General features: G+C 45.3%; 73 protein-coding genes and 1 tRNA gene. 35 read left to right on the top strand and 39 right to left on the bottom strand.

Annotated elements, in window-relative coordinates; all coding sequences use genetic code 11:
* The first annotated feature begins 175 nt into the window (after nucleotides 1-175).
* From A3C46_01255 to A3C46_01230, 6 genes are all read left to right on the top strand, one after another.
* Nucleotides 176-391 carry a hypothetical protein gene (locus A3C46_01255; GenBank protein ID OGQ21878.1) on the top strand — a complete coding sequence of 72 codons (216 nt, stop codon included), beginning with the start codon at nucleotides 176-178 and terminating at the stop codon, nucleotides 389-391.
* 115 nt (nucleotides 392-506) lie between these two features.
* Nucleotides 507-1019 carry a hypothetical protein gene (locus A3C46_01250; protein OGQ21877.1) on the top strand — a complete coding sequence of 171 codons (513 nt, stop codon included), beginning with the start codon at nucleotides 507-509 and terminating at the stop codon, nucleotides 1017-1019.
* 62 nt (nucleotides 1020-1081) lie between these two features.
* Entirely contained in the window at nucleotides 1082-1555 is a 474-nt protein-coding gene (locus A3C46_01245; protein OGQ21876.1) for a hypothetical protein, read from the top strand.
* A gap of 70 nt (nucleotides 1556-1625) precedes the next feature.
* Nucleotides 1626-2486 (top strand): hypothetical protein, encoded by an 861-nt coding sequence (locus A3C46_01240; protein ID OGQ21875.1) that lies wholly within the window; start codon nucleotides 1626-1628, stop codon nucleotides 2484-2486.
* Complete coding sequence (locus A3C46_01235) at nucleotides 2486-2740, top strand: hypothetical protein (protein ID OGQ21874.1); 255 nt, start codon at nucleotides 2486-2488, stop codon at nucleotides 2738-2740. Before A3C46_01240 ends, A3C46_01235 begins: the two co-directional genes overlap by 1 nt.
* A gap of 47 nt (nucleotides 2741-2787) precedes the next feature.
* On the top strand, nucleotides 2788-3324 hold the full coding sequence (locus tag A3C46_01230; GenBank protein OGQ21873.1) for a hypothetical protein: 537 nt from the start codon (nucleotides 2788-2790) through the stop codon (nucleotides 3322-3324).
* Between the two features lie 130 nt (nucleotides 3325-3454).
* On the opposite strand, the gene A3C46_01225 is transcribed toward A3C46_01230, so the two are convergent.
* The 4 genes from A3C46_01225 to A3C46_01210 all read right to left on the bottom strand — a co-directional run bounded on the left by A3C46_01225 (nucleotide 3455) and on the right by A3C46_01210 (nucleotide 8705).
* The gene (locus tag A3C46_01225) at nucleotides 3455-5293 is read right to left on the bottom strand and encodes a hypothetical protein (GenBank protein OGQ21872.1); all 1839 of its coding nucleotides are present in this window, start codon (nucleotides 5291-5293) and stop codon (nucleotides 3455-3457) included.
* Nucleotides 5290-6918, bottom strand: coding sequence for a hypothetical protein (locus A3C46_01220; protein OGQ21871.1), 1629 nt, complete (start codon nucleotides 6916-6918; stop codon nucleotides 5290-5292). Before A3C46_01220 ends, A3C46_01225 begins: the two co-directional genes overlap by 4 nt.
* Nucleotides 6919-7224: 306 nt before the next feature.
* Nucleotides 7225-7818, bottom strand: coding sequence for a 16S rRNA (guanine(527)-N(7))-methyltransferase RsmG (locus A3C46_01215; protein ID OGQ21870.1), 594 nt, complete (start codon nucleotides 7816-7818; stop codon nucleotides 7225-7227).
* A gap of 86 nt (nucleotides 7819-7904) precedes the next feature.
* On the bottom strand, nucleotides 7905-8705 hold the full coding sequence (locus A3C46_01210) for a hypothetical protein (protein OGQ21869.1): 801 nt from the start codon (nucleotides 8703-8705) through the stop codon (nucleotides 7905-7907).
* A gap of 104 nt (nucleotides 8706-8809) precedes the next feature.
* Between A3C46_01210 and A3C46_01205 the strand changes: the two genes are divergently transcribed.
* On the top strand, nucleotides 8810-10324 hold the full coding sequence (locus A3C46_01205; protein OGQ21868.1) for a hypothetical protein: 1515 nt from the start codon (nucleotides 8810-8812) through the stop codon (nucleotides 10322-10324).
* A 3-nt stretch (nucleotides 10325-10327) separates the two neighbouring features.
* On the opposite strand, the gene A3C46_01200 is transcribed toward A3C46_01205, so the two are convergent.
* From A3C46_01200 to A3C46_01190, 3 genes are read right to left on the bottom strand one after another with little or no spacing between them, the layout of a single operon-like run.
* Nucleotides 10328-11278, bottom strand: coding sequence for a hypothetical protein (locus tag A3C46_01200; GenBank protein OGQ21867.1), 951 nt, complete (start codon nucleotides 11276-11278; stop codon nucleotides 10328-10330).
* Nucleotides 11279-11322: 44 nt separating this feature from the next.
* Nucleotides 11323-13356, bottom strand: coding sequence for a hypothetical protein (locus A3C46_01195; protein ID OGQ21866.1), 2034 nt, complete (start codon nucleotides 13354-13356; stop codon nucleotides 11323-11325).
* Complete coding sequence (locus A3C46_01190; protein ID OGQ21865.1) at nucleotides 13343-14506, bottom strand: acyl-CoA dehydrogenase; 1164 nt, start codon at nucleotides 14504-14506, stop codon at nucleotides 13343-13345. The genes A3C46_01195 and A3C46_01190 overlap by 14 nt, the downstream gene beginning before the upstream one ends.
* Nucleotides 14507-14605: 99 nt before the next feature.
* Here A3C46_01190 and A3C46_01185 point away from each other — a divergent pair, with 99 nt between their 5' ends.
* On the top strand, nucleotides 14606-15076 hold the full coding sequence (locus A3C46_01185; protein OGQ21864.1) for a tRNA-specific adenosine deaminase: 471 nt from the start codon (nucleotides 14606-14608) through the stop codon (nucleotides 15074-15076).
* Here the strand turns inward: A3C46_01185 and A3C46_01180 are convergent.
* Both A3C46_01180 and A3C46_01175 read right to left on the bottom strand, forming a co-directional pair.
* The gene (locus A3C46_01180) at nucleotides 15073-15648 is read right to left on the bottom strand and encodes a hypothetical protein (GenBank protein ID OGQ21863.1); all 576 of its coding nucleotides are present in this window, start codon (nucleotides 15646-15648) and stop codon (nucleotides 15073-15075) included. The genes A3C46_01185 and A3C46_01180 overlap by 4 nt on opposite strands.
* A 451-nt stretch (nucleotides 15649-16099) precedes the next feature.
* A complete protein-coding gene (locus A3C46_01175) occupies nucleotides 16100-17542 on the bottom strand; it encodes a hypothetical protein (GenBank protein ID OGQ21862.1) in 1443 nt (480 codons plus the stop codon).
* A gap of 135 nt (nucleotides 17543-17677) precedes the next feature.
* On the opposite strand from A3C46_01175, the gene A3C46_01170 reads away from it, so the two are divergent.
* Nucleotides 17678-18082 carry a hypothetical protein gene (locus tag A3C46_01170; GenBank protein OGQ21917.1) on the top strand — a complete coding sequence of 135 codons (405 nt, stop codon included), beginning with the start codon at nucleotides 17678-17680 and terminating at the stop codon, nucleotides 18080-18082.
* 164 nt (nucleotides 18083-18246) lie between these two features.
* On the opposite strand, the gene A3C46_01165 is transcribed toward A3C46_01170, so the two are convergent.
* From A3C46_01165 to A3C46_01125, 9 genes are all read right to left on the bottom strand, one after another.
* A complete protein-coding gene (locus A3C46_01165; GenBank protein OGQ21861.1) occupies nucleotides 18247-19452 on the bottom strand; it encodes a phosphoserine phosphatase SerB in 1206 nt (401 codons plus the stop codon).
* 71 nt (nucleotides 19453-19523) lie between these two features.
* Nucleotides 19524-20936 carry a protoporphyrinogen oxidase gene (locus tag A3C46_01160; protein ID OGQ21860.1) on the bottom strand — a complete coding sequence of 471 codons (1413 nt, stop codon included), beginning with the start codon at nucleotides 20934-20936 and terminating at the stop codon, nucleotides 19524-19526.
* Between the two features lie 5 nt (nucleotides 20937-20941).
* On the bottom strand, nucleotides 20942-22336 hold the full coding sequence (locus tag A3C46_01155) for an oxygen-independent coproporphyrinogen III oxidase (protein ID OGQ21859.1): 1395 nt from the start codon (nucleotides 22334-22336) through the stop codon (nucleotides 20942-20944).
* 120 nt (nucleotides 22337-22456) lie between these two features.
* Nucleotides 22457-23509: a uroporphyrinogen decarboxylase gene (locus A3C46_01150; protein OGQ21858.1), complete on the bottom strand. Its 1053-nt coding sequence runs from the start codon at nucleotides 23507-23509 to the stop codon at nucleotides 22457-22459.
* Nucleotides 23510-23697: 188 nt separating this feature from the next.
* Entirely contained in the window at nucleotides 23698-25929 is a 2232-nt protein-coding gene (locus tag A3C46_01145; protein ID OGQ21857.1) for a hypothetical protein, read from the bottom strand.
* 32 nt (nucleotides 25930-25961) lie between these two features.
* Entirely contained in the window at nucleotides 25962-26273 is a 312-nt protein-coding gene (locus A3C46_01140) for a hypothetical protein (protein ID OGQ21856.1), read from the bottom strand.
* Nucleotides 26274-26303: 30 nt separating this feature from the next.
* Nucleotides 26304-28925 (bottom strand): hypothetical protein, encoded by a 2622-nt coding sequence (locus tag A3C46_01135; GenBank protein OGQ21855.1) that lies wholly within the window; start codon nucleotides 28923-28925, stop codon nucleotides 26304-26306.
* Nucleotides 28926-28942: 17 nt separating this feature from the next.
* On the bottom strand, nucleotides 28943-30562 hold the full coding sequence (locus A3C46_01130; GenBank protein ID OGQ21854.1) for a hypothetical protein: 1620 nt from the start codon (nucleotides 30560-30562) through the stop codon (nucleotides 28943-28945).
* A gap of 224 nt (nucleotides 30563-30786) precedes the next feature.
* Entirely contained in the window at nucleotides 30787-32328 is a 1542-nt protein-coding gene (locus A3C46_01125; GenBank protein OGQ21853.1) for a hypothetical protein, read from the bottom strand.
* Nucleotides 32329-32459: 131 nt separating this feature from the next.
* On the opposite strand from A3C46_01125, the gene A3C46_01120 reads away from it, so the two are divergent.
* Nucleotides 32460-33740 carry a hypothetical protein gene (locus A3C46_01120; protein OGQ21852.1) on the top strand — a complete coding sequence of 427 codons (1281 nt, stop codon included), beginning with the start codon at nucleotides 32460-32462 and terminating at the stop codon, nucleotides 33738-33740.
* A gap of 55 nt (nucleotides 33741-33795) precedes the next feature.
* Nucleotides 33796-35205, top strand: a complete 1410-nt coding sequence (locus tag A3C46_01115; protein ID OGQ21851.1) for an aminotransferase — start codon at nucleotides 33796-33798, stop codon at nucleotides 35203-35205.
* Here A3C46_01115 and A3C46_01110 read toward each other — a convergent pair whose 3' ends face one another.
* Nucleotides 35206-35661 (bottom strand): hypothetical protein, encoded by a 456-nt coding sequence (locus A3C46_01110; protein ID OGQ21850.1) that lies wholly within the window; start codon nucleotides 35659-35661, stop codon nucleotides 35206-35208.
* A gap of 240 nt (nucleotides 35662-35901) precedes the next feature.
* Here A3C46_01110 and A3C46_01105 point away from each other — a divergent pair, with 240 nt between their 5' ends.
* On the top strand, nucleotides 35902-36135 hold the full coding sequence (locus A3C46_01105; GenBank protein ID OGQ21849.1) for a hypothetical protein: 234 nt from the start codon (nucleotides 35902-35904) through the stop codon (nucleotides 36133-36135).
* A 63-nt stretch (nucleotides 36136-36198) separates the two neighbouring features.
* The gene (locus A3C46_01100) at nucleotides 36199-37260 is read left to right on the top strand and encodes a hypothetical protein (protein ID OGQ21916.1); all 1062 of its coding nucleotides are present in this window, start codon (nucleotides 36199-36201) and stop codon (nucleotides 37258-37260) included.
* 3 nt (nucleotides 37261-37263) lie between these two features.
* On the opposite strand, the gene A3C46_01095 is transcribed toward A3C46_01100, so the two are convergent.
* The gene (locus tag A3C46_01095; GenBank protein ID OGQ21848.1) at nucleotides 37264-39150 is read right to left on the bottom strand and encodes a tRNA uridine-5-carboxymethylaminomethyl(34) synthesis enzyme MnmG; all 1887 of its coding nucleotides are present in this window, start codon (nucleotides 39148-39150) and stop codon (nucleotides 37264-37266) included.
* Between the two features lie 164 nt (nucleotides 39151-39314).
* Nucleotides 39315-40793, bottom strand: a complete 1479-nt coding sequence (locus tag A3C46_01090; GenBank protein ID OGQ21847.1) for a tRNA uridine-5-carboxymethylaminomethyl(34) synthesis GTPase MnmE — start codon at nucleotides 40791-40793, stop codon at nucleotides 39315-39317.
* Between the two features lie 256 nt (nucleotides 40794-41049).
* On the opposite strand from A3C46_01090, the gene A3C46_01085 reads away from it, so the two are divergent.
* From A3C46_01085 to A3C46_01060, 6 genes are all read left to right on the top strand, one after another.
* Nucleotides 41050-43434, top strand: a complete 2385-nt coding sequence (locus A3C46_01085; protein OGQ21846.1) for a hypothetical protein — start codon at nucleotides 41050-41052, stop codon at nucleotides 43432-43434.
* Nucleotides 43435-43483: 49 nt separating this feature from the next.
* A complete protein-coding gene (locus tag A3C46_01080) occupies nucleotides 43484-44488 on the top strand; it encodes a type I glyceraldehyde-3-phosphate dehydrogenase (GenBank protein ID OGQ21845.1) in 1005 nt (334 codons plus the stop codon).
* A gap of 161 nt (nucleotides 44489-44649) precedes the next feature.
* Complete coding sequence (locus A3C46_01075) at nucleotides 44650-45831, top strand: phosphoglycerate kinase (GenBank protein ID OGQ21844.1); 1182 nt, start codon at nucleotides 44650-44652, stop codon at nucleotides 45829-45831.
* Nucleotides 45828-46586, top strand: coding sequence for a triose-phosphate isomerase (locus tag A3C46_01070; GenBank protein ID OGQ21843.1), 759 nt, complete (start codon nucleotides 45828-45830; stop codon nucleotides 46584-46586). The genes A3C46_01075 and A3C46_01070 overlap by 4 nt, the downstream gene beginning before the upstream one ends.
* A gap of 10 nt (nucleotides 46587-46596) precedes the next feature.
* Nucleotides 46597-46968 carry a preprotein translocase subunit SecG gene (locus A3C46_01065; GenBank protein ID OGQ21842.1) on the top strand — a complete coding sequence of 124 codons (372 nt, stop codon included), beginning with the start codon at nucleotides 46597-46599 and terminating at the stop codon, nucleotides 46966-46968.
* Between the two features lie 131 nt (nucleotides 46969-47099).
* A tRNA-Leu gene (locus tag A3C46_01060) sits at nucleotides 47100-47183 on the top strand.
* A gap of 1 nt (nucleotide 47184) precedes the next feature.
* Here the strand turns inward: A3C46_01060 and A3C46_01055 are convergent.
* Nucleotides 47185-48282 carry a hypothetical protein gene (locus tag A3C46_01055; GenBank protein OGQ21841.1) on the bottom strand — a complete coding sequence of 366 codons (1098 nt, stop codon included), beginning with the start codon at nucleotides 48280-48282 and terminating at the stop codon, nucleotides 47185-47187.
* 88 nt (nucleotides 48283-48370) lie between these two features.
* Here A3C46_01055 and A3C46_01050 point away from each other — a divergent pair, with 88 nt between their 5' ends.
* Nucleotides 48371-49582 (top strand): hypothetical protein, encoded by a 1212-nt coding sequence (locus A3C46_01050; protein OGQ21840.1) that lies wholly within the window; start codon nucleotides 48371-48373, stop codon nucleotides 49580-49582.
* Nucleotides 49583-49585: 3 nt separating this feature from the next.
* Here A3C46_01050 and A3C46_01045 read toward each other — a convergent pair whose 3' ends face one another.
* Together A3C46_01045 and A3C46_01040 are read right to left on the bottom strand one after the other, a co-directional pair.
* On the bottom strand, nucleotides 49586-50485 hold the full coding sequence (locus tag A3C46_01045; protein OGQ21839.1) for a hypothetical protein: 900 nt from the start codon (nucleotides 50483-50485) through the stop codon (nucleotides 49586-49588).
* Nucleotides 50486-50544: 59 nt separating this feature from the next.
* The gene (locus A3C46_01040; protein OGQ21838.1) at nucleotides 50545-51450 is read right to left on the bottom strand and encodes a hypothetical protein; all 906 of its coding nucleotides are present in this window, start codon (nucleotides 51448-51450) and stop codon (nucleotides 50545-50547) included.
* 71 nt (nucleotides 51451-51521) lie between these two features.
* Between A3C46_01040 and A3C46_01035 the strand changes: the two genes are divergently transcribed.
* Nucleotides 51522-52007 (top strand): hypothetical protein, encoded by a 486-nt coding sequence (locus tag A3C46_01035; GenBank protein ID OGQ21837.1) that lies wholly within the window; start codon nucleotides 51522-51524, stop codon nucleotides 52005-52007.
* Here A3C46_01035 and A3C46_01030 read toward each other — a convergent pair.
* The 5 genes from A3C46_01030 to A3C46_01010 all read right to left on the bottom strand — a co-directional run bounded on the left by A3C46_01030 (nucleotide 51993) and on the right by A3C46_01010 (nucleotide 60104).
* Nucleotides 51993-52406 (bottom strand): hypothetical protein, encoded by a 414-nt coding sequence (locus A3C46_01030; protein ID OGQ21836.1) that lies wholly within the window; start codon nucleotides 52404-52406, stop codon nucleotides 51993-51995. The genes A3C46_01035 and A3C46_01030 overlap by 15 nt on opposite strands.
* Before the next feature lie 82 nt (nucleotides 52407-52488).
* The gene (locus A3C46_01025; protein ID OGQ21835.1) at nucleotides 52489-56238 is read right to left on the bottom strand and encodes a DNA gyrase subunit B; all 3750 of its coding nucleotides are present in this window, start codon (nucleotides 56236-56238) and stop codon (nucleotides 52489-52491) included.
* Nucleotides 56239-56292: 54 nt separating this feature from the next.
* Entirely contained in the window at nucleotides 56293-57414 is a 1122-nt protein-coding gene (locus tag A3C46_01020) for a hypothetical protein (protein OGQ21834.1), read from the bottom strand.
* Between the two features lie 3 nt (nucleotides 57415-57417).
* On the bottom strand, nucleotides 57418-58524 hold the full coding sequence (locus A3C46_01015) for a DNA polymerase III subunit beta (GenBank protein ID OGQ21833.1): 1107 nt from the start codon (nucleotides 58522-58524) through the stop codon (nucleotides 57418-57420).
* A 248-nt stretch (nucleotides 58525-58772) separates the two neighbouring features.
* Nucleotides 58773-60104: a chromosomal replication initiation protein DnaA gene (locus tag A3C46_01010; protein ID OGQ21832.1), complete on the bottom strand. Its 1332-nt coding sequence runs from the start codon at nucleotides 60102-60104 to the stop codon at nucleotides 58773-58775.
* Between the two features lie 180 nt (nucleotides 60105-60284).
* On the opposite strand from A3C46_01010, the gene A3C46_01005 reads away from it, so the two are divergent.
* The 4 genes from A3C46_01005 to A3C46_00990 are packed head-to-tail and all read left to right on the top strand — an operon-like array spanning nucleotide 60285 to nucleotide 62630.
* On the top strand, nucleotides 60285-60422 hold the full coding sequence (locus A3C46_01005; protein ID OGQ21831.1) for a 50S ribosomal protein L34: 138 nt from the start codon (nucleotides 60285-60287) through the stop codon (nucleotides 60420-60422).
* Nucleotides 60419-60757: a ribonuclease P protein component gene (locus tag A3C46_01000; protein ID OGQ21830.1), complete on the top strand. Its 339-nt coding sequence runs from the start codon at nucleotides 60419-60421 to the stop codon at nucleotides 60755-60757. Before A3C46_01005 ends, A3C46_01000 begins: the two co-directional genes overlap by 4 nt.
* Nucleotides 60754-60984 carry a membrane protein insertion efficiency factor YidD gene (locus A3C46_00995; GenBank protein OGQ21829.1) on the top strand — a complete coding sequence of 77 codons (231 nt, stop codon included), beginning with the start codon at nucleotides 60754-60756 and terminating at the stop codon, nucleotides 60982-60984. Before A3C46_01000 ends, A3C46_00995 begins: the two co-directional genes overlap by 4 nt.
* On the top strand, nucleotides 60981-62630 hold the full coding sequence (locus A3C46_00990) for a hypothetical protein (protein ID OGQ21828.1): 1650 nt from the start codon (nucleotides 60981-60983) through the stop codon (nucleotides 62628-62630). Before A3C46_00995 ends, A3C46_00990 begins: the two co-directional genes overlap by 4 nt.
* 5 nt (nucleotides 62631-62635) lie before the next feature.
* On the opposite strand, the gene A3C46_00985 is transcribed toward A3C46_00990, so the two are convergent.
* The 3 genes from A3C46_00985 to A3C46_00975 form a co-directional block, all read right to left on the bottom strand.
* Entirely contained in the window at nucleotides 62636-64411 is a 1776-nt protein-coding gene (locus tag A3C46_00985; protein ID OGQ21827.1) for a hypothetical protein, read from the bottom strand.
* 49 nt (nucleotides 64412-64460) lie between these two features.
* The gene (locus A3C46_00980) at nucleotides 64461-65837 is read right to left on the bottom strand and encodes a hypothetical protein (protein OGQ21826.1); all 1377 of its coding nucleotides are present in this window, start codon (nucleotides 65835-65837) and stop codon (nucleotides 64461-64463) included.
* A 108-nt stretch (nucleotides 65838-65945) separates the two neighbouring features.
* The gene (locus A3C46_00975) at nucleotides 65946-66917 is read right to left on the bottom strand and encodes a hypothetical protein (protein ID OGQ21825.1); all 972 of its coding nucleotides are present in this window, start codon (nucleotides 66915-66917) and stop codon (nucleotides 65946-65948) included.
* Nucleotides 66918-67161: 244 nt separating this feature from the next.
* Here A3C46_00975 and A3C46_00970 point away from each other — a divergent pair, with 244 nt between their 5' ends.
* Genes A3C46_00970 through A3C46_00960 form a run of 3 tightly spaced genes read left to right on the top strand, consistent with a single transcriptional unit; the run spans nucleotide 67162 to nucleotide 71047 of the window.
* Complete coding sequence (locus A3C46_00970) at nucleotides 67162-67455, top strand: co-chaperone GroES (GenBank protein OGQ21824.1); 294 nt, start codon at nucleotides 67162-67164, stop codon at nucleotides 67453-67455.
* A gap of 24 nt (nucleotides 67456-67479) precedes the next feature.
* Entirely contained in the window at nucleotides 67480-69120 is a 1641-nt protein-coding gene (locus tag A3C46_00965) for a chaperonin GroL (protein OGQ21823.1), read from the top strand.
* Nucleotides 69121-69178: 58 nt separating this feature from the next.
* A complete protein-coding gene (locus A3C46_00960) occupies nucleotides 69179-71047 on the top strand; it encodes a hypothetical protein (GenBank protein OGQ21822.1) in 1869 nt (622 codons plus the stop codon).
* A 5-nt stretch (nucleotides 71048-71052) separates the two neighbouring features.
* Here the strand turns inward: A3C46_00960 and A3C46_00955 are convergent, their stop codons facing one another.
* Nucleotides 71053-72807 carry a hypothetical protein gene (locus tag A3C46_00955; protein OGQ21821.1) on the bottom strand — a complete coding sequence of 585 codons (1755 nt, stop codon included), beginning with the start codon at nucleotides 72805-72807 and terminating at the stop codon, nucleotides 71053-71055.
* A 485-nt stretch (nucleotides 72808-73292) separates the two neighbouring features.
* Complete coding sequence (locus tag A3C46_00950) at nucleotides 73293-73628, bottom strand: RNHCP domain-containing protein (GenBank protein ID OGQ21820.1); 336 nt, start codon at nucleotides 73626-73628, stop codon at nucleotides 73293-73295.
* Between the two features lie 39 nt (nucleotides 73629-73667).
* Here A3C46_00950 and A3C46_00945 point away from each other — a divergent pair, with 39 nt between their 5' ends.
* Entirely contained in the window at nucleotides 73668-74054 is a 387-nt protein-coding gene (locus A3C46_00945; GenBank protein ID OGQ21819.1) for a hypothetical protein, read from the top strand.
* A gap of 491 nt (nucleotides 74055-74545) precedes the next feature.
* Here A3C46_00945 and A3C46_00940 read toward each other — a convergent pair whose 3' ends face one another.
* Nucleotides 74546-74791 (bottom strand): hypothetical protein, encoded by a 246-nt coding sequence (locus tag A3C46_00940; protein ID OGQ21818.1) that lies wholly within the window; start codon nucleotides 74789-74791, stop codon nucleotides 74546-74548.
* 192 nt (nucleotides 74792-74983) lie between these two features.
* On the opposite strand from A3C46_00940, the gene A3C46_00935 reads away from it, so the two are divergent.
* Nucleotides 74984-76225: a hypothetical protein gene (locus tag A3C46_00935; GenBank protein OGQ21817.1), complete on the top strand. Its 1242-nt coding sequence runs from the start codon at nucleotides 74984-74986 to the stop codon at nucleotides 76223-76225.
* 4 nt (nucleotides 76226-76229) lie between these two features.
* Here the strand turns inward: A3C46_00935 and A3C46_00930 are convergent, their stop codons facing one another.
* The gene (locus tag A3C46_00930; GenBank protein OGQ21816.1) at nucleotides 76230-76490 is read right to left on the bottom strand and encodes an endonuclease; all 261 of its coding nucleotides are present in this window, start codon (nucleotides 76488-76490) and stop codon (nucleotides 76230-76232) included.
* Nucleotides 76491-76552: 62 nt separating this feature from the next.
* On the opposite strand from A3C46_00930, the gene A3C46_00925 reads away from it, so the two are divergent.
* Complete coding sequence (locus tag A3C46_00925; GenBank protein ID OGQ21815.1) at nucleotides 76553-76759, top strand: hypothetical protein; 207 nt, start codon at nucleotides 76553-76555, stop codon at nucleotides 76757-76759.
* 483 nt (nucleotides 76760-77242) lie between these two features.
* Here the strand turns inward: A3C46_00925 and A3C46_00920 are convergent, their stop codons facing one another.
* Nucleotides 77243-78502 (bottom strand): hypothetical protein, encoded by a 1260-nt coding sequence (locus A3C46_00920; protein ID OGQ21814.1) that lies wholly within the window; start codon nucleotides 78500-78502, stop codon nucleotides 77243-77245.
* A 230-nt stretch (nucleotides 78503-78732) separates the two neighbouring features.
* Here A3C46_00920 and A3C46_00915 point away from each other — a divergent pair, with 230 nt between their 5' ends.
* The 3 genes from A3C46_00915 (at nucleotide 78733) to A3C46_00905 (ending at nucleotide 81605) form a co-directional block, all read left to right on the top strand.
* Nucleotides 78733-79326: a DNA-3-methyladenine glycosylase gene (locus A3C46_00915; GenBank protein ID OGQ21813.1), complete on the top strand. Its 594-nt coding sequence runs from the start codon at nucleotides 78733-78735 to the stop codon at nucleotides 79324-79326.
* Nucleotides 79327-79431: 105 nt separating this feature from the next.
* Entirely contained in the window at nucleotides 79432-80301 is an 870-nt protein-coding gene (locus A3C46_00910) for a hypothetical protein (GenBank protein ID OGQ21812.1), read from the top strand.
* A 110-nt stretch (nucleotides 80302-80411) separates the two neighbouring features.
* Nucleotides 80412-81605: a hypothetical protein gene (locus A3C46_00905; protein ID OGQ21811.1), complete on the top strand. Its 1194-nt coding sequence runs from the start codon at nucleotides 80412-80414 to the stop codon at nucleotides 81603-81605.
* Here the strand turns inward: A3C46_00905 and A3C46_00900 are convergent, their stop codons facing one another.
* Nucleotides 81606-82661: a magnesium and cobalt transport protein CorA gene (locus tag A3C46_00900; GenBank protein OGQ21810.1), complete on the bottom strand. Its 1056-nt coding sequence runs from the start codon at nucleotides 82659-82661 to the stop codon at nucleotides 81606-81608.
* Between the two features lie 55 nt (nucleotides 82662-82716).
* On the opposite strand from A3C46_00900, the gene A3C46_00895 reads away from it, so the two are divergent.
* A complete protein-coding gene (locus A3C46_00895) occupies nucleotides 82717-83814 on the top strand; it encodes a hypothetical protein (protein OGQ21809.1) in 1098 nt (365 codons plus the stop codon).
* On the opposite strand, the gene A3C46_00890 is transcribed toward A3C46_00895, so the two are convergent.
* Nucleotides 83804-87046, bottom strand: a complete 3243-nt coding sequence (locus tag A3C46_00890; GenBank protein OGQ21808.1) for a hypothetical protein — start codon at nucleotides 87044-87046, stop codon at nucleotides 83804-83806. The genes A3C46_00895 and A3C46_00890 overlap by 11 nt on opposite strands.
* Nucleotides 87047-87110 lie beyond the last annotated feature (64 nt).

Genomic DNA, 87110 nt, shown 5'->3' with positions numbered 1-87110 from the left:
ATCAGCGGGAGGGCCGGAACACCGCAGACGGCAGGACCCGTGACATTAAAATGTTTCGAAAGAGATCTGATGAGTTCGTGTAACATCTTCTCCATCTTCAGATGATAATCCTCTCCCCATGCATAACGTGAGATCCACCCGCGTCCGGTTTCCTTACATTCAGTTGAGTAGGGAAGTGGACTATTATAATTCTTGGCACAAACAATCACTGATTTTGCTTCAGGCATTACTTTCAGGGGATCGAGTCGTTTCTCGAGTCCGCGTTCAAACCACTCCATCGTCCCATGCATCCCTGCATGAAGCCATGTTTTCAACGCTTGATGTTCCGAAAACTGAGAAGCAGGGGAGATGCCGACAAGATCAAAACCAATTTCAATCGCTTTCTGTTTAATGAAGGATTCCATGATTTATACTTCTAACTCGTTTTTAATGCACTTTTCTCTCAATTAAGTGCACGGCACTTATTCAAGGGTTGATAAAAAAATTCATCCAGTTATGTGCAACCAATGCTCATCGTCGGTCAACAGGCTCCTGATTTCGAAGCCATCAACCAAGATGGGGTGAGCGTCAAGCTTTCTGATTTTCGAGGCCACTGCGTGGTTCTCTACTGCTATCCCAAAGATTTCACCCCTGGTTGCACCAAAGAAGCATGTGACTTTCAACATGCTCTCAAAGACTTACAACAACTTGGCACGGTGGTACTGGGAGTAAACTTACAATCTCCTGAAAAACATAGGCTTTTTGCAAATAAATACAACCTCCATTTCTCTCTCCTCTCAGACCCAGAGGGAGAAATCGTATCATTGTATAGCTCATGGAACCGGTGGCGATATTTTGGAATATGGTTTGGCGCCATTGATCGTTCAACTTTTATTCTGGATGACCAGGGAAAAATCCGAAGAATTTGGAGAAACGTGAATCTCAAAACGCATACTGAAGAAGTCCTTGAATTTCTTCGAACTTTAAAACTTTTACAAAAAAATGTTTCGCCAGAAACGCTTTTTTCTCCTCGTCTTTAAGAGCAACCTTTTTTGACTGTTGCCGATCTTCATTGAAAGAACTTTTTTCATGAGGGGATGTTATGGGAAGACCCAAAGATTTCGCTTGTATACAGCTCGCTCACCACTCCGTTTGTTATGAAATGCCTTCAGAAACAGCAGCCGGATTAACAAAATTGACACAAAAAGTGCTTCAAGAAGACATTGAAAAATTGCGCGATATACTTCCCCATCCGTTGGTACAAAAAAACGAGGCATCACCATCCGACGTCCATATTGTCAGTTATATGGTGGAGAAGAAGTGGCGTGTTGATCTCTTTGATCGAGACAAGAACGGACGCTTTGATGGTTTCCAAATCTTCCATTATGAAGTCAGAAATCCAGTTCGATCTTGGTGGCCTTTTGGCTCTACCACTCCTGAAAAAGAAGGAGATTGGTTAGCTGATTCGCAATTTATTGGAACCACAGAAGATATATTTAAAGACCAACCTACGGTTCATCTTGGCATCGAAGAAAGTATCGATACAGCCATAAAAGAAATGCTGCCAAAACCGTAATTGTTTTTCCCCTCGCATCGCTCCATGAATATGCTAGGGAATGATCCGTGCATTCTTTACAGGAGGTTCTATGAGTTGTGGTTCAGGGTGTGGTTGCCACACCAAAAAAGTTGGCCAAACCCCGCGCGTGGCACCTGACGTTCAAATGCGTCATCTTATCCCTTCCGCGAAAACCGTGATTGCTGTCGGAAGTGGAAAAGGTGGAGTTGGAAAATCATCCGTTGCGGTGAATTTGGCAGTCGCTCTTGCGAAACAAGGAGAGCGAGTTGCGCTTTTCGATGGCGATATTTACGGTCCATCAATTCCAAAAATGCTCGGTACAGCCGGAGCTGAGTTGACACTGACAGATGAAAAACTCAATCCTCTCGAAGCTCACGGTCTGAAAACCCTCTCCATTGGAAACATTGTCCCTCCTAACCAGGCAACGATTTGGCGTGGGCCGATGCTTCATCAAGCGCTCCAACATCTGATGAGCGGCACCAATTGGGGCGAACTCGATTATGTGATTGTCGATCTTCCCCCTGGCACCGGAGATGTGCATTTGACGATGATGCAATCGCTTAAAATAACAGGCGCCATTATTGTCTCTACCCCGCAACAAGTTGCTTTGGCCGATGTGCGCAAATGTGTCGATATGTTTCAAAAAGTTGAAATTCCGATCATGGGCATTGTGGAAAACATGTCCTATTTTGAATGTCATCACGGTGAAAAATATTTTCTCTTTGGAAAAGGTGGCGTAAAAGATTTCTGCGAAGGACTTCATCTTCCGTTTTTAGGACAGATTCCTCTCGTCCCGGAGATTATGGAAGGGTGCGAAAAAGGAATTCCTTACGCACTCCAGGATCAACGTCAACTTTTTGCACCTCTTGCTGAGCATGTCATGGCAACCACAAAATCTGTTCCTCAAAAAAGAGCTTTAGGAGCATCTTGATGGCTCGCATTACAACGGAGATGCGCACAGCTGAACTTCCAGATGGCGCTGAGATCCGCGAAACGTGTCGTGATCTTGGAGTTCCTTTTGGATGCGAATCCGGTTTGTGCGGCACATGTGAAATCGAAGTGATCGAAGGCTATGAAAACTTAGGACCTCTCAATGAACGTGAAGACCAAATGGGCGTTGAAGGCAACATGCGACTTGCCTGTCAGTGCAAAATTAAATCAGGCGAAATAAAAATCAGATTTTAATAGACCTCTTTCGAAACAGATGGAATACGGGTGACGTCGGAGGTCGAATGTCTCTTTTCAATTATTCTAATCACGAAATTTTTTTGATCACTGCACATCATGATGGTCATGATGGAGGATTTATTGCCACCTGGTTTTTCCCTGTCACCCTCATCGCCAGTTGTCCTCGGGTGCTCGGTGTATTTTCCCCTCATAATTTTACCTTTGATCTTCTCTGGAAGAGTAAACGATTTGTCGCGCATCTTCTCTCTCTCGAGCAAGCAGAACTCGTTCCCCTCTTTGGACTGCAATCTGGAAGAAACATCAATAAATTCGAAAAATTGAAAATCACTCGAACCAAAAACAATATTCCACTTCTTCCCAAAACTTGCGGCTGGATGGAGTGTCGCATCGTCGATCAACTGGACAGTGGAGATCGATCAGTGATTTTGGCTGATGCCACAGATCAACACCAAGAAGAGGGACACAGTCCCTTACGCAAAAGCGATCTTGCACAAAAACTTTCTCAAGATGTGCTGGAGGCACTTCATCAGAAACGTATCAATGACGGACTACGTGATACAACCTGTATTAAAAAATACTAAAACTCATTTCAAAATTAATAAAGATTCGGCTGGCGCCGACGTCGGATCCCAGGGGCGCCCCGCGTCAGCGGGGAGGTGGAACGGCGGAGGTGACAGGACCCAAAACTTCGAAAATATTTTGAAAAGAGTTTTAGAGAAAATTGGCGGTGGCACCAAAATACATTTCAGCTTGTGTTCCGCGAACATGGACTGATGCGTCTGTTGCTGTCTTCGTGCCTGAAAGTCCTTGTGCTCCGAGAAAAAGATAGATTTCACCACGATTGGAGCTTTCCTGATCCGACACATACGGTGCTGCAATGAGAAAATCAGCAAAACCATCACTATTTACATCTCCGAGACTCATGGCCGCATGACCAAAAAAACCATTCTCTTCAGTTCCATTCACCCTCAAAGGTCCTTCTGAAGCAAGTTTTATGTCCTTAAAGGTAGGGGTTACCGAAAAAAGAGAGACTGTTCCCGTATTCGACGTTGTTGTTGGATTGGGAGCGCCCACAAGAAACTCGTTGGTTCCATTGTGATCGATGTCTCCAATACCTGCTACCGAAAACCCAAACGCACTAAAAGCTTCTTCACCGACGATCTTCACATGTGCACGCGAAAGAGGAACATCACTCATCAACCCCAAACCACCACGAAAAACATAGGCTGCACCTTTGTTTTCTTCTCCTGCTCTATCTTCAAGAGGAGCTCCAATAACCAAATCATCAATCCCAGAAATATTTTGAAGACTACTCACCGATTGTCCGAATTGGTCATACGCAGCAGCGCCTTTGATCTTTGCAAGCGCGCTGTTCGCAACTCGATCTTGATTTAATTGAACTCCACTAAAAACATACACTTTCCCCATGGATTCGATCGCTCCATCATTCGCAAAAGGGGCGCCGACGACAAGATCAAGCACTGCGTCCGCATTCAAGTAACCACTTGTCATCGAAAAACCAAATGCGTCTCGATCACTTTCACCGGTAAGCGTTGCTAAAAGGGCAACGGTCCCCTTGGCAGCTTCAGCTCCATTATAAATAAAAACTTTCCCGACTCCCTGATCTGTTCCTTCCATCATATAAGGAGCTGCAACAGCGAAATCATCAACGCGATCTCCGTTGATATCACTTAAAGGGACAATCGCAGAACCGAACTGACCATTTGCTGTTATCCCTGGAATTCGAAGAAGCGCTGTTTGATTTCCCGTCGTAAGTCCTTTTCCACTATAGATGAAAACAGCTCCTCGCTGTTGGTTCCCTTCTAGAGCAACATTGGCACCAACGGCGATTTCATCCACTCCATCACCATCCAGATCTCCAAGAAAGGTTGATGCAATGCCAAAGTGTTCTGGCTCATGTTGTCCTGAAACTTCGAGAAGAGGGCTCACGTTTCCTTGCGCAAAACTTTTTCCCGAATGCACCTGCAATAATCCTTTTCTGCGATTTGCAAAGGGAGCTCCCACAAAGAAATCATTCACACCGTCTCCATTAAGATCGCGGTGGCGCACCGTGGTAAAAGAAGTTTTGAGTTCATCCACACCTTTACGCGCTCGAAGAGGAAGAATTTTTTTAAGTTCCAGTGCATACGAAGTCGTTGCGAGAAGTTGTTTCTCAGGAGAGAAAAGACCTTTGGTCTTTTCTGGATTCCATGAAAAAGTTCCACGGATTTTTTCACTCTCCCGAAGCAAAGAAAAAACTCTTTCGACCGACAGAGTGTCAACAGCTTCAGAAAAGGTGATTTCAATATCTACTTTTTGTGTGACCTGAGTGGCAGTGTCGGCTGTGCGCTTCGCTCCATTGTGCATGACAAGTTGAAATGAAGCTGTAATTGGCAGCTCTTCTTTTTTTACTTCTTCATCAGGTTTTGGAGTTTCGTTTCGTGCAAGAGGACGTTGTTCACGAAGCAGTTGCTCATCACCATTGCAAGCATCACAGTTGGCAAGAAAACAGAACAAAAGAATACCTGAAAGGAGACGCAGTCTCTTCATGGGGTAAAAAGGGAAAATCCCAAGTTCTCCTGATTTTGTCCTTGAAAGGTGAATGAAGCTTGAGTGATGTCCACAATACTTCCACTCCTGGCAAGTGCTCCGCTAAAAATATACACTTCGCCATTCCCTCTCCCTGCAAAAGAGGCAGCAACCATAATTTCAGGAATGCCATCGCCCCCATCAATATCAAACATAACACTGATATTTCCCCCTAAACTATCTCTCGCATTCATCCCTGTTATTTGCATCACTCCCATGAGCGTATTGGTATCAATGGCTTGAACCGTTCCACGTTGTCCATTCGCTCCTGGAGAACCGATGAGAAGTTCGTTGGTGCCATTGCGATTCAGATCACCTATGAGAGCAAGGGAATATCCACATACAGAAGGGATATTCCGAACCGAGATAAATGGAGGAAGGCACGTAAGAATAGGAAAACTATTTCCTCCCACAGTGAGATTTGAGGCAACACTCATATCCCTTCCACGAAATCCATAAATTCTTCCCCATTTCGTATCCGCATTTGGAGCGCTCACCGCAATCTCACTCATATTATCTCCATCCACATCTCCCATGGAAACAAATGCCCAACCAAAATTATCTCCAGCAGTCTCTCCTGTAAGAGTAACTTGAGCATTTGCGGTCATGACTTGCCCTTCCAGACGAGAGAGAGGGAAGAGAAAAACTTCGCCAGGCGATCTGGTGATTCCTGGAGCACCAACCATCAATTCCCGAACTCCATCATTATTCGTATCACCAGCAAGTGCGAGAGAAGCGCCCAAAAGAGTCTCTATTTTTCCCGATTCAAGAGTCGCAATCTGCGCAAAATCGCTTCCACTATAAATATAAACTTTTCCTGACTTTGACGTCGGAACGCCATTATTCATTCCGCTAAACTCAGGAGCTCCAACAGCAAAATCAGCCCGTGCATCACCATTGATATCACCAAGAGACATGACCACAGCTCCAAAACGATCGCCCGCTGTTTCTCCTCGTAAAGTGATCAAAGGTCGAAGACTTGTCAGATCAGAACCACCTGCAAAGATAATAACTTGTCCTGATGGAAGAGCTTGGGGAAGACCCTGCACAGTGACAACACCTTCATCGCCAACCGCAAAATCTTCATAGCCGTCATCGTTCAGATCACCGAGCATTGTCACAGAAGTGCCAAAAGTTCCTGCTTGTTCCCCTTCGAGACGCGCAAGACGCGTCATGTTTCCTGAAGAATAGATATCAACTGCTCCCACATCATTTCCACCACGCACCGCAAATGGTGCCGTAATGAGAAACTCGCGCACTCCATCACCGTTGATATCACCAGGAGTATAGGTCGGTCGCTGAACTGTGGTCGTTGTATCATGAGTTGTATTGGTGACATTCGTTCCTGGAACCGTACCAGGAGCTTGAGGAGTCGTTGCCGCCGGAGTTTGCGAATTCGTCGTTGTTGTCGTCGTAATCGTTGGAGGTGTGGTGGTATTGTCAGAAGAAGGCGTCTGATCGCCGGTGACACGAACATCCATGTTTCCCTGAAACTGATAGGGACTTATTTTTTGCTCGTCATGGCATCCGATAACAAAAGACAACATCACGAAAAGAGGAGCCAAAAGAAAATGATATCGTTTCATATTCCACCCTTTCTATTTGAAATACATTTCAACGCAGAGCAAAGTCAGTTCTTTCATCAATATCGACTGTTTCTTCACCTGACTGTTCTTCTTTTTCTGCTGTTCCGTGAGAAAACAACGATACATCCTGCAGAAGAAACGAGAGCATCAGAAAAACAAAAAGCATCACACGATAAAACATACTGCCTCCTTACCTGTAAGAAATAGCAAGGGGCATGCCAAAGCGCTAACATGTATTCTATTGATATTATTTTGTTTTTTACACAGAACAAAAAAATATCGGGGATAACAAACTTTTTTGGGGGGCTACGTCATCATCTTCCAAAAAAGAAGCTTTCGCTTCTCTCCTGATGAAAGTGTATAAAAATGTTCCTTTTTTAAGATCAATTGGTGTTGGATCACTGTCTTTTGAGCTTCTTTTATCTCTTTTTCCGCCAGCGGCCCTTTCATGGCAATAATCACTCCCCCTTCTGCAAGATATGAAGAGGCAATCGGAAGAAAATCGGCAACAGACCATGTGGCACGACTGAGAATAATATCCGCAGTTCCGATACTTTTTTGCACTTCAGGTGATTCCGCTCGGCCTTGAACTGCGTTTATTCCTTGCAGACCAAGGGTGGCAATCGCCGTCGTGAGAAAACTGACTTTTTTCCCCGTCGCTTCCACAAGAACGACATCGAGTTGCGGACAAACAATTTTCAACACGAGTCCTGGAAGACCAGCTCCACTTCCAAGATCGATCACTCGTTTGGCATTTTTCACAAAGGGAACAAGCGATAAACAATCTTCGAAATGTTTTACTCGGATCTCTTTGGGATCAGTGAGTGAAGTTAAATTGATCTTTTGATTCCATTTGAGAAGAAGTTTTAAATATTCATCAAAGATTTTGTTCGTAGACATGATATTGATGGAAGCCGCTGTGAAGTCCCTTGTCAGCACGGACCAACTGGACCGCGCGCACAAGGGGCGAACAGACAGGCTTCCATTTAAAGAAATATTGTTTTTCCTTCGCGCGCAAGGTCACACGTCACTTTCCATTGCTTCGATTTCACATAACGACGAGCATCGGCGAGTAGTTTCTGAAGCGTTCGATCGTCATGTTCAGGATCGTGATGAAAAAGAAAAACTTTTTTCACTCCAGCTTCTGCTGCAAGCTCCAGCGGATAGGTATAGGGGCTGTGTCCCCAACCCTGTTTTTTGGCACGGTACTCTGAAGGAGTATATTGTGCGTCGTGAATGAGAAGATCAGCTCCCTTCATCCACGCAATCATTTTCTTCGTAAAAGTTTTCCCATTCGGTTCATTATCAGAGACATGAACCAGACTTTTTCCATTCGGAAAATAAAATCGCCACCCGAGCGCTCCCCCTGGATGGTGTAACTGAGAAGGAACGACTCGAACGTTGTCGATGAAAAAAGACTTCGTTCCAAGAGAACGGAACTGAAGCTGTGCCGGACTTTCCAGAAGAGGAAGGGGAAAATGCGGCGGACTTGTCACGCGTATCAGGTCAGAGCGAAAGGTCATCCCACGACGAACAGGGCCACCGATGAGAAATTGATTGTTCTTCATATACAGAGGTTTAAAAAAGGGGAGGCCGATAAAATGATCGAGATGCAGATGAGAGAGGAGAATGCTCAATCGAAGGGGAGATTTTTGTTGGCATAAGGAGAGCCCAAGTTCTCTGATTCCTGTTCCCGCATCGCAAATAATGAGGGTCTCTCCAGAACGGATTTCGACACATGCGGAATTCCCTCCCACGCGAGCTGTTTTGGACCCAGGGGTCGCCATCGATCCCCGTACCCCCCAAAATGTGAGCTTCACTCTTTCCATAAGTCTTAAAAAGATAACAAAAACCACAGAACTCGACAATGATTCCCTAAATCTTTATACTAATGTCTCTTATGGAACAAGCACTCGATTTCTTTCACACCTCTATGGCTCATCCTCTTGTCATGATTGGAGCCATTGTCCTTCTTCTTGCGTATCGACATTTTTCCAAACGCACCTACCATCTTCCCGAGTTCCCGATGGGACTCTTTATGCTCTACTTTGCCATTCGTTTTATCTGGCTCCTCGTTAAAGATGCCTCCTGGGTCGGAGCTTGGGATCGTTGGATCCCGGTTGCAGAGATGATCGTCTTGTCATGGGCCATGATCCGGCTCATTTTTGCTCTTTTTGTTGATCATATTCTGAAGCTTTTTGGAAAACAGCCGCTTCCCAAAATCACTCGCGATTTTATTCTTTTGCTCGTCTATGCCGTTGTCGGATTTATTCTGCTGCGCACCAAAGGAGAGGTGAATCTCACCGGACTTCTAACAACATCCGCAGTCCTCACGGCGGTCATTGGGCTTGCTGCCCAAAGTACGCTTACCAATCTCTTTTCTGGACTTACCCTTCAAATGGAACGTCCTTATAATATCGGAGATTGGATTCAGCTTGGAGATACCATCGGACAAGTCGTCGGCATTACCTGGAAATCGACGCGTCTCATCACGCGAGAAGATGAAATGATTTTTATTCCAAATATGACGATTTCTCAATCCATCATCAAAAATTTTTCAAAACCTTCAACGCGACACAATGCTTCACTGTTGATTGGCATCGACTACAATATTGCTCCGAATAAAGTGCGTGAAATGATGTTGGAAGTCGTAAAACAACATCCTCTGGTTCTCCATTTTCCTCCTCCTGAGGTCCGCGTCAAAGAATTTGGAGATTCTGCGGTTCTTTATCAAATTATTTTTGCACACGATCACTATGCGGAAGAACCTCGCATCAAAACAGAAATCAACCATCAGCTCTGGTATGCGTTGAAACGACATCAAATTAAAATTCCATTTCCGATTCGTGACGTGCACCATGCTCATATTGAACGCCGTCGTCAGGAAAAAGAAGCTGTGCATTTTCGGGAAGAGGCCGAAAAAATCCTTTCGAGCATTCCACTTTTTACCGCACTCTCAGATGACGATCGAAAACAAATTGCCGAAACCATTTTTCTGAAAGAATTTGGAGATCACGAAATTATTGTTCGACAAGGAGAAGAGGGTGATTCGCTTTACATCATTCACAATGGAGCTTGCAATGTTTTCCTGGGCAGCAATGGAAAAGAACCGAAGAAAATTGCTACCATGCATGAAGGACATTTTTTTGGAGAGATGAGTTTACTCACCGGAGAACCACGAAGCGCGACGGTTCGTGCACATAGAGATACATCCGTATTTGAAATTAAAAAAGAGGCCTTAAAACATCTCCTCGAAAAAAATCCGACTCTTTCCATGAAACTTGCAGAAGCGCTCGCGGCTCGCAAAATGGAACTCTCCGAAGAGCGTGGCAAAATCACTGCGGACGAAGCAACCAAAGGAAAACTGCTTTCAAAAATTAAAAACTTTTTCGGATTGCATGCCTAAAAACTAACGGTACTTCTCCATCTCGGAGGAGAGGCCCATGCGAAGATAGCTGACAAAAAGAATTTGCTTTACGGCCCCTCCCACATCGCCTGCTTGAGAAAGAGGAACAAGGATTTCCGTGGTGTGATGATAGAGGCCATATTTATAATACACTTGGCCGAGCATAAGTGTTTCCGCTTTTGGCGAGAACTCTAACGTTTTTATCGTTTCGATATCTTTCTGAAGAGATGCTTCTCCTTTTTTCCCCAAAATCGTAAACGGATAATGGCTCCCTTTCACAATCATGATCCCCTTTTGTTTGTAGCCCAAATGCCAACTATACGTTTCACCACTTTTCAGTTTGAGTTGTGAAAGAGGAACCACAAGTTGTTTTGCACCTTTTGGAACTGAAAAAATTCCCATCTGTTTTTTTTCAGCATTCTTCACCACTAAGACGGGATTTGTCCAATCGATCTTCGTCGTATCGCTCCACATAAAAACAAGATCCTGTTTGGGCATGAGAATCGTCGTGTGAATGGGATAGAGTCCTTCAATGCCGAAAGAACTCGAACCTAAAATAATTTTTGGTTTTCCTGTTGCTGGCGGTCCCATTTTGACCATGCCGTGTACTGTTGGGCCTTCGCCCGATTGAGACGCTTCGTTGAGCGCAAGTTGTATGCCTTCAATCACCGTTGTTTGAGCTCCGCTCTTTTCCAATTTTCCAACAATCAAAGATTCGTTTGCAACCAGCGTTCTGATCGTTCCATCGAGAAACATCACCTGAGCTTTTGCACCTTTTTTTGTTTTAATTGATGACCCATCTGGAAGTTCAAGACCAACTTTTGGCTCAACTGCTTTGTCTCCAATCTTGACTTCAACTGCTCCTTTAGCGTCGACAAGGACTGCTGATGCAAACGCAGCGCTCCTGAAAAAAATGAAACTCAAAAATAAGGGAATCAAAATTATTCGTTTCATAAGACTCCTTCCGAGAAAGTTTGTCCGCAGCAGCCGTTGGACAATTATTTTGACATCAAATCAGTGACTAAATCCCATGCTGGTTCAGCTATGGCACGATCAATTCTTTTTTTCAAATCGAGCGAAGGACCATCGTCTGGAAACTTTTGTAAGACTGATGCAATCAAGGTTTCAGCTTGTGTGAGATATCTCTTTTCAAAAGAGTTAAAGGCATCCACATAAGAACGCATCGCTGTCCCAAACTTCTCCGCCACATCTCGCATTCCCATCGCTTCATAGAGAAGAATCGGTTTTGTTTTTCCCTTCACTCTCACGCGATCGACAGGACGTCTGATAATTTCAGAAGAGAGAGCTCGCTCTGTTGTTTCTGAAAACATCACCCGTGTTCCGTAAAATTTATTGGTCCCTTCAAGTCGACTTGCGAGATTAATCGTGTCGCCAATCGCTGTATAATCAAACCTGCTTTCAGATCCCATATTGCCAACCACTGCTGGACCCGTATTGAGTCCAATGCGTGTCACAATGTCGCGACCTGTTTTTTCTTTCCACTCGTTGGTCATTGCTTTCGAAGCAGTTTGAATTTCAAGCGCAGCACGCACGGCTTTATTCTCATGAGCTTCGATATCGAGTGGAGCATTGAAGAAAGCAATAATGGCGTCCCCTTCATATTTATCAATCGTGGCGCCGTAGCGAAATAAAATTTCATTCATGCGACTCAAATACTCATTCAAAAATTTTACGAGTGTTGTGGGATCGAGTTTTTCGGAGATGGTCGTAAACGAAGCAATGTCTGAAAAGAAACTCGTCACATAACGCTCTTCTCCTCCAAGCTTTACGAGATCGGGGTTACTCATCATCTGATCAACAACTTGCGGCGGAACATAATGTGAAAAAACTCCTCTAATCCATCTTTTCTGTTTTCCTTCGGTCATGGCTCGAAAGCTCATACCGAGACCGAGACTTGTGACCGAACAGAGAAGAGGAGAGATGACCGGCAAGAGAATGCCACGAGATCGAAATGCAATGATGACCAGAAAAATATAACTACCAACGAGCAAGAGACCTGTGAATGCGGTCTTCCAGAGTTGAAAAGAGAGAGAAGCATACAAAAGCAGAAAAGCAAGAAGAGCTAAGAAAATATAAATATGAACAGGCGCAGCCTCATAATAAAATTGTTTGGTGAGAAGACTCGATAACACATTGGCATGATACTCAACTCCATTCATCCGTTGATAACCGGTATGCTTTGCATAATAGGGCGTCAGAAACGCGTCTTTCAAATCATCGTAGCCAGCGCCGATCAAAATAATTTTGTCCTTCAGCCATGCTGCAGGGACAAGACCCATGGCCACAAGCTTTGCCGAATAGACTTTGAACACATTTTTCGCATCTCCCGGGGTTGAAGGTGGACCTGCAAACCGGACTTTCGTCCTTTTCTGGTCACTCAACGGTGTCCATTGCAGAGGGCCGAATTTTGGAAAGAGTGAGAGATCACTCACCATCTCAAGAGCATCGTTACCGGTCGCCACTTCATACAACTTCGCCGCAAAGGAGCTACGCTCCCCTCCTTGGGTGTGAAAAGAAAATTGGGCTTCGCGAAGGATTGCATCGAAAGGATTAAACGGCAGATCAGCGAGGCCCACCCCTTTCACCACATTTTCAAAAAGGGGAAGAAGCGTGTCGACCTCTCCATTTTCACGTCGCGGCACCACGACATAGGCGTTTGTCTCTGATAAACTTTTCGCGAGCGCTCGATCAGCATCTTCAAATGACGGATCTTTAAAAAAAATATCGTAGCCAATAACTTTTGGCTGCGCCTTTGTAATTTGCTCTGTCAGTTGTGCTAAAAAATCGCGCGGGATGGGTGAACGATAGGCAAGCGATTGCATGGTCGCTTCATCAAGCCAGACCATCACGATGTCATCGCTTGCTTTGGTAGGAGGAGCAAAAAAAAGTTGTCGAAGATCAAACGTTGAAGCTTCAAGATTTTGCGCCCAAGTGTAATGCGAAAGAACGCGGACGATGAGAAGCGTCAAAAGCGTCAGCAAAAAAGCCCGAACAAAATTATTTTTCATCATCAAAGCAGCCGATCGATCGTGCTATGACGAGACGCTGAATTTCACTTGTCCCTTCGCCGATCTCCAATAATTTTTGATCGCGATAAAAGCGAGCAATTGGATATTCTTCCATGAGTCCATATCCACCATGAAGTTGCACCGCACGATTGACGACTCGATTCATCACTTCCGAACAATAAAGTTTTGCCATGGCTGCTTCTTTTTTAAATGGTTTTCCATTATCTTTCAACCAACAGGCTCGATAAAGAAGTGTTCGCGCAGCTTCAATCTCCATCGCACAATCCGCAAGCTTAAACGCATTGACTTGAAATGAGGCGATCGTCTTTCCAAATTGCTTTCTCTCTCGAGCATATTTGAGTCCAAGTTCATACGCTCCTTGTGCTCCCCCAAGACCCATCGCGGCAATGCCTAATCGCCCACTATCAAGAGTTGCAAGCATTTGTCGAAATCCATCGCCCCGTTTTCCCAAAATGTTTTCTTCAGAAACAACCACATTATCAAAGAAAAGTTCGCCGGTATTGGATGAACGCCAGACAAGTTTGTGATGCATCTCTTTTGCGCTAAATCCCTTCGTACCACGTTCAACAATGATACAGGAGAGTTCATTTTTTTCTTCTGATGATTTTCCCGTCACCGCCTGGACAGTAACACCAGCCGTAATCTCACTTGCAGCGTTCGTGATAAAAATTTTAGATCCATTGATGCGCCACGATCCTTTTTCAAGAACCGCTGTGGTTTCGGTGCCACCGGCATCAGAACCAGCATTCGGTTCTGTCAACCCAAAGCCCCACAGTTTTTTTCCGGTCATAAGATCAGGAAGATATTTTTTCTTCTGCTCTTCAGTACCAAAGTTGACAATAGGACCAATGCCGAGCGAATTTTCCGCTGCCACCGTCGCTGCTGTCGAAGCATCAACACGAGCAAGTTCTTCAACTGCAATGATGTAGGAAAGGGCGTCAGCCCCTTGGCCGCCGTATTTGGGATCGACCGTCATTCCGAAAAGACCCATCTCACCAAGTTTATGAACAAGCTCGACAGAAAAAGTTTCCGTGCGATCGAGTTCGGGAATGTGAGGAGCAATTTCATTCTCTGCAAATTCACGAATGGTTTTGCGAAGCAGTTTCTGTTCCTCAGTTAAGTCATAGCTCATCAGAGAACTCCGTTAGTAAATTAACTTTTCTGGATCCCCGCCTGCGCGAGGATGACAATATACTTGATTCAAATATCTTCCTTGAGCATAAAGAAATGTATGAATCATCATATTTTCATGCAGTTGGCGATTGAAAAAGCTCTTGAAGGAATCAAAAAGGGACAGACTCCCTTTGGAACCTGTATTGTCAAAGAAGGAAAACCGATCAGCATTGCTCACAATCATGTCTGGGCACATACAGATATTACCGCTCATGCTGAAATTGAAGCCCTTCGTCTGGCATGTCAAAATCTTAAGACCATTGATCTTACGGGATGCTCGCTCTATTCGACGTGCGAACCTTGTCCTATGTGTTTTTGCGCTATTCACTGGGCAAACATCAAAGAAATTTATTTTGGAGCAAAACTCGAAAAAGCAAAAGAGGTCGGGTTTCATGAATTGCCTATTTCAAATGCAGAAATGAAGCGACAAGGAAAGAGTTCCATGAACATCACCGGAAACGTGATGACTGAAGCGTGCAATCAACTTTTTGAAACGTGGCTCCAGAGGCCAGATAAAAAAATCTATTAAACACCCATCGCTTGAATCATCAGTTGTCGACGGCGAGGACCATCAAAATCAATAAAACAGAGACGCTGCCATTGGCCATAGACCGGTTTGCCATCGCGAATAATGAGTGTTTGCGTCGGAGAACCGAAAAGAAATGATTTCAAATGAGCATCCGCATTTCGATCACATTTCGTGTCACTTTCGCATAAATTCTTCGTACGAAGTGAGCTGTTATGAAGATATCGCTCGTTTTTAGGAAAAAACCTTCGAACCGCTTGATTAATATCTCCCAAAAGACACGGTTCATCGAGCTCATTGATGCCAAGAAGGCAGGTCGTATGAAGCGCTTGAATGGTGAGCGTTCCGTTCTGAATCCCGCTCTCAAGCACCCAACTGTACGATTCGTCCGTAAAATCTTGAATATAGAAAAAATCCTGAGGTTCAAGGTGAGTCTCAAGCTTTGGTTCGAGAAGAGCTAAATTATTCTGATCTGTCAGAATTTCGATCGTTTTAAAAAAAGTCTTGACGCCAAGCGGTGATTCAAAGACCTCAGTCGCCAAATCGCGCTGCGTACTGGTTGTGGAAAGTGTCATCAGTCTATCCTAAATATCGGCAAAAACTAACACGCACATCTATGGAATCTCACAACTTCTGTCAAGATTTCAAGAGAACAGTTACATAAAGCGCCGCGCGAGGCTAAAGTTTTCGCAGGGCATCTCGAAGCGATTTTCACAAACGGGTTAGATCGTAAAATCGCTGAGAGCTAAGCGAACATCGTGGGTCGACCCACGATGGAGCGGCCCGAGAAAATTTAGCCGAAGCAGGCGCTCTATTCGCTCGCGCGGGGTGAACCCGACGCTCGCTAACGTCAGGGGGGAGATCCTGCTCTCCCCCTGACAACCCCCATCTGAACTCCACCCCGCGCGCAGAGGACCATGCCCTTGGGCATGGGTGAATGCGGCTGTTGCGCGCGAAGCGCGTGATGTTCAAGTGCCACGCGCTTGCGCGTGGGTATCTACTCAGGTCTTAGGTCATGCTCAAAAATTATACGACGTCGAAAAGATTCCCTCGGCCTAGGAGAAAATGGGAGTCGTACTCTTGTTTCCATTTTTTCATCTGAGAAATCATTGCAGAAGAATGTTGAATGCAGAGTAAATCGCGGTGAATTTTCCCAATTCCGTGTTCTCCAGCCACTCCACCCCCAAAAAAGACCGCTTTTTCACAACATTTTCGCAAAATCTGCATCCCTTTTTGATATTCTTCGCGATTTTTCGTTACGATATTCGTATGCGGATGACCGCTCCCCATATGCGCGTACGCCATCCCTCGAAGTCCGGCTTTTGCAACTTCAGTATAGAAAAAATCGGTAATTTCCATCAAGTGCTTGACCGGAACCCACCAATCGCTCCCAATTTTTCCGCCCCCTTGACTCCAATATTTTCTCGCTTCTTCATTCACCGTTTTCGGAATATGATGCCGAAATGCTTGCAGCATTTTTCTTTTTTTCTCTGTGGTTGCCACGAACGCTATTTCAGCATTCTCGCCCTGTTTTTCTATCCACTCGCACCACCATGATAGGAGCTGCGCTCTTTCCCTTTCATCTCGCCACTCTTGTTTGAGATAAATGAGCGCTCGTGCTTCCCTCAATGCAGTGGGAAAATCCGGATGCGTTTTCATCGTGCGACATGCTTCGTCATCGACAAACTCTAACGCCCTGAGGGACTGCGTCCTTTTCTGGGTAAGATCGATGAGAGCGTGAAGACCTTTGCGTTGATCGGAGAAGGGGAGAAGCATCGCAAAAAAAGAGGGAGAGCGGGGAAGAAGATCGAGCGTCACTTCAGTGATAAGTCCAAGCGTCCCTTCTGATCCGATAAAAAGATCAAGGGGCTGCGCCCCCTGCAACATGTAACCAGCCCGATTGCGTTCTTGTGAAGGAATATGATCACGCGGTCGTTCGATCACCCGTTCACTTCCATCTGCAAGTAATACTTTGAGTCGTCGTACGTACGTACGACAGGGACCATATTTATAGGAATCCTCGCCAGAGGCATTGGTCGCGACATTAGCTGCAATGCGACAACTCTCACGCGATGTCGGTGCCACCGGATAAAAATAACCGGCCTCTTCGACAAGACGCTGCACATCGGCCGTGATGGTTCCACCACGAAAAGTAGCCGTTGTACCACGTGTATCCTGATCCAGGCTGATAAGCCCTTCGAGACGTTCTGTGGAGAGAAGCAAACCTTCTTCAGCCACAGAAGCTCCTGTCATCGATGTTTGCGAGCCACAGATCGTCACCGGAATACGATGTTCAAAACAAAATTGAAGCACCTCTTTCACCTCTCGTTCATCTCGCGCGCGAACCACAGCATCGGGATCTCCACGATGCATCGTATCTTCACGATACGATTCAATCCGCGGATCGTTTTTAGGGATGATGTCATGCGACGTTGCTAAAGCTAATAATATTTCCTGATATTTTTTCATAACTCTGATTTTAGGATGATGTCATCCTGAACAAAGTGAAGGATCTCATGTAATCACTCGAGATTCTTCGCTGCGCTCAGAATGACAATTTTTATCTCCATTGCACTCAGCTACATTACCTCATATTATTCCGTTATGCTTCACCGTTTTATTATTTTCGGTTTCTTAGGCATGCTCGCTGAAATTATTTTCGGTGCCCTCAAAGAAATCTTGCGACATCGCGACTTTCAACTCATCGGTCAAACCTCGCTCTGGGTCTTTCCGCTCTACGGTCTCATTGCGTTTCTCTTCCCGCTTCTCGCTCATCGCGTTGGAGAGTTTCCGTGGTGGGGACGCGGACTCATTTATATGATGGCGTTCTCTCTTGTCCAGTATGTGAGTGGGTGGGTTCTTGACCGCTTTGGGCTCTGTCCCTGGCATTTTGCTTCAAAATATTCGATCAATGGTCTTGTTTCGTTCCTTCAACTTCCTCTCTGGTTTGGCGCTGGGTTGCTGGTGGAATGGAGCTATCCGTACATTATGGCGATGAGTCAACAGTAAAAAAAATCGAACTGGTGAAGATTTTCTCGCAGGGGGCGTTTGACTGAGGCGCGTCAATGCAATGTAAAAGATCGCGCCGACGGAAAAAGAGGACGCGAGGAGCGTAACCGCAGCGTCTGTACCCCGAGAGAAAATGCGATGACAGTTTGGTTTGTTTGGAAATTTTAAATGATACCTTTCAGTTCTCTTTCGCGTATTCCCAACAAATACAGCAACGAATCGAGCCCGGCATGGTGACCGATTGAAGTATGCGCAGCTTTGCGCACGATATCTTTGGCATGAAATGCTACTCCCATCCCCGCGCGAGCGAGCATCGGAAGATCATTGGCTCCATCGCCAATGGCAATCACTTGATCAAGGCTGATTCCTTCTCTTTTTGCAATCTCTTCAAGTATCGCAGCTTTCGCTGCCCCATCAATAATGCGACCTCGAAGTTTTCCAGTGAGCTTTCCGTTTTTTACTTCGAGAACGTTCGCAAAGACGTAGTCAAGCGAAAGCTTGTTTTTGAGATGATCTGTAAAAGGGGTGAACCCTCCTGAGATGACGCCAATCCGATAGCCTAAACGTTGTAAGACTTTGATCAGACGATCCGCTCCGCGAGAGAGTTTCATCTTTTTTACTGCTGCTTCAACTTCCGTCATCTCTAAACCTTTCAGCAGTTCCACACGAGAGAACAGACTTTTTCGAAAATCGATTTTCCCCTCCATAGCTTTTTTCGTAATGGCCTCAACTTTTTTGAACACTCCCGTGCGCCGTGCGAGTTCATCAATGGCTTCACTCTCCACAAGAGTCGAATCCATATCCATCACGACCAAACGTTTCGCGCGACGAGAGAGATCAGCAGGTTGAAGTGCAATGTCGATCTCAATTTCAGAGGCGAGCGCAAGAAGATCGCGAGAGAGGGTGGCATGCTTCAGCTTTTTTGGAACTTCGACTAAGAGCTCCACACACGACAGCGAATGTTGAGACATCTTTCCAATTTTTGAAATATTGACCTGATGTTTTGCAAGGGTCGCTGCAACACGCGAAAGAGGGAGGGCACCGACCTCTTGTCCAAGACAGGTGATCGCATATTGATGTCTTTCGGAGTCATCAAAATCTTTCTGATCAAACGCCTCGACATCGACATGAACACCCAGTTCGCGGCCAGCAAACAAAAGTTCTTTGAGAAGAGAGGTCTTTTCATCACGATCGTGCGTAAACTGAAGCAGAAAAGAGAGGAGTAACTTTTTATGAACAACCGTCTGTTCGATATCGATAATCTTTGCACCTTGCGATGCTGCAATCGTTTTGGTGAGCGCAGCCGTAATACCAGGTGTGTCGCCACCGCGAACAGTAACGAGGACAATGTCATTTTTGGATTGGGTCATTTTTTCGCAAACCGTTCACCCTGAGCCTGTCGAAGGGTAATTCATGCTTCGACGAGCTCAGCATGAGCGGATTATGTTTTCAGAATAGATCGCATCCCAAAAAACTTCAGGACACGATCAGCAGTTGTTCGTGCATGTTCAATGGTTCCCGGAACTGAGACATGCGAAAAATAGTTTCCGGTTAAAAAAAGTCCTGGAACTCTTGACGCTTCACTCACGATATCGTCAATTCGCTTTTGATGTCCAAGCACATATTGCGGAAGCGCCTGTTCGCGACGACGAATCGAAACAAATGTCGGGACATTCATCACCCCAACCGTTTTCTCCAGGCCATCTGAAATATGCGAAAGAATTTCGTGATCTTCTAATTCAATAGCTGTGGAATCTAACGCGCCACCAATGAAATTCGTAAAAAGGACTTCATCAGAAGCCGCTCGACCGGAAAAAAGAGTGGACGACCAAATCGATCCTAACATGCGCACCCTTTCACACCGAGGAATGAGACATCCAAAACCATCCAATTTATGTGGAACTTGATCGCGTTTAAAAGCGGTCGTTACCACGACAAGGGAAACATAGGGAATACCGACAAGCGGAGAGGTCATGCCTGGAGCCACCGATGCCACGAGCCTTGCAGTCACCCACGCAGGAGTTGCAAGGACAACCGCATCGGCTTCGAACGTGCGACGCGGCGCTTCTAGCCGAATAGAAAGAGAACCTTGAGGTAAACGTTCAACGGAATCTACCGTTGTCTGCAATTGTAATTCACGTCGAAGGACCTCTTCGAGACGCGCGGGTATCGTTCCCATACCCCATCGAAAGGAACTGAGAGTTTTCGCTCTTTTCTGGGTGTTTTTTCTGGTTTTGATCATTCCTTTCAGCACTGAACCATATTCTTCTTCGAGCTCCATGGTATGGGGAAAAACACTTCGCATCGAGAGTTGTTCCGGATCTCCCGCATAAATACCTGAAACCAGAGGATCGAGAAGTCTCTCGAGAACTTCATTTCCCGCACGACGACGCACAAAAGAGGCAATCGATTCTTCCTCTTCAGTGCAAGGAGAAATCCAAGGTTCTGCTAAAAGCCTAAGTTTTCCGGTAAAACTTAAAGCCCTTGTCGTCAAAAAACTTTGAAGTCCCAAAGGGAGAGCAACGAGCTTGCCATGACGAAGCACATACCTTTTCTGACAAGATGCCGGACTTGAAACAAGTTGGGTATCCACAGAAAGTTCACGAGCGAGTTTAATGAGCGTCTCTTCGTTTGAAGGAAAAGCGATAGGTCCATGTTCAACGAGATATCGTTCTTTTTCGAGTGTGGTACGAATGAGTCCCCCAACCGCTTTCCCACGCTCAAAAATTTTAACATCGACTCCATGTTTTCGAAGATAATAGGCAGTGGCAAGACCAGCAATCCCAGCTCCCACAACAATCACACGCCGTTTGGATGGAGCTTCATTCATTTCGACTTTGGTTTCATGCATCATGGTGATCAAACTGCTTTTGAAAATTTTCCCTCTCCGGTTTTCAGATAGGCATCAAAAACTGCTCCGATGTTGCGAATAAAAAGTCGTCCTAACGGTGTTACTGCAATTTCATGATTGTCACAAGAGACGAGACCATCTTTTTGGAAAGATTCGAGTTCATGAAGTTCACGGGCAAAATGAATGTCAAAATTTTCCTGCCATGCTTCCTGAAACTCTTGTTTCAAAACTCGTTGATGACAAAAGAGACGAGAAATCACCCAATGACGTCGTTGATCTTCTTCGGTTAACCTCCACCCTTTGGTCGTCGCAAGCTCTCCTTGCATGATGCGCCGTTGATAGGAGGCGAGTTTTCGATCATTTTGAAGAAACGTTCCCCCTACTTTTCCAATCGCACTCACTCCCATCCCGATGAGATCGAGTCCCTCTTTTGTCGTATATCCTTGAAAATTCCGATGCAGCTGGCGCTGTTTCTTGGCGATGGAGAGTTCATCCTCTGGCTTTGCAAAATGATCCATACCGATAAATTCGTATCCGAAATTTCCAAACTGTTCGATGGCTTCGAGAAAAAAGGAGATTTTTTGCGGTGGGGTGGGAAGCGTTGAGAGTTCAATCGTTCGATGATGAGCATGCAGCCACGGAACATGCGCAAAACTGAAAAGGGCAATTCGATCCGGATTCAATGCTTTCACCGCTTCAAGCGTTTTTTTCCAGCTTGACGCTGTTTGCAACGGAAGACCATAGATCAGATCAGTATTGATTCCCCGAAATCCGACACTGCGCGCCATTTCTATTTGTCGCTGCACAAGCTCCATGGGTTGAATGCGATTGATGGCATGCTGTACTTGCGGATCGACATCCTGCACTCCGAAACTGATACGGTTAAATCCAAGCTCACGGAGCGTCCCCATTTTTTCTTCATTCACCCATCTCGGATCAGCTTCAATGCTGATTTCCGCTTGATCCGTGAATGAAAAATGTTGTCGAATCATGTCCATCAAACGTTTCATTTCATCCGAATTCAAATAGGTCGGAGTCCCACCTCCCAAATGAAGTTGATCCACAACGAGCTGGCGCTCGTTTCCTGAAGAACGTGTGATGAGTTCCATTTCTTGTTGAAGAGATGCGAGATAAGGATCCACTACTTCTCGCCGTTTCGTAATCACCACATTACAGGCACAAAACGTACATCGTTCCGCACAGAAGGGGAGATGCACATAGAGCGACTGCGTCCCTTTCAGATGAGTTAAAGCTTCTGCGTACTCAGATGCACCTATATCATCGCGCCAGACAGGAGCGGTCGGATAGCTCGTATATCGCGGCAGCGACAGATCATACTTTGCAATGAGCTCAGACGTAAGCTCCACATGTGTCCCATCAATGATAGTTTCGAATGATTTCATTGTGTTTTATCTCTCCAAACTGGTTCACATTTTCTCTCGGGGTACAGACGCTGCGGTTATGCTCCTCGCGTCTTCTGTTTCCATCGGCGCGATCTTTGAGATGGCATTGACGCGCCTCAGTCAAAGGCCCCCTGCGAGAAAACCTTCACCAGTTTGGCCAGCTACTGTTCCCACAAATGCTCCGACACTTTCTGGCTTCGTTGTCGGCAACACACCGTGACCTAAATTCGCAATGTACCCACGAAAACCTTGAGCTGCTTGTAGCATCTCTGTTGTTTCCTCGCAGACCAGATGAGGAGGAAGAAGTAATTTTTCAGGATTCAAATTTCCTTGAATCGCTTTTTTCCCCTTCGCAAATTCCAACGCTTCTCTCAAATGTGTATCCGGTCCAATGCTGATCACATCTGCATTCCCCGTCAGCATGAGGGGAAGAAGATGTTCACTGTCGCGCACAAAATGAGTCGCCAGACCCCCTTCATCATGAATGACATCGATAAGTCGTGTGATGGAAGGAAGCGAAAAACGTTTATAGAAATCCTGCGAAAGCAGGCCACCCCAACTATCGAAAATTTGAATCAGATCAGCGCCAGATCGTACCTGTTCTTTTACCGCGATGACTAAAATATCGGTGATTTTTTCGATCAACATTTCAACTGTTTTTGGTTCTTCTTCGGCAAGTTTCAACATACGAGAGAACTCCCCACTCCCTCCTTCAACCATATACGCGGCAATGGTCCAGGGAGCCCCAACAAAACCGATGAGGGCTGCGCCCCCTTTTAATTCACTCCGAAGATGTTCCAATGCAGTAAGTGTTGGCTCCAACGTTCTTTTTGCTGAGGAGGTTGCCAGATTTTCAACGTCTTTGAGCGAACGAATGGGAAAGGAAAATTGAGGACCGTGTCCTGCTTCGAACGTAAGCTTCGGTCCCATCGTCGCCACTGGAAGAAGGATATCGGCAAAAACAATGACCGCATCCATCTGAAAACGTCGCCAAGGTTGAAGTGAAATTTCTTGAATGACATCGACATTGCGACAGGCTTCCAGAAAAGAATATTTTCCTCGGAGATCTCGATATTCGGGAAGATATCGACCTGCCTGACGCATAAGCCATACCGGAGGACGATCGACCTCTTCACACCGGCAAGCCCGTAAAAATCGTTCTCGTCCGTTCATAGGAAGTCGACAGAATCAGAAAGAGGAAGGGGGATCAATAGAAAACTGTCTCATCAAACTGACTGCGCATTTTCTCTCGGGGTACAGACGCTGCGGTTATGCTCCTCGCGTCTTCTGTTTCCATCGGCGCGATCTTTTAAATTGCATTGACGCGCCTCAGTCAAAGGCCCCCTGCGAGAAAATCCTTGTCAGTTTGATTGAGTAAATCGACGTCGCCACCGCATCCAAATACCAAGCGGCAACAACATAATGACGATATTGATCCCACCGACAATATTGTTTCCAGCGATAAGTCCACAACCAGATTTCGAAGACGATGAACTCGTCGAGCTCGATTTAAAACCAGTACTATTCACATCGCTGGTGGCAACATCGCGCGTCCCACTAAAAGAAGAGGTGTCATTTGAAGTCCCGTTAAAAGCTGCTTCCGCATTAACAATCCCGCTTCCAGCAGCATTCGCCGAAGCTCCCGAAATAGCAGTCGCATTTGTTTTCAACAGACTCTTCATTTGACTGGCGGTAAGCGTGTTGTTGTACTGAAGGAGCAAAGCAACCACGCCGGCCACATGCGGCGAAGACATCGAGGTTCCCTCAAGTTTAAAATGAGTACTATCCGCTTTTCCAGAATTACTGACGCTTGCGCCACGCGCAAGAGCAGCCACAATCGGCTCTCCAGGAGCGACCACATCAGGTTTTGCACGAGAGGAAGAAATTTCACCTGTCGGTCCGAGACTTGAAAAAAGAGAAACTTGCCCAGCAGTGCCCCCTGTTCCATCATCATTAATATTGGTTTGATCATGTGAGGTGCCATTGGCATCGGTCCAGGTGGTTGTCGTCTCCATGACACTTCCCGCAGTAATCACACCTGATGCGGTTCCGGGAATCGTCATTGTTTTATTCGAATCTCCATCGGAGAGTTGATAGCTATTTGATCCGCTCACGAGGTTTCCATCAATATTGGTTAAAAAATCGAGAATCGTGGTTTGATCCGGATAGAGCCACATGCTCCCCGCACAATCGCCGCGAATCACCACATCAAAAACATATCCGCTCGTAGATCCGTTTCCGACGATAGATGAAAAGCTGCCGCCTGATGTTGCAGGCCCCACCGTAATCTGAACGTGCGGTCGACTGTTATTCGTGTCCGATGCATCGACAGCAAGGCTCAGCTCTGCTGTGCCGTCATTGGAAGTGTTGGCTGATGCTGCACTGTCTGATGTGACTGCTTTTGGACCTACCACCACGGTAGCGCTTGTCGTTGCACTACTCGATGAAGCCGTATAAGCGCGACCTTCGATCGTGCAGCTGTCGCCCGATGTAAACCATGCATCAACCGTCGCTCCACCAAAACTGGAAATACTGCTGCTAATAATCGCAAATCGCCATGCTCGACTGTCTCCTGAAGCAACATCGACATCGGCATGAATACCACCCGCGTTACTTCCGAGCACCAGGGCATTGACGTTTTCGTTCCCAGCAGCGTTGACAATAATACGACCAGCGCTTCCCACCAGATTATTCAAGCCTTGCTCGAGAAGCGAAGTATCATCATGAGCGCCAAGCGAAGTTCCCAGAGAAAGATTCACCACAATTGGTTTGTTCAGAAGTGTGGCTCCTTGAAAGAGATCCGTAACGCCAGTGACTATCGCTCCTGAAAATGTCGTGACATCGGTGGTGCTTCCACTTGTTTCAGCATCCGCAGCGCTATTAAAAATAAAGAAAATATCGGCGTCAGGCGCCATTCCCTTATAGGTGCTATCAGCTCCGGCTGCGATGGAGGTCACATGCGTTCCGTGGGTGGTTCCTTGGCCGCGATCGGTAATCGCACAGCTTGCATCATCAATCTCTGATTTGACACAAATCGCAAAGGTTCCATCAGTTTTTCGCTGCTTTAGATATTGAACTCGCGTTTTTCCATCACTTCCAAGAAGGTCGGGATGACCGTAATCGAGCCCATCGTCGATCACCCCCACAATGACCTCACTTCCCGTATAAGCTGTCCCTCCGACAGATCCTCCCTGCACGTCATCGACATTCGTCATGGCACGGGCAGTGTTCATTTTTGAGGTCATCGGCTTGGAGGCTTCGATAAAACGAACCTCTTCACGATCAGAAAGTGTTGGGAGAAAATCAGATGGAACGGCGACGACCATGATGTCACCTGCCATGGCTCGAACTTCACCTCCAACATTTTCAATGGCTACTGCCGTGAGATCCGTATCATGAGATTGAACTAAAACTTCGAGGAGTGAAATGCCTTCAGGAGAAACTGATTTCGAAAGCATGGCTTTTGATGCCGCCTGCGAAGGCTCTTTGGCAACATCGTGAAGCATCAAATCGAGTTTGCTCTGATCGGCAAAGGCCGGAAGCGATGAAAGAAGAAAGCAAGAGATCCCAAGAACGCACCAAAAATTTTTCATATTCCCCCTCGTGAATTATTTCAAAACAGTTTTTAATCAGAAAAGGCCGCAGGAGGCGTTTGTCGAGCGGCGTCTTCAGACGCTGGAAACGAAGCCTCAATACCCAGCAGGCTGAAGCGCAGGCAAAAATCCGGCGTCTGAGGATTTTTGCCGTAGCAAGACAACGCCTCCGAGAGACGTTTTCTAAAGATTGTTTGGCAAAAAAGAGAAAAAAACACCAGTGACAATTCAAAACCTCTTTCAAAAGAGATAATTACTTGCGGGTGATGCCGGAGGCTATTTCGGATGTCTTCGCATATTCGCGGAGACTCCGGAATGCCGCAGGCAGCAGGACCCGCAATCATTAAAACATTTTGAAAGAGGTTTTTAGAGAATTACTCTGTAACTTCTTGTGTCTCTTCTTGAGGAGATTCTTCTTCAGAAGAAGATGGTGTTGGTGACATCATGGGAGCAACAGAAAGTTTTGCAAGCGCTCCACCGCTTTCACCTCCAACACTCAGACGATAATCGATGACACCTTCTTTTTCGTTCGCCTGAATCAACACACTTCGCACTTCACCTTTGTCTTTCATGCCTGGAACCGGAATATCAGACCAGGTCACTCCGCTATCGCGACTTATCTTGGCGCCTGTTTTGGTTCCGGCAAGAAGTGTGCTTTCAATTCCCGGCGTGACGCCATCAACTGTCAGCGCAATCACCGCTGTATCTGAAAGCCCCTTTTGGACCCAATCGCCACCGTTCATCGCACGAACATAGACACCAGCTTTGGTGCCTGCATAAACAACATTACGTGTCTTATCGTAGGAAAGAGCGAAGCTCTCTTGGCCAATCGTTCCAAACGCTTCCCATGTCATTCCACCATCGGTACTTTGATAGACACCACTTGAGGTTGCAGCTAATACTGTTGCGGTATCAGTTGTATCGCCAACGACTTCGAGGTCGCTCACGACCATTTTAAAAGTTGCATTTGAAGGATGACATTTACTTGTTGGATGTCCACAATACGGATTCTTTTTCTTATCTTTGAGATAAGCGCTCACACTGGGAAGTGTAAAAGCACCGTAATCGGTCGCAACAATCAAACGATCCTCTCCAAGTGCCATGAGATCACAAACCTGTCTCATAAAGGCAAGCTCCGTACGATCTGCATCTCCTTTAATTCCTGTCTGTTTTTTTCCAAAACAACTCGGATGACTTCCTGCGTAAGGTTTCCCTTCCCAACTTCCTTCGACAAGAATATCCAACGTTTTGAAATCTTCTTTTTCTTTATAAGCAATAAGACCCGTCGTCGCTGCGATAAGTCGTCCGTTTTTCTGAACTGCGATTGCGCTCACGGGAAAAGTTTTCACTGATTTTTCGAAGAAAGAACTTAACGACGCTTTATAGGAATCCAATCCTTCAGATCCCATGATCAATTCAGCAAATTTCAGTTCCATGTAACTCGTACCGCTTGGCGCTACCTTTGCAATCTTGGCAATCCCTTTTGCATATCCATTTTGATCGAGCCCCACGAGCAGGGTTTCAGAGTCTGCAGGATCGACGAGAGCGCGACTCTGCGAAATGCCCTCAGCCGAAAAAGACTGTGCACTTAGCTGAACTGCGTGCACTGGAGTATAGACAGTGGGAGTTTCTACACCACCGGCAAAGAGTTCAACCGTGACACCAGTTGCGGTGACAGTCGCCGTCGTCGTCACTCCTGTATCGCTCATCCCTTGACTGAGCTCGACTCCATTAATCAAAATTTTGTCGATCCCTGATGCGCTGTTTCCTGGGGCAGGAGCAATGGTGAGAGGAATGGTCTCTCCCACAAAAGCCCAAGGGGTCGCTTGAATTTGAAGGGCACTTGCAACTCCACCTTGAACCAAAACAAGGACACTTGCCTCAAAAGTTTCACCATCGATCTCAGCTGTAAGTGTAAAAGCGGTGACACCATTGATGATGCAACCGACACTTCCTGATGGAACGTCGTTTCGATCAACAGGAAGTTCATTGCGACAATCAGATTTTCCTTCGGCAACAATGGTAATGACCGCATCTTCAGGAGAGACATTCCAACTAATTTCAACTTCTGCTCCACGATCAACCACTTTTTGGCTCGCCATGATTTCAGCCTGAAGGCGCGATGTTTTTTCATCCACCTTCACCGTCACGGGGAGAGAGCCTTTGTTTCCATTCGCATCCACAGCATCGAGCGTATACGTGGTTTCAGGAGCTTCAGGGCTTACGACTGCACAACCGACGGCCGGGATCGCTTGATCAGCGCCGATTTCGGTTGATAAAAAGTCTCGGTAATTGGCAATGACATCCCCTTCGCAATCGCTCAGTGCCATCACATTTTCGCCATTACTCGCTTTGATACTTATCGAAACATCAATCGGCTCAACGTTCCAACGAAGCAGCGCATATTCACCACGGCGCACTTCAGCTGGCTCTGCTGTCAGTTCAACTTTAATCTCAACTTTTGGAACGACGGTAATCGTGAGGGTTGCGGTAGTCGTAAGTTCTGGAAGGACTTCGTCCTCGACTGGGTTTTCTACAGGTTCTGCTACACCTTCAGGGCCTGCGGCCGGGACAACGGGAAGATCTTTCAAGATTCGTTTCACAGCTTTGACTTCTTCACCTTCGCCTGCGGCGTTTTCATCTTCAACCGGAAGAGCCTTCGTTGCTGTCAGCACAAATTCTGAAGTTTCGGTAATGCCATCGATTGTGACCGAACCTTTCAGTTCTGTCATCGGCTCGCCAGCATAGCTATAGGCTCCCGACACAGTTCCTGTTCCAGAAATCGTGACGGTATCAGCGCCGGCAACTTCGTAGTTCAGCGTCACCGACCCATCTTCAGAGATCTCGGTTTTATCCGCGGAGAAATCGAGAATGATCGGAGCAGGCGGAGTGAGTGCCGGAGAAGGGGGCGCTACTTTGAGCGCACCATCGCTACAGGCGCTTATGACAAGCGCTGCCGCCATAATTCCAATTTGTTTCCAATATTTCTTCTTCATAGGTCTTTCTCTCCTCATTAATAAGGTCCTGGAGTTGGATCGTTTCCAATGACACGCAAAGCAGTGATAAGTCCGAAATCCATGCCGCTAAAACCGTCTCCTGCCAAATACGGCATCACGGAGAAGCGAGCCGTCCACATACTGTTACTAATATTTTTCCATCTCGCAGCCAGATTTAAGGATACTCCCGTTTGTGCCACTTCATGACGAATGCGAGATCCTGGATTTTGCAAGTTTGAAAGCGAACTTCCTGGAGCATCTGGATCAGGGCCAAGTTCCACCACTCCTGACTTATCACCGACAGTCAATGTTGCCTTAAACCAGTCATAAGCAACGGCAAGACCAGCAACATGCTGAATGAACCCTTCTCGACTATCAATAAAGGAAAGACGATATAAAGGCGCTATCATCCAATCATCATCCGGTTGAATTTTAATCCAACTTTCAAGGTTATGATTAAGCACTGAAGTTGTTGGTTGGTCTTCAGGTGTAATACTGGATGTATTCAAATCATATTGAAGATTCAGCGTTAACAATTTTTTCTTGAAAAAGTCGTCTCTTGCCAAAGGAGCAAACCAAGCTCCAACGGCAAAACCTCCACCAAAACCTCCAAAATCAACCAAGGCTGCTTCTTCAGATGGATTGCCAATGGCCAAAAGATCCAGAGCATATGTTTTGGTTGCAACACCACCAGCAAGAGATCCTCCAAGTTTAAGAAAATCAAATGCACTGCCAACTGTTAATCCAAAACCTTTTCCACTCCCAACACGTCCAAAACCATCTGTAACCACATCCAGAGAAACTCCTTTTCCATATCGGATATCCAAAATCCCCAGTGTTGCCGACAAAATTCCTGCATCAACCTCAAATTCATTGACGGTCTCTTTCTGCGCTTTTTCCTTCCAAAAAATATATCTCAATGCTGCAGAAATACTTAAGTCTCCGGCGAAACTAGCTTTTCTTCCACCTTTGTCATCAAAAGGATCATCAAGTGCAACTAAAGCAATGGATGTTTCTTGTGCAGGAGGCAAAAATTGTTTGGCTGCTCCATATGAACCCTCCAATGAAATGGAAAGAGGGGTAATGGTGAGTTGCTCATCCAAGAATAACCAACTGATATCTACACTCCCCCCTCCTGCAAATGTAGGGAGGAATGGTTTTGTCTCATCACTGCGCGAGCCAATGGTCAGATATAAATTGCTTGGCATAAGTCGTCCGCCAAAGGGGAGACGAATATAATCTGTATTCGCACCGTATCCAGCTGCAACTGCGCCTTCAATAAATTTATCTGCAGTTTCATATTCATTTTGCTTGGCATCAGTAAATGGTTTTTCCAAAGCATAACTGGACACATTTCCATCTTTAAGCGCTGCAATCGCACCCGCCCTTGGATCAGATTGTCCTTTTAAATGAGCTCTGAGATACGTCACACCAAAAGCAATCGTCTCAACATAGGCATCTTCTGCTTTTGAATCTGCTGGAAATTCTTTCCCCTTCTCAATAACTTTTTCTATAAATTTATCACATTCAACTTGGAGGTTACCACTCCCAGTCATGATTTCTGGCTTACAGAGACCCTCCTCAATAACTCTTTTAAGACTTGTAAGATTTTTTGACAGTTCGCCAGCAGAAAACATATCGATCCTCCACTCTCATGATAATCCCCATTTTTGAATCCTGCGTCCTTCATCCATCTCTTCGCGGATTTGAAAAAAAAGTTGTGTGATTTTTCAAGCGAAAACCGAAAATGAAAAGAATGGAATAAAAAAACCGAAAAATCGTATCTTCGAAATTTATTTTATCTTTATATTTCAATAAATTAGATCAGATTCAACCAGGAAGAGGCAAAAATAAAGCCTCATCATTTCGAGGGGGGTGGGCATCGTTCCTCAAGTTCTTTTACGGTACACAATCTTTCTCCTTTTTTTAATGTCCAGGCATTCATATCTGAGGGATATTTACAATCCCATTTTGCAGCACAGCTTTTAAGTCTTTCTTCCTCTTCCCGACGACGAGCCTCTTCTTCTCTTTTTTTCTGCGCAGCTTCTTCTTCCGCTTGTCGTGCAGCATCTGCTGCTAATCGAGCTTGGTCGGCTTCAAGCGCAGCAGCCGCATCATCCGCTTCTTTTTGTTGTGCTAAAGCATCTGCTTCGGCCTGTGCTGCTGCCTCTCTTGCTTCTCGTGCCTTTCGCTGTTCTTCTTCGAGTGCTGCGGTTGCTCTCGCTTCAGCTGCTAAATTTATTTTGCGTCCGCGTTTTGGTCTTTTTATATCTTTAGGTCCTTGCGCTCGATCTGCTGCTACCGAAGATGTTGCTGCAGTTCCTTCTCCACTTAAAAGTTCCTTACTTGCTCTTGTCTGATTTAAAGTCGTGCTCAAGTGCGCCAATAATGCACCTTCATCAGCAGAACTAGCCGTTCCTTCCAAAGAACCTAAAAATGAGCCTGCAGCCTCAATATATGCCGCAGCATCAGCTCGTCTTGTTGTAGACTGCCAATGGTGGCGTCCAGCCTTGAGATTCCAATTCATAAGAAGGACTGAAAGAAGAAAAATGTGTGAGCGATGAGATACGCGGTCGTCTATTTTCTTATCGAGCCAACTGGAAAGAGTGTCAGTGATAACTATTTCATCTTCAGGATCATACGATTCTCCATCTCCATCCAAATCCCCTGGGGTCCAAAGATCGAGGACGGCGCTAACCCAATCTGTATTTGAAGATTGATCTGTTACAAAATAAGTTTCAAATGCGGAGCGAACTGCATGTGAATACCGTATTTCGCTGTCTGGATTTTCTGCAATTTTCTTTTTTTCTTCAGATCCCGCTCTTACTTCAGGAAGCTCACTTAATTGAAGAGAGAGAAAATGGGTAATACCCATCTTATCAAAGACGTTTTCATGAACATGAGAAATATTGAACTTATAAACCGCCGATCCTCCCGAAAAACGTGCGTCAAGTTGTTCTTGTAAGCTAAAATTACCTCGACTGATATACGTCGTATCTCCAACATCAAATCTGATACTTTCCCACGGCCATTGCCAGCTTCCGTTTTGGTCTGAAAAACCTCTCCATCTGGTTTCAATAAATTGATAAGAACGAGATACTTCGTCACTTTCTTGATATTCCGCTAACTCACAGAATCTACTTACAACCGGTACTCTCGTTTCGATTGCGAGTTTTGAATGGGGTACATAGTCATAATAATGTGTAATATCGACCTGCTCTAAAACACAGCCTTTAGCACAACCTTTCCAATTGTTCTGTTCTTCCTGACTTGTTCTTTCTAATTGAATATCCGGAGCAAAAACATGCAGCCACGTTTGCATAGCCACTTTCGAAGGGATTGCATCTCCTCGAAAAAAAGCTGCTGCTCTACTTCCAAGCTCATTACATCCAAAAAACTCCATAACAACCTTTCGTAAGATTTACCAATAACTGACCGTTAGTTATTGGTAACAACTATTGATAACGACGCATCCACTTATCTCTTCGCACCTTTTCTAAAAAAGTTGCAGGGTTTTTTGATATTTTCCTCTCAGTGAACTGCAAAAAAGTCTTGACTGTTTTGCACCTTGGTGAGAACCTTCTCAACGTGCAAACACGATATCTGGAAAATGCCATCCGTGATCATTTAACCCGACTGCGCCAAATGGTTTTTCTGGTGGGACCGCGACAGGTCGGGAAAACAACTCTTGCCAAAAAAATGCTCTCCTCTGTGGTAGATGGAGTGAACTATTTTAATTGGGATCTGGCAGATCACCGAAAACTTCTTTCAACCTCGATCTTTCCTGGAAAAATGAGACTCAACCAGCCAGAACAACAGATCATCGTCTTTGATGAAATTCATAAATATCCGCGATGGAAAAACACGCTTAAGGGCCTCTTTGATCTGTATGAACCACAGACCCACTGGATCGTGACAGGAAGCGCTGGACTCAACGTCTATCGCAAAGGACAAGATTCACTCCTTGGAAGGAGCTTTACCTATCATCTCTGTCCCTTGTCCGTTGCAGAACTCGCGTTCAATGGAAATCCCAAGCCTTTATCTGCAGACGATCTGTTTCGTCATTCTTTTGCAGAAAGCTTACCAGAAGATCAAACTTTCTTTGAGAGATTGCTCTCTTTCAGTGGATTTCCTGAACCCTATTTTCAGGCAAACGAGCAGTTTCTTTCTCAGTGGCGAACCACACGACTTGAACGTCTTCTCAATCAGGATTTGGCAGCCACAGAACATTTGCGAAATCTCGCTTTGGTGGAACAGCTTATGTTTCTCCTTCCTCATCGCGTCGGATCGCCTCTTTCTTTAAACAACCTTCGGGAAGATCTCGAAGTGCATTTCAATACCGTGAAACACTGGCTTGCCCTTCTTGAGAGAACTTTTTATGGTTTCACGCTTTATCCCTATTCATCACGGCTTTCGCGTCTCATCAAAAAAGAAGCGAAGTGGTATCTCTGGGATTGGACCGAAGTTAAAGATGAAGGAAGTCGCTTTGAAAATCTGGTTGCAGTTCATCTCTTGAAATATGTCTCGTATGTGAACGATCTTGGACTAGATCGTCTGACACTTCACTACATCCGCGATAAGGAAAAGAGGGAAGTCGATTTTCTTATTTGCAAGGAGCGAAAACCGTATCTCCTTATAGAATGCAAAAACAGTTCTGATGATCCTCATCCGGCTCTTTTTTATTTTGCCGACAAATTGAAGACAGCTCGCGCATTCCAACTTATCGCCAATCCGATAAGGTCACGGAGTCACCTCAAAGCTGGGATACAAGTTGACCTTATCAGTGCCGCGTCATTTCTGAAAATGTTGGCATAAAAGAACAAAGATGCCGCTTGACGAAAAGCGCTGAAAATCAGTAGGTTTGGCGTCCATGAGTTTTCACCTTCAGAAATTATTAGCCGAAAAGGCCGGTCAGGGCTTTGATCTCTTCGCAGAATACGTCAATCCCCAACTCGCACGAGTGCTCCAAACGATCGGGTTTTCGCATCATTATATAAGGGCTGAAGGAGCCTCTTTATATGATGCGGAAGGAAACGAGTTTCTCGATTTCCTCTCAGGCTACGGTGTTTTTAATATTGGACGTAATCATCCGAAAATCAAACAAGCGCTCCAGGATGCTCTCGACGCTGATCTCCCCAGCATGGTCCAGATGGATACTCCACTTCTTGCGGGTCTGCTCGCGCAACAGCTTTTGCAAAAAGTTGGCGGAAAAGTCGAACGTGTCTTTTTCACGAACTCAGGAACCGAAGCGGTCGAAGGAGCGATTAAATTTGCGCGACGTACAACCGGACGCGAACGCATTCTCTATCTCACACAGGCTTTTCATGGACTCTCGACCGGATCGCTATCCCTCAATGGTTGCGATTCTTTTCGTCGCGATTTTGGAAATCTTCTTCCGAGTCAAACCATTCCTCTCAATGATATTGAATCGTTAAAAACAGAGCTTAAAAAGGGGGATGTCGCGGCATTTATCATCGAACCAATTCAGGGGAAGGGTGTTTATATTGGCAATCCTCAGTATTATGTTGAAGCCCAAGCGCTCTGTCATGCATATAGCGCACTTTTTATTCTCGACGAAGTGCAGACCGGATTTGGCCGCACCGGCAAATGGTTTGCACATCATCACTTTGGTCTTGAGCCCGACATCGTCACGGTCGCGAAAGGTTTATCAGGTGGATTTATTCCTGTGGGCGCTATTTGCTACACGAAAAAAATCTATGAGTCGGTGTTTCGAAACATGGAAGAGTGCGTGGTTCATTCAAGTACGTTTAGTCGAAACTCTCTTGCCATGGTAGCAGGCCTTGCCACACTCCAAACGATGGAAGAAGAAAACATCATCGATCAAGCGCAAGCTATGGGAACAAAGCTCATGGAGGGCCTTCGTTCACTGATGCCCCGTTTTGAAATGATCCGGGACGTGCGCGGGCTGGGACTCATGAATGCCATTGAATTTGGCGAGCCAAAGAGTTTTTCGCTCCGCGCGGGATGGAAACTGGTGCATGCGGTGAATCAATCGCTCTTTGGACAAATGATTGTTGTACCGCTCATGCGTGATCATCGCATTCTGACGCAAGTCGCGGGACACAATGTCGATATCGTCAAACTCTTGCCGCCACTTATCATCACGCAAAGTCATGTTGATCGTTTTGTGACTGCATTTGAAGATGTCATGCGCGCCTGCCACAAATTTCCTGGAAGCGCGTGGAGTGTCGGCAAAGATCTTGCGCTCGCAGCCGCAACATCACGACATGTGACGAAAAACGCAGACCAACGATTATAATTATTCCGGATTTTTTGACGGAAACACGATCGTAAAAGCAACAACTCCATTGTCATCTTCAGGAGTTTTCACTTCCACGACACCTTCAAGGGAATGCGGTACCTGCGAAAGACTGTCAGCAACGAGCTTTCCGTACACGCGAAGCCGCGTCTCTTTTGCATACCGAATTTTTTCTAATAAAAATGGTCCCGTACCGCTCACAGTTGTTTGAACAATCGTATGGATGGGATGATCCTTGGGTGTGATCTCCAGAAAAAGAACGTCTGGTTTAAAAGCCCCTTCGTTACACTGCTGACAACTTATGTTTCCTGACAAAGAAAAGTTGATCTGTTTCTCTGCAGGAATATTGAGAAGTGGATCGACCACAGGATCATTGAAAAAAATGCGATTTGGATCTTTGTCGTCATCGCAAGAGAAAAGAAAGAGGAAGAAAAAAAGAAAAAAAGAAATACGCATGACATTATTGTATTTTTAACTTCTCCAAACATCAAGCTTTGTATACAGGACCAAACTGGTGAAGATTTTCTCGCAGGGGACCTTTGAGGGAGGCGCATCAATGCAATAAAAAATGCGCCGACGGAAACAGAGGACGCGCGGAGCGTAACCGCAGCGTCCGTGCCCCGAGAGAAAATGTGAATCAGTTTGGAAAATAAACGAGACTTGATCTCTTTCAGATGAAAAGCTAGAGGGATTTTCATGGCCATGCCAAATCGATTAGAAGCGAGCTGGGAGATACTCAAACCGCGAATTCTCCAGAAATGGGATAAACTCGCAGAACCTGATTTAAAGCAGGTGAACGGCCAATTTGGAAAACTTGTCGAGGTCATTCGAAAACGCTATAAACCGAAACGCTCACCGATTACGGTTGAAGCTAAAATATATGACTGGGTGCTTGAACAATTAAAAGAAATTGAAAACGAGGGAGAATAAATCATGACCACGAAACCACGCTTTGAATATCTCCAAAAACCGGGCGGACTCGATTTTCCCGAACTGACTCCAGAACAGAAAAAAGAAAAGAGTGAGCTGTTTGAAAAACGCGTCGAACAGATCGACATCGAAAAAATTAACAGCCTTCCAGATCTTGTCAAAGCATATGGCAATACCTCCATTCAAGCGCGCAATATTGGGAAGTGCGCTGAAGTCTATGAAATGATGCTGACCGATTCCGAACGTCCCACGATTTTACTTGGTCTTGCGGGTCCTCTCATTGCTGCGGGACTGCGCAAGGTCATTCGCGATATGATTGCACATCGCATGGTCGATGCGGTGGTTTCCACCGGAGCGATTTTATATCAAGATCTCTATCAAGCGCAGGGGTTTCCGCATGCTGTCGGAAATCCAGACGCTGATGATAAAGTCCTGCGCGATCTCTACATCGATCGTATTTATGATACCTACGTCGATGAAGATCGCTTTTGGAGACTCGACTGTTCGGTCGGATATTTCGCCGACCGGCTTACGCCGGGTCTCTACTCAAGTCGTCAATTTCTCTATGAACTTGGTAGCGCAGTTGATGATGATCAGTCTATTCTCGCAACTGCTGCAAAGCACGGCGTTCCTGTTTTCTCGCCAGCGCTCAATGATTCATCAATCGGTATTGGACTGACCGATCACTATTATCGTTGCCTGCAAGAAAAACGATCTGGCGTGGTGATTGATTCCATTCGAGATAACTTCGAACTGACACAGCTTGTGGTGAAATCAAAATGTACAGCTGCCGTCTATATTGCAGGGGGTGTTCCAAAAAATTTCATTAATGATTCGGTCGTCATGTCCTATATTTTTGGCATCGATACGGGTGGCCATCGTTATGCAATTCAACTGACAACCGATTCACCGCATTGGGGTGGGCTTTCCGGTTCAACCCTTTCCGAAGCCACAAGTTGGGGAAAGGTGAGTAAGCAAGCAACACACTGCATGGCCTTTGTGGAACCGAGCGTCTCTCTTCCTCTGGTTGCAGGAAGTGTTTTGAAAAAAGGCGTTTCGAAGAAACGTTCGAAACTTGTGTGTGAATGGAATACGCCACATTTGACAAAACTCACAACGGTTTAAGATTTATCTTCTGGCAAGTAAAACCATCAAAATCGAAATCGCGGCAGGAGTAATACCGGAGATACGCGAGGCTTGACCAAGCGTTGCAGGACGAAAACGCGAAAGTTTTTCGACGACTTCTGCAGAGAGACCGGAAAGTGCCGCATAATCGATACTTGCCGGAAGGACGCAGTCCTCGAGTTCCCGCATTTTTCGTGCGCGCAAATCCTGGGCTTGAATGTATCCTTCATACTTGATTTGGATTTCGATTTGTTCTGCAATTTCGGCTGGAATTGTTGTCATTCCCGCGAAAGCGGGAATCTCATGAATATCAGAAGATCCCTGCTTTCGCAGGGATGACGTGCTGAAACTCATTTCTGGTCGTTTCAACAAATCAGCAAGTGTTACTCCTTCTTTTGTGCGTGTCTTCTTACAATACGCAACGAGCGACTCAATTTCTTTTTTCTTTTCACAAAACTTATTCCAACGATCATCAGAAATAAGTCCCAACGATTTTCCAAGCGGCGTCAAACGGAGATCAGCATTATCTTCGCGAAGCAGGAGACGATATTCCGCGCGAGAGGTAAACATGCGATAAGGTTCCATGGAACCTTTGGTCGTGAGATCATCGAGAAGAACACCGATATATCCTTGATCGCGGCGAATGACGACGGGCGCTTCGTCACGCAAGAAACAGACCGCATTGATACCGGCCACAATGCCTTGCGCAGCAGCTTCTTCATAACCGCTTGTTCCATTAATTTGTCCCGCCAAAAAAAGACCACGAAGTGATTTTGTTTCAAGCGTCGGTTTGAGTTGGGTCGGGTAAACCATGTCATATTCGACCGCATACCCCGGCTGCAAAATAGTTGCCTTCTCAAGACCTGGAATCGTTTTCAAAATGGCTTCTTGCACATCGACCGGAAGTGATGTGGAGAGACCGTTTACATAGACACGGTTTGTGGAAAGACTTTCGGGCTCTAAGAAAAGTTGGTGCTGTTCTCTATCCGCAAACCTTACGATTTTATCTTCGACGGAGGGACAATAGCGCGGACCGACTCCAGTGATCTGTCCTGAATACATCGGAGAGCGATGAAGATTCTCGCGAATAATCTGATGCGTTGCTTCTGTCGTATGCGTAATGAAACATTCTACCTGACGCAGATTATTTTCAATGTGCTCAAACGAAAACTGCGGTTGTGGCGTGTCGCCGGGCTGCGCTTCGCAAACAGAAAAATCGATTGTGGAAGCATCAAGACGCGGACACGTTCCCGTTTTCATTCTCCCCATTTCAAAACCGAAATTTCGGAGCGACGCAGAGAGGCCAATCGCCGCAAAATCATGCACGCGGCCACCATCCACTTTCTTCTCCCCAAAATGCATCTGACCACCGAGAAAGGTGCCAGTGGTGACGATAATCGCTTTTGCAAAAAGTTCTGCTGTCATTCCCGCGAAGGCGGGAATCTCATGAATGTCAGGAGATCCCTGCTTTCGCAGGGATGACACCATAACCCCTACAATTTCATTTTCTTCTACAATTAATTCCTCAGCCATCCCTTCAACAAGAGTGAGACCTTGTTGGGATGTCAGTACGCTCTGCATCCGCAAGGCATACGCAGTTGAATCAGACTGACAGCGCGTGCCACGCACGGCTGGACCACGGCTCATATTGAGACGTCGAAATTGAATCCCCGTTGCATCTGCATTTTTCCCCATCTCGCCACCGAGAGCATCGATCTCGCGAACAAGATGACCTTTTGCAAGACCACCGATCGCCGGATTACAACTCATCTTTGCAATCGTAGAGAGATTTCCGGTAATCAGCGCGACCGACGCACTCATACGACTTGCAGCGAGCGCTGCTTCACACCCTGCATGTCCTGCACCAATGATAATGATATCGTAGTTCATATTTGAATTGTTCTCACGCAAACTGACTCACATTTTCTCTCGGGGAACGCCCGCTGCGGTTATGCTCCTCGCGTTCTCTGTTTCAGTCGGCGCGATTCTTTAGATTGCATTGACGCGCCTCCCTCAAAGGTCCCCTGCGAGAAAATCTTCATCAGTTTGTTCTGTTACTTACCAATACAAAATCCAGAAAAGATACGATCCAATAGCTCTTCAGAAACATCAAGTCCAATGATGCGCCCAAGCGCCTCTTGCGCTGCTCTCAGATGATGTGCGCAAAACTCAGCCGACTCACGGCGTTGCAGACTTTTCTGGGCTTCTTTCAGAGCTTGCGATGCTTCAACAAGCGCTTCTTTATGGCGTACATTCGTAATCGTCACCGAGCTCGCATCGTTTGTCGATGTCTGCGTATGAATCTGAAGTTTCGAAAATAATGCTTCGATCCCTTCCCCTGTTTTAGCTGAAATAGAGATCGGTTCTGCGTTCGGAAGCCATTTCAAAACTTTTGCCGATAGGGGTCCTGTCACCTCCGCCGTTCCACCTCCCCACCCATAAACCGCGGGTGGGGCGCCCCTGGGATCCGGCGTCGGCGCCACCCCAATATTTGTCTGTTTTGAAATGGCTTCCGACAAATCACATTTATTGAAACAAAGAATGTGCTGTTTTTCTTTCACGAGAGAGAGAACTTCTTCATCTTCTGGTGTCAAAACCTGTGATGCATCAAAGAGCGCAATGATAATATCAGCTCGCTCAAGCGCTTCGCGCGATCGTTCAATGCCCATACGCTCCACAGCATCTGGTGCGCTGCGTATCCCAGCAGTATCGATAAGATGAAAGAGAGCGCCACCGAGATTAATACTCACTTCGATGACATCTCGTGTGGTCCCTGGTGTTTCATGCACAATCGCGCGTTCAGAACCTGCAAGGCGATTGAGCAAACTCGATTTTCCCACATTCGGTTTTCCGATAAGCGCGACAGAAACTCCATCTCGAAGAAGACGACCGCGGTGAAAAGTGGAAAGAAATTGCTCAAGACGAAGAAGAAGAGGGGAAAGTCGCGCAGCGATTCCTTCGCGCTCGATCATCTCGATGTCCTCTTCTGGAAAATCGATACAGGCTTCGACAAAGGCGCGAAGATTTAAAAGTTCATCGTGAAGTGTCTTCACTTCTCGTGAGAGACGTCCTTGAAGTTGTTCCTTGGCAGAACGAAGCGCTGCTTCGCTTGTGGCATGAATCACATCCGCAACCGCTTCAGCTTGCGTCAAATCCATCTTACCTGACAGAAACGCTCGACGTGTAAACTCTCCTGGCTCAGCCAGTCGCGCTCCTGCTTGCGTACAAAGCGTTACTAGTTTTTCGAGAAGAAGGGGACTGCCATGACAAGAGATTTCAACGACATCATCACCTGTATAGGTATGCGGAGAGGGGAGAAAAACGGCTGTCGCCGTATCGAGCGCTTCTCCAGAAATATCGATAATCTCGCCTAAGAAAAGTTTACGGTGCTCAAGCTCTTTGGATCGCTTCGGTTTCCAGACACGGGAAAGGACAGAGGCGCTTTCAGGTCCGCTGATGCGCACGACTCCCAGTCCGCTCTGTCCTGGCGGCGTTGCAAGAGCCACAATCGTGTCTCGATTGGAAATACGCATACGACGCAGCTCCTAGCGTTAATCAACACAACACTCAAGTATCGATTTGAATGTACCAAAAGAGACTCTCCAAAACAGATAATTATTTGGGGGTGACGCCGGAGTGCTATTTCGGACGTCTTCGCATAGTCGCGAAGACTCCGGAATGCCGCAGGCGGCAGGACCCGCAAACAGAAAATGTTTGAGAGAGTCTCTTTCGCGCCATCAATAGATGTTGGGTTGACGCCATCTCATAAACTCGATAGGTCGACGCTTCATGCTCAAAAAAATCGTTCAAAAGTACATCGCTTTTATCACACGATATTACCTTCCTCTTCTTCTGCTGATCGGAATAGTGACGTGGTACTCTTTCCCATCGGCGATGCACCTCTTTCGCCAAATCCAAACTGACTTTAAACTTCTTCTCCCGGAAGATTATGAAAGCGTGAAACTCTTTGAAGAGATGCAGTCCCACTTTGGAAGTCTGAAATCCATTCAACTTATTATCGAAACTCAAGATCCTCAAAAACTAAAAGAGACGCTTCCAAAATTTGCTGCGTTTGTGGAAACGCATCCAGAAGTGAAAGAAGTGGAATACCGAAAAAGAGGATATGAGTTTTTTGATCAGCATAAACTTTTTTATCCTTCCTATGAAGATCTTGAAGACTTTCAGGATCGCCTCGATCGGCGCATTCAGCGCGAAAAACTCGGGGGCCTTTTCTTTTCCCTCGAAGAAGAAAAACCAGATGATTTTGAAGATTTAAAAGGAAAATACACGACCATCGGGGGAGGGAAGCTCACCAGTCCCTATTTTACGGATAAAAATGAGACTGTGTTTGCACTTGGGATCACTCCCAAAAGTGAAGCTTATGATGTCGGTTTTTTCAAACGATTTACGTTTGAAATAAAAAATAAAATCTCCGCCTTTGATTTTGCGCGTCACGATCCCACCGCAAAAATCAGTTACATGGGAGGTGTCATTGGCAATGTGGTGGAATATGATGCGTTGATGCGAGACTTGCGTGTCGCAGGAACCATCTCGGGTATTGCTATTTTACTTTTGATTGCTTTTTATTTTCGTGGGTTTCGATCCCTCATTTTTTTAAGTGTTCCTCTTGCGTGCGGTATTCTTTGGAATTTTGCGATCGCCGCAAAAACAGTAGGGCATTTAAATATTATCACTTCGTTTCTTTTTTCCATTCTTTTTGGTCTTGGAATCGATTTTGGTATTCATCTTAACTCTCGATACAATGAAGAACGCCATCAAGGAAAAAATGTCACGGAAGCTCTTCTCCCCATGCTCCTCTACACGGGACGCTCTTGCTTTACTGCCTGCACGACAACTGCCGTTGCCTTTGCAGTCTTGATGATCAACGACTTTAAAGGTTTTTCGGAATTTGGAAACATCGCGGGCATTGGAATTATGGTTGCTTTTTTAGCTTCTCTTCTGGTGCTCCCTCTTTTGCTCATCCTCGAAGAAAAAATTCCTTTTTTGCGTCGTAAAAATTTTCATGTCGCGAGTTGGAAGCTTACCGCTCTCACACGACTTTCAGATCCATTTCTTTTTCGCGTGACCATCGTCGCGACCCTTCTTTTAGGAGCGAGTGCTCTGTTCCTTCGCTTTCATTATGATTTCTCGACCTTAAGCGCGCAAAATGAAGAGTTGCTTCAGACCAAACAGCTCTACTGGAAAATTAATCCTCACAAAGCAAGTCCCTCTGTTGTTCTTGTCCATTCAAAAGAAGAGGCGCTTGCGGTCGAGAAAGCTGTAAACCAAATGGCAGAAAAAGAGACGAGTCTCGTCTTTCATGCGCGCAGTCTCTATAGTTTAGTTCCCAACGATCAGCGAAAAAAAATTCCTCTTCTTCGCAGCATTCATCGTCTTCTCGATAATGACCTTCTTGAAAAAACCATTGGAGATGACAAGCGCGAAGAATATGCAGGTCTCAAAGCGTCTGCGCTCGCCACTCCCTTTACACTTCAAGATATTCCAAAAAGTATTCAAGAAGTTTTCCTCGATAAAAAAACAGAAGAACAAAATCAATTGGTCTATATTTTCATCGACCCGGAAATTGACTTAAAAGATGGAGAAAAGGCGATCGCACTGCGCGAGGAAATTTGGAACATTCATACTGATGAAGGGAAAACCTTTCATGCTATTTCGAGTTCCATCATTTTTGCAGATGTGCTTCGCGTCATGATTCACGATGCTCCAGTTGCCATTATTCTCTCCCTCATCACCATTGTTCTTCTCCTCTTTCTCGATTTTCAAAATATCAAAAAATGTTTTGTCACACTCCTTCCTCTTTTCGTGGGTGTCGTGTGGATGCTCGGCTTGATGGTTCTTCTCAAAGAGCATCTTAATTTTTTCAACACTATTGCTCTTCCGGTTGTTCTCGGAATTGGGATCGATAATGGAGTGCATCTGTTTCATCGTTTTCAAGAAGAGGGGTACCGAAATTTTCATCGCGTGCTCACGACCACCGGGAGTTCCATTGTCATGACATCGCTCACGACAGCGCTCGGATTTAGTGGTCTCATCTTCGCGCATCATGGGGGACTCAACTCCCTCGGAGTTGTTGCCACTGTGGGAGTTCTCTGCTGTCTTTTCGCCGCTCTCATCTCGCTTGCCCCTATTCTCGCAAAACTATGGAAAGATTGACGCTCCAGGGCAAAAATGTATACTCCGGCGCGCTTAAGGAGGAGAAATCATGACACTTCGCATTGGGATTAATGGTTTCGGGCGCATTGGACGATTGATTTTACGTGTCCTTCATAAAAATACCGCGATCGAATGTGTGGGGATTAATGATCTGGTAGAGCCTCACATCATGGCCCATCTCCTGAAATACGATTCAGTTCATGGCCGTTTTCAAGGGAGTGTCGAAGCTTCGGAGCGTGGCATCCTCGTTGATGGAAAAATAATTCCAATCACTTCTGAGAAAGATCCCACACTCCTTCCCTGGAAAAAAATCGAAGCGGATATTATTCTGGAATGTACCGGACATTTTACAAGTCTCGAAGGGGCTGAAAAACACCTGAAAGCAGGTGCGAAAAAAGTTATTATTTCTGCTCCGGGAAAAAACGACGGCGTTCCGACCTTTGTGTATGGCGTGAATCACGAAACCTACAATCCTCAAACGCAACATGTGGTTTCGAATGCAAGCTGCACGACAAACTGTCTCGCGCCACTCGCGAAAGTCCTTCATGAACATTTTGGCATTGAACGTGGGTTTATGACCACGATCCATTCGTATACGAATGATCAAAACGTGGTGGATGCGCCGCACAAAGATTTGCGCCGTGCTCGAGCTGCAGCCCTTTCACAGATTCCCACGACAACAGGTGCTGCTCAAGCTGTGGGGCTTGTCCTTCCGGCGCTGAAAGGAAAACTCGATGGTATGGCCTTTCGGGTTCCAACCGCCAATGTTTCGTGCGTTGATCTCGTCGCAGAGTTGAAACAAAAGGCAAGTGCAGAAGAGGTGAATCAAGCGTTCATTCGCGCTGCAGCAGGTCCGCTTAAAGGAATTCTTTCCGTTTCTGAGGATCCGTGTGTTTCTGTAGATTTTATTGGCGACTCCCATTCATCAATTGTCGATCTTCTCTCAACACGTGTGATTGACAATATGGTCAAAGTTATTTCTTGGTACGATAACGAAATCGGATTTTGCAATCGCATGATCCAGTTTGCACAACATATAGGGAAGCAACTATAGGACGCTTTATTTCAAAACAGATGAGATAACGGGTGGCGCTGACGCCGGATCCCAGGGGCGCCCCACCCACGCTTTATGGATGGGGAGGTGGAACGGCGGAAGTGACAGGACCCGTAATCGAAAATATTTCGTTTTGAAATAAAGCGTCCCAAAAATTATTTATGATCAAATATATCGACGAAATTCCAATCCATGAAAAACGTGTTTTTATCCGTGTCGACTTTAACGTGCCAGTAAAAAACGATGTGGTGACCGATGATTCACGTATCCAAGCTTCCCTTCCCACGATTCGCTATGCTTTAGGACAGAAGGCTCGCATTGTCTTAGCCTCACATCGAGGGAGACCGAAGGGGAAACCAAACGCAGAGTATTCGCTCAAACCAGTGGGCCAACATCTTTCTGAATTGTTAGGCGACGTGGACGTTCTTCTCCCGGAATCGTGCGTCGGACAAGCTGCGAAAAAACTCATTCGCGAAATGGCTCCGGGACAAATCGTTCTTCTGGAAAATTTACGATTTCACCCTGGCGAAGAGACAAACGATCCCCACTTTGCAGCAGAACTCGCGCAGCAGATCGAGGTCTATATGAATGATGCCTTTGGCACAGCACACCGCGCTCATGCATCAACCGTCGGCATGGTTTCTCTCGTTCCAGAAAAAGGGGCAGGGTTTCTCATGCGACGTGAAATCACCTATCTCACGGAAATGTTGAAAAATCCTCGTCGACCTTTCATTTCTCTTTTAGGTGGCGCCAAAGTTTCGGATAAATTGGGAGTCATTGAAAATCTTTTTGGAAAAGTAGATCACTTTCTGATTGGTGGAGCTATGGCCTATACGTTTTTAAAAGCCAAGGGCTACTCCACCGGGACATCGCTGCTTGATGAAACAAAATTGCATTCGGCAAAGCGAATTTTAGAACGGGCTGCGACACGGCAAATTCCTTTTCTCTTGCCTGTGGATCATGTCATTGCAAAGGAGTGTTCTGAAAACGTGATTGTTTCGATTACCGAAGGCGTTGACATCCCAGAGGGAATGATGGCACTGGACATCGGCCCAAAAACGCGCGCTCTTTTTTTGGAAGCTCTCAAAGGTTCCAAAACCATTTTTTGGAATGGACCTATGGGCGTTTTTGAGTTCGACCCTTTCTCTCAAGGAACGCTTCGTTTAGCAGAAGGAGTGGCGGCATCTGGAGCCATTTCGATTGTAGGAGGTGGCGACTCTATCGCTGCCATCAAAAAAAGTGGTGTTGAATCGCGCATCAGTCATCTTTCAACAGGAGGAGGAGCAAGTCTGGAGTTTGTCGAAGGGAAAAAGCTTCCAGGACTTGGAGCGCTTGAAGTATGAAGAAAAACCCTCTCATTGTTGGTAATTGGAAAATGAATTACACCGTTGCGGAATCGCTCTCTTTTGTCGCTGCATTCCTGCATGAAATGAAAGCTTTCGGAGATACCGAAGTGATCATCGCCGCTCCCTTTACCACGCTCTATTCTTTAGGTGTCGCTCTTTCTGAAACAACCCTTAAGATCGCGGGACAAAATCTTTTTTGGGAAGAGAGCGGGGCTTACACAGGAGAGGTCTCGGGTGTTTTTTTAAAAGATGTTGGTTGTTCGTATGTCATCATCGGTCACTCTGAACGACGACAATTTTTTGGAGAAACCAATCAAACGGTTCATAAAAAAATTCAAGCTGCTCTGAAAGCCGACCTTCTTCCTCTCATTTGTGTGGGAGAGACGCTCGAAGAACGCGAACGGGGTGAGACACTGCACGTGATCGAACGTCAACTGAAAGAGGCCATCGTAGATATTCCTCTTTCGAAAATTGCAACAGGGGCAATTGCCTATGAACCGGTCTGGGCTATTGGAACCGGAAAAAATGCAACTCCAGGTCAGGCGCAGGAAGTGCATGCGATGATTCGAGATTGGTTCGCCCGCAAAGGTGATACTCGAACCGCAGAGAGTCTTCGTCTCTTATATGGAGGAAGTGTCAAGTCGACCAATAGTCGGGATCTTCTTGCTCAAAAGGATATTGACGGCGCCCTTGTTGGTGGGGCATCTCTTGACGCGAAACAGTTTGCGGATATTATTCGATCTCTTCCCTAAAGGATACATCATGGAAACACTTTTACTGATCGTTCATTTTTTTCTCTGCTTCTTCCTTATTGGAGTGATTCTGCTTCAATCCGGAAAAGGAGCCAGCATTGGAGCGAGTTTCGGGGGGGGCGCTTCTCAAACGCTTTTTGGCAGTAGAGGGCCGACCACCTTTCTCAATAAACTCACCACGATTGTGGCCATTCTCTTTCTTGCGACGTCTGTCTTTTTGGCTCAGATCACGAAAGATAAAGGATCTCGGTCAATACTTGACAAAGTCGTCCTTCCAGAGGAAACACGCGTCATTCAACCGGAAGAGGAAAAAACTACAGGAGAAACATCTTCAGAGACAACTCCAGCAACGCCTAAAAAATCAGAAGAAAAGCCTCAATAATTTCTAACCGTTTTTAAATGTTTGGATGCAAGACAGGCTGAGGAGGCCGACTGAGGCGTACTTGAATGTACGCCGCAAGAAGCGCCGACGAAGTCAACGCAGCAGACGAACTTTTAAAAATGGTTGGCAAGGCCCAGGTGGTGGAATGGCAGACACGTACGTTTGAGGGGCGTATGGAGCAATCCGTGGGGGTTCGAGTCCCCCCCTGGGCACAATTTATGGTTCAAGTCCCTCTCGACACAGATGGGGACTTCGAAGAAAATGACTTCCCGCAAATGTTCCCGCAAGTTTTCGAGTTGCCTCTGCCATGAGCTCTCGCTCTTGTCTTTGAATATATATCCATCTCCAAAAACCTTCCTGAAGATCTTCTGCCGATAAACCGACAGCTTTTTTAAAAGCTTCTTCGGCAGATCCTGTTTTCATTAATTCCCTCTCAAAACGCAGTCTCCATCGTGGGTAGAGGCTGTCAACATAAAGAATAAAGGCATGTGCAATCAGATAACTCTGATATCGAAGTTGCGCTTCTTCTGGATTTTTTGAGCTCCACACCAGATTTTCCATCTGAGGATTATTCCATATTCCTTCCATTTTTTCCGGAAGGAGGTTCCTCACCATCTCTTCGGGAGAAAGAGAAGGATCATCTTCTGCCCGCTCTGCAAGCCCTTCATCGAGCCAAGAAGAAATTCCAACTTCGGAAAAAAGACGCCAGGCATGAGACATTTCATGACGACGTGTTGCGATATTCTGAGAGTCATCATAACCAATGACAATAACGGGGTGATCAGAACAACCTCCTGCATACGCAGAAGCGCTCTGCATTTCCATCGTGGGAGTCGTGCCAGCGAAAAGAATAGTCACATGCCCATTTACAGGTTGAAGAAAAAGAGCATGTTCTCGCAAATGAGTCAGAACAGTAGGGAGATCCTCCACCACATTTTTTGGATGAACGATGGGAGAAGCAGGTCGGGGCATGGCATACACATGAAACTGCACATGGCTGACACTATCAACGAACGTCGCATATCCAAAAAGTGTTCGCAGATGTGCAAGTTCAAGGGTGTCATCTTTCATGAGATCCACTTCAAGATTCCAGGGGAGATCGAGCTCATCGTGAAAGGTTTGTTCAACACAACGGTTCACAGACCAGTTCATGAGGGTTGTTCGAGAACGCGCGCTCACATGAATATAACCATCGCCCGTCCGATCCCACGAACGATATAATTGTTCTTCTGCCTCGTCTCCGCGAAGAAGAGGAACACATTGATGTTCAAAACAGATTCCTTTGATGGTGGTTCGTCTGGATGACTCGACCATGCAAGCGTCTCCTCGCTGTTTTATCGACCTCTTTCAAAAAAAGTTGCGTTCGCTTGCTCTTTTCTACGCTGCATGAGACGTAGCCTGCATGTTTGATGTGATTCCTCAAAATCTCGAAGAAGAACTGAGTCGTTATGTGAAGGAAACTTATCTCCCCTCTCGGTTTCAGCGCTCTGCGGACAATGCCTTTAACGTCAAGGATCTTCACTTTTTTGGACCCTCAATTGAAGCTCTTTCATATGCATTCACTTCTGAAAGAGGAGAACTCTCAAAAAATTATTTAAATAAAAAAGAATTTCGCTCCAGTTATCTCCTCTATTTTTTCCTCACGAATTACGTCAAAGTCATCCATACGCTGACACAACTCGATCACTTACAAAAGCTACCGGTGACAGAAAACGTCGATATTCTCGATGTTGGAGCTGGACCTGCAACGGCTTCAATTGCATGCGCTCATTACTACACGGAACATTATCCGAAGTGCCGATTGACGATTCATGCCGTCGAGCAAAACAAGGAAGTGATAAAAGATGCGAAACATCTTTTTTCCCGACTCTGTTCTGAAAAACATAACATTGTTTTTCATTCAGAAGAGATGCGAACTCGTGGGATATCGCGCTCGCTTCCTGCGAACAAAAAATTCGATCTCATTATTGCCGCAAACATTCTCAACGAAATGGGGAATGTCGTGGAAGAACACTCTCAATTTTGTAAACAGCTTATAAGTTCTCATCTGCGTGGCAGCTTCATTATCATTGATCCTGCTCTCCAGAAAACAACACGAAATCTGATGGAACTTCGTGATCTGCTTTTAGAACATCACGATGCAACGGTTCTTGCGCCTTGCCTGCATCAAAAAAACTGTCCCATGCGGGAAGCGAACAAACGGGATTGGTGTCATTTCTATATTGAATGGAAGTGTCCGGCACTCATTCGCGATATCGATCGCTTTATTGGCAACAAACACGATTATCTCAAAATGGCCTACATGATCTTTCAACAGGACCAAGGTAGGGGCGAACGGCGTTCGCCCTTATCCGGGCATGCACCGCACGCCCCTACCCACAGGATCGTCTCTTCTCCTATGCCTTCCAGAGGAAAGGCAGAACTGCTTTTATGTGGGGAGCAAGGAAAACTGACTCGCGTTACCCAACTCGATCGCGACCGTTCGAAAAAGGCAGTCGCATTTCATAATGCAAAGCGTGGGGATACCGTCATCTGGCCAGAAAATAAATTTCGTGTTGAAGATGAGAAAACATTTGAAGTGAAACTTCAGTGGAATCGATTACAACAACATTGACGTTCAAAGCATGAAAAATTTTTCTCTTTGAAGAGTCTTTCCGAATCGGCGTTGAATAAATTCATCCAGTTCATCAATAAGTTTCGTTATTTTCGATTCATATATTTTGACATTTTCAACATCCACAACATAAAGCGCTTTTAGTAACATAAGCATCCGAAGGGAAGGAGGAAGAAAATTTTTTATCAAAAAAGCACGAAATTCTTCTACTGATTGATCTTCTTCAACTGCGACTTTAATGTCTCTCATCGCACCCTCAAATTCGCTAAATGCGTTCTCAAGCACTTGAAGCGTTGCCCTATTTTTTTTAAGAATAAAAGCAACTTGTTCTCCTGCAATAGGAGCGCAGCTAACGAGAAATTCAATAACGGTTGAGTTCATGTGAACGCGAAGCTTGTCTTGGGCAATCGCATCAACGAGTTCGGTTCGATAGCGGCTACGATCTGATAATTTTTTAAATTGTTCTGCTTGCTGGAAATAAAAAATCCAGAGTTCGGTTTGCTGATCAACGGAAAGTGCTGGCGCATAATTCAAAATGTCTGGGGAAGGGATATTTTGTTTCAAAAAATCCAGATATTCATTGGTCTCTCTTCGTTCGGGATGTTGTGGGTCTAAAAACCACGCATGTTGCGCTTTGATCATGGTGTGTCGAAAAATCCAAAACTCGTGATCATGTGTAAGCAAATGAACAATTGCTCCTTGGCTCGTATGGTCTGCAAACGCTCCTCTTCTGTATGTCAGGTCAATCGCAAATGAACATTGGCTTTTGACTTCCGCCATCGAGAATTGATCGAAGCAGAGATTGCTCACCATTGCACATTCTTCAGTCGTCAATCCTTCACGATCTTTTGCATAGACCTGTATATGTAATTCTGCACATTGTCGCATTGTAACGTCAGCCATAAAATCCTCCTCAAGATTCTTATCGATCCGAGAAACAAAAGGTTGCTTCGTTAAATTCGTTAAATTCCGCGAAGTTGATCGATCAGTTTTTTCATATCTTTGGGAAGAGGGGAGCGGAATTCTACTTTCTTTTTGGTGCCGGGATGGCGAAAGCCGAGAAGCGATGCGTGCAGCGCCTGGCGCGCCGGCTGCCGCCGGTTTTCTAATGCATGAAGCGTAGCTCCGTAGATTTTATCGCCGAGAACTGGGTGTCCGATAGAAGCGAGATGGACACGAATCTGATGCGTTCGACCTGTTTGAAGTTCTACATCTAAAAGCGTGGCATTGCTGTAACGCTCCCGCACTCGAAACATGGTGACCGCTTTTTCTCCCTGTTTCGAAACTCTGCTTTTGCGGCCGCCGCTAAAATGTCCTTTTTCAAGTGGACGATGAATCGTTCCCGCTTCCTCTTCCACTGGGCCTGCAACTACGGCCACATAACGTCTGACAATGCGATGTTCGCGAAAGAGATCTTCAAGCTGTTTTCCTACTGTTGAACAGGCAAAGACCATGACACCACTGGTCTCGCTATCTAAACGATGAAGGGGAGCAACATACACTCCTTTACTCTCACGATATTTTCGTTTCAGATATCCTCGCACATGATCCAGAAGTGATTCTGCTTTTTCTCCTATTTCCGGAACCGAAAGAAGGCCAGGAGGTTTTTCCACCACCAGAAGATCACGATCTTCAAAGTAAACCTTTAAATACCGGAGACTGCGTCTCTTTTCTGAGGAAACAATATCGATCTTATCTCCCTCACGCAGTTCCCAACTCGCAATAAATGTTTTCTTTCCTCGAATGCGAATATTGCCCGCGTCTATCCAACGCTTCGCCTCTTTGCGTGAAACTTTCAGGTGCGTCGTGACCCATTGATCGAGCCTCTTCCCGCTCTCTTTCTTTGAAACGGTATATGCTGTTGTCATTTGGAAAATTCCTTGCGTTGAAGTCAATCTGCGTGAGACAATAACACTCCTTTTTTCACACAGGAGGATTTATGTCAAAACTTGCTCTGGCTGAATTTTTAGCCGACATCCCAGACGATTGGAATGTTCAAGGAATGCTCACCCTTACACTTCCAAGCGACGATAAAAACGTTAAACCCAATGTTATTGTTACCAAAGAATATCTTCCAAAGGAAGTGCAGCTTGCGGATTATTTTGCGAAAATAAAAGAGTCGATTCAAAATCGCGGCATCAAAGATCTCAAAATTTCTGACGAAAAAGATATCGCCATCTCCGGTGTTCGCGGCAAGATGATGATCTGTAGTTGGGATGTCTCTTCCATGGCGGAGATCATGAAACAACAAAATCCAAATCGTCCAGCGCCCAACATTCAACCGGGACAAATTGTGAAACAGGTGCAAGTCACACTTCTCAAAGAGCGCCTTGCGATTAATATGACGGCGAGTTTCCCCAACGATAAATTTAAAGATTATTACAAACCATTTCAGGAATTTTTGAAAAGTTTAAAGATTGGGTGATGGTTCATTTTCACTCTTTAATTTTCGCCGCCATCGGCCCTGCGAGTCGGTATCAAATTCTTGAGGAGGCGTGCTCTCCCATTGCTTCTTGCCTCCAAACATTCCTCGATAATAACAATCGCCAAGAGCTTTGACCATAAATTGATTCTCTCCTTGTCGACAATGATATTGATCTACTGGCGGCCAAGCATGTTCCCATTCAGCATCTTCACCACATAAATCCGCAGTTGCTTCTCGAACGCGTGCACGTACATCTGCGTCAGATTTACATTCACCTTCAATCCAAACTTCAGACGTCACCATTTCCTTACGTCGTGCCCCACACGAATCACAACGCGCAACGACAACACCAAGCAATGATGCCAAAGCGAGATATCCGAGATAGGGGAGATATATCATGACTCATTTCTCTCTTTCTTCTTCAAAAGAAGAGGATTCATTTGTTTTCTTATCGTCAGAGAGAAAAAAGAGTTGCGATGAATTAGATATCGAGATTTCGCACGTTGAGTGCATTTTTCTCAATGAATTCGCGGCGAGGTTCGACAGCGTCCCCCATGAGAACCGTGAAAATGGAATCAGCTTCAACCGCATCTTCCACCGTCACTTGCAGGAGGGTACGTTTTTCTGGATTTAACGTGGTCTCCCACAACTGGATGGGATTCATTTCTCCCAGTCCTTTATAGCGCTGAATATCCTGACCTTTTTGTCCTTCGCTCAGAATATAATCTTTGATGCCCTGAAATGTCGCGACCTCTTTTGAAACACTGTCGTGAGAAATGGAAAAAGGAGCTTTTCCAAGAGTTTCAAATTCCTTGAAAAGAGCGGTCAGCTCTTCCATCTCAGGGGAGGTGAGAAAAGGAATATCAACGACCGTCTCATGTGGAAAACCGTTGTAGGTGGTTTTGTAGATGATCTTCGACGCATCGTGCTCTTCATCTTCCGCAATATCGACCGTAAAATCGATAAGCTCAGGAGAAAGCTTGCGAAGCGTCTCCGCGATTTCATCCATCGCGCTGTCCAACTTGTTTTTTGCTCCACTCAGAAGCGCTGTGGTCACGGCCTGCGATTGAACCAGAGCATCCACGACCCGAGGGTCGCGACGACGTTCGATGATGCGAAGCAACTGGGCGTAACGAACCAGTTGTTTGGTGAGTTTTTTGAGAGCTTTTCCAGAAACTTCTGTTTTATTTCCTTTTGCGGTCACTTTTATTCCTTCAACACCAAGTTCAATGAGAAAATCTTCAAGGGCTGTATCATTTTTTAAATATTTTTCTATCTTCCCTTTTTTCACCCGATAAAGCGGTGGCTGCCCAATGTAGAGATAGCCTCTCTCCACAATCTGCGGCATCTGCCGATAAAAAAACGTGAGGAGAAGGGTTCGGATATGCGCTCCGTCAACATCAGCGTCAGCAAGAAGAATAATGCGATGGTAACGAAGTTTTTCGATGTTAAAATCATTCTCTCCAATACCGGTTCCAAGCGCGGTGATCAAAATACGAATTTCCTCCGACGAAAGCATTTTATCAAAACGCGCTTTCTCCACATTTAAAATTTTTCCCTTGAGCGGAAGAATCGCCTGGAAACGTCGATCTCGTCCAGATTTGGCACTATTATGAACAAAAACTCCGGATGAAAGCGAAAAGTTATGCGTTCCTGGAATTTCTACATCATAAACATCAATCCGTTCTTTCAGGGGAACGATTTTTTTAATGCGGTGGTTAAAACATGAGACGGCATCTACGAATTTATATTGATCCTTTTCAAAAAAACGATTCAAAAGAGTTTCATATTTGAGAAGGTTTTTATTTTTTGTCTCTTTTCGTATGGACTCATATTCTTCCACGTCAATCACATTCATCGATGTCAACATATCATTGAAAACCTTGAGCGCACTTCTTCGATATGTCACATTATAGGCTTTCTTTCGTCGTTCACGAAAGTCCGGTGTCCACTGTTCTTTTGTTTTAAGGCGTCTCCACTGACACAATTCTTCATTTTCCCATTGTTCCTTTGCTTTTTGAGAAAGAAGTTGTCGATGTTCCGGATGTTGTTGAAAATAGTCTCGAACATGTTGAGCACGCATTTCTCGATTTTTTGGATCAGCCCAATATTGTCGCTGTTCACGATCAAGAAGCGCTCGATTCTTATCACGATATTCTGTATTCGCATGATAAAAACGTAAAAAAGCTTCGTTCATTGAGGCCTTATACTCTTCATTTTTCCATTGTTGTTTGGCTCGTTTGCTTAAAAGTTTTCGCATCGATGGAGCAAGCATTGTTTGTTGAATTTTTTCTCGATATTCTTTTGTTTGACGAATTTTTCGACACTTCTCAATAACGTCGTAGCGATGTAAGGTTTTCTTGGCATGCAATCTATGTAACTCCATATGTTTTTCTTTTGGAAGACGTTGAATGTTCGATGGATGATTATTTTGTTTATTAAAATCGATGTGATGACGATCAGATCCATCTTGTTCATTATATTTTCCAGTGCGGAGATTGAATTGGTCACTTAAGACGTGCGTATAAACCCAACGATCCTCGCCAGGATTAAAGACCAGCTCATAACCTGCAATCGTCATCCACTCACGTTTTTCAGAAAGTTTTCGATAAAGTGGCATTAACGAATCTTCGGAGGAAAGATCTTTCGCCTGTTTATAGGTTCCATCGCGCATCATAAATTTGTGGTCTGGCGTACAAGCAATTTCCTGATCATTATCGAGAACAACTTTGATGACCTCAGCATCTCTTTTTGTTCTTCGAGGAGAATGAATTTTTGCAATTTCAACGTTGCCATGAGCATTCATCGTATACGTAAAATGTTCTCTCCCTTGTTGAGATTCTTCTACAAGATCCTGAAACGACAGATTTCGACCGTCTACTAAAGCTATTTTTGTGTCCCCAGAAAAACAACCGCCTGCGCTGTCTCCTTCAACGACATAGAGTTCAGACACGGCCGGATCTTTTTCTTGGCAGTCCGCAAGTTTTCCGGGAAGCGTTCCCGTTTCAAGCGCGCTTTTGCGTCGCACGAGATTACGTGCAGCACGAGCCGCCTCGCGAGCGCGAGCAGCGTCCAAAACTTTGGTGATTACTTTGCGTGCAATAGGACCATTACGTTCTAAAAACTCAGAGAGTTTATCGTTCACCGCCTGCTTGACCAGTCCTTCAATCTCTGAGTTTCCGAGCTTCCCTTTGGTCTGACCCTCAAATTGCGGATTCGGAAGTTTTACCGAAATCACCGCGGTGAGTCCTTCACGAACATCTTCCCCTTCGGGAGGAGAAGCCAATTTTTTCAGAAGCTCGTTCTTCGTAGCATAATGATTAATCGTGCGCGTCAGCGCTGATTTAAATCCTGAAAGATGGGTTCCGCCATCCCGCGTGTTAATGTTATTGGCAAAAGAAAAAAGATTTTCGTTGTAGCTGCTATTCCACTGCATGGCGACTTCCACAATGACATCGTCTTTGGTCGCTTCAAAATAGATGGGGTCATGAAAAGGTTCTTTGCGTTGATTAAGATGCTCCACAAAACTGACGATGCCACCCTCGTAATGAAACTCATGGCGTTTTTCTTTATCACGTTCATCGTCAATCGTAATTTTGAGGCCCCGATTTAAAAAAGAGAGTTCGCGAAGCCGTCCGGAAAGCGTGTCAAAAGAGTATTCGAGAACAGGAAAAATTTCGTGATCTGGTTTAAAAACAACCGTGGTTCCAGTGCGAGAACTCTTACCGACCATTTTCAAAGGAGCTTCTGGTTTTCCTCGTTTATAATTTTGGGCATACACTTTTCCTTCGCGACGAACTTCCAGCTTTAACCATTCCGAAAGAGCGTTGACGCACGAAACACCGACACCGTGAAGTCCACCCGAAACTTTATATGCTGACTCGCCGCCAAACTTTCCTCCTGCGTGAAGTTTGGTGAGAACCACTTCGGCAGCAGACACTTTTTCTGTTTCGTGAAGATCAACTGGAATGCCACGTCCGTTATCGACCACGGTAATGGAATTATCGATGTGAATGGTGACATTAATTTCCGTACAAAATCCAGCCAAGGCTTCGTCAACAGAGTTGTCGACAACTTCATAGACCAGGTGATGAAGTCCAGAGGCCGAGGTGGAGCCGATATACATGGCCGGCCGTTTCCGAACCGCATCCAGCCCCTCGAGCACTTTAATTTTTGAGGCATCATACGAACCTGCTTTTTCTTTTTTCACGCGTGTCTCATTCGTTGCCATAGAAACCCCTCAAAATGCCATTTGACGCTTCTTTTAAGAGATTCTCTTTAACGGTCAGAGAGGAAAAAGTAAAGACTTCACTTTGCCTGCGCTCACGTTAAAAAGTTTGATGTGGTCATGGCTCGAAAAACGAATCTGATGAATATCTGTGGTCGTAATAAAAATTTGACCCTGACTTTGTTGAAGATATTCAAAAAAAGAGGCATTCCGCGCTTCATCGAGCTCACTTGCAACGTCGTCGAGTAAAAAGAGGGGCTGAGCCCCCTCTTTTTTGCTGGTAAGTTCAAGTTCTGCCACCTTCATCGCCAGAATAAAACTGCGATGCTCTCCTTGAGAGCCGAAATGGGCAATCGCATTCCCGGAAAGTGAAGCGATAAAATCATCCCGTTGTGGTCCGACAAGCGAAATTCTCCGTATAAGCTCATCTCGCGCTCTTCGATCGAGATGTTCTTCAAACCTTGATTCAATCTCCCCTTTGATAAACGCAATCTTTCCACAAAACGGCATGTAGACAAAAGCGGCTTCTTCATCTTTCCGAACAATAGAGGCATATTGGCGTTGGAGTTCCAGATTGAGTTCATCGACTGCACTCGCGCGGATGAGTATGATCTGCGTTCCTTGAACTAAAAGCTGACGATTCCAGTCTTTCAAACGCGTCAGCTTCTCTTCGTCGCGAAGAAGATCGTCTTTCAAAATCGCATTTCGATGCGAAAGAATTTTTTCATAGTTTCGAACGAGGGGACGATGTTGCGGTAAAAAGCGACTGACAAAGTGATCTATATACGCACGTCTTGCGGAAGGGAGATCGCGAAGGAGCAGAATTTCTTCGGGCGAAAAAAGAACGACATCGAGTCCGCGCTTGAAACGCGAAGAGAGAGCTTTGCCGTTTTTATGAATCTGTTTCTCTTTGGCTGTTAACGAACAACTCCAAACGTCTTTTCCTTCTGGCCGATCCACCTCTGCCTCCAGAAAAGAGCGTGGCTCCTGCCATTGGATCAAATTTCGGAATTCACTGGTACGAAAAGAACTCCCTGTCGCAAAAAGAAAGAGGGCCTCGAGAATATTCGTCTTCCCTTGAGCGTTTTTGCCGACGAAAATGTTAAATCGTTCTCCAAAAGAAAGCTGCTCAGAAGAAAAATTTCTAAAATGTGTCAGGGAAAGGGAGAGGACTTTCATGCATCATATTCGCATCGGCATGATGATGTGCGTAAAACCTTTATCAAACTCACTGGTGACCACACAGGGGGCCGTATCATCACCGAGTTTCAACTTGGCTTCTTCATCTTCAAGAACCGACAGAGCATCGAGCACGTAGCGCGCGTTAAATCCAATCGCAAACGACTCTCCACGATAATTTGCCGACAGTTCTTCGTGGGCTTCCCCAAAATCGGGGTTGTTGCTCGAGATTTCAAGATTTTTTGGAGAAAAAGCAAAGCGAACACCGCGTGTGCGTTCACTCGACATCGCGCCGACACGCCGCAGTGCCTGCACAATAGTTTCACGATTCACACCCACTTCACGTCGACTCTCTTTTGGAATCACTTGTTTATACGGCGGAAACTGTCCGTCAATGAGACGAATCGTAAGCGTCACTTTTCCTTGATGAAGAATGGCATGTTTCGCGTCGACAAAGAGTTCAAAGCTCCCCTCTTTCCCTTCGATGAGGCGTTTCAACTCCATGACTCCTTTGCGTGGAATAATCACGCTTGCCGGAAACGTATTCATGTTCGCGTCGCAGGGACGCTCGGCAATCGAAAGGCGATGCCCGTCAGTTGCCACCATTCGAATCTTTTTCCCTTTTTCGTGTTCGAACATAATGCCGTTGAGATTATAGCGGGTCTCATCGTTTGACATCGCAAACGCCGTTTTTTCAATCATCTCAAGCATCATGGTAATGGGAAGCGATGCCGCAGCGCCATCCCCTTTTTGAGGAAGTGCGGGAAATTCATCAGCCGCAAGTCCGACGATTTTAAAATCAGATCGACCACACTGAATGTGAATCCAATTTTTATCATTCACTGTCAGATGAATCGTCTCTTCTGGAAGTTCTTTGACAATATCGTAAAGACCACGTGCATGAACCGTCACGCGTCCTTCTTTTGTCACATCAGCTTCGACTGAGCTTGTTACTCCGACTTCTAAATCAGTAGCGGTGGTAATCAGCTTTTTCTTTTTTGCTTCGAGAAGAACGTTTGCCAAAATCGGCATGGTTGTTTTGCGTTCGACAATTCCTTGAACGAGGTGGAGTTCTCTGACAAGCGCAGCACGATCAATTTTGAGTTCCATGTTTGTCCCTTACTAATAATAAATATCTTTATAAATATATAAATAGCAGTAGTCGTAGGAGCTGTGAATATGGTGATAAGTAAGATAACGCGTTGATGTGTGAGCTGAATTCAAAAAGGACATCATGGGAAAAGTTCTCGCAAAAACCTACGTCATTCACAGTCTTCAGAGCTAGTCCACTCAGATGAAGGTTGTCAACACTGATTTCCGAACAATACACACAGTGTTATGCACAACGCCTGTTGATTTCAATGTGTCAGATTTTTTTCGAGGGATTCGATGTCGTTTTTGAGTTTTATGTCGGCTTGAAGAAGTTTTTCAATCTTCCGACACGCGTGAATGACCGTTGTGTGATCTTTTCCTCCGAAGCGTTGTCCAATTTCAGGAAAAGAGGCGCCGGCATGTTTCTTACACAAATACATCGCAATTTGACGGGGATAGGAAAAAGACCTTACGCGACGGGGTGATTTTAAATCGGAAACATTCACCTGATAAAATGTTGCCACCGTTCTTTGAATGGCTTCAATCGAGCACGGCTGCCTTCGGTCGTCGATCACGTTTTTTAACACCTCTCGCGCGAAATCGACGGAGAGAGGTGATTTGGTGAGCGAGGCAAAGGCGTTGAGACGAAGAAGCGATCCTTCCAGCTCACGCACGTTTGATTTAATGGAGCTTGCCAGAAACATCGCGACATCATCAGGACAGCCGAGTTTTTCAGCATCTGCTTTTTTCTTCAAAATAGCGATGCGGGTTTCCAGGTCGGGCGCTTGAATATCGGCAATAAGCCCCCATTCAAAACGAGATCGAAGTCTCTCTTCGAGTCCTTGAATATCTTTCGGACTTTTATCACTGGTCATGACGAGCTGTTTTTGCGCTTCATGCAGAGTGTTAAATGTGTGAAAAAACTCGTCCTGGGTTCGTTCTTTGCCGGCTATAAACTGAATATCGTCGATCAAAAGAACATCGCACATATCACGATATTTTCGTCGAAACTCAGCTGTTTTCTCATAGCGAATGGCATTGATCAGCTCGTTCATAAAACGCTCTGACGACACATAGACGATGGAGAGCTCTGGCCGTTGACGTAAAATATCGAGACCGATCGCATGTAAAAGATGGGTTTTCCCAAGCCCCACACCGCCGTACAGAAAGAGAGGATTATAGTTTCCGCCAGGGAGTTCTGCCGTTGCCTTGCTTGCAGCATGGGCGAATTGATTCGAGCTTCCCACGACAAATCGATCAAAAGTATATTTGGGATTTAAATGGCTGATGTTTCGGATACGCTCCGGAAGGACTTTTTCCACATTGCCAGATACCGATGTCTCGTTTGCGTGTTCTGTCTCTTCTCGAACTTCGAATTGAATGCGGTGATCGAGATTGGTCAGAGCTTTGAGCTCTTGTTTGATGAGATCGTGATAGTAGTCCTGGATCCAGTCCGCAACAAACTTGTTGGGAACCACCAACGTAAAGTTCTCGCCTTCTCGTTTGGCTGCTTCGATCGGCTCAAACCAGGTCGAAAAATTAAGCCTACTGATTTTATGAAAAACCCTCTCTTTGAGCTGTTGTAGCAGGTCTGGCATGGTGTTCGAGTAACTCACAGGTTTGTCCACAGGTGTGGATAACTTTATTTTGTATATGTGAGAGACTTCCTAATCCGAAAGCGAGATGACGTGCAAGGGAAAACGCGTCGAAAGAATTGGCTCCTTGACAAGTAGTGAGGAAACGCTACATTCCGCAAACATTTTTTCACGAGGAATTTCATGAAGCGAACGTACCAGCCGAGCAAAATCAAGCGAAGAGGAAAACACGGTTTTCGAGCACGTCTGAAGACAAAAGGGGGACGAAACATCTTAAAAGCGCGTCGTTCCAAAGGACGAAAACGTTTAACCCAGGTGTGAGCGCCCAACGACTCAAACGATCTGAAGATTTTTTAGCGGTTCGAAAAGGTGGGACTTCAGTCGCGACACAATCCGTAAAACTTTCCGCGCTGATTTCAGAAAAAAAACGTCTGGGAGTCATTACACCAAAACATGTGGGAAAAGCGGTGACGCGCAATCGTATGAAACGGGTCGTTCGAGAACATTTTCGACAGCATCAAGAACTCTATCCCCTCGCAGACTGTGTGGTCATTCTCAAAGTTTCCGCAGCCTCTCTTTCAAATGCGATCCTTCGGAAAGAGTTCGAAAAAGCGCTTTTCCATTTGAAAGCGAAACTCAAAGGAGAAGAGAAGTGAAAATTTTATGCCTCGCGTTTATTCGGTTCTATCAAATTTTTCTCTCTCCTTTTCTCGGAAGAAGTTGTCGTTATGTTCCGAGTTGTTCTCATTATGCTCATGTTGCGTTTGCCAATTATGCGTGGCCGCAAGCGCTTTGGATGACAATAAGGCGACTGTGTCGTTGCCATCCTTTCGGGAAATTTGGATATGACCCTCTTCACACCTCACAGGGAGATTTTCGATGAAAAGCGAACACCGCGGTATCGTTGCTATTGGGCTTTCAGCGCTTGTGCTCATCGGTTGGTTTACTTTTTTTCAACCGAAACCGGATCCTCGCATCGTTGAAGAAAAGACCCCGGCGCCTTCTCCTCAGAAAGAGACGCAGTCTCAAGCTCAAGGGGAAGCCTCTGTGGTGCGGAAAGAAGTAGAGATTGCGATTCAAACAGCGACGATTCGCAACGATCTGTATACCGCTGAAGTGAGCAATGACGGCGGAGTTATCACGTCGTGGAAAGTACACGGCCATCGTGAAGCGCCTGATTCGACGAGTTCTCCTTTGGATTTAATTTCTGCTGATCCTTCTCTGGACCTCCAGTTTTTTGACGCGAATTTTTCTTTTCCGAAAATACCCCGATATAAAATTCTTGCCGAAGATGACGCCTCCATTACCTATCAATGGCGATCTCCTGAAGTGGAGCTCACGAAAAAATTGGAATTTCGACCTGATCGGTATGTTGTTGATGTGACGATTTCATTGCACAATCTCACGGATCGAACGTTGCAAGAACGCGCTTCTCTTGCTGTACACGGGGCAACGATTTCTGGTGGGGCGACCGGATTTTTGAGCTTTTTGAAACCTCCTCCTTCTCCGACCAGCGAAAAACACCCGACGCTCTACAGAGATGGAAAGGTGGAGCGATTTCAAAACACCATGAATCTTTCCGAAATGAACGAAGCTCCCGGGGCTCTTTACTGGTCTGGTCTTGAGGACCGCTATTTTATTTCTTCGGTGATTCCACGAGTGCAAGGAACAGGTCTCTCAGCTCACTACGGCGCTTCTCCTTTTCCTGAAAAAGGAGAAAAGGCGAGGAAACTTTTTTCAGCGATGACGCTTGCGAAAAAAATACTACCTCCGAAAGCAATCGAGGAGCATGCCTTTTCGGTGTATCTGGGGCCAAAAGAGATCAACCAACTGAAAACCGTGGGAGCACGCCTAGATGAGGCGATTGATCACGGTTGGTTTGCGATCGTGGCCGTTCCTATCTTGCAACTTTTAAAGTTCTTTTACGGAGTGGTTCATAATTATGGAGTGGCGATTATTCTTTTAACTGTTTTCATCAAACTTCTTCTTCATCCGATTTCAAAAAAATCGATGAAGTCGATGAAAGCCATGCAAGAACTTCAGCCAAAACTAAAAGAGCTTCAAGAAAAATACAAAAATGACAAGATGCGTTTGAATCAAGAGACTATGCTTCTTTTTAAGCGACATAAAGTCAATCCCGCTGGCGGATGTTTGCCCATGCTGCTTCAGCTCCCGATTTATGTCGCCCTGTATAAAGTGCTGTGGAATTCCGTTGAACTTTATCACGCGCCGTTTTTCTGGTTTTATAAAGATCTTTCCGCGCCCGATCCGTATTTTATTGGCCCCATTTTACTCGGTATCTTTATGGTGCTTCAGCAAAAACTGATGCCAAGCGCAAGCGCTGATCCGATGCAAAAAAAGATGATGATGCTCATGCCGATCATGTTTTCGGCATTTATGCTTTTTCTCCCCTCAGGGCTTGTGATTTATATTTTGGTCAACACGGTGATGAGCGTGTTGCAACAGTGGATGTATAATCACGACATTCGGTTTCGAGATCTCATGCGGGGCAGGATCAAAAAAGCGTGAGGCATTTACTGATTAAGATGGACGGACATGGTGGTAAAAAAGTTAGAGTTGACGAGATCGACTTTTGCATCTCCGTTAAAATCTCCAATTGCTAGGGCGTGTGCCGCTGAGCCCGTTGTATAGGCAACGCCAGTTTGAAACGTTCCGTCGCCATTCCCCAAAAAAATGGAAAAGGAGGTCGACGCGAATCCGCTTCTGATAAGCGCTATATCGAGATCGCCGTCTCCATTAAAATCAGCGGCAGAAAGTTCAGTCGGTTGATCGCCGGTGTCATAACTTGTCGCATTTTGAACCATCGTACTCACTGAAAACGACGCGTTGGTAAGGAGAATGTAGATTTTATCTTCGCTAAAATCGCTCACTGCAATATCGATCAGTCCATCGGCATTGAAATCTCCCAGAGTCCCATTGCTGGGGAAAGTTCCTAAACTACTCGTAATCGGTGTTTCAAACGTGCCGTCACCTTTTCCAAAAAGAAGTCCGACTCCGTTGGATCCGATGAGAACGACATCGAGAAAATCATCAGCATCCATGTCGGCAACGAGAGTCTCGGCAATAAAGATTCCACTTGAAGTTGCGATTTCACTTCCAAAAGAACCTGCTCCATCCCCAAGATGCACCGAAAGCGTTCCACCTGTTTTTCCAATCACGACATCGAGACCACCATCACCATCCATATCGCCAAGAGCAAGAGGACTCGGTTGTGTGCTTGTTTCAAAACTGCTGAGCGAGCCAAAAGTCCCATCGCCTCGACCAAGAAGCACGCCAAAGGCGTGACCATCATTCGTATCGCCACCGGTCGTCAGATCATCAGCGCTGGAGACAATAAGGTCCATATGTCCATCACAGTTCAGATCTCCTGCTGCAAGTCCAAAAGGCTGATCGACAACCGTGATGTCGCTCCTTGCCTGAAACGTTCCATCACCGTTGCCCAAAAAAAGCGAAACCACCGTGCTATCGAGAAAAAAACCTCGCGCGCCGAAAACGAAATCGAGTCGACCATCTTCATTGGCATCAAGTACCGCAATGGTTCCAAAAAAATCAGAGGCAGAGGTATAGTCAGTGTTACTTCCAAATGTGCCATTCGAAGTTGCCACATAAGGATTTGTGTCTGCAGTAATTTCGTCGATCCAGGAGACGCCATCGCCATCAATATCAGTGGTGAGCGTTGTGACATCGTCAAAATCAAGCCCTGCGGAGGGGACATCAAGAGCTGTGGGAAAGGGAAGTGCGGTGCACGAACCAAGGTAGAGGGTATTATTTTGTGGCGTGACCCAAAACCAACCAGAACCATCGACGATCGGTCGACCTGAATAGTAGAACTCCCATGTATCTAAAGCAAGATCGTCATCGTAATCATTAAAACTAAAATCAACAGACTCACTTACGGTGGAATCATCAGTTGCAGTGCAGGTGTAGGTAAAATCGAGACGAGTGTTTTTGTTGGTTGTGGGAACACTCGATACATCTTTTAATGAAATCACGCGAGTGATGGAATCAAAACTGAGCCATGTTGGAAGTCCGGAGACTGTATAGGTGACAGAAAAATCGACTGCAGATCCATCACTTTTGGTGCAGGCCGGGAGTGTTATGGAGGTCAAGCCAAGTCCGGAAACAATGCCAAACTGATTATTTTGAATGAGCGTCGATTTAACAGCCGCCTTCGTTGGCGCAGAGAGAGTGGGGGAAACGCCCGCGAGATTGACGCTTGCCGTATTATAATTCAACCCAGAGGGGCATCCCACGAGCAATAAAAAAAACATGAAAAAGAAAGATTGCATGTAGTTAATTTATCACAGGATTTAGATCGGAACAACGAAGGATTTGAGGTTAACGTAAAAGGTGCAGAGGAGCCACCCGAAGCTGTGTATCTACAGCGACGACAACGCTATTTCCAAGCGCAGCCGCAGGACCAGCGTAGGTCACATTTGGAAGCGGTTGATACAAAACGGGTTGTCTCCCTTCTTCTCTCATATCCACCACAATCACCGCCGCAGCCTCAGGCATTCCTCCAAAATCGACGAGAATGGCGCGACAATTGTTGTCTCCAAAACAATACGAGATGGTGCTTGAGATAAAACTGAAGCGGCCTGCAATACCATCGAGACTCTCTTTTCTCACGACTGTGCACGTATTGACATCAATGAACATGATGCCGCTACTCTGACCTGACCAACTGACAAGAGCAACGCCATCAGGAGTCACTTCAAGATGGGGAGAAACTTGAGCGGTAATGGGACGATCTTGAAGGTCTGTAAGTGGTCCCACGCTACAGACACGCTCTCCTGTTTCAGGGCGGAGTCGATCGAGAAAAGCTCCACGGCCAACCATAGGAAAATGAACATTAGAGCTTAAAGAAATAAAATCACCATTGTAATCGGCAAGTCCTGTGGTGTTTGAACCCGAAGGAAACAGGGCATAAGCTCTTTCTGTATCGACGCTCCCATTTTCATAAGCAAAGTAAATGATAAGACCACTTTTGGCATAATGGCTTGGTGGAAAAAAATTACTCATACTGAAACCGAGATCACGGTCAGCAAGTGCAATTCCCGAAGGAAATGTAGAAGGAGCGGTAATGATTCCTGCAGTAGACGTGATAGTCAAATTTCCAAACCAAGTAGGGTGAATGGGTTGAATCTCTCCCTCAGAAGAAACGATCGCAAAACCGTCAGTCCCTGCGGTAAAAGTGACAACTTGATTGCCATCAGGCAAATCGAGGTGATTTGAGCCTGTTCCTGGAACTGTCGCCGTGCGCGTGGACCATATGGATGGCCGACCACCGCGCATGTCCATCGCAGACACACGATAACCGTCAGGGGAAGGACAGTAGAGACTCAAGGACTCAAAATTTTCGTTCCTCGAAGCATTCATGCTTGCCGGAAAATCACACCATGCTGGTTTTGGAGTGAGTGGTGTAAAAAAGAGGCCATAAGATGTGGAACTGGTGCCGGCATCCATTACAGAGCTGTCTGGCATTCCACTATCGAGGGGATCTAATCCCCCCGCATCGGGAGTTATAACGTCAACGTCTCCAACATCAGCTCTTTTCGATGCATCCAGCACAGGCGGTTTTTTTTCTTCTTCTGTTGATGCGTCAGTTTTACAGTGATTGAACCCAATCATGGGTGGAATACACTCATCAGGATCTGGGCCACAGCTTGCAGGTAAAAGAAGAGAAAGAAAATGAACTTCAGTGCGACAGACCATAAATATCCTCAGATGATTTCTCGTCAGAAATCAAATTTTGTTGCTTCGGTAGGCTTAGGTAAGAAGGTTTATCTAAAAATATATTCTGTGCAAGAAGAGATATAACTTTTACTCACCTGAAAGATAGAGCAAAACTCCTGGTAAAGCATCATTGATCCAACGATCAGAAAAATTGTCAAAACCGACCGAAAGTTCGATTTTTTCACCCTCTTTCAATGGAATTCCCGATGGATCTTCAAAAGGATTATTGATCATCTCTTCGATATGATGGTTTTCATCGACAATAGCCTCTGTTTTCCACACAGGATCGGACGAATCTTCTTTCTGAAGGGTGATGGTTGATCCGAAATCTTGAAGAACTCCCACGGCGGTGAGGAGGTTTCCACTGACAGGCAATTCATAACTCATCTTTTTTTCAGTAAAAAGAGAAGGTTCAATTTCGAGCGGAGTATGATTGCAGGGATCAAATTCAACCAACATCGGTTTCAGATTTTTGAGAGCGACAAATTCATTCATCGGTTTTGCAAGCAGGACAATTTCGTAAAAGACATCGACAAAACTTTCATCAGTTTGATTTTTAAACACAATTCGAGCTTCAAGTGTGTCTTTTGGGGAGATGGGATAGCCATATCCTTCTGGAAAATTCACACTGGTAAGCAGAGATGAGGCAAGAACAAATGGATTTCCACTACTTCCTTTCCGACAAAGAGGATTTTCTTCATTCATATTCGATACAAGGGCGCTGTGAAGGAGTTCAGAAGGGAGTGTTTTTCCGCTTCCATCAACTACTTTTGGTTCAAAACCGATAATCCACATCGGTTTGTCGAGTTGAAACCTCATCAAAAGAGGACGATCGAGCATGGTTTCGGAATCGGTATGGGCTTCCAGATCAACGGGTCCCACATGATAAATCAATTTTTCGAGTCCTGTCACTGCCGCGATCTCTTCTTCTAAAGCAGGAGTTTCGTTGGTGGAAACAGAATTGGAGGGCTCCACAAAAACAGGCATGTTTTCGCCACCTTTGGTACAACCTTGGACTATCGTCACGATCATTATTATCATGAAGGAGATTTTTTTCATGCTCAGTTTTTATTCTTTCTACGATTGATTTCACAATACGCACTGCACGAATGCATTGCGTTAGAGTCGATCTCCCACATCTTCGGCATGAAGAGTCATGTGGTTGTCAAAAAAGTGAAATAGAGCCTTGACAGGGAGGATGCTCATCATTATATAGAGGCACGCTTCATCGCTAGCACTCACATGAGATGAGTGCTAAAAGATAAAAACTTAGTAATATTAACCATTTATAAGGAGGAAACATATGGCGCTCATTCGCCCCCTGCAGGATCGACTCCTCGTGGAACGGACAGAGGATGCGAGCAAAACAGAAAGCGGCATCATTATTCCTGATGCTGCGAAGGAAAAACCCCAAAAAGGAAAAGTGGTTGCTATTGGAAATGGCAAAGTTCTCGACAATGGAACCGTACAGCCTCTTGATGTGAAAGTAGGAGATACGATTCTCTTCTCGAAATATGCCGGAAGCGAAGTGAAGATTGACGGAAAAGAATATACCATCATGCGCGAGGACGATGTCCTCGGTGTCATTACGAAGTAACGATTATTTAAAAAGGAGATCACCATGCCAGCAAAAGAACTTTTATTTAGTGAAGAGGCTCGAAAGAAAATTAGTAGAGGCGTTGATAAACTCGCCAATGCGGTAAAAGTGACACTTGGTCCTAAGGGTCGAAACGTTGTCATTGAAAAATCCTTTGGAAGCCCAACGGTCACCAAAGACGGTGTGACGGTTGCCAAGGAAATTGAACTTTCCGATAAATTTGAAAACATGGGTGCTCAGATGGTCCGAGAAGTTTCTTCCAAGACCTCTGATGTTGCAGGTGACGGAACGACAACAGCGACGGTCCTTGCTCAGGCTATTTTTAGCGAAGGCCAACGTTTAGTTTCTGCTGGACATAATCCTATGTCGTTAAAGCGCGGTATTGATAAAGCTGTCGCTGCGTGTGTCGAAGAGCTGAAAAAATTGTCCCAGCCAATCAAAAATAAAGAACGCATTGCTCAAGTCGGTATTATTTCTGCGAATAGTGACAAAGAAATCGGTGATTATATTGCCGAAGCTATGGAAAAAGTTGGGAAAGAGGGCGTGATTACAGTTGAAGAAGCAAAAGGAATGGAAACAACGCTGGAAGTCGTGGAAGGAATGCAGTTTGATCGTGGATACCTCTCTCCTTATTTCGTCACCGACCCAGAGCGAATGGAAGTTGTTCTCAACAATCCTCTGATTTTGATTAATGAAAAGAAGATTTCAGCGATGAAGGATCTTCTTCCGGTCCTGGAGCAGATTGCTAAAATTGGCCGTCCTCTGTTGATTATTGCAGAAGACGTTGAAGGTGAAGCTTTGGCGACTCTTGTGGTGAACAAGCTCCGAGGCACGCTGAACGTTGCCGCAGTAAAAGCGCCTGGATTTGGCGATCGTCGCAAAGAGATGTTGCAAGATATTGCAGTCTTAACCGGCGGCAAAGTGATTACCGAAGATCTCGGAATTAAACTTGAGAATGTCTCTCTTGATGATCTCGGAAATGCCAAAACCATTACGATCGATAAAGAAAACACAACGATCGTTGATGGTGCAGGGAAACCAGAAGATATCCAAGGCCGCATTAAACAAATTGCTTCTCAAATTGAAGCAACAACCTCTGATTACGATCGCGAAAAACTTCAAGAACGTCGTGCAAAATTAACTGGCGGTGTGGCGGTGATCAATGTTGGAGCTGCGACGGAAACTGAAATGAAAGAGAAGAAAGCTCGTGTCGAAGATGCACTTCATGCAACACGCGCCGCCGTAGAAGAAGGTATCGTTCCAGGTGGCGGTGTAGCGCTCATTCGTACCCTTCCAGCCCTTGATTCCGTCAAGGTTGAGGGAGATGAAGTTCATGGTGTGAATATTATTCGTCGCTCTCTTGAAGCTCCTGCTCGCTGGATTGCCCAGAACGCAGGTTGGGAGGGTGCAGTCGTGGTGAATAAAATTAAGTCAGGAAAAGCAGGCGAAGGCTTCAATGCTCAAACCTGTGTCTTTGAAGATCTTTTCCAATCAGGTGTGATCGATCCGACCAAAGTGGTGCGTACGGCACTCCAAAACGCAGCCTCTGTTGCTGGTTTGATGATTACGACCGAAGCCATGATTGCAGAGAAGCCAGATGAGAAAAAAGCTGATGCTTCTGCCGGTGGAGCTGCTGGTATGGGTGGCATGGGCGGAATGTACTAAAAAATTATCTCAGATGTTTTTTCGAAGAGGCGACTGATAAAGTCGCCTTTTCTTTTTTGTGCGATTTCGATATGAGCTTGCTTCTATGAAATTCGAGCCAACGCGCGAAGAAAAAGTCGCAGAGGGTATCGCGGAAGCGATTTTCTCAAGTGGGATCCAACCAACAAAATCGCTGAGCGTAAGCGACCGATGCGGGTCGTCCCGCAGAGGGACGCGGCCCTCGAGACTTTTTGTTCGACAGCGTTGGCTTTTTTGTGGGTTCTTATTTTTTTTGCTTCCTTCCACGGCGCAAGCAGTTGATTTTTCAACGCATGGTTATTATCGCGCGCGAGTTGTTACGAATCAAAACATCGATCTTCAAACCAGAAATCGAAGTATTACGAACTCCAATAATCGCATCGGCATTCTCGCCTATAATCAGATGCGTCTTCGCTTGGAACCGAATCTCAAAGTCAACGATTGGCTCGCGGTACACGGCATTTTTGATGTGCTCGATAATGTCCTTTTTGGAACAAGTGAGCGCCGGCAACTCACCATTCATCAGCCGGTGGTGGGAACACTGACGCTTCCTGCGGGAGCAGGGTCCTTTTATCAAGTGGGAGGAAACGCAGGAGAAAATGGTTCGCTCAACGTACGCGCAGCATGGGGAGAAATTTTAAGTCCTATCGGGCTTTTCAAAATTGGACGTCAACCCTCTCATTGGGGGCTCGGTATTTTTCAACACGATGGTCGCGATCGTGACAGCGATTTTGGTGATATGGTCGATCGCATTCTCTACATTTCGCAATTTGAACTTACACAAGGAGCGATGTCAGCAGGACTTCTCTGGGACATTCCATTTGAGATTCAAGAAGATCCGCGGATAAGCGGTTTTAACGACACGATTCTCAATAACGGTCGCGATACCAATCAATATGCTCTTTTTCTTCTTTATGATGCAGATGATGCTGCTTTCGGTGTTTTTGGTGGCTATCGTCGCCGAAATGGGGCTGAAGGGGGCACAACGACGACCGTGACAGCACCGGCTGGTGGTGGAACAACGACAACGCTTGAGTCAGGACTTGATGGCGATACGAATCTCTTCTTTGGCGATATGTATGGTCGCTACGAAGTTAAAAACTATCGCTTTCAACTTGAAGGGATTTTTTTAGGGGGAAAAGTAACCACCGGAGTTGCCGCTGATGGGATTAACTTTCAAGGGATCCAACCTGCAAGTGCCGCGAATCCTTGCGGAACAGGCGGTATCATTTGTATGCCGGCAGAACAACCGATCCGTGTTGTGATGGCTGCGTTTGAAGGGGATGCGAAATATGATTTTGGGGGAGAACTGAATTTAAAATCTGGATTTGCTCAAGGGGATGGAAATATTCTCTCTTCCCGTATCACGCAGCTCGGGTTTCGACCTGATTACAAAATTGCGTTGCTGATGTTCAATATTCCGCTCGGGACAAGTCCTGCTTTCTTTGATTCTACACTTGGTGAGCAGCTCGCAGGTGGAGTTCCCATTACTGGCAATTATGTGAACAATACGTTGTATGTCAGTACCGGATATAAACATCGATTTGATATCGCTGCACGTTGGGGCGAGTGGTGGAAAATTGGGGGACAAGTGGTGACAGCGTGGGCCCACAAACGAAATGTTGATATCGATTTTTCGGCTCTTACCGGAACTGCGAACCTTCCCCGTTTAACGGAAACGACCAGCAGCATGTGGAAGCGTTGGTATGGAGTTGAAGTGGACCTATCCTTTGAAGCAAAGCTCTTTGAACATTTACTGACGACACTCGAAGTTGGAGGCCTTTTGCCAGGACGAGCGTACGACATCGAAGTCCAACTCTTTAATCCCGCTTCTATCATTAATCCTATTCCGACCGACAAAGCTGAATTTGCCTGGATCGCTCGCGTGACAAGTACAATTGAATTTTGAGAATGTCATCGCGAGCCCGAAGGGCGTGGCGATCTCTCGTGAACACTGTCTGCAGGAGATTGCTTCGTCGCTGAAGCTTCTCGCAATGACGCATCGATTGAGCGTTCAATCAAACTTAAAATCGTCTCTTCAATTGCAGATTTATATCCCACATAGCCACTTCGAAATTCCTCTGCTGTAATGGGATATTCAATATCAGGAGTGACCCCAATATTTTCAATATATCGGGTCATCTGACCATTGTGAGATGACGTTGGTTTTGGACGTACGATCAAAGAGCCGGTGACCGAGACGGTTAAGTCAGAAAAGCCCAAATTGTCGACGATTTCGATGTGTCCTCCGCAGCCAGCAGTGCGAGTACCAAGGGTCATAACCCCAGCATCTTGAAGGAGTGCGGGAAACATATCTCCAGCTGAACAAGCGGTTTCATTGATTAAGAGAAGAATCGGTTTGGTATACAAAATGCGTTTCCCTTCAATTTTTGGCTGCGGAAGAAGACCATCCAAAGAACACATCGGGAACGGATCTGTAAATGCATACCCATTTTTTAAAGCGATTTTAATTTTTTCAACGCTTTGTTCAAAAAGTTTTGCTTCATGGAAAAGTTTTGCTTCTTTTATTTGTTGGAGTGCGTTTTCAAATTCGAGGAGCCAAGGACGTGTGGCTTTAAGTCGAAATTCATAACCTCGAAAAGGACCTTGGATAAGCATTCCTGCAACAGCCTCCATGATGCATGGATTCCCCCCACCGTTACCAGCCTGATCAATAATCAGAGCATCGGTGTTTTGTTGAAAATACTGAATTTCGCGCGCGAAGAAGTGAAAAACATCCATCATGTGATCGAGGTTTGTAAAGTACCAGGTGTTAATGCGAATGAATCCAATCTTTTTTCCTGCAAAATCGAGCGTTCCTGAAACAAAAGGATCTGTTTCGCGAACGTGAAAACTTTCCCATGGAGGAAAGAAAGGGTCGTGTGGAAAAAGATTTCCAGCGATGATTTCACTCCATCGTTCTTGAGGACTGAGCAGAGGAAACGAAGTGCGGAGAACGTCATTTTTCGAGAGCGCTATCGCTTTCGTCAAGAAAGGAATCGCAGTTGCTCGTTCTGTAAATTCAGCGAGCGGAGTGCCATGATGTTTCCATTCTAATTCTGCAGTGATCTCTTCTCCATTTTTTGAAGAAATTCCTTTGACCGAAATTTTTCCACGCGGAATAAAGGGGATAAGCGCTTGAGGTCGAAAAGTAAGAAAGATCGCGGCTATTCTTCGATTTGCAGGAGTATGTCCGAAGGTGCGATAGGGCATCAAGGTCTCAAGCACATCATCAATTGGTTTTTCATCGAGAGCAGCAAGCGTGTCTCCAACTTGAAATGGAAAAGCTTCTTCGGAGAGAAGATGTCGATCAATATCGGTAATCAGGATTTCGCCATTGAAATCGTCAACACTAAATCCCAAAAAAGAACGATGTGTTGAAGGAATATTCGCAAAGAGATGAGCATCTTGTAAACTGCTGACAAAACGAAGCAGAGCATCATAAAATTCGAGATCATTTTTGGCGCTCGCTGCTCGATCACGAAGAGTCTCTGCTAATTCTTCAAATTCGATACCGAGAAGCTCTTCTTTCCAGGTAAGGGGAGCATAGCGATGAAGATAGAGATTGATCAGTTGTGTTGCATCATCGAGCCGTTGTTGCGGTGTTAAGTCCGCAAATACGGAATTCGAGAAAAAAAGAAATACGAGGAAGAGGAAAATTTTTTTCATAGGGCCTGTCTTCTCACAAGGCTTAGCAGCCTCTGATATCGATGCCTTGTACGTTTCACACCCATCGTAACACCGTCAACTGGAATCTCTCCTTTTCTTCATGTACACACAAAAAAGCCCTGGAGTGCCCAGGGCTTTGTTTTAAAGGATTTTGAAATTCTATGCCAAAGCTTTTTTCAAGGTAACGAACCCCACAATCAGCGAAAGGACGCCAATTCCGATTTGAAGGAGCGGATCGCCACCAAAAATCGCGGTCAGATTTTTCCCAAGCGGTGGAAAGGTGTGGACCAAACCTCCGATGAGCAACAACAAACTACTGATTTTTACCGTATCCATCTGATACCTCCTTGCACCCCACACATCATGTGGGAGCTGTTAAAGGGAACATCAACATCGATGGTGTGAAGTATTCAGAACAGAGAAAGTGATCACAAGGCTTGTCGCGTCGTAGAAATGACGCAGGCTGACATGATGAAATAATTTTCTTAAATTTTTTTTTGGGAGAGTTCCAGTAACATTTCAAAATCATCTGCTTGAGGATCATTGATGACCGCACGATTACGCTGCACTGCGTGACATTGAAGGCAACGATGATGAATCATGTATCCGCGTTTCCCTTCCATTTCGACCCCGATTGGTTTCATACGCCCCCTGCAATGGTTGGAGCGATCGCCGGGATTCACATCGACATGTTTGGAATAAAGACAGAAGGGACAGTGATTGCGTGGCGTGCCATGAGAAGTCGGAAGAATTGATTTCCCGCAATGATCACAGACAAATCCTTCATTAAGAACGCGAAATTTTTTGGTAGGAAGAGACATGATTTCCCACTATAAAGGGGAAACGTGAACTTCCTCAAGATGAAAATCGCTCATAAACCACTTGGCATTTGGGTTGCGCTCATGGTTTTAGTTGGTTTTCTTCTTCTTCCGTTTTTTTTCTCCCCTTTCTTTTTTCCGCACTGGAACGTTTTTTTACAACGCGGACTTTTTCGTCAGTTGATCTTTACTCCAGGCGCTCCGAGTTTGCTTATTGGTATTCCTTTTGCGCTCAAAGCCATCATTGGTCTGATGAAAAGACGGTTGTGGGGATTGTTTGATGCGCAAGCGGCCTCTGCCCTGATGCTCTCTCTTCTGCTCTCTCTTTTGCCGGTGTATGGAACCGTCGTCTTGATAGGTCTTCTTCCCATTTTTTTCTCGAGTCTTGGACTCTTCATGAATCGTCGATGGTTTGATGATCATCTCTGAAGCAGAACTCTCTTCTTTTTCAATCTCCTTGAGAGGTCATTGACTTCGCCTCTTCGAGGCCTTACTTTTCTTTGCAAGAAAGGAGGGCGCATGACGAAAGACACCAAGAAACCTCGTCCAGGCGGATGCGGTTGTTAAGAGGAAGAGAAGGTATTTTGAGATAAACGGCCTCTAGGATTCTAGAGGCCGTTCTTTTTTCAAGCCTCCATTGCCTTGGAAACGCCGCTTCTCCGGGCGACATTAGACTTCTTGCATAACCTCAATAGAATCCAGCCTATAAAGTTTTTGTTTTCAAAGAGATACACTTGGATGTCATCGCGAGCGAAGCGTGGCGATCTCCCGAGTAAACAGAGGAGATTGCCACGCCCTTCGGGCTCGCAATGACAACGAGTGTCACCCAGGGTTACGCAAGAGGTCTAATATCCCAGTTGAAAGTTAAACGACTATAGTTTATTTTGTTAAGCGTTCTGAGGGTGTGTTTGCAAAAGACCCTAATGAAACTCCTCGAGATTGAGGGCGAATTTTTTCATGAGACGATAGAGTCGTGGTCGTGGGATTTTAAGCTCTTTTGCGGTTTGACTGATGTTGCCGCGATATTGCTGAAGTGTTTTTCGAAGAATCACTTCTTCAAATTCAGTAAGGCATTCATCAAAAGAACGATTTTTTTCATCTAACTTCTTGATTTCATGAGCAAAGAATTCTTCCTTATTCGATGCGGTAATAATTCTGATATCCACCTTGATTTCGGTTTCAAAATATTCTCCTTCAAGAAAAGGATCGGGGGGGGGTGTATAACTCTATGATTTTATTCTGTTTTAATTGAATTTGTGGAAAAAAGAAATTATCTCTCTTTAGATCCAAGAAGATGAAAAGAAAGGTTCATGTGAAATGTGTTTGTGATTCACCAAAGATGGTGTAAAGACAGCCAAATGAAAAAAGAAGATCTTCCACGTTTGGGTGAACATCCAGTTGAAACGACCGAGCAGTCTTTTGAATCCCTGAATCTCGACCCTAAAATTTTAGAATCGATCCGAAAGGTCGGTTTTGCTCATCCGACCCCCATCCAGATGGCGGTGATCCCCTCCGCACTCGAGGGAAAAGATATTATTGGGCTTTCCCAGACCGGTTCTGGAAAAACAGCTGCTTTTGTGATTCCGATTGCCTCTCGCCTTTTGCATGGAAAGGGGCTTCGAGGTTTAATCCTCTGTCCTACGCGTGAAATTGCTCTGCAGACAAAAAATTTCCTCGATCTTTTTGGAAAACACCATCGATTAAACACGGTGTGTCTCATCGGTGGTGTGAAAATGGGACCTCAGATTCGGGATCTGAAAAAAAACGCGGATCTTATCGTCGCAACGCCCGGAAGATTGTACGATCACATGGAACGTCGAAATGTCTCTCTCGATCGCATTGAAGAAGTGGTGCTCGATGAAGCAGATCACATGTTGGACTTGGGATTTTTGCCGCAAATTCGAAAAATCATGGAAAAAATTCCAAAACAGCGGCACACCATGATGTTTTCAGCCACCATGCCCCCTCCCATAGAGCAGTTAGCGCGCCAATATTTATCCGATCCTTATCGCGTTGATATTTTGCCAAAGGGGAAAGCTGCAGAGGGGATTCAACATCGCTTGTATATGGTGGACACTCCTCAGAAGAAGAAATGTCTCTTAGCACTGCTTCATCAAGACCTTGGAAGCACGCTCGTTTTTACCCGTAAAAAAGTCGATGCCAACTGGCTCTGTCGCATGCTCGAGAAAGAAGGGCATCCGGCGACGACGATTCACTCCGATAAATCGCAGGCACAACGAATTAGTGCTTTGCAGGGATTTCGAACGGGAAAACATCGTATTCTCGTGGCAACCGATATTGCTTCACGAGGGATTGACGTTCCGAACATTCAGCACATTATTAATTTCGACATTCCACAGACCACTGAGGAATACATTCATCGCGCAGGTCGAACAGCGCGTATGAAAACAAAGGGCTTAGTGTCGACTATTGCAACGCCGATGGATCGAATGATGGTGACGAGAATTGAAAAAACGATCAATGCCAAAATTCCTCGCTGTACCGCCGTTGGTGTGGCGCCTTATATTGAACTTGAGGTCAAAAAGTCATTTCATGAACGCCGTCCAACAAGCAGGCATCGAAGAAAATTTCGAAGATAATTTTTTATTGACCTTTCACCAAAGCCTCTTTTTTTATCCGAGAGAAATGTTTAATTTCTGCTTCGCGTTTGAGCGCTAACGATTTTTCGGAAAATGATTCCTGATAAAGAATTTTCGTGGCTCCAAAAGAGCGCGTAAATTTTCCACCCACACCAGATTGATGTTGTTTGAAGCGACGTTCAAGATCAGTCGTATAACCAGTATAGTATCGTCCGTCTTTGGATTGAAGGATATAGATGAAGTGTTTAGTTGGTCGGAGCGTCATGTCAGTGTGTTTGGTAATTTAAATTACCACATGGTAATAAGAGTTACCACAGGCGGGAAACAATGTTTGACATGTCTATTGAAACGACTCAAATTTGCGGTTATTGTCGTTGTGCCGGTGCTCTTGAATTTCATCATTTAAATAGGGACTTGAAAAATTTTGGTATCTCTGAAAAGGGTACACTCGATCTTGGATGGCAATCAAAGAAGAACTGGAAAAATGCATCATGCTATGCGCAAATTGTCATCGAGAATTACATGCAGGAATAATTGTTCTTTAAAAAAATTATATATTCCGCAGTAGCTCAGCCGGTTAGAGCATCTGACTGTCAATAAGGCAGCTCTCATTGGTAACAGTGAGATGAAAAGCGGGTGAACTCAGGGGAAGCTAAGTGCGCTTGCATATGCCAATCCTGAGCCAAGCCTCTTGATGTTAAAGGCAAGAGGAAGGTGCAGAGACTAGAGAGTGACGATAAGAATAATCTCTCACAAGCGCCCGCCATCCATCGTAGTTATGATGTGATGAAGAGATAGTCCACGCCAATTGGAAACAATTGGAGGTCGTGTAATCAGAGGGTCGGCGGTTCAAGTCCGCCCTGCGGAGCCAAGCAAAAAGCCCATTAATCGAAGGGCTTTTTGTTTTTCACGCTTCTTGTTTTTCGATAACTTGTACCAAAGTGTCTGGCACCTGTGATTTATATTTCAGAGGCTGAGCCTCTTTGCGGTGGAGCAACACAATACAACTTGTTTTCATTAACGCGATGAAAGGACAGTGTCTGCAGCTATGTCTATGGGTTGTGGGGAAAGGTTTAATATTTTGATAATAGCCGGTGCGATATCCGTAATATGAAGCTGACGAATTCCAGATTGCTGAGGAAAATGAGGACCGTGAGCAAAGAAAACAGCGCGCATCGATTTGTCTTCAGGCGGATATCCATGTTTCCCAATATGCTGTTCTCGAACATCGGTAAGAAACTCAGTTGTTGAAGCTTTTTCAAGAAAGAAAAATTTATTTTTGCCAATAAGGAGAAGATCACCGCTTCGTTTATGCGTAGAATGCCACGCGTCCGGAAGCTCTTGAACATCATAAACTTGAAACGCCCCCTTTTCTTTTGCCATGGCTTGCAGAAGCGTCAGCGCTTTTCGTTTTTCGGCAGAATTTTTTACATGAACTTTTGCATTGGTTCCAGAAGCTTTGATGATGATGTTGTCCATGCCTTGTTTCCGAAGCTCTTCCCCAAGGTAGGGGAGGCTCATGCTATAGTGCATCTCTTCCATGCCATGACCCGAGACAATGAGAATATTGATGCGATCTGCGTCAGGTTTTTTCTGCAGCGCTGTTAAAAAATTTCCAAAAAGCGAGTCATATTTTTTTATCACTTTTTGCACTTCATGTGATTGCGGACCAAATGCTTGTCCGACAGTGTCAATTTCTGCAAACCATGAAAAGATGAGATGGGGACGTTGCTCAGCGGGAAGATCAAGCCATTGCAGCATTTGTTGAAATTTAGCTTCATCATCAAATTTAATAATTTCACGAATATCAGTTGTAACGACGGCATTCTGGTACGTCGGTTTCATTCCTTTCCATGACCCTTTGCCGTGCAAAGGCCAATAGGTCACTGCTGTTTTGAGTCCATGTTTTTGAGCCGTTGCCCAAATGGGTTCACACTGTATCCAGGAAGGATCCATGTCATACGCGAACGACCCCCGCGTCGCATCGATAAATTGATTACTCACAATACCGTGTTCTTCTGCAGTGCACCCGGTGATGATAGCGGTATGGTTTGGAAAAGTTTCTGATGGAAAAATAGAAGTCAGTTCTCCCTTCCATCCCTTTTTCATGAATTGAGTAATGTTGGGAGCTGTCTTTTTTGTAAAATAATCAGGACGAGCGCCATCAAAGGAGAGAAGAATAACAGTTGGTATTTGAGAGATATTTTGATTTTCAGCAAACAGATTTGCATTTCCTAATGTTATAAACATCAGAAAAAGAAACGTCATTTTTTTCATGTATCCCCCTGGAGATACTTTTTTGTGACATGAAAGCCTTTGCTTGACAATGTTCTTTAGTATTATCAAAGAAAGAAAAAGACATTTCAAAACGTTTCTTATTTGATACGGGTCCTGCCGCCTGCGGTGTTCCGGCACTCCCGCTTATTGCGGGAGACCCTCCCGGAAGCACCTCTGGCGTCACCCGAATTTTGATCTGTTTTGAAATAGTCTTTTTCAAAGAGGTATATATGACAGTACGTTGTGAATGGTGTGTCAAAGATCCACTGTATCTTCATTATCATGACACCGAATGGGGAGTTCCAGTTTTCGATGATCAAAAACTCTTTGAATTTTTAATTCTCGAAGGAGCGCAAGCTGGCCTTAGTTGGATTACGGTTTTGAAAAAGAGGGAAAACTATCGAAAAGCATTTCATCAGTTTGATCCTGAAAAAATTGCTCGATATACAAAAAAAGATGTTGAGCGTCTTATGCAGAATGCTGGCATCATTCGCAATCGTTTGAAGATTGAATCTGCTATTTCAAACGCCAAAGCATTTCTTGCTCTTCAGGAAACATGCGGAAGTTTTTCTGATTACATCTGGAAGTTTGTCGATGGAAAACCGATGGTCAATCGATGGAAAAGTTTGAAGCAAATTCCAGTGACAAGCAATATATCTGATATGTTGAGCAAAGATTTAAAAAAGCGCGAATTCAAGTTTGTCGGCAGTACGATCATCTATGCCCATATGCAAGCGACGGGTATGGTCAATGACCATCTTCTTGATTGTTTTCGGCATGGAGAAGTGTTGAAGGGGTGTCCGGTTCGCACAACAGCGAAGTGAAAATCTGATGCGCATCTCCTTTATTCTTTGAGAAGGCATTTCTTTGACATCAAAATGTTACAAAAACTCCCTTAAAAATTGATAATGTTGTTTTAAAAGAACGACATGATTTCCAGCGGTTTCAACATGCGCCTTCTTCCTTCCAGTCAAAAAAATTATTCTGAAGTTATCACCAATGATGAAATCTGTGCATGTGTGGACAATCCCATCTCGAGCTTTGAACCCGAAATGATCACCGTCATTGAGGCAGAAACGGATTTTACTGCTCTCGTGGAGAAAAGTCTCATTTCCGCAGGCAGACGATTTGTCCGAAATCCAGCGGATGCAGTTGCGTATTTTTTTTCGCACTTAGGAATCTCATGGGCTCTTGATGAAACCTCTCTTGAGGATAAAGAGTTTGAGATGAGCATGTTGACAAGTTTTCTTGCCAGAAGTGGACTTTATTATGCTCGAACTGGATCCGCATCAATTGCGGGGACGGCTGGTTTAAGTTCGGGTGTGGGAAGCGCTGTTTTTGGACTTATGGGTGCTCTTTATGATGTTTATTGTGATACCTTTGGTATTGAAAAAAATGATGCCGATCGTCTCGCTTTTCAAGCTTCGCCCACCATTGCAGAAGGGATCGGAAAGTTAGGGGCTTATTTCTATAAAAATCCTTCCAATAATCCTCCTTCAGCGCCGGCTATCAACACTGAAAATTTAAATGCCTCTGAAATGGGCTATTCCATTGCTCTTGCGCTTCTCCAGGCACAACATGGTGCTCGTGAACTTGCTGATAAAACGTCGAAAATGGGTTCATGGATGGGAGAGCATCCCGAAGAGACTCTACTTATCGCAGTATTCACCGCTCTCTTTGGGGCTGGGGCAGTAGCGAGTTCAAGTTCAGGAACGACCCTTCAACCGACAGGAGCTTCAGGTTTTGTGATGTCTGTCTCGATTGATCCAGCTACCGGAGAACCCGCTTCTTTTAACTAAAATGCAGCTCTCTCCAAGAGTTCCCTGCTGTGTTAAAAGCGCTGGAATTCTCTTGTGTTCGCTCTTAAGAATGGACACAACTTTTCCTCAAAAAGGCCGAGAAGAAGGATATGAAACCATCTGGAGAAGTAAAAATAGGACGCTCTCTCCCTTCGTGGCATCAATCCGACGTGTTTGATGATCGCCTCAGTTCGTCTGTGGCAAAGAGCCTTGACTCGATTGTTATCGCCAAAGCATCAGGTCGCATCGGTTTTTCAGCGTTGCCGACCTGGGGAGTTGGAGGAGGAGCTGGCCTTTCCCTCTTCGCAGCAGCCCCGAAACTGTTACCTTATCCAGCTCTTCAATCCGGAACTGCACTTCGTTTGATCGAATCACACCCTCAAGAGAAAACAATAGTCGTAGTGATGGGAAATGGAAAAACTCAGAAAGTCTTAATCGAAGCAGCGAGAAGCTATGTGGCAGATTTACTGAAAATATGGGAAGCTAACCTTCCAGCGTCAGTGAAAGCAGAAGTTGATGTGCGGGAATTTGATATTTCAAGCGAAGAGAAGAAAACCGAGATATTAAAAAGATTGTTTGATTTGAAGGAAGGGCATGAATATCCGGTCGTGATTTGGATCCGTTATAAAGGACAAACTGCACCGACGCCGATGATAAAACAAGGTGAGAAATGGCAACCAGTGCAAAGGATTCCTAACTATGCACCTTCGTTTCGTTTCTCGACGCCGGGCGATTCTCAAGAAGTTGAATGGCTGCTCGAAAGAAAAGGAGCTGCGGCGCCGTCAACATCAGGAGTGCATCAACAAGCAAGAGACTATATTCTCCATGGTGCTTCACTCGTCTGTCGTGAACCGAAAGGTGGAGATGAGAAAGCATGTCGACAGGCTTTTTCACAAGTAACCACCCGACTTCAATCGAGAAGAGAATCTTTCCCAGAATTTATTCCAAGTAAAATTGATTATGTAGGAGATAGAGACTATCGTGCACTTCCCGCCAAAGAACCGCAAAAAATGATCTCTTCAGAACAAGCATACGCCGCTATGGCGAATATCGATATTGTCACAGATCACGCAACAACCGTGCAGGGAAATTATCAAACCACATGTGGCTCAAATAAAGAGAGCTGTTTTTCAAAGGAGGAAGTTGTAGCCTTTGCAAAACAGACGTCCATTTTTGTAAGGGAATTTGTTCTCTGCTGGCATATGGAATCTGTTGAAAAAGCAGGAAAGTCTAAATCTTCTGAGCACCACGACTATTACAATTTTTGTCAGCCCGTTTCTTTAGAGAGATATATCAGACAATAATTAAAGCCACCGTTTTCGTTTTGAAAACCACCAGAGTCCAAGTCCGATGAAAAAAAGGAGGCCAAGCAAAATTGGATAACTCCATTTCCATTCCAACTCCGGCATATATCGAAAATTCATTCCATAGACACCGACGATAAAATTGAGAGGCATAAAAATAGTGGTAATCACTGTGAGAATTCTCATGACGTGATTCAAATGATAGCTCGTTTGAATGTGATGGGCTTCATGAAGATGCGACAGCATTTCGGAAATAAATTGTATCGCGTCAGCGATACGAATGGCGTGATCGTAAAGATCACGGAGATACATTTTTGTTTTTTCTTGAATCAGAGGAGGATTTTCTTTGAGCAGCGCTCCACAGAGTTCTCGAAGTGGCCAAATGATTTTTCGCATGCGTACCATCTCTTGACGAAGACGATGAAGTTCTTGAAGCGTTTGAGGTACTGATTCAGAAAAGATTTTGCTTTGCAGCATATCAACTCGCTCTTGGAGTATTTCCACGGCGAGAAATGCATGGTCCACGACACTGTCAATAATGGCATAGAGAAGGTAGTCTTCGCCAAGTTCTCGAAATCGTCCGATCGCATTTCGAATACGACTGCGAAGGGGATCCAAAAGAGGACTCGGTCGTTCTTGAAACGTGAGAAGAAAATTTTTCCCTAAAATGACACTGATCTGTTCGGACTGAACGTCTTTCATCTCTCCGTTTGTGTGAATCACTTTGAGGACGACAAAAAGAAGGGTTCCATAGTCATCTACTTTTGGCCTCTGCTCCGTATTGACAATATCTTCAAGCATGAGGGCATGAATCTGAAATTTCTCTCCGATCGCTTTGATAAGATTCGTATCATGAAGACCATCGATGTTGATCCAATCAACACGTGCTCCTGTAGGTTCAGGAAGTTCAGCGACCGAAACAATTTCTTTTTCGTGAAGAGAAGTTTCGTCATACTGTATGAGGGTGATGCGAGTCTGTTCTGTTTTTTTCTCTCCAATATGAACGAGGGTTCCTGGAGCCAGTCCTACTTTCTTTGAAGGTCGATGAGGTGACATATCTCTTTCTCTTCCACATCTTTACATTTTTGTAAAAAGGGGTGATTTCTCCTTTATGTGGCCACTCCTGCGGAGTCTCCTTTTTCGCCTCGATCCTGAAACAGCGCATCATTTGGTTCTGAAATTTCTTTCCTTCCTGCAAAAACGATCTCTTTCGAAACGTTCCAATGTTACGGGTCCTGCCGTCTGCGGTGTTCCGGCCCTCCCGCTTAGCGCGGGAGACCCTCCCGGAAGCACCTCCGACGTCACCCGATCTATGGAGTTTCGAAAGAGATCGTATATGGGGCTCACTTTTCCAAATCCAATCGGACTTGCAGCTGGTTTTGATAAAGATGCTGAAGCTGTGGTGGCACTGCAGCGTTTCGGGTTCGGATTTATTGAAGTGGGGACAGTAACGGCGCAGCCGCAAGAAGGGAATCCCAAGCCGCGACTCTTTCGACTCGAAAAAGATCAAGCCCTTTTTAATCGCCTCGGTTTCAACAACAAAGGAGCTAGCGCTCTTTCAAAAAAACTCGAAACGTATCGTGCAAAAAATCTGCTTCACATTCCGATTGGCGTGAATATCGGAAAGTCAAAAATTGTTTCGAATGACGAAGCATCAGCCGATTATCTCGAATCTTTTCAAACTGTCGCCGATGTTGCGGATTATATTGTTCTCAATGTTTCAAGTCCTAATACTCCTGGGCTGCGCGATCTTCAGTCAGAAACAATGTTAACTCGCTTGCTCGAAACAATCGCAAACCAAAATAAGAAACGGCATGAGCCGAGACCTTTATTGTTAAAACTCTCGCCCGATTTAAGTGATGAAGGAGCGATTGCTGCGGGGGAGGTGGCATTTCAATATGGATTTCAAGGGCTGATTATGAGCAATACGACCATCTCGCGTGAAGGTCTCATAAGTGCTGTGCCAGAAGGGGCCGGAGGCATTTCCGGTCGTCCTCTTTTTTCTCGAAGCACAGAGTTATTACGTAAACTCCGCATCCATTTTCAGCATCGATTGGTGCTCATTGGCAGTGGTGGAATCATGGGTCCGCAGATGGCCCGAGAGAAACTCGATTCAGGCGCTGATTTGATTCAGGTGTACACCGGTTTTATTTACGGTGGGCCAAAGTTTGTTCGTCATTTACTACGAGATCTCTCTTTTAATTCCTGAAACAATCAAAGGCAGGGTTGACCCCTGGTTTTGGAATCACATTTCCCTGGGCGTTACAGGTGCACTGTTGCGACTTGTCCGTCCCGCCACAATTCGTGCACTGGTACTCCTCTTGGACGTCGGATCGACCTGCCGTTGTAGGAGTTGCGGCAATGGCTCGCGTTGTAATCCATGCGTATACAGCGCCATCATCTTGTGTCAGATAATAAGGGTTCTGAGCATCTGCCTGCCGCTGGCACCGACGTGTCAGACGCGTGCGATCAAGCGCTGCTGTCAGGCTAGCGATACATTGCGCACGATTTATCGTCATCGTCTGTGTCATCGCAGTTGCTGAGATCCCCACAGGATTGGACCTTGTGGTTCTCGTTGCCTGCTGGCTCCCGGAAGGGCAACTATCGGTGGTCGTGACATCTTGCCGTTGAATCGTCCCATCGGAAAAGGTCGATTCAACGACCGACTGCACTGTGATTTCTCCTGCTGTTGGGTTAACGGTGTCTATCGTTTCATTCTTTTCAGATGTTCCGGTTCCCGAAAACAAGTTTGATGAATAGAGCGTGGTTTGCCGTCGTGTTCGAATGGGACAATGACCACTCGTCGTCGATCCATCGCACGCTATCATGCATTGCCAATCGAGCTTCGCAACTTTGTCCTCACCAGGCGAAAGATCGATCAAGTCCATTTCGTGATCGCCATCAGGAGGAGAACGTCCATCAGCACAGATCGCCCTCCACTTCACCTTCACGTTCTTCCGCAGCGGCGTCGTGAGCACCAGATCCGTATGATATTGTGGCGGGTTCGCCACCGTCCCGATGTGATGTCCTCGCTGCAATGGACTCACATCCGTCGGCACGGTATCTCCTGATGCGACATCTCCCTTCACTTCCACGACTTCAAGCGACGTCGCCCCCAGCTCCGTAATCGCTTCCTGTGCCCGGATCCACAGGTCCGCCGAATTCAACAGATCCGGAAAATCCGCCTTCTTCCACCCTTGCACCGAATCGCCATCGAACGCATTCATGAAGACTTCGACGTCGCTCAGTTGTTCATCAAGAACGAGTTGTTTTGTATTATCTACTATTCCATCAGCATTGAGATCAGCCAGTGGCCAAACTTCGGACTGAGGTGATTCAATCTTACCGTCACGGTTGAAATCGAGATTCAAATTTTGTGAACAGCGATTCAAAGCAGCATTGCGAGCCGTCATCAAAGAGATGTTTCTCAACACTCGAAAGTCTCGTAGATCTACAACTCCATCGAGTTCTCGTTCCTCCGATATATCAGCCCCACAACTTCCATCATCTTGGAGTTCGTGTGTTGCGGCTCCAGACAGACTTTTATTATTCAAATCTGCTTGCCACGTTCGAAGTCTGCAGTTGGAGTGAAAGCGAGGAAGTTTGCAAAGACATTGAGTCGCAGAAAAAGCATCAATACGAACGTTGGTGCTTGAAGCGCCTCCTGATTGCGGTGCTGCACATGGATAATCAGGTGTATTATACGTAAGCAATTTTTGTAATTCTTCATTGGTAAGATCCGGCTGTAATGCAAGCAGATAGGCTGCTAGTCCGGTTACAAAAGGGGCTGCTCCTGAAGTCATGCCAAACGGTTTGGTTACCCAGCTTGGCATAGAAGGACCATTTGGATTTGCTGCCGACGGAAGTTGAGGGACCATTTGTGGAGCTTCATGTCCATCTGCTGGTGCAAAAACAGTCCCATCGATATTACTATAGTTCCCACGATGGGGATATCCAAGCGGAGTTACGTAAAGTCCTTCGACAATAACAATAGAATTACGAACACTCTCCAAGGGATGGTATTTCGCTGCCCAATTTGACGAAGCTGTCGTAGCAGCAGAAACAACCCCAGAAGGATCCGCAGAATCATTTCCTGCGGCAGAGACAACCAACAAAGGCCGGCCGCGATCATTTCTCCAACTGATACTGCGACCAAAAAGCATTCCATCAACAGAGCGCATACCACTGTCAATTACTACTGCGATACTATTTTGTGTTTGAACCCCAGAATAGCCGAGAGATATATTTAATATGCGTTCGTTTGTATAAAAAGCAGCGAGCGTCATAGAAAAGGTGGAGGTTTGTTCATAACCAACAAGTTCAGCAAAGGGAGTGATTCCATCGGTAAACTCACTGTTTCCATATTGTGCCGCAATAATGCCAGCAACGGCAGTGCCATGATTATGAGCATCAACGTATTCATCAAAAGGAGGTTGCCCATTTCGAGAAAGTCTATTCGGAAAAATTGAACTTGAATAGGAAAGTGAAGTATCACCATACGTGGTTCCCGGGTCTAAACGAAGAATACCTGCGAGATCGGGATGTGCATAAAATCCTGAGTCCAGAACAGCTACTTGAATGGGTACCCCGTTCGTTTTTTTAATGACATCATTTAAACTCCAAACGCTCGGTATCCGTATGAGTTCAAATCCCCAGTTGGGGCCAGCATAATTTTTTTCCCATGTCCAACTATTCAAAAAATGTGAATTTCTTTGAACGCGGTTTGGTACTGTTTGGGGTTTCAGTTTTATATCCGGGAAAGCTCCTTCGATTGCTGGATGTTGTCGAAGGGCAGTGAGGCGTTGTTTCATTTGTTCAAGCGTGTTTCCCTGACCGTAATCGAGTTGAAACACTCCGATTTCTGGAATTGTTCCTCCAAGAGTGCAGTTACATGTAGTGCGAATTTCCTGAAAATCTTTTTCCGTTGCTCCTTCTTTGACCATAACAACAACGAAGCGCGGTGAAACTTCAGCGCCAAGCTCTGAGTCTGGAATAAAATCATTTTCCACAAATTTTGGAAGACTTTGTTTTGGAATAAAAGAAAATATGGAAGAATCTGATGCATCTGAATTTGCCGCGGTATTATTTCCAATATTATTTCCAATATGCTGCATTGATTCAGGGTTTAAGGTGTCACTGGAAGATTCGTTTGTTTCAGTTTGGGATAATTTCCCAGACGAAGACCCATCACAGTTTTGCAGCGCAAAAAGGATAAGAAGGGAGAAGAGAGTTCTTTTCATCATCATACAGATCTTATAGCAAAGTTTGTTCCAAGTTGAGCTTGTGTAAAGATGTTGTATCTTCTCATAATTTTCTTTTTCTTGAAAGAATATGCACGGTATTTTGACACTTCTTTCATTTTGAGAAAAAATCGAAAAGTAAAAAAGGCATGGTTCCAAAAAAGTGATCGTGGGGTCAAGTCTTGACTTTTCATTTTTCATCGAATTTGTGCAACCAAGGACATAGGTAACAGATTTTTAAAAGCACATAGGTAACACTTTTGTT

The organism is Deltaproteobacteria bacterium RIFCSPHIGHO2_02_FULL_44_16, assembly GCA_001798185.1.
GTDB lineage: Bacteria > UBA10199 > UBA10199 > 2-02-FULL-44-16 > 2-02-FULL-44-16 > 2-02-FULL-44-16.
The sequence above is the reverse complement of the archived record's forward strand: the minus strand, read 5'-3'. Positions and strand labels throughout refer to the sequence as shown.

Coding starts and splice junctions, on each gene's coding strand:
- A3C46_01075 (OGQ21844.1), top strand. CDS start 44,650: ATGATCAAATATATCGACGAAATTCCAATCCATGAAAAACGTGTTTTT.
- A3C46_01105 (OGQ21849.1), top strand. CDS start 35,902: ATGGCCATGCCAAATCGATTAGAAGCGAGCTGGGAGATACTCAAACCG.
- A3C46_01125 (OGQ21853.1), bottom strand. CDS start 32,328: ATGGAGTTTTTTGGATGTAATGAGCTTGGAAGTAGAGCAGCAGCTTTT.
- A3C46_00935 (OGQ21817.1), top strand. CDS start 74,984: ATGAAAAAAGAAGATCTTCCACGTTTGGGTGAACATCCAGTTGAAACG.
- A3C46_00920 (OGQ21814.1), bottom strand. CDS start 78,502: ATGAAAAAAATGACGTTTCTTTTTCTGATGTTTATAACATTAGGAAAT.
- A3C46_01235 (OGQ21874.1), top strand. CDS start 2,486: ATGGCTCGCATTACAACGGAGATGCGCACAGCTGAACTTCCAGATGGC.
- A3C46_01085 (OGQ21846.1), top strand. CDS start 41,050: ATGCTCAAAAAAATCGTTCAAAAGTACATCGCTTTTATCACACGATAT.
- A3C46_00925 (OGQ21815.1), top strand. CDS start 76,553: ATGTTTGACATGTCTATTGAAACGACTCAAATTTGCGGTTATTGTCGT.
- A3C46_00930 (OGQ21816.1), bottom strand. CDS start 76,490: ATGACGCTCCGACCAACTAAACACTTCATCTATATCCTTCAATCCAAA.
- A3C46_00975 (OGQ21825.1), bottom strand. CDS start 66,917: ATGAAAAAAATCTCCTTCATGATAATAATGATCGTGACGATAGTCCAA.
- A3C46_00955 (OGQ21821.1), bottom strand. CDS start 72,807: ATGAAAAAAATTTTCCTCTTCCTCGTATTTCTTTTTTTCTCGAATTCC.
- A3C46_01180 (OGQ21863.1), bottom strand. CDS start 15,648: ATGACACTTTCCACAACCAGTACGCAGCGCGATTTGGCGACTGAGGTC.
- A3C46_01155 (OGQ21859.1), bottom strand. CDS start 22,336: ATGAAATCATTCGAAACTATCATTGATGGGACACATGTGGAGCTTACG.
- A3C46_00970 (OGQ21824.1), top strand. CDS start 67,162: ATGGCGCTCATTCGCCCCCTGCAGGATCGACTCCTCGTGGAACGGACA.
- A3C46_01110 (OGQ21850.1), bottom strand. CDS start 35,661: ATGCGTATTTCTTTTTTTCTTTTTTTCTTCCTCTTTCTTTTCTCTTGC.
- A3C46_01015 (OGQ21833.1), bottom strand. CDS start 58,524: ATGGAACTCAAAATTGATCGTGCTGCGCTTGTCAGAGAACTCCACCTC.
- A3C46_01250 (OGQ21877.1), top strand. CDS start 507: ATGCTCATCGTCGGTCAACAGGCTCCTGATTTCGAAGCCATCAACCAA.
- A3C46_01115 (OGQ21851.1), top strand. CDS start 33,796: ATGAGTTTTCACCTTCAGAAATTATTAGCCGAAAAGGCCGGTCAGGGC.
- A3C46_01195 (OGQ21866.1), bottom strand. CDS start 13,356: ATGATGAAAAATAATTTTGTTCGGGCTTTTTTGCTGACGCTTTTGACG.
- A3C46_01040 (OGQ21838.1), bottom strand. CDS start 51,450: ATGACAACAGCATATACCGTTTCAAAGAAAGAGAGCGGGAAGAGGCTC.
- A3C46_01055 (OGQ21841.1), bottom strand. CDS start 48,282: ATGGTCGAGTCATCCAGACGAACCACCATCAAAGGAATCTGTTTTGAA.
- A3C46_01070 (OGQ21843.1), top strand. CDS start 45,828: ATGAAGAAAAACCCTCTCATTGTTGGTAATTGGAAAATGAATTACACC.
- A3C46_01230 (OGQ21873.1), top strand. CDS start 2,788: ATGTCTCTTTTCAATTATTCTAATCACGAAATTTTTTTGATCACTGCA.
- A3C46_00915 (OGQ21813.1), top strand. CDS start 78,733: ATGACAGTACGTTGTGAATGGTGTGTCAAAGATCCACTGTATCTTCAT.
- A3C46_01220 (OGQ21871.1), bottom strand. CDS start 6,918: ATGAAACGATATCATTTTCTTTTGGCTCCTCTTTTCGTGATGTTGTCT.
- A3C46_01030 (OGQ21836.1), bottom strand. CDS start 52,406: ATGATATATCTCCCCTATCTCGGATATCTCGCTTTGGCATCATTGCTT.
- A3C46_01210 (OGQ21869.1), bottom strand. CDS start 8,705: ATGGCGACCCCTGGGTCCAAAACAGCTCGCGTGGGAGGGAATTCCGCA.
- A3C46_00990 (OGQ21828.1), top strand. CDS start 60,981: ATGAAAAGCGAACACCGCGGTATCGTTGCTATTGGGCTTTCAGCGCTT.
- A3C46_00985 (OGQ21827.1), bottom strand. CDS start 64,411: ATGCAATCTTTCTTTTTCATGTTTTTTTTATTGCTCGTGGGATGCCCC.
- A3C46_01160 (OGQ21860.1), bottom strand. CDS start 20,936: ATGATGCATGAAACCAAAGTCGAAATGAATGAAGCTCCATCCAAACGG.
- A3C46_01200 (OGQ21867.1), bottom strand. CDS start 11,278: ATGAAACGAATAATTTTGATTCCCTTATTTTTGAGTTTCATTTTTTTC.
- A3C46_01025 (OGQ21835.1), bottom strand. CDS start 56,238: ATGGCAACGAATGAGACACGCGTGAAAAAAGAAAAAGCAGGTTCGTAT.
- A3C46_01190 (OGQ21865.1), bottom strand. CDS start 14,506: ATGAGCTATGACTTAACTGAGGAACAGAAACTGCTTCGCAAAACCATT.
- A3C46_01170 (OGQ21917.1), top strand. CDS start 17,678: ATGCTTCACCGTTTTATTATTTTCGGTTTCTTAGGCATGCTCGCTGAA.
- A3C46_01185 (OGQ21864.1), top strand. CDS start 14,606: ATGAATCATCATATTTTCATGCAGTTGGCGATTGAAAAAGCTCTTGAA.
- A3C46_00890 (OGQ21808.1), bottom strand. CDS start 87,046: ATGAAAAATGAAAAGTCAAGACTTGACCCCACGATCACTTTTTTGGAA.
- A3C46_01130 (OGQ21854.1), bottom strand. CDS start 30,562: ATGTTTTCTGCTGGCGAACTGTCAAAAAATCTTACAAGTCTTAAAAGA.
- A3C46_01050 (OGQ21840.1), top strand. CDS start 48,371: ATGTTTGATGTGATTCCTCAAAATCTCGAAGAAGAACTGAGTCGTTAT.
- A3C46_01035 (OGQ21837.1), top strand. CDS start 51,522: ATGTCAAAACTTGCTCTGGCTGAATTTTTAGCCGACATCCCAGACGAT.
- A3C46_01165 (OGQ21861.1), bottom strand. CDS start 19,452: ATGACCCAATCCAAAAATGACATTGTCCTCGTTACTGTTCGCGGTGGC.
- A3C46_01205 (OGQ21868.1), top strand. CDS start 8,810: ATGTCTCTTATGGAACAAGCACTCGATTTCTTTCACACCTCTATGGCT.
- A3C46_01090 (OGQ21847.1), bottom strand. CDS start 40,793: ATGCGTATTTCCAATCGAGACACGATTGTGGCTCTTGCAACGCCGCCA.
- A3C46_01065 (OGQ21842.1), top strand. CDS start 46,597: ATGGAAACACTTTTACTGATCGTTCATTTTTTTCTCTGCTTCTTCCTT.
- A3C46_01245 (OGQ21876.1), top strand. CDS start 1,082: ATGGGAAGACCCAAAGATTTCGCTTGTATACAGCTCGCTCACCACTCC.
- A3C46_01240 (OGQ21875.1), top strand. CDS start 1,626: ATGAGTTGTGGTTCAGGGTGTGGTTGCCACACCAAAAAAGTTGGCCAA.
- A3C46_01020 (OGQ21834.1), bottom strand. CDS start 57,414: ATGAAAGTCCTCTCCCTTTCCCTGACACATTTTAGAAATTTTTCTTCT.
- A3C46_01140 (OGQ21856.1), bottom strand. CDS start 26,273: ATGATTGCGGGTCCTGCTGCCTGCGGCATTCCGGAGTCTCCGCGAATA.
- A3C46_01095 (OGQ21848.1), bottom strand. CDS start 39,150: ATGAACTACGATATCATTATCATTGGTGCAGGACATGCAGGGTGTGAA.
- A3C46_00950 (OGQ21820.1), bottom strand. CDS start 73,628: ATGTCTCTTCCTACCAAAAAATTTCGCGTTCTTAATGAAGGATTTGTC.
- A3C46_01215 (OGQ21870.1), bottom strand. CDS start 7,818: ATGTCTACGAACAAAATCTTTGATGAATATTTAAAACTTCTTCTCAAA.
- A3C46_00895 (OGQ21809.1), top strand. CDS start 82,717: ATGTGGCCACTCCTGCGGAGTCTCCTTTTTCGCCTCGATCCTGAAACA.
- A3C46_00980 (OGQ21826.1), bottom strand. CDS start 65,837: ATGGTCTGTCGCACTGAAGTTCATTTTCTTTCTCTTCTTTTACCTGCA.
- A3C46_00905 (OGQ21811.1), top strand. CDS start 80,412: ATGAAACCATCTGGAGAAGTAAAAATAGGACGCTCTCTCCCTTCGTGG.
- A3C46_01225 (OGQ21872.1), bottom strand. CDS start 5,293: ATGAAGAGACTGCGTCTCCTTTCAGGTATTCTTTTGTTCTGTTTTCTT.
- A3C46_01080 (OGQ21845.1), top strand. CDS start 43,484: ATGACACTTCGCATTGGGATTAATGGTTTCGGGCGCATTGGACGATTG.
- A3C46_01045 (OGQ21839.1), bottom strand. CDS start 50,485: ATGGCTGACGTTACAATGCGACAATGTGCAGAATTACATATACAGGTC.
- A3C46_00965 (OGQ21823.1), top strand. CDS start 67,480: ATGCCAGCAAAAGAACTTTTATTTAGTGAAGAGGCTCGAAAGAAAATT.
- A3C46_01175 (OGQ21862.1), bottom strand. CDS start 17,542: ATGAAAAAATATCAGGAAATATTATTAGCTTTAGCAACGTCGCATGAC.
- A3C46_00900 (OGQ21810.1), bottom strand. CDS start 82,661: ATGTCACCTCATCGACCTTCAAAGAAAGTAGGACTGGCTCCAGGAACC.
- A3C46_01010 (OGQ21832.1), bottom strand. CDS start 60,104: ATGCCAGACCTGCTACAACAGCTCAAAGAGAGGGTTTTTCATAAAATC.
- A3C46_01150 (OGQ21858.1), bottom strand. CDS start 23,509: ATGAACGGACGAGAACGATTTTTACGGGCTTGCCGGTGTGAAGAGGTC.
- A3C46_01005 (OGQ21831.1), top strand. CDS start 60,285: ATGAAGCGAACGTACCAGCCGAGCAAAATCAAGCGAAGAGGAAAACAC.
- A3C46_01135 (OGQ21855.1), bottom strand. CDS start 28,925: ATGAAGAAGAAATATTGGAAACAAATTGGAATTATGGCGGCAGCGCTT.
- A3C46_01145 (OGQ21857.1), bottom strand. CDS start 25,929: ATGAAAAATTTTTGGTGCGTTCTTGGGATCTCTTGCTTTCTTCTTTCA.
- A3C46_00945 (OGQ21819.1), top strand. CDS start 73,668: ATGAAAATCGCTCATAAACCACTTGGCATTTGGGTTGCGCTCATGGTT.
- A3C46_00910 (OGQ21812.1), top strand. CDS start 79,432: ATGATTTCCAGCGGTTTCAACATGCGCCTTCTTCCTTCCAGTCAAAAA.